The sequence below is a fragment of the Pseudomonas sp. FW507-12TSA genome (assembly GCF_058781435.1).
This window is the reverse complement of the sequence record NZ_JBYSWT010000023.1, coordinates 1-114,891: the sequence shown is the minus strand read 5'-3', so window position 1 is coordinate 114,891 and position 114,891 is coordinate 1. Positions and strand designations below refer to the sequence as shown.

Below are 114,891 nucleotides of genomic sequence, written 5' to 3'. Positions count from 1 at the left end.
ATGGAAGCGCCCGCCCAACGGATAGGCCAGGGCATGCACCGCCCCTACCCCCGCGTTACCGAAAGCCATGCCGGCCATCAGGCTGGCCGTGGCCATGTCCTCCCGGGCCTCTAGGTTGGCCGGATTGGCGAACGCCTTGGGCAGGGCCCTGGCGATCAGGCGGATGGCCCCCAGGGCCAGGGAATCGGTGATGGGCGAGGCATTGAGCGACAAGTAGGCTTCCACCCCGTGCACCAGGGCGTCGACACCGCTGGCGGCGGTGACATGGCGCGGGCAGGTCAGGGTCATCTGCGGGCTGACCAGCGCCACATCCGGCAGCAGGTAGTCACTGACGATGCCCTTCTTCAACTGTGCGGCCTTGTCGGAAAGGATCGCCACGTTGGTCACCTCCGAGCCGGTACCGGCGGTGGTGGGAATGGCGATCAGCGGTGGCCCCTTGCGCGGCACCAGGTCGACGCCGAACAGGTCCTCCAGGGCGCCGTGGTAACCGGCATAGGCCGCCACGCTCTTGGCGATATCGATGGCGCTGCCACCGCCCAGGCCGATCAGGCCGTCGTGCCCGCCATCACGATAGACCTGCATGCAGTCCTCGACGATGGCGATTTCCGGATCCGGCCGTACCCGGTCGAAGATCTCGTAGTCGCGCGCCCCCAGGTGGGCCAGCGCCAGCGCCACGGTGCCGGATTCGACCAACGCGGCATCGGTGACGATCAGCGGGTTATCCACATCCAGGCGGGTCAGTTCGGTGGCCAGTTGCTCGATGGCGCTGGTGCCGGTGAGCAGCTTATGGGCGATCTTGAAAGAGGAAATACTCATGCGCGCAGCCTCTTGTATAGAGATGGGAGCCGGCACAAGCGTAGCTGGGGATTGCACAACCGGACCGCCGCGATGCCCGATCGGCATCGCCACGGCCCGTTGCCGGCGGTCCAGGCCTCAGGCCGCCTCGTTCTTCGCCACTGCATGGGCCTTCACCCCGGGTTCCGGCCGAGCCCCTGGCGCCGGGGCGTCAGGACTGTCCAGGTCCTTGGTGAAGGTATTGTCGTTCTCGCCCTTGAAGAAGTTCTTGCCGTAGATCAGCAGGCACAGCACCACGCCGATGGCGAAGCCCCAGCTCGCGCCCTTGATCGCCAATACCGCGCCGATCACCCCGGCGATGCCCAGGTCGCGCTGGCTGCGGGCCTCGAGAATGCCCAGGCGCACGCTGACATAACCCTGGATCAGCAGGGTCAGGGCCAACGCCACCCCGAGGATCGGCTGCACCAGGGTCACCACCGGCAACAGCAGCAAGCCGGTGTTGGTGCCCCAGCGGAACGAACCCATGCCGCCATAGATCGAGCCCATGGCCTTGGGCCCGCCCTTGAAGCGTTCGATGATGACCACCAGCATTGCCGCCCATTTCGGGCCGCACATGGCGATGTCCGGGCCGAAGATGCTCATGAAGGCGTTACGCCCACCGAAGATCAGGTGCGAACGGTCCGGGTCGTAGTCCACCTTCTCGTCCTTGCGGATCTGCCCGGCCTCGTCCAGCAACACCTTGGCGCTCAGCACATCGCCAAAGACGATGATGTACACCGCCAGCATGGTCGGCAGCGCGCTGAGGAACATCGACAGCGGCGGCATGCCCAGGCCGAATACCGTGTAGTTGTTCCACAGGCCGGCGAAGTCCGGTTTGCTCAGGCCCCACTGGATGGTCGGCCACGGCGCTTCGCCGAACAGCGGCGCCAGCACCACCGCCAGCAGGATGATCGGCAGGATCCCCAGCTTGGCGAAGTTCCACCAGAAGCGGCTCTGCAACTTCAACTTGGCGAAGTGCTGGGAAAAGATCAGGTAGAAGGCGATGCCGATGGCGATGGAAATGGTCCAGGGAAAGCTGTCGAACTTGCCGCCTACCTGGAACACCGTGGTCACCGCGCTGAGCCCGGCGCCCATGATGACCCCCGACTTGATCGCCGATGGCACGAACCCCACCACCTTGCGCGCCATGCCGGTAGCGCCCAGGGCAATGGAGAACACCCCGAGCATCAGCTGGAAGGCGATCAGCGCATGGACCCGCTCCGGCCCTACCGGGAACTGTGCGCAGTAAGCCATCAACAATGGCACCGCCGGGGTGATCCAGCCGGGCACCACCGGGTCGCCCAGCAGATGGTGGGCCAGGTACAACAGGCCATTGAGCATGACCACGGCCAGGGCCATCTCGAAGGGCATGCCGAGGAATTCGGTCATCAACGGGATGGCCGCCAGGTCCACGGCGCACATCAGCAAGCCCTGCAGGTAGTCCGGCAGCTCGAGCTTGTAGTGGATGAACGGCAAGCGCACCTTGAACGGGCCAAGGGCGAAATACGGCGTTTCGTGCCGGGTGTCGGAAGGGGTTGGCATCAACTGCACCTGTCTTATTGGTATTGGTGGCGGTGTAAGGCGCCCCACGCCAGCCCGGCGTGGGGCGGGTCGCTCAATAGGCGGCCCGGTAGATCTGCTCGATATCGGCAGCGTTCAGCTGGCGCGGGTTGTTGCGCATCAGGCGCTCGATGCCCGCGGCCTCCACGGCCATGGCCGGGATCGCCTCCTCCGGTACGCCGAAGCTGCGCATGCCGGTGGGGATAGCCACCGCTGCGCACAACGCCGCCATGGCCTTGACCGCCTGCTCCGCCGCTTGCTCGTCACTGAGCCCGGTAACGGGCACATCCATGGCCTGGGCGATGTCCCGCAGGCGCTCGACGCAGGCCAGCTTGTTCCAGGCCATGACATAGGGCAGCAGCAGCGCATTGCTCACACCGTGGGCGATGTTGAAGCGCCCGCCCAGGGGATAGGCCAGGGCGTGCACCGCGCCGACCCCGGCATTGCCGAAGGCCATGCCGGCCATCAGGCTGGCGCTGGCCATGTCTTCCCGGGCCTGCAGGTGCCCGGGGTTGGCATAGGCCTTGGGCAGCGCCTTGACGATCAGGCGGATCGCCCCCAGGGCCAGGGCATCGGTGATCGGCGAGCCGTTGAGCGACAAGTAGGACTCCACCGCATGCACCAGCGCGTCGATGCCGCTGGCTGCGGTGACGCCGCGCGGGCAGGTCAGGGTCATGGCCGGGCTCACCAGCGCTACGTCCGGCAGCAGGTAGTCACTGACGATGCCTTTTTTCAGCTGGGCCTGCTTGTCCGAGAGGATCGCCACGTTAGTGACTTCCGAGCCGGTGCCGGCCGTGGTGGGGATGGCGATCAACGGTGGGCCCTTGCGCGGCACCTGGTCGATGCCGAACAGCTGCTCCAGCGCACCTGCATGGCCGGCGAAGGCGGCCACGGCCTTGGCGATGTCGATGGCACTGCCGCCGCCCAGGCCGATCAGGCCGTCATGGCCACCGGCGCGATAGGCATTGGCGCACTCCTGGACGATGGCGACCTGCGGTTCGGGCTCGACCCCATCGAAGATCCCATGGCTGCGCCCACCCATGTGGGCCACAGCCAGGTCCACGGTGCCGCAGGCCACCAGGATCGCATCGGTGACGATCAGCGGATTGTCGACCCCAAGGCGCGCCAGCTCGGCGTCCAGTTGCTCGATGGCCCCCTGGCCGGTAATCAGTTTGTTGGCAATTTTGAATGCACGGATGCTCATCGGTTCGGCCTTGATTCATTGTTGTGGCAAGAGCGCCGCCAGGCGGGCTCTCGTATGGGCTCGAAGCTTGTAGAGCGAAAGCTGTGCCAAGACGCCAGAAGCCTTGGTTTACAAGGCTCGGGCAGTAGATTCCGGGAAATGACCGGGGCGTCGCGATTGTTTTGTTGATCGCCAGCGGGGCTTCTGATCAGGATCCTAATCAGAGTGTTCCCAGCGTTTCATTTTCTGCACCACCGTGGCCTGGCTCACGCCCAGGGCCTTGGCGGCCAGGCGGGTGGTCTTGTGCAGTTGCAAGGCCGCGCGGATGGCCTGGCGCTCGGCGTTCTCCACCACTTTGCGCAGGGGCAGGCGGCTGTCGTCGAGATGGCGCGCCTGCTGCCCGACCAGCTCCTCGGGCAGGTCCAGGGCCTCGATCACCTGCCCCGGGCAAGTCACCACCAGGCGCTCCACCACGTTGATCAGCTCGCGGATGTTCCCCGGCCAGGCGTATTCGCCCAAATGCTCCAGGGCTTCCAGGCTCCATTGCACCTGCCGCTGGTAGCGCTGGTTGAAGTGCTCCAGGTAGTACTCCAGCAAGGGGCCGATCTCCTCGCTGCGCTCGCGCAGGGCCGGGATGGCGATCGGCACCACGTTCAAGCGGTAATAGAGGTCGGCGCGAAACTTGCCCTCGGCCACCCGCTGCTTGAGGTCGTGATGGGTGGCGCTGACGATCCGCACATCCACCTCCTTGAGCTCCAGGCCGCCCACGGGGATGAAGCGGTTCTCCTCGATGACCTTGAGCAACTTGACCTGCACCGCCAGCGGCAGGTCGCCGATCTCGTCGAGAAACAGCGTGCCGTTGTGGGCCAGCTCCAGCAGCCCGCGCTTGCCCTTGCTGCCCGCGCCGGTGAACGCCCCCGGGGCGTAGCCGAACAGCTCGGCCTCGATCAGGTTCTCCGGCAAGGCTCCGCAGTTGAGGGCCAGGAACGGTTCCGCGGCGCGAGCGCTGGCATTGTGGATGAACTGCGCCACCAGGGTCTTGCCGACCCCGGTTTCCCCTTGCAGCAGCACCTTGACGTCGCAGTCGGCCACTTGCCGGGCCTGGGCGAAGATCCGCCCGGAGACTTCCTGGTCGGCCATCAGCGGCGATTGCAAAAGATCGTCACGCTGGCCGGCGTGCAGCCGCGCGGTGCTGTTGCGCAGTTGCTTGAGTTGCTGCAGCTCGTCGCGCTCGCGCTTGATACGCAGCAGCTCGGTCATGTCGCGCACGGTGCTGACCACATAGCGGATGCTCCGGTCGGCGGCGAGGATCGGCGTGGCGCTGACCAGCAGCTTCTTGCCCTGGCTGAGGCTCTGCATCATCGAGACCGGCCGGCCATCCTGCAGGACCCGCAACGATGCAGACTGGGAAATCACCCCGCTTTTCACCAGTTCCTGCATCGGCCGCCCCAGCAGCTCGGCGCCGTTCAGGCCGGTGAGACGCTCGTAGGCCTGGTTGACCTTGAGGGTCTGGCCCTGGCCGTCGGTGATGTAGACACCGTCATGCAGTGCATTGAGCAGCTCTTCGAAACTGGCATCGTTGAAGTTCACCCGTGACTCCGCAGTAAGCATGGCAAGTGCGCAGTTTACGGGTGAACGCCAGGCAGCGGCACGCCGGCGGCCGCGACGTTAGTCCAAGGCCGCCAAGGGCATCAGGCCTGGGCAGTGCGCAGTTTTTCGCTGCGCCCGCGCAGCCATTCCAGGGTCAGCAGCAGGATCACCGAGAAGGCGATCAGCAGCGTGGCCGCGGCGGCGATGGTGGGGCTGAGGTTCTCGCGAATACCACTGAACATCTGCCGGGGCAGCGTCGCCTGCTCGGGTCCGGCGAGGAACAGGGTCACCACCACTTCGTCGAACGAGGTGGCGAAGGCGAACAACGCGCCACTGATCACCCCCGGAGCGATCAACGGCAGGGTCACCCGGCGAAAGGTGGTCAGCGGCGAGGCGCCCAGGCTGGCCGCCGCCCGCACCAGGTTGTGGTTGAAGCCCTGCAAGGTCGCCGAGACGGTGATGATCACGAACGGCACCCCGAGCACCGCATGCACGATGATCAGCGACAAGAAGCTGTTGCCCATGCCCAGCGGAGCGAAGAACAGGTAGCTGGCGACCCCGATGATCACCACCGGCACCACCATCGGCGAGATCACCAGGGCCATGACCAGCGACTTGCCGGGAAAATCGCCGCGGGTCAGGCCGATGGCCGCCAGGGTGCCGAAGACCATGGCCAGCACAGTGGCCGCCGGGGCCACGATGATGCTGTTCTTCAGGGCGCGCATCCATTCGGCGGAGGCGAAGAAGTCCTGGTACCAGTGCAGCGAGAAGCCCTGCAGCGGATACACCAGGAAGCTGCCCGAGTTGAACGACAACGGGATGATCACCAGCACCGGCAACACCAGGAACAACAGGATCAAGCCGCAGAGGATCCGCAAGCTGTAGAACCAGACCCGCTCGACGGGCGACATGTAGGGGCTCAGCATTTCGATTCTCTCCTTAGCTCAGGCGCAGGCGACTGGCGCCCACCAGCCAGCTGTAGATCAGGTACAGCACGATGGTCGCCAGCAACAGCAGGCCGCCCAGGGCGGTGGCCATGCCCCAGTTGATGCTGGTGTTGGTGTAGAAGGCCACGAAATAGCTGACCATCTGGTCGTTCGGGCTGCCCAGCAGGGCCGGGGTGATGTAGTAGCCGATGGCCAGGATGAACACCAGCAGGCAACCGGCGCCGACCCCGGCATAGGTTTGCGGGAAGTACACCCGCCAGAAGCTGGCGAACGGATGGCAGCCCAGGGAGATCGCCGCGCGCATGTAGGTCGGCGAGATGCCCTTCATCACGCTGTAGATCGGCAGGATCATGAACGGCAGCAGGATGTGCACCATGGAGATGTAGACCCCCGTGCGGTTGAACACCAGCTCCAGGGGCTTGTCGATCACGCCCATGGCCAGCAAGGCGCTGTTGATCAGGCCGCCGGACTGCAGGAGCACGATCCAGGCCGCCACCCGCACCAGGATCGAAGTCCAGAACGGCAGCAGCACCAGGATCATCAGCAGGTTGCTCTTGCGCGCCGGCAGGTTGGCCAGCAGGTACGCCAGGGGATAGGCCAGCACCAGGCAGATGGCGGTGATCACCAGGCCCATCCAGAAGGTCCGGGCGAAGATATCCAGGTAGATCGACTGGTCCGGGGTCGCCGGGGCCAGCTCGCCCAGGTCGTCGATCCGGTGGTCCAGCGCCGCCAGCAGGTAGTAGGGAGTCAGGCTGCTGGTATTGCGCCGGATCGCCTGCCAGTAGGCCGGGTCGCCCCAACGCTCGTCCACCCCCTCCATGGCTTCTTTATAGGATTCGGGCTCGGCCTTGAACGGCAAGGCGCGGGCAGTCTTGGTCAGCAGGCTGCGATAGCCGGCCAGTTCCATGTTCAGGCGCTTGGACAGGTCGCCCAGGCCCTGGTTCTTGCGGGCCTCGGCCAGGTCTTCGCTCAAGGCCTTGTAGGCGGCCTCGCCGGGCAGGCCACGGCCGTCCCAGGCATTCACGGCCACCACCGTGCACGGCATGCCGCCGACCACTTCCGGGTTGCCGACGCTCTTGTACAGCAGCGCCACGATCGGTACCAGGAACACCAGCAGCAGGAACAGCACCAGCGGCGCGATCAGGGCCTGGGCCTTCCAGCGGTTGACCCGCTCGGCACGGGCCAGTCGCTGCTTGAGGGTCGGGCCGGCGACCGCATCCAGGGGAACGGTGATGGTCATGACAAACTCCGCGAATCGATCTTTCGAATACACCACCGACAGGAGCGGGCCAGCCCGCCCCTGCCACTAGCGATGCTTACTTGGCCGCCCAGGCGTTGAAGCGCTGCTCCAGCTGCTCGCCGTTGTCAGCCCAGAAGCTGACGTCGATCTGCACCTGGTTGGCGATGTTCTCCGGAGTGGTCGGCATGTCCTTGAGGATGTCCTTGGCCAGCAGCGGCACGGCCTGGGTGTTGGCCGGGCCATAGGCGATGTTTTCCGAATAGGTCTTCTGCTGCTGCGGCTGCACCGAGTAGGCGATGAACTTCTTCGCCGCTTCGGCACGGGTCTTGTCCAGGCCCTTGGGGATGGCCCAGGCATCGAAGTCGTAGATGCCGCCGTTCCACACCACCTTCAGGTTGCTTTCCTTCTGCACCGCGGCGATCCGGCCGTTGTAGGCCGAGCTCATGACCACGTCGCCCGAGGCCAGGTACTGCGGTGGCTGGGCGCCGGCTTCCCACCACTGGATGTTGGGCTTGAGCTCATCGAGCTTCTTGAAGGCACGGTCCTGGCCATCCTTGCTGGCCAGCACCTTGTACACGTCCTTGGGCGCGACGCCGTCGGCCATCAGGGCGAATTCCAGGGTGTACTTGGCCCCCTTGCGCAGGCCGCGCTTGCCCGGGAATTTCTGCGTGTCCCAGAAGTCCGCCCAGCTGCCTGGCGGCGCCTTGAGCTTGTCGGCGTTGTAGGCCAGCACCGTGGACCAGACGAAGAAGCCCACGCCACACGGCTGGATAGCGCCCTTGACGTAGTCTTCGCCCTTGCCGAACAGCGCCGGGTCGAGGGGTTCGAACAGGTCTTCGTCGCAACCGCGGGACAACTCGGGGGACTCCACTTCCACCAGGTCCCAGGACACGCTCTTGGTGTCGACCATGGCCTTGACCTTGGCCATCTCGCCGTTGTACTCGCCGGCGACGATCTTGCCGTTGCCCGCCGCTTCCCACGGAGCGTAGAAGGCCTTGACCTGGGCGGCCTTGTTCGCCCCACCAAAGGACACCACGGTCAGGTCCGGTCCCGCCGCCAGGGCGTGTGCGGCCCCCAGCATGCCCAGCGTCAGGGCTGTGAGTTTCAGGGATCTCAGCATTTTATTGTGTTCTCCACGTGCAGGTTGGTGTTGCAAGGGGGGGGGCGATCAATTCGCCTCTAGAAGCGGGTCGAGCGCACGAACGTGCTCGACTTGCCAGCCAAGCGGTACCACGTCGCCCACCGCCAGCGCTGGATCGAGCTCGGCAATCGGCTGTTTCACGAAGAAGTCGCTCTTGCCGCAGACTTCCAGGCGCACTCGGACGTGGTCGCCCAGGTAGATGAACTCCGCCACCCGCCCGGAAAAGCGGTTGGCGCAGTGTTCGCTGGAACCGTTGAGGCTCACCCGCTCCGGGCGGATGGACAGGGTCACCGGGCCGCCGACCTGGCCGACGTTGACCGCCAATGCCTCGACTTTCTCGCCACGCCCCAACTCCACCACGCAGCGCTCGCCGTCGTGGCTGTGCAGGCGACCGCTGAGGCGGTTGTTCTCGCCGATGAAGTTGGCGACGAAGGTGTTCTTCGGTTCTTCGTAGAGGGTCCGCGGCGGGGCGATCTGCTGGATCTCGCCCTGGTGGAACACCGCCACCCGGTCGGACATGGTCAAGGCCTCGCCCTGGTCGTGGGTCACGTAGACCACGGTCAAGCCCAGGCGCTGGTGCAGGTGCTTGATCTCCATCTGCATATGCTCGCGCAGCTGTTTGTCCAGCGCCCCCAAGGGCTCGTCCATCAGTACCAGCTGCGGCTCGAACACCAGGGCCCGGGCCAGGGCGACCCGTTGCTGCTGGCCACCGGACAGTTGCGCCGGATAGCGCTGGGCGAAAGAGTCCAGCTGGACCATGCTCAGCACGCGCTTGACCCGCTCGCTGATGTCGGTCTTGCCCAGGCCCCGTACCGACAGCGGGAACGCCAGGTTCTCGGCCACGGTCATGTGCGGGAACAGCGCGTAGTTCTGGAACACCATGCCGATATCGCGCTTGTGCGGCGGCACATTGTTGATCGAGCGCCCGGCCAACTGGATCTCGCCGGCGGTCGGCGTCTCGAAACCGGCCAGCATCATCAGGCTGGTGGTCTTGCCGGAGCCGGACGGCCCGAGCAGGGTGAGGAACTCGCCCTTGCGAATTTCCAGGTTGAGGTCCTTGACGATCAGGTTCTCGCCGTCGTAGCTCTTCTGCACACCACGAAAGCTGACCAGAACATCATTGGCCCCAGCGCTTGAATCGACCTCGCTCATACCCGCACCTTTTTGTTTTAGACGGCTGTAGGGCAAGCCTAGTGCAGCCCACAAAGCCCGGAAATCGGGGGGTAGGAGAGATTCGCCTCAGCCGCCTGGAAGGCTGCCTGTAGGGATTGCCCTACAAGAATGGCGGAAACAGACAAGAGCAGGGGCAAGCTTGAAGCGGCAAGCCCCAAGAACAGGCAAAGGCCGGGAAGTGGCGATGTCGTAAACGGATATGCCCCGCCAATGCCTTGGCCAGGACCATCGACCTCGGGGCGTCTCCATTGTGGCGGGGGAGCTGGCTCAGAGCAGCTTGTGCTCCATGGCGTACTTCACCAGCTCGGCCAGGGAGGTGACGTTGAGCTTTTGCATCAGCCGCGCCTTGTGGGTGCTGATGGTCTTGTTGCTCAAGGCCAGTTGCTGGGCGATGTCGTTGACATTGGCCCCCTGGGCCAGGCGCTCGAACACCGAGAATTCACGCTCGGACAACAGCGAATGCAGTGGCCGGGCATCGGTCAGGCCGACCTCGAAGACCATGCGATCCGCCAGTTCCGGGTCGATGTAGCGCCCACCGGACGCCACCTTGCGGATGGCCGTCAGCAGCAGCGACGGATCGCTGTCCTTGGTGGCGTAGCCCGCGGCGCCGATCTTCAGGGCCCGGGCGGCCATCTGCGCCTCGTCATGCATCGACAGCACCAGGATCGCCGGCGGATCGCTCAGGGCGCGGATTCGTGGGATGGCTTCCAGACCGTTCACCCCGGGCATGGAGATGTCCAGCAACACCACCTCGCAAGGCACTTGGCGCAGGGTCTCCAGCAGTTGCTCGCCGTTGCTCGCCTCCCCCGCCACCGTCAGGTCCTTGGCCAGGCCGATCAGTTGCTTGATGCCTTCGCGGACGATGGTGTGGTCTTCGGCTACCAGTACACGGATCACGCGGTTCTCCTCGTTATTGTTGTCGGTCCAGGGGCACCCGGACGGTCAGGCTGGTGCCCTCCCCCGGCTCGCTGTGCAGCGCCAGGCTGCCGCCCATGATCAGCACTCGCTCGCGCATCCCCACCAGGCCAAAGGAGGTGGGGCGCGTGGCGGCGGTATCGAACCCCAGGCCATCGTCGCTGATGCTCATGCACAACTGTGGCCCGTCCAATACCAGGGACAGCTCCACAGTATGCGCCTGGGCATGGCGCATGACGTTGGTCAGGGCCTCCTGGAGGATGCGGAACAGGCCGATGGCCTTGGCGTCGCTCAGGCGTGGCAGGTTATCCGGCACGTCCACCAGGCACGGGATCTGCGTACGCGCCTCGAAACGCCGGGCCTGCCATTCGATGGCCGAGGCGATACCGGCATCCAGGATCGGCGGGCGCAGGGCCGTGGCCACGTCGCGCACCAACTGGAACAGCTGGGTGATCAAGCGCTTCATGCTGTTGAGGCGCTCGTTCAGCCCGGGATCGAGCTGGGCGTAGGCCAGCTCGCACATGGAGGTCTCCAGCTTGAGCACGGTGAGCATCTGCCCCAGTTCGTCATGGACTTCCCTGGCAATGCGGGCCTTTTCCTCTTCCCGCACGCTCTCCAGGTGCGCCGACAGCTCGCGCAGTTGCTCGCGGGAACTGGCCAGCTCCAACTCGATGCGCTTGCTCTCGCTGATGTCCCAGACGATGCCGTCCCAGACGAAGGTGCCGTCGTCCAGCTGCCGGGTAATCGCCTTGATCTCGGCCCAGCGCTGCTGGCCCTGGCGGGTGAGGATACGCCCCTGCCAGGACCAGTCGCTGTCGGTGTCCAGGGCCTGGTCCTGGGTCTGGTGGTAACTGGCCTTGTCATCAGGGTGCACCAGGCTGCGCAGGCCCTTGTCGCGATGGGCGAGCACCGCAGGCGAGTAGCCCACCAGGGTCTGGCTGCCCTCGCTGATGTAGGCGAAGTCGATCTGCCCGCTGACTGGCGCGCGCTCCAGGCGAAACACCAGGCCCGGCACGTTGGCGGCGATGCCTTGCAGCCGCGCTTCGCTCTCGCGCAGGGCCGCCAGGGCGCGACGGCGCTCGGTGACATCGGTGAGGTAGACCACCAGGTACTCGCTGTCGCGAAAACGCAGGAAGCTCAAGGACACGTCCGCCGGCAGGATGCTGCCGTCGGCCCGTACGCACTGGCTTTCGAAGCTCTGCACGCCCCCGGCGCTGGCCCGGGCGCGCTTCCACAGGTTGAGCCAGCGATCCATGTGCAGGTTGGGTTCGAAATCGATCAGCGGCCGCTCGATCACTCCACCCGCGGCATAGCCGAGCATTTCTTCGGCGGCGCGGTTGGCATAGCGCACGTGGCTGTCCCAATTGACCCAGAGGATGCCCACAGTGCTCTGGTCGATGGAAAACTGGGTCAGGCGCAAGGCCTCCTCGCTGGCGGCGCGCAAGGCGATGTCTTCCCGGGCCGCCAGCAGCTGCTGTTCCAGCCCACGTTGCTGGCGGCGCAGCCAGAGGATCAAGCCCAGGCTGCCCAGCAACAGCAGGGCCAGCAACAGGCTGAGGCTGCGCCAGGCGCCGGGGGACTCGCCCAGGCGCGGATACTTGGGTTGCAGCCAGCGGTTGTGCAGTTGTTCCAGCTCCTTGGCGGGGATCGTGCGCAGGGCGGTTTGCATGATGCTGGCCAGTTCCGGCCAATCGCGCCGGGTGGCCACCCGCAACAGCTGCGGCAGGCCGATATCGCCCACCACCGCCAGGCCGGAGAACTCCGCCTCGGCGGACAGGCGGCTGAGCTGGGCTTCATCCACTACCGCGTAGCGGGCCTGCTGGCTCAATAGCAACTGCAAGGCCTGGCGCTCCAGGGGCACGCCCTGCAAGTTGAGGTTGGGGTAGGTCTGGCGCAGGTACTCGGACACCGCGCTGGGCATGCGCACCGCCACCCGGGCCTGGCTGTCGAGCTTCTCCAGCTCCACCGCCCCGGAAGCCTTGCGCTCTCCCACCACCAGTTGCGGCACCCGCATGTAAGGATCGCTGTACAGCCACAGGCGCAGGCCGGCTGGGGTCTGGGTCAGGCCCGGGGCCATATCGATCTCGCCGTCGCGCAGGGCCTTTTCCAGTTGGGCCTGGTCGGGAAAGTTGCGCCAGCTGAACTCGGTGCCCAGGGTCCTGGCCACGGCCTGCATCAACTCGACGTTGGCCCCGGACAAGCGTTGCAAGCGCCGGTCGTACTGGGCCAAGGGCGCCTGTAGCACCACCCCCACGCGCAGCTCCGGGTGCTGCTCCAGCCACTGGCGCAGCTCATGGCCCAGGACCGCGGCAGGCTCGCGGGCCGCCGGCGCCGCCGCGCCTATCAAGGGAAGGCACAGACAGCCGATAAGCAAGAGGCAGCGAAAGCGCATCATCTGAAGTCTCACACCCTGACAAATACTGACCAACCCATTAGGCTGCCGGAATTACTTCTGGCCTGGAATATCCGATGCCCCTCGTCCCCCGCTCGGCACTGCCCGTATTGTGCCTGTCGCTGATCCTGCCCTGGAGCTTTTCCGCCCACGCCGACGATCCGGCTCCCGAGGCCAAGCCTGCCGAGGAACAACCGGCGCCACGCCCCGCCCTGCCCGAACGCAGCCAGGAAGATGCCACCGCCCTGGAACGCCGCTTGCCCACCCAGGAACAGCAGCAACTGCAAGCTGGCGACAGCAGTTTCCTGGCCCTGTGGAAACCGGCCAACACCAGCGAGCCCAAGGGCGTGGTGATCATCCTCCCTGGAGCCGGGGAAAGCGCCGACTGGCCACAGGTGGTGGCGCCATTGCGCAATCGCCTGCCCGACACCGACTGGGGCAGCCTGAGCCTGACCCTCCCCGATATGCAAAGCGAAGCGGCACAACCGCGAATTGTCGAGGCGGCTCCCGCGGCACCGACCGAAAGCGCCAATACCGCCAAGGACGCCAGCACCGAGGCCAAGCCCATCGAGCAGGTCGCCGGCGGTGAAGCCGATGTGGCCGATCATCCGGTCGCCGAAACCACCGAGGAGCAGGTCAAGGCCGACGCCGAGCGCATCTTCGCCCGGGTCGACGCGGCCCTGGCCTACGCCGAACAGCAGAATGCCCGCAGCATCGTGCTGCTGGGCCATGGCACCGGCGCCTATTGGGCCGCGCGCTACCTGAACGAAAAACAGCCATCGCAGGTACAGAAACTGGTGCTGGTCGAGGCTCGTTCGCCAAGCAACGGCAAGCCGCAACTGGCGGAACTGACCCCGACCCTGAAACTGGCCACTGCCGATATCTTCTATGTCGACACAGCGGTGGCGCGCAAGGAGGCACTGGAGCGACTGCAGGCCAGCAAGCGCTTGAAGCACTCGAACTTCAGCCAGATCTCCCTCAAGGCCCTGCCCGGCAACGACAGCGCCCAGCAGGAGCAGCTGTTCCGCCGGGTCCGTGGCTGGCTCAATCCGCAAAACGCCGATAACTGAAAACACCGGGGCGCCTCTGCCAAAGAAGCAGCGGCGGCCCGGCCTTGCTTTCAGCGAAAGGCCCGGCGCTGGCGCACCAGCGCATAGGCGCTGTGCAGTTCGCGGGTTTTCTCCGTGGCAGTGCGCACCTGCTCCGGCGTCGCGCCGCTACCGGCGACCTTGTCCGGGTGGTGGCGACTGAGCAGCCGCCGATAGGCACGCTTGATCTGCGCCGGCTCGGTGGTCGCCGCCACCCCCAGCAGGCGCAGGGCCTCCTGGTAGCTCATGCCGGCTTCGGCGGTGTCTCTCCTGGCGGGACCGTAGTCCTGGGCCAGCGCCTGGATCTGCTCGCTGCTCCAACCCAGCCATTTGCCCCAGGACTGGATCAACTCGCGCTCCGCCGCACCGACCCGGCCGTCGGCCCAGACCATGCGCCAGCAGGCGCGCAGCACGCCTTCGGCGGCATAGGGCTGACGACCCAGGCGGCGCAGGTAGCCGCGCAGGTGGTCATTGCCCGACTTGCCACGGTTGAAGGCGGCGATGGCCCGGCGCTGCGCCACTTCGTTCATGTCCAGCGAACGCATTTCCTGGCGCGCCTGCTGGATATGCCCATCCACCACCCGACCGTCGCTTTTCGCCAGGCGCCCGAGCAAGACGAACAGCAACTCATCGTTGCGCAGCGCCGGACGCCCGCCCAGGCGTTCACGTAGATGTGCCCAGCTGTGCAGTTGCATGCGCCGATCCAGCGCCTGCCCCAGCAACGCACCAAGCATGGCCCCCGGAATGCTGGCTATGGCAAAACCTGCTCCGGCTCCGATCAGAGTCCCTGGCCACCACATGTCAGCGCCCCGCTTGCAGCAGGTGCTCGACCTGCGCCAGACGCTCGACGGTTCCCACATCGACCCATTGGCCGCGCATGTGCTCACCACTGACCTGGCCCCGGGCCATGGCCTCGCGCAACAGCGGCGCCAACTTGAAGGCGCCGGCGGCGCAGTGCTGGAACAGGCGAGGATGCAGCACCGAAATGCCACTGTAGGTCAGGGTCGGCGCGCCCGGCTGGCCGTCGTGCAGCAGGCCGTTTTCCAGGCAGAAGTCGCCACCGGTGGGATGGTGCGGCGGGTTGTCGACCATCACCAGGTGGGCCAGGCCATCCAGGGGCCGGCGCAGGCTGGCGAAATCGTAGTCGGTCCAGATATCGCCATTGACCACCAGGAAGGGCTCGTCGCCCAGCAACGGCAAGGCCTTGAAGATCCCGCCACCGGTCTCCAGCGGCTGGTCTTCTGCCGAATAGCGGATGCTCAGGCCCCAGCGCTGGCCGTCGCCCAGGGCATCCTCGATCTGCTGGCCAAGCCAGGCATGATTGATGACGATCTCGCGAAAACCTGCGGCCGCCAGGGCCCGCAGGTGGTATTCGATCAGAGGCATGCCGGCCACCGGCAGCAGGGGCTTGGGCGTGGTCAGGGTCAATGGGCGCATGCGCTCGCCCTTGCCCGCCGCCAGGATCATCGCCTTCATGCCTGGGCTCCTGCCGGCTGGCTCAAGCTGAACAGCAGTTGCGCCAGCTCCGACAATTCAGGCCGACGGGCCAGCACCGCTTCTATATAAGCCAGGAACCGCGGGACATCGGCCAGGTAGCGCGGCTTGCCATCGCGGTGGCAGATGCGCGAGAAGATCCCGATCACCTTGAGGTGGCGTTGCACGCCCATCAGGTCGCTGGCCCGCAGGAACTCCTGGAAATCCTCCTGGACCGGAATACCCAGGGCCCGGGCGCGGGTCCAGTAGTTTTCCTGCCAGAGCCGCACGCGCGGTTCCGGCCAGCTGAGGAAGGCGTCCTTGAACAGGCAGGTGATGTCGTAGGTCACCGGGCCGTAGACCGCGTCCTGGAAGTCCAGCACCCCCGGGTTCGGCGTGCTGAGCATCAGGTTGCGCGGCATATAGTCGCGATGGACCAGAACCTTGGGTTGCGCCAGGGCGCTGTCGATCAACAGGTCGCTGACCCGTTGCCATTGCTGGCGCTGCTCGGCAGTAAGGGTAATGCCCAGCTCACGGCCGACGTACCACTCCGGAAACAGCTCCAGCTCGCGGCGCAGCAGGGCCACATCGTAGCTGGGCAAGGGGGCATCCATGGGTAGTTGCTGGAAGGCCAGCAGCGCTTGCAATGCGTCTTCGAAGAGCGCGTCGGCATTGTCTTCGTTTATTACATCCAGGTAGGTCTGGCTACCCAGGTCATTGAGCAGCAGGAAGCCGCGCTCCAGGTCCTGGGCAAAAATTTTCGGCACATTGATACCGGAAGTCGCCAACAGGCCGGCGATTTCCACGAAGGGCCGGCAGTTCTCCAGGGGCGGCGGAGCATCCATCACCACAAAGCTGCGGCCTGCGCCCTGCCAACGGAAATAACGGCGGAAACTCGCGTCGCTGCTGGCCGCGACCAAGGTAGCCGGGGGCACTTCACCCCAGCCCTGTGCTGCATAGACAATCGCCAACTGTTCATCGAGCCAAACTTTCAGGTGTTGCAAGCGTACATCTTGGTCAGGCATTACAAGGGTCTCCGACGGCCCTAGCCGTCAAGCGGGTCATGCTTTATTATCCAGCATCTTTTTCAGACCATCGAGAGGCGTGCGGCCCAACACCGCGGGCAGATGGCACGCAGGAAGCCCGGACTAATAAGATGGCATTGAAATCCCCCGCGTTTCGTAAAAAATTCCCGTTGCTGGTCACCGGCGGTTTGCTGGCCCTGCAACCTCTAGCCACTTCCTTCGTGGTCGCCGCGGAACAGTACGACTGTTCGGTCTCCGCTTCCGGCGGCTGGGCCTGTGCCCCCAAGACCAGTGCAGCCCAATTGCCGCCGCGCCCGGTCCACGACGCCAACTCGCTCACCTCCAGCGGCGCCACCGACAGCGGTGCGGCGCAAGATGCTGGCGACAAGCCGGTATTGGTGACCGAAGCCAAGGGTCGTGGCCTGAAGTCCCGCAGCGCGGACTACAGCCATCTCGACTGGGTACCGCGTGAGCAGCTCACCGCCGCCCAACTGGCCGAGACCGGTCCTTACTGCTCTGGTTCCTATATCGAACCGATTCGTCCTGGCATGAATGACAAGACGAAGAAAAGTGACGCACCGACCTTCATCGGCGCCAAGGCCTCGCGTTATCAGCAGGAGCAGCAGGTGGCGACCCTGGCCGGCGACGTGGTCATGCGCCAGGGCAGCATGCAGGTCGAGGCCGACGAGGCCAACCTGTACCAGGCCGAGAACCGCGGCGAACTGAGCGGCAACGTGCGCATCCGCGACAACGGCACACTGATGGTCGGCGACCACGCCGACGTCCAGCTCGACACTGGCGAGGCCAAGGTCGACAACGCCGAGTACGTGATGCACAAATCGCGGGTTCGCGGCAGTGCGCTATATGCCAAGCGGGCGGAAAACGCCATCATCCGCCTCAAGGATGGTACGTACACCACTTGCGAACCGAACAGCAACGCCTGGCAGCTCAAGGGCAACAACATCACCTTGAACCCGGCGACCGGCTTCGGTACCGCGACCAACGTAACGCTGCGGGTCAAGGACTTCCCGGTTCTCTATACCCCGTACATCTACTTCCCGATCGACGATCGCCGCCAGTCCGGCTTCCTGCCACCGAGCTTCAGTACCGGCAGCGACACCGGCTTCATGCTGGTCACCCCGTACTACTTCAACCTGGCACCGAACTACGATGCCACGTTGTATCCGCGCTACATGGCCAAGCGCGGCATGTTGATGGAAGGCGAGTTCCGCTACCTGACCAAGAACAGCGAGGGCCAGTTCGGCGCCGCCTACCTGAACGACGAAAGCGACGATCGCAAGAAGCAGACCGACTACGAAAAAACCCGCTACATGCTCAACTGGCAGCACAAGGGCGGGCTCGATTCGCGGACGATGACCGAGGTCGACTACACCAAGATCAGCGACCCGTACTACTTCCAGGACCTGCAGACCGACCAGATCGGCGTGAAGTCCGCCGACTACGTCAACCAGCAGGGCGCGGTAACCTACCGTGGCGACGACTACACCGCACGCCTCAACGTGCAGGCGTACCAGCTGGCAACGGTTTCCAACATCACTCCGTATGACAAGCTGCCGCAGATCACCTTCAACGGTTCCCTGCCCTACCACCCCGAAGGCCTGGATTTCACCTATGAAACCGAGCTGGTGCGTTTTGATCGGGATCTACAGAAAGGCAACTATTTCGACAAGGATGGTGGTCCGTTCGATGAACTTGGCAATGCAATAGGTACTCGCCGCCTGGATGCCAACGTCGCCGGCCTGGACCGCGCCAACGGCGATCGCCTGAACCTCAAGCCCGGTGTCAGCCTGCCGCTGAACTGGACCTATGGCTACCTGACACCATCGCTCAAGTACATGTACACCCGCTACAACCTTGACCTCGACAACACGGGCAAGCAGGGCATTATCACGGCACGCAACGCCGCTGCCGCTAACGGCACCCGTTACATTGGCGGCGACTACAACAGCTCGCAAAGCCGTGGTGTGCCGATCGCCAGTGTCGATGGCGGCCTGTACTTCGACCGCAATACCCAGTGGTTCGGCAAGAACTATCGCCAGACCCTGGAGCCGCGGATGTTCTACCTCTACGTTCCAGAGAAGGATCAGGAAGACATCCCGGTATTCGATACCGGCGAGCCGACCTTCAACTACGCCTCGCTGTTCCGGGATAACCGCTTCACCGGCTCCGACCGTGTCGGCGATGAAAACAAGCTGTCCCTGGGCGTGACCAGTCGCTGGATCGAAGACAATGGCTTCCAGCGCCAGCGCATCAGCGTCGGCCAAGCCTTCTACTTCAAGGACCGCACCGTCCAGTTGCCAGGTATCGACTACCGCACCCGCGACGATGCCAAGTCCAACGTCTCGCCTTATGCGCTGGAATACGAATACCGCTACAACCGCGACTGGCGCACTACCGCCGAATACAACTGGGACCCGGACAGCCGTAGCCCTCGTTCCGGCAGCGCAATGTTCCACTACCAGCCGGAAGACAACCCGAACAAGGTGGTCAACGTCGGTTATCGCTATCGCAACGACCAGATCCGCTATGACCAGAACAGTGGTACCTGGAAAGTTGGTAGTGGCGACTACGGGGTCCGAGGCCAACCTGGCTACGTGAAGGACTACTACAAGATCCAGCAGCATGACTTCTCGGTGATCTGGCCGATCGTGCCGCAGTGGAACGCCATCAGCCGCTGGCAGTATGACTACAACCGTAACCGCACGCTCGAGGCCTTCGGTGGTTTCGAATATGACAACTGCTGCTGGAAACTGCGCCTGATCAGCCGTTACTGGGTCAAGTATGACGAGTTCAGTCAGGAGGCTCCGCAAAACGAAAGTGGCGACCACGGCATCTTCCTCCAAATCGTTCTGAAAGGTCTCGGTGGCGTCATGGGCACCAAGGTAGAGAGCTTCCTCGACAAAGGCATCCAAGGTTATCGTGAACGTGAAGACCAAGCTTTCTGATTGTCTGCGCCCGCTGATGCTGGGCGCGCTGTTCCTGAGCACTGCGGCCAGCGCCGCGGTGCAGTCCCTCGACAAGGTCGTGGCCATCGTCGATAACGACGTGGTCATGCAGAGTCAGCTGGACCAGCGGGTAAACGAAGTCCAGCAGACCATCGCCAAGCGCGGCGGCGGCATGCCACCTGCCAGCGTCCTGGAACAGCAAGTACTGGAGCGCCTGATCGTCGAGAACCTGCAACTGCAGATCGGCGAGCGTTCCGGTATCCGCATCACCGATGAAGAACTGAACCAGGCCATTGGCACCATCGCCCAGCGCAACAACATGAGCGTCGAGCAGTTCCGTGGCGCCCTGGCCCGTGACGGCCTGTCTTATCAAGATGCCCGCGAGCAGGTACGCCGCGAGATGGTCATCAGCCGTGTGCGCCAACGCCGTGTGGCCGAGCGCATCCAGGTATCGGAGCAGGAAGTGAAGAACTTCCTCGCCTCGGACCTGGGCAAGATGCAGCTCTCCGAAGAACTGCACCTGGCCAACATCCTGATCCCGACTCCGGAAAGCGCCAGCTCCGAAGCCATCCAGGGCGCTGCCCGCCAGGCCATGGAGGTGTACCAGCAGCTCAAGCAGGGCGCCGACTTCGCCCAGTTGGCCATCGCCCGCTCCGGCAGCGACAACGCCCTGGAAGGCGGCGACATGGGCTGGCGCAAGGCCGCGCAATTGCCACCTCCATTCGACCGTGAACTGAGTGCGATGTCGGTTGGCGACATCACCCAGCCGGCTCGTACTCCTGGCGGCTTCATCATCCTCAAGCTGCTGGACAAGCGTGGCGGTGGCAACCAGGTGCGTGACGAAGTGCATGTGCGCCACATCCTGATCAAGCCTAGCGAGATCCGCAGCGAAGAAGAGACCAAGCGCCTGGCGCAGAAGCTCTACGAACGCATCACTGCCGGTGAAGACTTCGCCGAACTGGCCAAGAGCTACTCGGAAGATCCGGGCTCGGCACTCAACGGTGGCGACCTCAACTGGATCGACCCGAACGCCCTGGTGCCGGAGTTCCGCGAAGTGATGGCCAAGACCCAACAGGGCCAGCTGTCCAAGCCGTTCAAGAGCCCTTATGGCTGGCATGTACTGGAAGTCCTTGGCCGTCGCGCCACCGACAGCACCAGCCAGGCCCGCGAGCAGCAAGCCATGACCGTCCTGCGTAACCGCAAGTACGACGAAGAGTTGCAGACCTGGTTGCGGCAGATCCGCGACGAGGCCTACGTTGAAATCAAGCTTCCTGGCGCTGAACAGGCGGCACAGTGAAACCCGCACGTTTCGCCCTGACACCCGGCGAGCCGGCGGGTATAGGCCCCGACCTATGCCTGCTGCTCGCCTCGCAACCCCAGCCCCACCCCCTGATTGCCATTACCAGCCGCGACCTGCTCCTCGAGCGGGCCGCGCAACTGGGAGTGGCCGTCACCCTGCTGTCGGTGGACCCGGAGCACTTGCCGGATGCTCCGGCAGCGGCGGGCAGCCTCTATGTCTGGGATACCCCCCTGGGTAAACCCGTAGCCAGCGGCCAACTGGACCAGGCCAATGCCGCCTTCGTCCTGCAGACCCTGACGCGTGCCGGCCAGGGTTGCCTGGACGGTCGCTTCGCCGGGATGATCACCGCCCCCGTACACAAGGGCGTGATCAACGATTCCGGGATCGCCTTTTCCGGGCATACCGAGTTCCTCGCGGACCTGACCCAGACCCAGCAGGTGGTCATGATGCTGGCCACCCGCGGCTTGCGCGTGGCACTGGTGACCACCCATCTGCCGCTGCGGGATATCGCCGATGCGATCACCCCCGAGCGCCTGGAACGGGTCACGCGGATCCTGCATGCCGACCTGCAACAGAAGTTCGGCATCGCCCAGCCGCGAATCCTGGTCTGCGGGCTCAACCCCCATGCCGGCGAAGGCGGCCACCTGGGCCGCGAAGAAATCGACATCATCGAACCTACCCTGGAGCGTCTGCGCCAAGAAGGCATGGACCTGCGTGGTCCGCTGCCGGCCGACACTCTGTTTACCCCCAAATATCTGGAGCACTGCGACGCAGTGCTGGCGATGTACCACGACCAAGGCCTGCCCGTGCTGAAGTACAAAGGCTTCGGCGCCGCCGTCAACGTGACACTAGGCTTGCCGATCATCCGCACCTCAGTCGACCACGGCACCGCCCTGGACCTGGCCGGCAGCGGCAGGATCGATACCGGCAGCCTGCAGGTCGCCCTGGAAACCGCCTACCAGATGGCCGAGAACCGTATATGAGCGAGCAATACCAACACCGGGCGCGCAAGCGCTTCGGTCAGAACTTCCTGCATGACGCTGGCGTCATCGACCGCATCCTGCGGGCCATCAACGCCAAGCCCCAGGACCGCATGCTGGAAATCGGCCCGGGCCAGGGCGCCCTCACCGAGGGCCTGCTGGGCAGCGGCGCGCAACTGGACGTGGTGGAGCTGGACAAGGACCTGGTGCCGATCCTCAACCAGCAGTTCGCTGGCCGCGGCAACTTCAAGCTGCACCAGGGCGATGCCCTGAAGTTCGACTTCAACACCCTGGGTGCCGCGCCAGGCAGCCTGCGGGTGGTGGGCAACCTGCCCTACAACATCTCCACGCCGCTGATCTTCCATTTGCTGCACAACGCCAGCCTGATCCGCGACATGCATTTCATGCTGCAGAAGGAAGTGGTGGAGCGCCTGGCCGCCGGCCCAGGCGGTGGCGACTGGGGCCGCTTGTCGATCATGGTCCAGTACCACTGCCGCGTGGAGCACCTGTTCAATGTCGGCCCTGGCGCCTTCAACCCGCCGCCGAAAGTCGACTCGGCAATCGTGCGCCTGGTGCCCCACGCAGTGCTGCCGCATCCGGCCAAGGACCATCGGTTGCTGGAACGCATCGTTCGCGAAGCCTTCAACCAGCGCCGCAAGACCCTGCGCAACACCCTCAAGGCCCTCCTGAGCAATGCCGAGATCGAAGCCGCCGGCGTCGACGGCAGCCTGCGCCCTGAACAGCTGGACCTGGCCGCGTTCGTGCGCCTGGCCGACCAACTGGCCGACCAGGCCAAGCCCGCCAGCTGAGCAACCCTCCCAGCGCCAGCGGGTAGGACGTCAACCAGGATGTCTGGTGTCCTACCCGCTACTTGACCTAGACTGACCTGCGTCAATCCTGTCCCGCGCCCCGCTTTGCTTTAAAGGCCCTTTGCATGTCCGATCCCCGCTATCAGATCGACGTCAGCGTCGTCACTCGCTTCCTGGCAGACCAGTCGCAACCCGAGCACAACCGTTTCGCCTTCGCCTACACCATCACCGTGCAGAACAACGGCCTGCTGCCAGCCAAGTTGCTGTCCCGGCACTGGGTGATCACCGATGGCGACGGGCACGTGGAAGAGGTACGCGGTGCCGGCGTGGTTGGCCAGCAACCGTTGATCGCCGTCGGCAAGAGCCACACCTACAGCAGCGGCACAGTCATGACCACCCAGGTCGGGAACATGCAGGGCAGCTACCAGATGCTGGCCGAGGACGGCAAACAGTTCGACGCCATCATCGCGCCCTTCCGCCTCGCGGTCCCCGGGGCACTGCACTGATGGCAACCTACGCCGTTGGCGACCTGCAAGGCTGCCTGGAACCGCTGCAGTGCCTGCTGGAGCAGGTAGCCTTCGACCCCACCCGGGACCGCCTGTGGCTGGTCGGCGACCTGGTCAATCGCGGCCCACAGTCCCTGGACACCCTGCGTTATCTCTATTCCATCCGTGAGTCGCTGGTCTGCGTACTGGGCAACCACGACCTGCACCTGCTGGCCGCGTGGCGCAATATCGAGCGCCTGAAGAAGTCCGATACCCTGCGCGAGATCCTGCAGGCCCCGGACTGCGAGGAACTGCTGCAATGGCTGCGCCAGCAGCGGCTGATGCACTACGACGAAACCCGCAACGTCGCCATGGTGCATGCCGGCATCGCTCCGCAATGGTCCCTGAAGAAGGCGCTCAAGTACGCAGCGGAAGTCGAGCAGGCGCTGCGTGACGACAACCTCTTCGAACCCTTCCTGGACGGCATGTACGGCAACGACCCAGCGAAATGGGACAGCGAGCTCAAGGGTGTCACCCGCTTGCGGGTCATCACCAACTACTTCACGCGCATGCGCTTCTGCACCAGCGACGGCAAGCTCGACCTCAAGACCAAGGAGGGCCTGGATACCGCGCCTGCCGGCTATGCCCCCTGGTTCAGCCACAAGGAACGCAAGACCCGGGAGTTGAAGATCATCTTCGGCCACTGGGCGGCCCTGGAAGGCCAGTGCAACGAACCGGGCGTCTTCGCCCTGGACAGCGGTTGTGTCTGGGGCGGCTCCATGACCCTGATGAACGTCGATACCGGCCTGCGCCTGACCTGCGACTGCGATGCCCATGGCCATGCAGCACCCGCCCCCATCCATACCCCGCCCGTCGCCTAGACGGCGCCGAGCCAACCCAGGAGTCCGCCATGAGCGAATTCAAACGCATCCCTCCAGAACAGGCCCAGGCCCTGCGCGAACAAGGCGCCGTCGTGGTGGATATCCGTGACCCTCAAACCTACGCCCTGAACCACATCAGCGGCTCGCTGCACCTGGACAACCACTCCATCTCGGACTTCATTCGCAACGCCGACCTGGACGCCCCGCTGGTGGTGGTGTGCTACCACGGCAACTCCAGCCAGAGCGCTGCGGCCTACCTGGTCAGCCAGGGTTTCTCCGACGTCTACAGCCTCGATGGCGGTTTCGAGCTATGGCGCAGCACCTATCCTGCGGAAACCGCCCGGGACAACGCCGAATAATTTTTTTCCACCGCTCTAGCCCGCGTACTACGCGGGCTGACGCGCCACCAGACGAACGGTAGCGTGTAACTAATCCGCCATCTCGCCTTGACCTCTGCGATTCCGAACTATCCTTAGCCACAGGCCATCCAAATCAGGGGAGAGCCGGTACACCGGCGAGCGGGTCATCGGTACTAGCTTTCAAGCTCGATAGCTTTGAAAGTGTTCTGGGGGGTAAACAGCAACTGGAACTTCATCAGTTGCATGCCAGCACTTGACTGACTGATCCGCGGCCGGCTCCACGTATCGAGCGAGGTGACGTCATGAGTATTTTTAGCCACTTCCAACAACGCTTCGAATCCACGCGCCAGGAAGAGTTTTCCCTGCAGGAATACCTCGAACTGTGCAAAAAGGATCGCAGCGCCTATGCCTCGGCCGCAGAACGCCTGCTATTGGCCATTGGCGAACCAGAGCTGCTGGACACCTCGACCAACTCGAGGCTGTCGCGAATCTTTTCCAACAAAGTGATCCGGCGCTATCCGGCCTTTGAAGACTTCCATGGCATGGAAGAATGCATCGACCAGATCGTTTCCTATTTCCGCCATGCCGCCCAGGGCCTGGAAGAGAAGAAACAGATCCTCTACCTGCTGGGCCCGGTTGGCGGCGGTAAATCGTCCCTGGCCGAAAAGCTCAAGCAACTGATCGAGAAGGTGCCCTTCTACGCCATCAAGGGCTCGCCCGTCTTCGAGTCGCCACTGGGGCTGTTCAACGCCACGGAAGATGGCGCCATCCTCGAGGAAGACTTCGGCATTCCACGGCGCTACCTGAACACCATCATGTCGCCCTGGGCGACCAAGCGCCTGTCGGAGTTCGGTGGCGACATCAGCCAGTTCCGCGTGGTGAAGCTGTATCCATCGATCCTCAACCAGATCGCCGTGGCCAAGACCGAGCCTGGCGACGAGAACAACCAGGACATCTCGGCCCTGGTGGGCAAGGTGGATATCCGCAAGCTCGAGGAGTTCCCGCAGAACGACGCCGATGCCTACAGCTATTCCGGGGCGCTGTGCCGGGCCAACCAGGGTCTGATGGAATTCGTCGAGATGTTCAAGGCCCCCATCAAGGTCCTGCACCCGCTGCTGACCGCGACCCAGGAAGGCAACTACAACAGCACCGAGGGCCTGGGGGCGATTCCGTTCACCGGCATCCTCTTGGCTCACTCTAACGAGTCGGAGTGGCACACCTTCCGCAACAACAAGAACAACGAGGCCTTCATCGACCGGATCTATATCGTCAAGGTGCCGTACTGCCTGCGCGTGACCGACGAAGTGAAGATCTACGACAAGCTGCTGTTCAACAGTTCCCTGGCCAAGGCCCATTGCGCCCCGGACACCCTGAAGATGCTCGCGCAGTTCACCGTGCTCTCGCGCCTCAAGGAGCCGGAGAACTCCAACATCTATTCCAAGATGCGGGTCTACGACGGGGAAAATCTCAAGGACACCGATCCCAAGGCCAAGTCGATCCAGGAATACCGCGACAGCGCCGGTGTCGACGAGGGCATGAACGGCCTGTCGACGCGCTTCGCCTTCAAGATCCTGTCCAAGGTCTTCAACTTCGACCCCCACGAAGTGGCGGCCAACCCGGTACACCTGCTGTATGTGCTGGAGCAGCAGATCGAACAGGAACAGTTCCAGGCTGAAACCCGCGAGCGCTACCTGCGCTTCCTCAAGGAGTACCTGGCGCCGCGCTACATCGAGTTCATCGGCAAGGAAATCCAGACGGCCTACCTGGAGTCCTACAGCGAGTACGGCCAGAACATCTTCGACCGCTACGTGCTGTACGCGGACTTCTGGATCCAGGACCAGGAATACCGCGACCCGGAGACCGGCGAAATCCTCAACCGCGTAGCGCTCAACGAAGAACTGGAAAAAATCGAGAAACCGGCGGGCATCAGCAACCCGAAAGACTTCCGCAACGAGATCGTCAACTTCGTGCTGCGCGCCCGGGCCAACAACAACGGCAAGAACCCCACCTGGCTCAGCTACGAGAAACTGCGGGTGGTCATCGAGAAGAAGATGTTCTCCAACACCGAGGACCTGTTGCCGGTCATCAGCTTCAACGCCAAGGCCAGCAAGGAGGATCAACAGAAACACAACGACTTCGTCACCCGGATGGTGGAGCGTGGCTACACCGACAAGCAGGTACGCCTGCTGTCGGAATGGTACCTGCGGGTCAGGAAATCGCAATAAAGCGGCAAGCGACAAGCCGCAAGCTGCAAGTCGTCCGGCGTCGGGTTCGAACCCGCGCCGCGGCTTGCGGCAGCGGTGGCTGCTCTTTCTTGCAGCTTGAAGCTTGAGGCTTGCGGCTGCATCCAGTCACCGGAGGAATCATGAGCTACGTAATAGACCGACGCCTGAACGGCAAGAACAAGAGCACGGTGAACCGCCAGCGGTTTCTGCGGCGCTACCGCGACCACATCAAGAAGGCCGTCGAGGAGGCCGTCAGCCGCCGCTCCATCACCGACATGGAGCATGGCGAACAGATCAGCATCCCCGGACGAGACATCGACGAACCAGTCCTGCACCACGGACGCGGCGGCAAACAGACCGTCGTGCACCCGGGCAACAAGGAATTCACCGCCGGCGAGCATATCGCCAGGCCCCAAGGGGGTGGCGGAGGCGGCGGGGGCGGCGGCAAGGCCGGTAACTCCGGCGAAGGCATGGACGAGTTCGTCTTCCAGATCACCCAGGAGGAGTTCCTCGAATTCATGTTCGAGGACCTTGAGCTACCCAACCTGGTCAAGCGCAACCTGACCGGCATCGATACCTTCAAGACCGTACGCGCGGGTATCAGCAACGAAGGCAACCCATCGCGGATCAACATCATCCGTACCCTGCGCTCGGCCCATGCGCGGCGCATCGCCCTGTCCGGCAGCAGCCGGGCCAAGCTGCGCGAAGCGAAAGAGGAACTGGCCCGCCTGAAGCGCGAAGAGCCGGACAACTTCGGCGATATCCAGGAACTGGAAGCTGAAATCGAGCGCTTGAGCGCGAGAATTCACCGCGTGCCCTTCCTCGACACCTTCGACCTCAAGTACAACTTGCTGGTGAAGCATCCCAACCCCAGCTCCAAGGCGGTGATGTTCTGCCTGATGGACGTCTCCGGCTCCATGACCCAGGCCACCAAGGACATCGCCAAGCGTTTCTTCATCCTTTTGTACCTGTTCCTCAAGCGCAACTACGACAAGATCGACGTGGTGTTCATCCGCCATCACACCAGCGCCCGGGAAGTGGACGAGGAAGAATTCTTCTACTCACGGGAAACCGGCGGGACCATCGTCTCCAGCGCCCTGAAGCTGATGCAGGAGATCATGGCCGAGCGCTATCCCAGCAACGAGTGGAACATCTACGCCGCCCAGGCCTCCGACGGCGACAACTGGAACGACGACTCGCCCATCTGCCGCGATATCCTGATCAACCAGATCATGCCGTTCGTGCAGTACTACACCTACGTCGAGATCACACCCCGGGAACACCAGGCCCTGTGGTTCGAATATGAACGCATCGCAGAAGCCTTCTCCGAGACTTTCGCGCAGCAACAACTGGTTTCGGCCGGAGATATCTATCCGGTCTTCCGTGAACTCTTCCAGCGCAGGTTAGTGACATGACCGCCAGAGAGCAGAAACGCCAGCCCATCTCCACCGGCTCGGAATGGACCTTCGAGCTGATCCAGGCCTACGACCGCGAAATCAGCCGTATCGCGGCCCGCTATGCCCTGGACACCTACCCCAACCAGATCGAAGTGATCACTGCCGAGCAGATGATGGACGCCTACGCCTCGGTGGGCATGCCCCTGGGTTACCACCACTGGTCCTACGGCAAGCACTTCCTCAGCACCGAGAAATCCTATAGCCGTGGCCAGATGGGCCTGGCCTACGAGATCGTCATCAACTCCGACCCGTGCATCGCCTACCTGATGGAGGAAAACACCATCTGCATGCAGGCCCTGGTGGTGGCCCATGCCTGCTACGGCCACAACAGCTTCTTCAAGGGCAACTACCTGTTCCGCACCTGGACCGACGCCAGTTCGATCATCGACTACCTGGTCTTCGCCAAGCAGTACATCTCGCAGTGCGAGGAACGCCATGGCATCGATGCTGTGGAAGACCTGCTGGACTCCTGCCACGCCCTGATGAACTACGGCGTCGACCGCTACAAGCGGCCTTATCCGATTTCCGCGGAAGAAGAACGGCGCCGGCAGAAAGATCGGGAAGAGCACCTGCAAAAGCAGATCAACGACCTGTGGCGCACCATTCCCAAGAACGCCGACAAGCTCAGCGACAAGGACAACGCACGCTTCCCCGCCGAACCCCAGGAGAACATCCTCTACTTCATCGAGAAACATGCGCCCTTGCTGGAGCCCTGGCAGCGGGAGATCGTGCGCATCGTGCGCAAGATCGCCCAGTACTTCTATCCACAACGCCAGACCCAGGTGATGAACGAGGGCTGGGCCACTTTCTGGCACTACACCCTCATGAACGACCTGTATGACGAGGGCCTGGTCACCGACGGCTTCATGATGGAGTTCCTCGCCTCCCATACCAGCGTGGTGTTCCAGCCGGGCTTCGACAGCCCCTATTACAACGGCATCAACCCCTATGCCCTGGGTTTTGCCATGTATCGCGACATCCGGCGCATGTGCGAGGAGCCCACCGAGGAGGACCGCCGCTGGTTCCCCGAACTGGCCGGCACCGATTGGCTCTCGAGCATCAAGTTCGCCATGAGCAGCTTCAAGGACGAGAGCTTCATCCTGCAGTACCTGTCGCCCAAGGTGATCCGCGACCTGAAGCTGTTCAGCATCCTCGACGACGACCAGCGGGACGACTTGCTGGTCCCGGCGATCCATGACGAAAGCGGCTACCGCATCATCCGCGAGACCCTGGCCGCGCAATACAACCTGGGCAACCGCGAACCCAACGTGCAGATCTGGAGCATCGATCGGCGCGGCGATCGCTCGCTGACACTGCGCCACCAACAGCATGACCGCAAGCCGCTGGGCGACTCCACCGACGAGGTGCTCAAGCACCTGCACCGGCTCTGGGGCTTCGATATTCACCTGGAAACCCTGCAGGGCGACCAGGTGATGAAGACCCACCACGTACCGCCCAGGAACGAGCACGGCGAAAACGACTACGGGCGGCTGGACCTGGCGGTCATCCACCTCTGAGGCCGACGACAAGCCTCCGTTGGCACGACACAAGGGTTATCCTGTCGCGCTAACGGAGGTTTTCTATGCAGATTTACAAAGTCGGTGGCGCGGTACGGGATCGCTTGCTGGGTCGAGCGATCACCGATATCGACTGGGTGGTGGTCGGCGCCAGCGCCCAACAAATGCTCGACCAGGGTTTTCGTCCCGTGGGCGCGGATTTCCCGGTATTCCTGCACCCGCGCACTGGCGAGGAATACGCCCTGGCCCGAACCGAACGCAAGAGCGGGCATGGCTATGGCGGTTTCACCTTCCACGCCAGCCCCGAGGTGACGCTGGAAGAAGACCTGATCCGCCGCGACCTGACCATCAATGCCATGGCCGAGGATGAGCAGGGCAAGATCACCGACCCCTACCACGGCCAGAAGGACCTCGAAGACCGAATTCTTCGCCATGTTTCCCCGGCGTTCGCCGAAGATCCCTTGCGAGTGCTACGGGTTGCCCGCTTCGCCGCCCGCTATGCCGAGCTGGGTTTCAGCGTGGCCCCGCAGACCCTCGACCTGATGCGCCAGCTCAGCCAGTCAGGCGAGCTACAGGCCCTGACAGCGGAGCGCAGCTGGAAGGAGATTTCCCGCGCCCTGATGGAGGATCAGCCCCAGGTGTTCATCCAGGTGCTGCGCGAGTGCGGTGCCCTGGCGGTGCTGATGCCAGAGGTCGATGCGTTGTTCGGCGTGCCGCAACCGCCGGCCCATCATCCGGAAGTGGACACCGGCCTGCACATCCTCAGCGTCTTGCAACAAGCAGCCCTGCATCGGCAGCCATTGAGCGTGCGCTGGGCCTGCCTGCTGCACGACCTCGGCAAGGGCGTCACTCCCGAGGAGCAATGGCCACGGCATATTGGCCATGAGCAGGCAGGCCTCGAACTGATCAAGGCACTCAACGAGCGCTTCAAGGCTCCCCGGGAATGCCAGGAGCTGGCCTTGCTGGTAGGCCAGTACCACACCCATGGGCATCGCGCCCGGGAGCTCAAGGCCTCGACCTTGCTGGAACTGCTGCAGCACTTCGATATTTTCCGGCGCCCCCAGCGCTTCGAGGAATTCATCGCCGCCTGCGAAATGGACGCCCGTGGCCGCCAGGGCCTGGAATCACGACCTTATCCACAGGCCGACTACCTGCGTGGCGCAGCCAATGCCGCACGCTCGGTGGCCGTGCAACCGTTGCTGGAACAAGGATTCAAGGGGCCGGAACTGGGCGAGGCCTTGCGCCTTGCACGCCTGAAAGCGATCAAGGCCTACAAGGAATAGCACGCTGCTTGAAAGCCTGCGGGCGAGGTCTTGTGCCTTGCCCGCCGGTCAAGGGGACCCTACAGATCCGGGGGGGTCAGTTGCTGGCCGCGCCATTCGAAGGGCACGGGCGCCAGCACCTGGTCTATCTGCGCTTGCCGCCAGAGTTCCGCCAGGCTCTTGCCGGCCAATGGATGAACACGTTCTGGAGCCATCAGCGACAACGGCCACAGCACGAAGGCATTCTTCAGGATTTCTGCGCGAGGCAATACCAGGCCATCGAAGTTGCCGGTCAGGTCGCCGTACAGCAGCACGTCGATATCCAGCGGCAGGCCCTTGCGGTCCGGTGCATAGCGGCCGTTGTCCGCCTCGATGAACTTGAGCCGCCGATCGAGCTCGATCAAGGGCAAGTAGGTGAAGGCCGACACCACCAAATTGAAGAACGGGCCGCTCTTGATGCCCACCGCCTGGCTTTCGAACACCGCTGAACAGCGCATGTCCACCAGGAACCCGGCCAGTGCATCGAGCCCGGCACGCAAATGGGTTTCACGCTCGATATTGCTACCAAGCCCTAGGAATACCTGAGTCAGCGACATCCGCGCTCGATCTCCACGCCCACGCCCTTGGCAGCCGGGACAGCGCCTGGCTTGGTCAGCTTCAAGCGCAGCCAGGGAATGTTGAACTCGCTCATCAACACCTCGGCGAGACGCTCGGCAAAGGTCTCCACCAACTGGTACTGGGCCTGCTCGGCAAACGCCTGGATCCTTGTCGAAACGCTGGCGTAATCCAGCGCCAGGGTCAGGTCATCGCCTGCTGCGGCCGGGCGGTTGTCCCAGGCAAAGCTCAGATCAAGACGCAGGCACTGGCGGATCCCCCGCTCCCAGTCATAGGCGCCAATCACGGTGTCCACTTCCAGTCCTTCGATAAACACTCTGTCCAAGCACTCTTCTCCGCAGCACGACAAGGGCGCAATGCCCCGTTAGAATCAGGGCGTCCTCGCCCGGAATAGTTAGCATGTTTTGGTTACTGGCGATTCTCGCCTACCTGCTCGGCTCTCTGTCCTTCGCCATCCTGCTCAGCCGCCTCACGGGCAATCCCGACCCGCGCATGAGCGGTTCCGGCAATGCCGGCGCCACCAACATGCTGCGACTGGCCGGCAAGAAGCTCGCCATCCTGACCCTGCTGGGGGATCTGTGCAAAGGCCTGGTGCCTGTGCTGATCGCCAGCCTCGCAGGGCTTTCGTTGCAGCAACAGGCTTGGATCGGACTCTATGCCGTGCTCGGCCACCTGTTCCCGCTGTATTTCCGTTTTCGCGGCGGCAAGGGCGTCGCCACCGCCGCCGGCATGCTGCTGGGGCTGTATCCACCCGCAGCCCTGGTCGCCATCGCCGCCTGGGTCCTGACCTTCTACCTCACCCGCACCAGCTCGCTGGCGGCGCTCATCGCCACGCCCCTGAGCCTGCCGCTGCTGGCCTGGCAGGAGCCCGAGGCGCTGTTGCCGATGAGCGTGCTCACGCTGCTGATCGTCTGGCGCCACCGCGGCAATTTACGCGACCTGTTCGCCGGGCGCGAACGGCATTTTTGAATCCCGCAGGTAAAAAACCTTCAGCTTGCCACCTGGCGCAGCGACATCAGATGGCCGACAACTGCTCCATCGGCCAACGCGCCTGCACAGTGATCGCCAGGCCTTCCTGTTGCCCGGCCTGCAGCCGCTGGCAACCAGCGAAGGCGATCATCGCGCCGTTGTCGGTACAGAATTCGGGGCGTGCGTAGAACACGTTGCCTTTCATCTCGCCAAGCATATTCTCCAGGGAAGCCCGCAGCGCCTTGTTGGCGCTCACGCCCCCGGCGATCACCAGGCTCTTGAGGCCGGTCTGCTTCAGGGCGCGCTTGCACTTGATGGTCAGAGTGTCCACCACCGCTTGCTGGAACGCGAGGGAGATGTCGCAACGGGTTTGCTCGCCGTCGTCCCCAGCGCTGACGCACTGCTGCCAGGTGTTCAGGGCAAAGGTCTTGAGGCCGCTGAAGCTGAATTCCAGGCCAGGACGATCGGTCATGGGCCGTGGGAAGACGAAGCGCCCCGGCACACCCTGGGTGGCCAGGCGGGCGATTTCCGGACCGCCCGGATAGTTCAGGCCGATCAGCTTGGCTGTCTTGTCGAAAGCTTCTCCGGCGGCGTCATCCAGGCTCTCGCCCAGCAGCTCGTATTTGCCGATGCCGTCGACCCGGACCAGCTGGGTATGACCGCCGGATACCAACAAGGCGACGAACGGAAACTGCGGCGGCTGGGCTTCCAGCATTGGCGCCAGCAGGTGCCCTTCCATATGATGCACACCCAGGGCCGGAATGCCCCAGGCGAAGGCCAGCGCCTGGGCGCAGGAAGCACCCACCAGCAGCGCCCCCACCAGGCCTGGGCCAGCGGTGTAGGCAATGGCGTCGATCTCGGTGGGCACGCAGTCGGCCTGCGCCAGAACCTGGCGGATCAACGGCAGCATGCGCTTGACGTGGTCACGGGAGGCCAGCTCAGGCACCACGCCACCATAGACGCGATGCAGGTCGATCTGACTGAACAGCGCGTCGGCCAGCAGGCCCCGCTCGCTGTCGTAGAGCGCGACGCCGGTTTCGTCGCAGGAAGTTTCTAATCCCAGTACTAGCATGGGTTTGCGCCTTGCAGAGGCTGAATTCGAAGGCGCGCATGATAGTCGCCACTCCCTCGCCCGACCAGCGGTTTTCGATCAGAGGCTTTGCATTCCTGGCGGCGAGGGGTTAACATCCGCAACCCTTAAAAACCGACGATCTCAGCCGCGATTTTATTGCGACGAGAACGTTGACCCCGGTAATGAATGAAGGTAGCTCTGGATGCCAGCCGTCAAAGTTAAAGAGAACGAACCCTTCGACGTAGCTCTGCGTCGTTTCAAGCGCTCCTGCGAAAAAGCCGGTGTTCTGGCTGAAGTTCGTAGCCGCGAATTTTATGAGAAGCCGACTTCCGAGCGTAAGCGCAAAGCAGCTGCTGCTGTTAAGCGTCACGCCAAGAAAGTTCAGCGCGAACAGCGCCGCGCCGTACGCCTGTACTAATACACAGACGTTCGCTGCAAGCTTCTGCCAAGCCCGGCCTCTCGCCGGGCTAATGGCATTTGCGGATCACGCTTGATGCTTCATCGTCGAAGTCGCCCTGGCGACCAAGACAAATCTGCTTCACCACGTCAGACCTGGCTAATGCCAGCGGTGCACGTCTCTTCTGACGAGCCTTCCAAGGCTACTGACGAGCACACCTTTTAATGATTCCTGCAGACACCCAGCCCAAGGCGCCCTCCTCGATGCTCGCCCGGTGGCCGCTGCCGGACTCGGCGCAACACCTTCAGATAGTCGAATACTGATTACGATTAACGTCAGTGGACGCTCGGCAGATACACTTCCTGACTGCGATCACGCCGAAATCCCGGGTCGAGCCGTGCATTCCTCATGCCTTGCCGCCCCTGATCCCTCGACTGCATCGCCAGGGCTATTTTTCCGCGCAGTGATGACGAGAACGCCATGGCCGGGCTCATTCCCCAGAGTTTCATCGACGACCTCCTGAACCGCACCGACATCGTCGATGTCGTCAGCTCGCGCCTGCAGATCAAGAAAGCCGGCAAGAACTACACCGCCTGCTGCCCGTTCCACAAGGAAAAGACCCCTTCGTTCAGCGTCAGCCCCGACAAGCAGTTCTACTACTGCTTCGGCTGCGGCGCCGGCGGCAACGCCCTCGGCTTCATCATGGACCACGACAACCTGGACTTCCCCCAGGCCGTCGAGGAACTGGCGAAAGCCGCAGGCATGGAGATCCCCCGCGAAGAAAGCGGGCGCGGCCAGCGCAAGCCCCGCCAGCCTACCGACTCACCGCTGTACCCGTTGCTCACCGCAGCGGCCGACTACTACCGCCAAGCCCTCAAGAGCCATCCCGCGCGCAAGGCGGCCGTGGACTACCTCAAGGGACGCGGCCTCACCGGCGAAATCGCCCGGGACTTCGGCCTGGGGTTCGCCCCGCCCGGCTGGGACAACCTGTTCAAGCACCTGAGCAGCGATACGCTGCAACAAAAGGCCATGATCGACGCCGGCCTGCTGATCGAGAATGCCGAGACCGGCAAGCGCTACGACCGCTTTCGCGACCGGGTGATGTTCCCCATCCGCGATACCCGCGGTCGGATCATCGCCTTCGGCGGCCGGGTCCTGGGCGACGACAAGCCCAAGTACCTGAACTCCCCGGAAACCCCAGTGTTCCACAAGGGACAAGAGCTCTACGGCCTGTTCGAAGCACGCAAGAACAATCGCAACCTCGAGGAAATCATCGTCGTCGAGGGCTACATGGACGTGATCGCGCTGGCCCAGCAAGGCCTGCGCAACGCGGTCGCAACCCTGGGCACCGCCACCAGCGAAGAACACCTCAAGCGCCTGTTCCGCATAGTGCCCAGCGTGCTGTTCTGCTTCGACGGCGACCAGGCCGGACGCAAGGCCGCCTGGCGCGCGCTGGAGTCAGCCCTGGGCTCGCTGCAGGACGGGCGCCGTGCACGCTTCCTGTTCCTGCCCGAGGGAGAAGACCCGGATACCCTGGTCCGCTCGGAAGGCACCGATGCCTTCCAGGCCCGGATCAACCAGCACGCCCAGCCGCTGGCCGACTACTTCTTCCAGCAATTGATCGAGGAAGCAGATCCGCGCTCGCTGGAAGGCAAGGCCCACCTGGCGACGCTGGCCGCCCCGCTGATCGAGAAGATCCCCGGCGCCAACCTGCGGATCCTGATGCGCCAGCGCCTCACCGAAATCACCGGCCTGACCAATGAAACGGTCAACCAGCTGGCGCACAACCCCATGCCGGAAGCCACGCCGACCTACGACGCAGGCATCGACTACGACGGCATGCCGGACTACGCCGACTACCACCATGAACCTCAGCAGGAAGCCTATGCTCCCCAGCAGGAGTGGGCGCCGAAGAAGAACGGTGGCGGCAAGAAATGGGAAAACAAGCCGTGGGACAAGAACGGCAAGGGCAGGCGAGACCGCGACCAGCCACGGGCCCCGCGCGTTCCCGCAGCGGTGGAGCCGCCAACCCTGGCCGCACTGCGGACCCTGTTGCATCACCCGCAACTGGCAGAAAAAGTTGAAGATGCCGGGCACTTTGCCGATGACGACAACACCAACACCCAGTTGCTGGTGGCCCTGATCGAAGCCGTGCAGAAAAATCCTAAGCTACGCTCTATTCATCAGTTGATGGCGCGCTGGCACGGCACCCAGCAGGGAAACCTGCTCACCGCCCTGGCGGAAAAAGAGTGGTTGATCGACGGAGATAACCTTGAACAACAGTTTTTCGACACCATTAATAGCTTGTCCGCCCGCCAACGCGAGCGTGTTTTAGAACAACTTCTCAGGAAATCGCGTCAAAGCGAGCTCAGCAGTGAAGAGAAAAAACAGCTGGTGGAGCTTCTAAGACGCAATGTTCCCGCATCAAACCCGACCTCAACTGGCGCGTGAGGTCATAGCTCGGGTATAATCCTCGGCTTGTTTTTTGCCCGCCAAGACCTTCAGTGGATAGGGTGTTATGTCCGGAAAAGCGCAACAGCAGTCTCGCCTCAAAGAGTTGATCAGCCGTGGACGTGAGCAGGGTTACCTGACTTACGCGGAGGTCAACGACCACCTGCCGGAGGATATTTCAGATCCGGAACAGGTGGAAGACATCATCCGCATGATCAACGACATGGGGATCAACGTATTCGAGAGTGCTCCGGATGCGGATGCCCTTTTGTTGGCCGAAGCCGATACCGACGAAGCAGCAGCTGAAGAAGCCGCCGCAGCGTTGGCGGCTGTGGAAACCGACATCGGTCGCACTACCGACCCGGTGCGCATGTACATGCGCGAAATGGGCACCGTAGAGCTGCTCACTCGCGAAGGCGAAATCGAAATCGCCAAGCGTATCGAAGAGGGTATCCGTGAAGTGATGGGCGCCATCGCGCACTTCCCTGGCACGGTTGATCACATCCTCTCCGAATACACTCGCGTCACCACCGAAGGTGGCCGCCTGTCTGACGTTCTCAGCGGTTATATCGACCCGGACGACGGCATCACGCCGCCTGCCGCCGAGGTACCGCCGCCTGTCGACACCAAGTCGGCAAAAGAAGACGACGACAGCGAAGACGAAGACGGTGAAGCCTCCGATGACGAGGAAGAAGCCGAAAGCGGTCCTGATCCGGTCGTCGCAGCCCAGCGCTTCGGCGCCGTGGCCGACCAGCTGGAAGTCACCCGCAAGGCGCTGAAAAAGCACGGCCGCGAGAACAAGCAGGCTATCGCCGAGATGCTCGCCCTGGCCGAGCTGTTCATGCCGATCAAACTGGTGCCCAAGCAATTCGAGGCCCTGGTCGAGCGTGTACGCAGCGCCCTGGATTGCCTGCGTCAGCAAGAACGCGCCATCATGCAACTGTGCGTGCGTGACGCTCGCATGCCGCGTGCCGACTTCCTGCGCCAGTTCCCGGGCAACGAAGTGGACGAAAGCTGGACCGACGCCCTGGCCAAAGGCAAGAGCAAGTACGCCGAGGCCATCGCTCGCCTGCAGCCGGATATCGTCCGTTGCCAGCAGAAGCTGACCGCCCTGGAAGCCGAGACCGGCCTGAAGATCCTCGAGATCAAGGAAATCAACCGTCGCATGTCGATCGGCGAGGCCAAGGCCCGTCGCGCGAAGAAAGAGATGGTTGAAGCCAACCTGCGTCTGGTGATCTCCATCGCCAAGAAGTACACCAACCGTGGCCTGCAATTCCTCGACCTGATCCAGGAAGGCAACATCGGCTTGATGAAAGCGGTGGACAAGTTCGAGTACCGTCGTGGCTACAAGTTCTCGACCTACGCCACCTGGTGGATTCGCCAGGCGATCACCCGCTCGATTGCCGACCAGGCCCGCACCATCCGTATTCCGGTGCACATGATCGAGACGATCAACAAGCTCAACCGTATTTCCCGGCAGATGCTGCAGGAAATGGGTCGCGAACCGACTCCGGAAGAGCTGGGTGAACGCATGGAAATGCCTGAGGACAAGATCCGCAAGGTATTGAAGATCGCCAAGGAGCCGATCTCCATGGAAACCCCGATCGGCGACGATGAAGACTCCCATCTGGGCGACTTCATCGAGGACTCGACCATGCAGTCCCCGATCGACGTGGCCACCGTCGAGAGCCTGAAGGAAGCCACCCGCGACGTGCTTTCCGGTCTCACCGCCCGCGAAGCCAAGGTGCTGCGCATGCGTTTCGGCATCGATATGAACACCGACCATACCCTCGAGGAAGTCGGCAAGCAGTTCGACGTGACCCGCGAGCGGATCCGTCAGATCGAAGCCAAGGCACTGCGCAAGCTGCGCCACCCGACGCGAAGCGAGCATCTGCGCTCCTTCCTCGACGAGTAACACCAAGACCCCCAGCCCTGCTGGGGGTTTTGCTTTCTGTAGCCTCCCTGCGCCGATACCCCGTCTACACTCGAAGCATTCTCCCGTTCCCCCACAACGAGACGGTTATGCCCAGACTGTCGGCCATGCTTCTGCTGGCGTTGCTTACCTGGACCGCAACGGCTGGCGCGCTAACTCTTACCGATGAAGAACGTAGCTGGCTCAAGTCCCACCCGGAACTGCGCTTGGGCGTGGATGCCTCCTGGCCACCTTTCGAGTATCGGGACGAGGAAGGTCGCTACCAGGGCCTGGCAGCGGACTATATCCAGCTGATCCAGGAACGCCTCTCCATCAGCCTCAAGCCCGTGGAACCGGCCAGCTGGACCGCCGTGCTGGAAGATGCCCGGCAAGGCAAGCTGGACCTGCTGCCCGGGATCATGTCGACCCCCGAACGCCAAAGCTACATGGCCTTCACCCGGCCCTACCTGGACTTCCCCATCGTGATCCTGGCCCACAAGGGCGGCGCCCAGCCCCGCAATCTCGAAGACTTGTACGGGCTCAAAGTGGCCGTGGTGGAGAACTACGCGCCCCACGAGCTGCTGCGCTCCCATCACCCTGACCTGAACCTGGTGGCCCTGCCCAACGTCAGCTCGACCCTGCAAGCGCTGGCCACCGATAAGGTGGACGCGGTAGTGGGTGACCTGGCTTCCAGCGTCTGGAGCCTGCGCCAGCTCAAGCTCGAGGGCCTCTACGTCAGCGGTGAGACCCCTTACCGCTATCAACTGGCCATGGCCGTGCCGAAAGAGAGCAAGATCATCCTGGTAGGCATTCTCGACAAGGTCCTCGCCGATCTCAGCCCGGACGAAATCAGCGCTATCCAGCAGCGCTGGGTCGGCAGCGTGCTCGACCACCGCACATTCTGGCGAGATGTGCTGGTCTATGGCCTGCCGGGGCTGCTGCTGTTGGTCACAGTACTGGCCGTGGTAATCCGCATAAACCGCCGCCTGAGCTCGGAAATCTCCCGCCGGGTAGCCCTGGAGCAGGAACTGCGCAGCAGCGAATACCACTACCGCAGCCTGGTGGAGAGCCTCTCGGCCATCGCCTGGGAGGCCCGCGTCAGCGATTTCACCTACAGCTATGTCTCACCCCATGCCGAGCCGCTGCTGGGCTATCCCCTGGCCCACTGGCTGGTTCCCGGCTTCTGGCGCAACATCATCCACCCCGCCGACCTGACTCGCGCCCAGGCGTTCTGCGATCACGAACTCGAGGCCGGACGCGACCACAGCCTCGACTACCGGGTGATCGCCGCCGATGGCCGCTGCCTCTGGGTCCGGGATATCGTCAGCCTGATCGAGCACGGCCACGAACCGGTGATGCGCGGCCTGATGATCGACATCAGCGAGGCCAAGCACACCGAGGAAGCCCTGCGCCTATCCGAACAGAAATTCGCCTCGGTGTTCCAGCAATGCCCCGACCTCCTGGTGATCGCCCGCTTGTCGGACGGCTGCCTGCTGGAGGTGAACAAGGCCTTCGAGGAACAGATCGGCCTGAGCGCCGCGCAAGTGATAGGCCAGACCGCCACGCAACTGAACATATGGGGCATCCCCGGGGTCGGTCCCAGCCTGCTGCAGCGCTTGCAGGCCGGTAGCATCCGCAACCTGGAGATGCCCTTCCGGCGGCACAACGGCCAGTTGTTCACCGGGCTGATCTCCGCCGAGCCCTTCGACCTCGACACCACCCCGGCACTGGTCGTGGTAGTGCGCGACATCAGCCCGCTCAAGGAAACCCAGCAACGGCTGCAGACCTCCGAGGAAAAGTTCGCCAAGGCCTTCCACGCCTCCCCGGACGGCCTGCTACTGAGCCGACAACGCGATGGCCTGCTGCTGGAGGTCAACGAGGGTTTCAGCCGCATCACCGGTTTCAACAGCGCCATGTCCCTGGATCGCTCGACCCTTGACCTGGGAATCTGGGTCAACCTCAACGAACGCAAGCAGTTGCTCGATCTATTGCAACGGGACGGATTCGTCCGAGACTTCACCTGCCATATCCGCCGCAGCGATGGCCAGGTACGGCTTTGCGAAGTCTCCAGCCGCCCCCTGCCCATCGGCGAAGACGACTGCATGCTGACCATCGCCCGGGACATCACCGACCGCCACCTGATGCAGGAAAAGCTGCAACAGGCCGCCACGGTCTTCGAGAGCACCGCCGAAGGCGTGATGATCACCGACACCCAGCAGCGCATCAGCGCGGTCAACCGCGCTTTCAGCGAGATCACCGGCTACAGCGAGAGCGAAGCCCTTGGCCACACTCCGCGCCTGCTGGCCTCGGGGCTGCACGACAGCGCCTTCTACGCGGCGATGTGGCACCAGCTGACCCTGGAAGGGCACTGGCAAGGCGAGATATCCAACCGCCGCAAGAACGGCGAGCTGTACCCCAACTGGCTGACGATCAACGCGGTACGCAACCAGGAACACCAGACCACCCACTTCGTCGCGGTGTTCGCCGACATCTCCAGCCTCAAGCACGCCCAGGCAAGGCTCGACTACCAGGCCCACCACGATCCGCTGACTGGCCTGCCCAATCGCACCCTGTTCGAAAGCCGGCTGCTGGCGGCGCTCGATAGCCAGCAGGACAGCGGCGGCCAGGGCGCGGTGCTGTTCCTCGACCTGGATCGCTTCAAGCACATCAACGACAGCCTCGGCCACCCGGTGGGCGACCTGCTGCTCAAGGGCATCGCCGTGCGGCTCAAGGAGCAACTGCGCGACATCGATACCGTGGCCCGCCTGGGCGGGGACGAATTCATCATCCTGCTCCCCGGCCTGCACCAGCCCAGCGACGCCGACTACATCGCCAGCAAGCTGTTGAACTGCTTCACCGCGCCATTCCAGGCCGGCGAACACGAGTTCTTCATCAGCGCCAGCATCGGTACCAGCCTGTACCCCAAGGACGGCTGCGACGTCGCCACCTTGATCAAGAACGCCGATGCCGCCATGTACCGCTCCAAGGCCAAGGGACGTAACCGCGTGGAACGCTACACCCGCGAACTGACCGCCCAGGCCAGCGAGCGCGTGGCCCTGGAACATGAACTGCGACGCGCCATCGAACGCAACGAACTGACCCTGTACTTCCAACCCAAGATCAGCCTCGGCAACCATGAACTGGTCGGCGCCGAAGCCCTGATTCGCTGGCGCAACCCGAACTTCGGCGAAGTTGCGCCCGAACACTTCATCCCGCTGGCCGAGGAAAACGGCTTGATCCTGCCGATTGGCGACTGGGTGCTGGAACAGGCCTGCCTGCATCTTCAACACTGGAACCAGCACTATGAAAGCTTCGGCCCACTGTCGGTCAACCTGGCCGGCGCCCAACTGCGCCAACCCGGCCTGCTGGACCGCATCGAACAGTTGCTGCGCGACCACGACCTGCAACCCGGGCTGCTGCAATTGGAGATCACCGAAAACTTCATCATGAGCCAGGCCGAAGAGGCACTGGAGGTCCTGCACCAACTCAAGCGCCTGGGCGTGCAACTGGCCATCGACGACTTCGGCACCGGCTATTCATCCCTGAGCTACCTCAAGCGCCTGCCGCTGGACTTCCTCAAGATCGACCAGTCGTTCGTCCGCGGCCTGCCGGACGACCCCCACGACGTGGCGATCGTGCGCGCCATCATCGCCCTGGGTCGCAGCATGCAATTCACGGTGATCGCCGAAGGCGTGGAGAACCAGGAACAGCAAGCCTTCCTCGCCCTGGAAGGCTGTGAACAGATCCAGGGCTACATCGTCAGCCTGCCGCTGGAAGCCGAAGAGTTCTGCACGCGCTTCCTGCAGATCCGCGTTTCCGGTTTTTCGGATAGCACAGCCGAGAAACCATCGTTATAATCCGCCGCCTACTGAGGGCCTATAGCTCAGTTGGTTAGAGCAGAGGACTCATAATCCTTTGGTCCACGGTTCAAGTCCGTGTGGGCCCACCAAGCATGAAAACCGCGCATTGCGCGGTTTTTTTATGCCTGCGGACCAGCTCCATACCCGAGCCATCGAATCGCCAGCTTAAATCCCGCTGTTTTCCCGCCGTCATATCGATGTCCAACCAGGACAAAAGACACCCTGTTGTCTTTCACGATAAGAAAGGGATCTATCGATGGTTGAGATTACGCGCCGATCACTGGTGGGACTCGCCTCCGCCTTGCCGTTGCTTGGACTACCAGGATGGAGCCGGGCCGCCGAGCCCGCCGCACCGCCCCTCCAATCGCCTTCCGGCGATGTCCTGATCAACTTCAACGAGAGCCCCTGGGGCCCCTCTCCCGCCAGCCGCCAGGCCATGCAGCAAGGCATCGCCATCAGCGGTCGCTATCCCTACAAGATCCAGTACCGGCTCAACGCGCTGTTCGCCCTCCAGCAGGGCATTCCCGAGGATCATGTGCAGAGCTTCTGCGGCTCCAAGGCAGCATTGCAGCATGCGGTCATGGCTTTCACCCAGGACGCCAGCCTGGTCATGGCCACCCCCTCCTACGAGGCTCCCAGGGAAGCTGCCGAGGGATGCCAGGCCAAGGTGCATGAGGTACCGCTGGACGCCAACCACGCCCACGATCTGCAGGCGATGCTCGCCGTCGACCCGGCGCCGGGCCTGCTCTACCTGTGCAACCCCAACAACCCCACCGGCACCCTGACGCCACGCAAGGCCATCGAACAGGCCCTGGCGCGCCTGCCCAAGGGCACGGTCATGCTGATCGACGAGGCCTACATCGACTTCTCCACGGCCAGCACCTGCATCCCGCTGGTCAAGGAACACCCGCAACTGCTGGTGCTGCGCACCTTCTCCAAGATCTACGGCATGGCCGGGGCTCGCTTGGGGCTAGCTGTGGGCCAGCCGGCGCTGCTCGAGCGCCTGGAAACCTACGGCGGCTACAACGTACCGGCGGCATCGACCTTGCTGGGAGGGCTGGCCAGCCTGGAAGACCCGAAGCTGCTGGGCGAGCGCAAGCGGCACAACCAGCAACTGCGCGACCAAACCATCGCCTGGCTGCAGCAACGCGGATTCAACTGCACCGCCTCCCAGGCCAACTGCTTCATGGTCGATGTCCGGCGTCCGGCCCAGGAAGTGGTGGATGCCCTGGCGGCACGCCAGGTAAAGATCGGCCGGGTCTGGGACAGCTGGCCGAACTGGGCACGGGTCAGCATCGGCGACGAACAGGACATGCAGCGCTTTCGCCACGCCTTCGCCCAGGTCATTCCCGCCTGAGCCCACGCCGCCCAGGACCCAGTCCGGGCAGCGAGCGGCGGACCGTGGGAGACGCTAACATGTGCGCTCCCCGACCACCGCGCTGGAGCCCATCTTGTCCGATAGCCGCCCTCCCGTTCTCGACGAAGTCGACCGCCAGCTGATCGCCGCCTTGCAGATCAACGCACGTGAAAGCGTGGCCATGCTGGCGCGGCAATTGGGCATCGCCCGCACCACCGTGACCTCGCGCCTGGCACGCCTGGAGAAGACCCGGGTGATCACCGGCTACGGCGTGCGCCTGGGCCAGCGGGTGGTCGATGGCGGGCTGCAAGCCTATGTCGGCATCAAGGTCCAGCCACGCTCCGGCAAGGAAGTCTTGCGTCGCCTGAGCGGCATGGCCCAGGTCCAGCAGCTGTGCGCGGTCAGTGGCGAATTCGACTACGTGGCCTGGCTGCGCACCGAATCCCCGGAGCAACTGGACCAGTTGCTGGACCAGATCGGCAGCATCGATGGCGTGGAAAAGACCACCACCTCGATCATCCTCAGCAGCAAGATCGATCGCGGGCACGCACTGTGACAAGCAGTTCGTCACTCTGAACACAGATTTCGTCATATTGAAAAATAACAATGCATAACGACGACAGTTTGCGTCTTATTTACGAGTTTCCCCCTCTCTAGAATGGCTGCCATCTTTTCCTATACTCAGCATTCCGCTGAGCCGCCCGCCAAGGTCAGCCATGAACAAGAACAATCGCCATCCTGCAGACGGCAAGAAACCGATCACCATCTTCGGCCCGGACTTCCCTTTCGCCTTCGATGACTGGATCGAGCATCCCGCCGGCCTGGGCAGCATTCCAAAGGCCCAGCACGGCGCCGAAGTGGCGATCGTCGGCGCCGGCATCTCCGGGCTGGTTGCAGCCTATGAATTGATGAAGATGGGCCTCAAGCCGGTGGTCTACGAAGCATCGAAAATGGGCGGCCGCCTGCGTTCGGAAACCTTCGAAGGCGCCGACGGCATCATCGCCGAGCTGGGTGGCATGCGCTTCCCGGTGTCCAGCACCGCCTTCTACCACTACGTCGACAAGCTCGGCCTGGAAACCCGCCCCTTCCCCAACCCGCTGACGCCAGCCTCGGGCAGCACCGTGGTCGACCTGGAAGGCACTAGCCACTACGCCGAGAAGATGGACGACCTGCCGGAGATCTTCCGCGAAGTGGCCCGGGCCTGGGCCGACGCCCTGGAAGACGGCGCACGCTTCTCACAGATCCAGGACGCCATCCGCGAGCGCGATACGCTCAAGCTCAAGGCCCTGTGGGACGAGCTGGTACCCAAATGGGACGACCGCACCTTCTATGACTTCGTCGCCACCTCCAAGGCGTTCTCGCAGCTGTCCTACCGCCACCGCGAGATCTTCGGCCAAGTGGGCTTCGGCACCGGTGGCTGGGACTCGGACTTCCCCAACTCCATGCTGGAAATCTTCCGCGTGGTGATGACCAACTGCGACGACCACCAGCACCTGGTGGTGGGCGGCGTCGAGCAAGTGCCTCGCGGCATCTGGAGCCACGTTCCGGAAAAATGCGCCCACTGGCCGGCCGGCACCTCCCTGGCCAAGCTGCACAACGGCGCACCGCGTCCCGGTGTGAAGAAGATCGCCCGCGCCGCCGATGGCACCTTCGCCGTCACCGACTACTGGGGCGATACCCGCCACTACGCGGCGGTGTTGGCCACTTGCCAGACCTGGCTGCTGACCACCCAGATCGAGTGCGAGGAAGCGCTGTTCTCGCAGAAGATGTGGATGGCCCTGGACCGCACCCGCTACATGCAATCGTCGAAGACGTTCGTCATGGTCGACCGGCCATTCTGGAAGGACAAGGACCCGCAGACCGGCCGCGACGTGATGAGCATGACCCTCACCGACCGCCTGACTCGCGGCACCTACCTGTTCGACAACGGCGACGACAAGCCCGGGGTGATCTGCCTGTCCTACTCCTGGATGAGCGATGCCATGAAGATGCTGCCGCACCCAGTGGAAAAGCGCGTGCAGCTTGCGCTGGACGCATTGAAGAAGGTCTACCCGAAGGTCGACATCGCCGGCCACGTCATCGGCAACCCGATCACCGTCTCCTGGGAGGCCGACCCGCACTTCCTCGGCGCCTTCAAGGGCGCGCTGCCGGGCCACTACCGCTACAACCAGCGGATGTATGCGCACTTCATGCAGGACGACATGCCGGCCGAACAGCGCGGCATCTTCATCGCCGGCGACGACGTCTCCTGGACCCCGGCCTGGGTCGAGGGTGCGGTGCAGACTTCGCTCAACGCCGTGTGGGGCATCATGAAGCACTTCGGCGGCGCCTCTCATCCGGAGAATCCGGGACCGGGCGATGTGTTCAACCAGATCGGCCCTATTGCCCTGGCCGACTGAGCCATACCGGGCCGGGCCGGCGCCTGCAAAGGCACCATCCGCATCTGGCCCGAGTCTGCGGTAGCGGCGAAGATAGCCGCTATCGCAAGTCAGAGGAGTGAAGAACATGCGCGTCGCCTTGTATCAGTGCCCACCACTGCCGCTGGATGTGGCCGGCAACCTGCAACGCCTGCACCAGGTGGCCATGCAGGCCACCGAGGCCGACCTACTGGTGCTGCCGGAGATGTTCCTCAGCGGCTACAACATCGGTCCCGAGGCCGTCGGCGCCCTGGCCGAGGCCCAGGATGGCCCGGCCGCCCAACGGATCGCCGCCATCGCCCAGGCCGCCGGCATGGCGATTCTCTACGGCTATCCGGAGCGTGACGCCGACGGCCGGATCTACAACGCCGTGCAGTTGATCGACGCCAACGGCCAGCGCCTGTGCAATTACCGCAAGACCCATCTGTTCGGTGACCTGGACCACTCGATGTTCAGCGCCGGCGCAGACGACTTCCCCCTGGTGGAACTCAACGGCTGGAAGCTCGGCTTCCTGATCTGCTACGACATCGAGTTCCCGGAGAATGCCCGGCGCCTGGCCCTGGCGGGCGCCGAGCTGATCCTGGTGCCGACGGCGAACATGATTCCCTACGACTTCGTCGCCGACGTGACCATTCGTGCCCGAGCCTTCGAGAACCAATGCTACGTGGCCTACGCCAACTACTGCGGCCGCGAGGAACAGATCCGCTATTGCGGCCAGAGCAGCATCGCCGCTCCGGATGGCAGCCGGATCGCCCTGGCCGGGCTGGACGAGACCTTGATCATCGGCACCCTGGACCGCGACTTGATGAACGAATCCCGGACCCTGAATCGCTACCTGGCCGATCGTCGCCCCGAACTTTACGCAGCGCTGGGCAAGCGCTGATCCGGGGATATCCGCTAGCATGGGCGCCTCTCTGTCCTGGATGTGCCCATGCCTGCGCCGAACCACCCCCTGCCCCACCTGGAAACCCTGGCCAACGGCCTGCAGGTCTCCCTGCGCCATGCTCCCCACCTGAAACGCTGCGCCGCGGCGCTGCGGGTCGCTGCTGGCAGCCATGACGTACCACAGGCCTGGCCGGGCCTGGCGCACTTCCTGGAACACCTGCTGTTTCTCGGCACCGAGCGGTTTCCTGCCGAGCAGGGTTTGATGGCCTACGTCCGCGCCCAGGGCGGACAACTGAACGCCAGCACAGGCGAGCGCAACACCGAGTTCTTTTTCGAATTGCCAATCAACGCCTTCGCCGGCGGCCTGGAGCGCTTGTGCGACATGCTCGCCCAGCCCCGCCTAGGCCTCGCCGAGCAGCGCCGGGAACGCGAAGTGCTGCATGCGGAATTCCTCGCCTGGTCCCGGGACGCCAACGCCCAACGCCAGTTCGCCTTGTGCGACGGCCTGTCCGCGACCCATCCGCTGCGGGCCTTCCATGCCGGCAACCGCTATAGCCTGAACCTGGCCAACCCGGCCTTCCAGCAGGGCCTGTGGCAGTTCCACCGCGATTTCTACCAGGCTGGGCAGATGACCCTGAGCCTGGCCGGACCACAACCCCTGGCCGAACTCCGGGCCCTGGCCGAACGCTACGGCGCGGTCCTGCCTACTGGCCCGCGCCAGCAACAAATAGCACCAGTGCCACTGCTGGCCAGCAACGCCAACAACTATCAACGGTTCGACGGCCAACGCCTGGACCTGCTGTTCGCCCTTGAAGGGCTGCCGGCAGGCGCCGGCGTGGCGCTGGACTTCCTCTGTACCTGGCTGCAATCGGGTAAACCCGGCGGATTGCTTGCCAAGCTCCAACAACAGTCACTGGCCCGCAGCCTCAAGGCCCAGGCGCGGTATGAGTTCGCCGGGCAAGCATTGCTGCACCTGGAGCTGGACCTGGGCCAGGCGCCCAGCGAGGCGCCAGCACAAATCCGCCAGCTGGTGCTGGACTGGCTGGGGTTCTTCGGCGCCCAGGGCGACTGGCCGCAGTTGTGCGAGGAATACGCCCTGCTGCAACAACGCCGGCTGCAGGTCGACAGTGCCCTGGAACTGGCCCGTCGGGGCAGCCGGCACGCCGCCCAGGAGCTGGGCGCCGCCGGACTCGTGGCCCTCAAGGCGCTGCTGCGGCAATTGCAGCCCAAGGTTGTGGATGACTTCAGCGGCGACTGGCAGTTGCCGCCCGCCAACCCGTTCTTGCGCGGCGCCGTCGAGGAGCCCCAGGCCGGCCTGATTCGCGGCCAGAGCAGCAAGCATCGCGGCCTGCGGACCTTCGCCCAGGACCGCAGCCGAGGCCGCCGGGACAACCCGGCCCTGAGCTTCAGCCAGGCTTTGCCCACCGATACCGAGGCAGGGCAGTTGTTGTTGCGCTGGCGCCTGGCCAGTCCCGCGCCGAGCGGCCTGCACCGGCGTTTGCAGCACAGCCTGGCAGCCCTGGCCGGGGATGCCCGGCAAGCCGGGGTAGAACTGAGCTTCAGCTCCTGCGGCATGGACTGGCTGCTGCAGTTGCGCGGGCTGCAGCAACCCATGCCGGCGGTGCTGCAACAAGCGCTACGACAACTGGGCCAACCATCCCCGGAGTTCTGGCAAGCAGGCAGGATCGACGTCGAGACACCACCGATGCCCCTGCGCCAACTGCTCAAGACCTTCGCCGAACAACCACTGCCCGACAGCGGTACGACCTTGAACGCCGACGCCCTGCAAGCGCTATGGGCCACGGCCCGCTGGGATGGCTTGGCGCTGGGCGTGCCGCCCCACGGACAGGACGCCTTCGCCCGGGCCCTGCAACGAATGCCCGGGACCGCGGATGCCGACCTGGGCCAGGCGCCGCAGCCAGGAACCGGCCCTGCTTGGCAGACGGTGCCCATGGACAGCGCAGAGCAGGCACTGCTGCTGTTCTGCCCAAGCCCATCGAGCCTGCTGGCCGACGAAGCTGCCTGGCGCCTGCTGGGGCAACTCTGCCAGACCCCGTTCTACCAGCGTCTGCGGGTCGAGCTGCAACTGGGCTATGGCGTGTTCAGCGCGGTGCGCCAACTCGATGGCCGCACCGGCCTGCTGTTTGGGGTGCAGTCGCCGAACGCCAGCCTGGGCGAGATCATCGGCCATCTGGAACAGTTCTTCCTGCGTTTGCCCGAACAATTGCAGGCCCTCGATACCCAGGCCTGGCTCGACCAGCGCCAAGCCCTGGCCCAACAGTTGCGGGCCTCTGAGTTGCCCCTGGAACAGGCGGCGCAACTGCTGTGGCAGGCGCGGTTGGCCGGCCATCCGTCGGACTACCTGGAACGATTGCAAGCCAGCATCGAAGCCTTGACGCCCACGTTGGTGATCCAGGCCGCCCGGCAGTTGCAGCAAGCCGCCGGAGGCTGGAGGGTCCTGGCCAACGGCCCTGCCCCGGGCTCGCCCTGGCAAGGGGCAGAATGATCGTTACCAGCGCTGTAATGAGCTTTCTTTAGAATTGCAGGCAAGCCGTTATGGGAATTTAGTAAGATAGCCGCCTAAGCATCTGAACATCTCCGCCCGGAGGTGGACTATATGTATAGGCAACACCCGTCCCACCCACCTCAAAGGAGCATTTTCATGACTTGGTCCAAACCTGCTTACACTGACCTGCGCATCGGCTTCGAAGTCACCATGTACTTCGCCAGCCGCTGATTTCTGACCTCGTCGGAACATCCAGCGCAACGCCTCGGCCCGTCCGGGGCGTTTTCATTTTCAGTCGTCCACAATCTTCAAGTCACATCCCAGGGAGCGCCCATGTTTGTCCAGATTCTAGGTTCCGCCGCCGGCGGCGGTTTTCCGCAGTGGAACTGCAACTGCGTGAACTGCGCGGGATTTCGCGACGGCAGCCTGCGCGCCCAGGCCCGTACCCAGTCGTCCATCGCGATCTCCGATGACGGGGTGAACTGGGTGCTGTGCAACGCCTCTCCGGATATTCGCGCCCAACTGCAGGGCTTTGCCCCCATGCAACCCGGCCGAGCCCTGCGCGATACCGGGATCAGCGCCATCATCCTCATGGACAGCCAGATCGACCACACTACTGGCCTGCTCAGCCTGCGCGAAGGCTGCCCGCACCAGGTCTGGTGCACTGACATGGTCCACGAGGACCTGAGCACCGGTTTCCCGCTGTTCAAGATGCTCAGCCACTGGAACGGCGGCCTGCAATGGAACCGCATCGAACTGGACCAGAGCTTCAGCGTGGCCGCCTGCCCCAACCTGCGCTTCACTCCGCTGCCCCTGCGCAGCGCAGCGCCGCCCTACTCGCCCCATCGCTTCGACCCGCACCCGGGCGACAACATCGGCCTGATCGTCGAGGACCTGCGCACCGGCGGCAAACTGTTCTACGCGCCGGGCCTGGGCAAGGTGGACGCGCCGCTGCTGCAGATCATGGCCGCCAGCGACTGCCTGCTGGTGGACGGCACCTTGTGGGAAGACGACGAGATGCAGCGCCGTGGCGTCGGCACCCGCACCGGCCGGGAGATGGGCCACCTGGCGCAGAACGGCCCCGGCGGCATGCTCGAAGTGCTGGAGCAACTGCCACGCCAGCGCAAGGTGCTTATCCACATCAACAACACCAACCCGATCCTCGACGAAGACTCCGCCGAACGTGCCGAACTGGTACGCCGAAAGGTGGAAGTGGCCTACGACGGAATGAGTATTGAGCTGTAGCAGGCCGTTGAAAAACTATCTGCGTTGCCATCGCTGCGTTAAAAACAGGCTCAATATGCTCATTTACCACTCGTAAACTGCGCTTTTTCGCCTGTTTTTGCCTTGCGCTGGCTGCCTCGCCGACGTTTTTCAACGGCCTGCTAGCCCACGAGCTCGGCCCCAGCGCCCTGGGGCCGTGTGCGCAACCGCGGGCCCGCCCGCGACCAGGCCAAGCCCCGGAGAACCCAGATGACCGACACCCCGCTGTCCCCCGCCGAATTCGAACAGGCCCTGCGCGCCAAGGGCGCCTATTACCACATCCATCATCCCTATCACGTGGCGATGTACGAAGGCCGGGCCAGCCGCGAGCAGATCCAGGGCTGGGTCGCCAACCGCTTCTACTACCAGGTGAACATCCCCATGAAGGATGCGGCGATCCTCGCCAACTGCCCGGACCGGGAAGTACGTCGCGAGTGGATCCAGCGCCTGCTGGACCATGACGGCGCGCCAGGCGAGGACGGTGGCATCGAGGCCTGGCTGCGCCTGGGCCAGGCCGTGGGCCTGGACCCGGACCAGTTGCGCTCCCAGGAGCTGGTATTGCCGGGGGTGCGTTTCGCCGTGGATGCCTACGTCAACTTCGCCCGGCGCGCCAGTTGGCAGGAAGCCGCCAGCAGTTCCCTGACCGAACTGTTCGCCCCGCAGATCCACCAGTCGCGCCTGGACAGCTGGCCCCAGCACTATCCGTGGATCGACCCGGCCGGCTACCAGTACTTCCGCACGCGCCTGGGCCAGGCCCGGCGAGACGTGGAGCACGGCCTGGCCATCACCTTGCAGCACTACACCACCCGCGCGGGCCAGGAGCGCATGCTGGAAATTCTCCAGTTCAAACTGGACATTCTTTGGAGCATGCTCGACGCCATGAGCATGGCCTATGAACTGAACCGCCCGCCTTATCACAGCGTCACCGAGCAGCGGGTCTGGCACAAAGGGATCACCTTATGAGTTTCGATCGCAGCAAAACCCCACGCTGGCGCCCCGGCTACCGCTTCCAGTACGAGCCGGCGCAAAAGGGCCATGTCCTGCTGTACCCCGAGGGCATGATCAAGCTCAACGACAGCGCTGCCCTGATCGGCGGCTTGATCGATGGCGAGCGCGACGTGGCGGCGATCATCGGCGAACTTAAGGTGCAGTTCCCCGGGGTCGCCGAGCTCGGTGACGATATCGAGCAATTCATGGAGGTCGCCCGTGCCCAGCACTGGATCGAACTCGGCTGACTCCAACGTGCCCGCCAAGCCGGAGATCGGCCTGCCGCTGTGGCTGCTGGCCGAGCTGACCTATCGCTGCCCGCTGCAGTGCCCGTATTGCTCCAACCCGCTGGACTTCGCGGCACAGGGCAAGGAGCTCGATACCGCCCAGTGGCTCAAGGTGTTTCGCGAGGCCCGGGAGATGGGCGCTGCGCAGCTGGGCTTTTCCGGCGGCGAACCGCTGGTGCGCCAGGATCTGGCCGAACTGATCGGCGAGGCGCGCAAGCTGGGGTTCTACACCAACCTGATCACCTCCGGCATCGGCCTCACCGAGCAGAAGATCAGCGACTTCAAGAAGGCTGGCCTGGACCATATCCAGATCAGCTTCCAGGCCAGCGACGAGCAGGTGAACAACCTGCTGGCCGGCTCGAAGAAGGCCTTCGCGCAGAAGCTGGAGATGGCCCGTGCGGTGAAAGCCCACGGCTACCCGATGGTGCTGAACTTCGTCACCCATCGGCACAATATCGACAGAATCGACCGCATCATCGAGCTGTGCATCGCCCTGGAAGCCGACTTCGTCGAATTGGCCACCTGCCAGTTCTATGGCTGGGCCCAGCTCAACCGCGTTGGCCTGCTGCCGACCCGCGAGCAGCTGGTGCGCGCCGAGCGCGTCACCAACGAGTACCGCGCCAAGCTGGAGGCCCAGGGCCATCCGTGCAAGCTGATCTTCGTCACTCCGGACTATTACGAGGAACGCCCCAAGGCCTGCATGAACGGCTGGGGCAGCCTGTTCCTCACCGTGACCCCGGACGGCACCGCCCTGCCTTGCCACGGCGCGCGGCAGTTGCCGGTACAGTTTCCCAATGTGCGCGAGCACAGCATGCAGCACATCTGGTATGAATCCTTTGGCTTCAACCGCTTTCGCGGCTACGACTGGATGCCCGAGCCATGCCGCTCCTGCGACGAGAAGGAACAGGACTTCGGTGGCTGCCGCTGCCAGGCGTTCATGCTGACCGGCGACGCCAGCAATGCCGACCCGGTATGCAGCAAGTCGCCGCACCACGGAATGATCCTCAAGGCCCGGGAAGAATCCGAAACCGCCACCCAGACCATCGAACAACTGGCATTTCGCAATGAACGAAACTCACGCCTCATCGCCAAGGGTTGAGCCCTTCAGCGCCAGCCAGGCCACGGCCGCCGGCGTCGACTTCGCCGAACTGCAACTGACGTCCCACGGCTTGTTCTGGAACGAGTACCGCCCCGAGGACGGTGCCTGCCGGATCTGGCATTGGCACCAGGGCCAGGCTCGCTGCCTGACACCCACGGGCTTCAGCGTCCGCAGCCGGGTCTATGAATACGGCGGCGGCGCCTTTTGCGTCGGCCAGGACAGCCTGGTGTTCGTCAATGAACGCGACCAACAGCTGTACCGCCAGCCGCTGGACGGGGGCGCCCCCGTGGCCCTGACCCAGGGCGAATGCCGCTACGGCGACCTGCAGCAGCACGCCGGCCAGGTGCTGGTCGTGGAGGAATGCGCCGACCGGCATCAGTTGGTGGCCTTCGACGGCGCCAGCGGCCAGCGCCAGCTACTGGCGACCGGCGCCGACTTCTATGCCGCGCCGACCCTGAGCCCCAACGGCCAGCGCCTGGCCTGGATCGAATGGGACCGCCCGCACCAACCCTGGACCAGCACCCGCCTGATGCTCGCCGAGCGCCTGGCCGACGCCAGTTGGGGCGAACCGCGCTGCGTGGCGGGCAACGACGAGCCGGAATCCTTGCAACAACCGCGCTTCGATCCGCACGGCAAGCTGCATTGCCTCACCGACCGCCAGGGCTTCTGGCAGCCCTGGGCCGAGTCGGGCCTGGGCTTGCGCCCACAGCCCTGCGCGCCGGCGGACCACGCCCCGGCCCCCTGGCAACTGGGCGGCTGTACCTGGCTGCCACTGGGCGACGATAGCTGGCTGGGCACTTGGACCGAGGACGGCTTCGGCCGTCTCGGGCTGCACCAGGCCGATGCTGCACCGCAGGATTTCACTGGTGCCTACAGTCGCTTTCGCAGCCTGGCCCTGGATTCGCAGCGGCTGTATTGCATCGCGGCCTCGCCCACCAGCCCCTCGGCAGTGCTGGCCATCGACCGTGCCACGAGCCAGGTCCAGGTCCTGGCCGCAGGCGTCGCCCCCCTGCCTGCGGAGCTCATCAGCCGTCCGCAGACCCTTCGCTATCCCAGCGGCGGGGGCCAGGCCCATGGTTTCTTCTACCCGGCCATGAATGGCGCGGGACGTCCACCCCTGGTGGTGTTCATCCACGGCGGCCCGACCTCGGCCTGCTATCCGATACTCGATCCGCGCATCCAGTTCTGGACCCAGCGCGGTTTCGCCGTGGCCGACCTCAACTACCGGGGCAGCAGCGGCTACGGCCGGGCCTATCGCCAGGCCCTGCATCTGCGCTGGGGCGAAGTGGACGTGGAAGACGCCTGCGCGGTGGTAGCCTACCTCGACCAGCAAGGCCTGATCGACCCCGGGCAAGCGTTCATCCGCGGCGGCAGCGCCGGTGGCTACACCACCTTGTGCGCACTGGCCTTCGCCCGGGTCTTTCGTGCCGGCGCCAGCCTCTATGGCGTCAGCGATCCCCTGGCACTGGCACGGGTCACCCACAAGTTCGAAGGCGACTACCTGGACTGGCTGATCGGCGATCCCGAGCAGGACCGCGAGCGCTACCTGGCCCGGACGCCCTTGTTGCACGCCAGCAATATCCAGGTGCCCGTGGTGTTCTTCCAGGGTGAACTGGACGCGGTGGTGGTGCCCGAGCAGACCCGGGTCATGCTCAAGGCCCTGCAAGAACAGGGAATTTGCGCCCAGGCCCATTACTACCCGGAAGAACGCCACGGCTTTCGCAAGGCCCAGAACCAGGCGCACGCCCTGGAGCAGGAATGGTTGTTCTACCGCAAGGTGTTGCAGGCGCAGCACTGAATATCAGGCCCGCCTGGAGCGGGCCTGATGCTTTCTAGCGCTTGGCGATGATGTACACCGCATGCACGATACCGGGGATGTATCCGCACAAGGTCAACAGGATGTTCAACCAGAAGGCGCCGCCGAATCCCACTTGCAGGAACACGCCAAGGGGCGGCAACAGGATGGCGAAGATAATGCGGATCAGATCCATGGATGACTCCTGACAGAAATGGCTCGGATGAGCCCTACCTGCAATCGACCCTGGCCCCAGGCCAGGGTTCAGCCCAATTGCCAAGCGGCCCATGGCCCGCTCAGGCGCGGATCTCGATCCCATGTTTGTGCACCATGCTCAGTAGCTTCAGAGCCATGCCGCTGGGGATGTTCGGGCCTGGAAAAGACGGAGACAAAAAAACGCCCCGTGCGAAAGATCAGGCACGGGGCGATGCGTTATACCGCGAGACGGTTCAGGAATTCTGTCAGCGCAAGGTCGGCAGGGGTCCGGACAAGTAGTCCAGCACCCGGAACAGGGTCGGCGCCAGGCCGCTGCAATGGGGGATGCCGGCGAGGATCGCCTGGCGGTCTTCGACGCTTTCAGGCCCGGCATCCTGCTCGGCGCTCAACCAACCCCTGGGGCGCGATTGCAGCAGCGCCTCGATGCTCTGCAAATCGCTCTGCAGCAGGCACTGCAAGCCAATGGCCCGTTCCTGCCAGATGAACCCCTGGTTGGCACAGGCGGCGGAGCGATACAGCGGCAGGGCGCCCTTGGGCAGATCGAAACTTTCACCATGCCAGTGGAAGGCCATCAGGCGTTCCGGCAACGCCAGCCCCAAGGGAGAATCCTGGGCGCTGGGATACTTTTCCACCGGCCACCAGCCAATCTCGCTGGCCGCGCAGGGGCGGACCTGGGCGCCCAGGGCCTGGGCCAGGAGCTGGCCGCCCAGGCCGATGCCCAGCACGCGCTTGCCGGTGGACAGGGCCTTGCGCAGCAGGCGCTTTTCCGCGACCAGCCAGGGCGCCTGGACTTCGTCATGCACACTCATGGGACCGCCCAGCAGGATCAGCAGGTCGAAGCTGTCGAGCCTTGGCAGGCGGGCCTGGGCATGCACATGGCAGATATGCACCGAGGTGGCGCGCTCCAGCAGCCACTGGTTGATTCGCCCCGGACCGGCAGCCGCGCTGTGCTGCAGGATCAATACACGCATCAGACGGCTACTCCCTTGCGGCATTGCAACTGCGCGGTGCGGACCCGGGCGAAGGCTCGGGCCAGGCGCAGCAGCATTTCATCGATATTGCCCTTGCTCACGGTCAGCGCCGGGGTGAAGCGCAGGCAGTCCGGTTGCGCGGCATTGAGCAGCAACCCTTCCTGCAAGGCGGCCTTGACCACTGCCTCGGCGGAGGCATCGGCCAGGGTCATGCCCCAGAGCAGCCCTTGGCCACGGACCTGGCCCTGGGCATGACGGCTGGCCAGGCGAACCAGGCCCTGGCCCAGGTACTGGCCATTGCTGCGCACTTGCTGCAAGAAGCCCTGCTCCTGGAGGCAGTCGAGTACCGCCAGCCCGGCCGAGGTCATCAGGGCATTGCCGTGGTGAGTGCCATCCAGTTCGCCATGCTCGAAACAGCAGGCCTTGCCCCGGGCCAGCAGGGCCGCCAGCGGCACTCCGCCACCCAGGCCCTTGCCCAGGGCGATGATGTCGGCGCGCACGCCATACAGTTGTTCGGCCAGCAAGGTGCCGCAACGACCGATACCGGTCTGGACTTCATCGAAGATCAGCAGGATGCCCAGCTCGCGGCACAGCCGCTCCACGCCCTTGAGGTAATGCTCGGTGGCCGGCACCACTCCCGCCTCGCCCTGGATCGGCTCGAGCATGATCGCTACGGTTTGTGCATCCACCGCCGCATGCAGGGCCGGCAGGTCATTGAACGGCACCTGGCTGAAACCCGGCAGGCGCGGCTCGAACCGATTGCCGGTGGCATTGCCCGCAGACGCCGACAGCGCGGCGAACCCCCGGCCATGGCAAGCCTGGCTGGCGGTGATGATGCCCGCCGCGCCACCGCGATGCAGTTGCCCCCATTTGCGCGCCAGCTTGATCGCCGCTTCACACGCCTCGCTGCCGCTGCCCAACAGATAGGCCTGGTCGCTGCCGGTGCTGCGGCACAACCGCGCGGCGAGCTTGAGCATGCCGCGGTTGTAGAACCCGGAACCCGGGTTGATCAGCGATTGCGCCTGGGCGGTCAGGGCGTTGACCAGCACCGACGGGCTATGGCCAAGGCTGTTGGCGGCTCCGGCCTGGGTGAAGTCGAGGTAGGTTCGGTCATCGCTGTCCCATAACCAGGAGCCCTGGCCACGGACGAATACCGGTTGCGGCCTGGGTACGCTGGGCATCAGGCAGTCGCTGGAAAGGTTGTCGACCACAGTGGCCGCGCTCGGGGCCATGGCCAGCTGGTCCAGGCTGGGCGGGGTGCGACGCAGGTTGAACAGGTTCATGCCCGCAGGCTCCATGACCATGATCCGATCTGCTTTGCAAGGGTGCCTTGGCCCTCGTCATGGACCTGTCCTGGGTCGATGTTTGTTGCCTTTCCTATGTAAGAACCATCGACCTGAACGCTATTCATCTTCTTTAGTGGCCCTGTAAGCCCTGTGAATAGGCGTAGACTAGGCGCCTACGGGGCTTTGGGCCATTTCGATTTTTAAGCTTTTTCGATAAGAATTACTTATGGATTTCAAGCAACTGCGTTATTTCGTCGCGGTGTATGAAGAAGGACACGTAGGGCGCGCCGCAGAGCGCCTTTCGATCTCCCAACCAGCGCTTTCCCAGCAGATTCGCCAGCTGGAGCAGCACCTGGATGTGAGCCTGTTCGAGCGCAGCAGCAAGCGCCTGTTGCCGACCCTGGCCGCGCATACCCTGTACAACCATGCCCTGCCCCTGCTCGATGGCCTGCAACAGGCCCGCGAAGCCCTGCGCAACTTCAAGGGCCAGGCCCTGCGGACCCTGGCCATCGGCGTGCTGCAAACCGTGCACAGCAGCCTGGTGCCGCAGATGCTCGAACGGGTGCGCAAGGCCCAGCCGCACCTGGTGGTGCAGATCTACGAATTGACTGGCCTGGAAATCGAACGGCGCTTGCTCAATGGCTCGCTGGATATCGGCATCAGCTATCTGCCACCGCGGCAACCGGGGCTGCATGGCGTACCGCTGTACGAAGACGAACTGACCCTGGTCATCCCCGAGCAGCATCCCCTGCGTGAATTCAAGAAAGTCTCCATGAGCCAAGCGGCCGAACTGCCGATGCTGCTACTGGGAGAGGAGTTCCAGATCCGCCAGATCTGGCAGGCCCAGCTGGCCAACCTGGGGCGCCGCCCGCAGGTACAGGCGGAGCTGAACAACATGGCCGGGATTCTCGACAGCCTGCCCCATACCCGGCTGGCCACCGTACTGCCGGGACGCTCCCAGCAGCAGAACGGCAATCGGCAATTGCTCTGGAAACCCTTGAGCGAGCCCAGGGTGCCGTTGAAAGTCGGATTGGTTTGTCGTGACCTGCAGCGTCAGCAGGGAACCCTGGAATTGCTGCGCACGCTATTGGAAGATCCGCTGCACAGCCAGGACACGCGGCTGGGCGGGCCGGCACTGCCAGAAACCCTGGCCTGAAGCGGATCGGGAAAAAATCCGCACAAAAGAAAAACCCCGCCGAAGCGGGGCTTTGCAGACTGTTTCCCTGACATCCATTTCACTCCACCATCCTGGCGGAATCCTACGTGTCCGTGTTATTTCTTTGCGCTTCCTGCGCTACGTCCATGTAACGTAGATTAGCGATGCACCTCGTTCGCCGATATGGGCGATCTGCAGCACGTAACGTAAGAAATGACTTACAGGCACTTTGCCTCTTAGAACTGCTCCGCCGGCAACAGATACAGCGATTCGCTGCCCGCCTTGACCGAAGCGCTCAAGGAGTGGATACGCGGCAGCAGGCGGGCGAAGTAGAAGCGCGCAGTCCCCAGCTTGCTGGCGTAGAACTCGTCTTGCTGCTCCTTGCCCAACGCCGCCTTGGCCATCAGTGCCCACATGTAGGCGTAGGCGGTGTAGCCGAACGCTTGCAGGTACTCCACGGACGCCGCGCCAATCTCGTTGGGATTGCTGGCCGAGCGGTCCAGTACCCAGGCAGTCAGCTCATCCAGATTGTCCAGCGCGGCATTCAACGGCCGCACGAACTCCCCGAGCTGGGCATCGGCGGTGGCGGTGAAGTGGCGGATCTCATCGGCGAACAACTTGTAGAACGAGCCGCCGCTGCCGACGATCTTGCGCCCCACCAGGTCCAGGGCCTGGATGCCGTTGGTGCCTTCGTAGATCTGGGTGATGCGCACGTCGCGCACCAACTGCTCCTGGCCCCACTCGCGGATGTAACCGTGGCCACCAAAGATCTGCTGGCCATGGACCGTGGTCTCCAGGCCCAGGTCGGTGAGGAATGCCTTTGCCACCGGAGTCAGCAACGCCACCAGGCTTTGCGCACGCTTGCGGGTCTCGGCGTCCTCGCTGAACTTGGCGGTGTCCAGTTGCATCGCCACATAGGTGGAGAAAGCCCGGCCGCCTTCGTTGGCGGCTTTCATGGTCAGCAGCATGCGCCGCACGTCCGGGTGGACGATGATCGGGTCGGCAGTCTTGTCCTTGGCTTGCGGGCCGGTCGGGGCACGGCTCTGCAGACGATCGCGGGCATATTCCACGGCGTTCTGGTAGGAACGCTCGCCCGTGGCCAGGCCCTGGATACCTACGCCCAGGCGCTCGTAGTTCATCATGGTGAACATGGCCGCCAGGCCCTTGTTCGGCTCGCCCACCAGGTAGCCAACGGCCTGGTCGAAGTTCATCACGCAAGTGGCGGAAGCCTGGATGCCCATCTTGTGCTCGATGGAGCCGCAGCTCACCAGGTTGCGCTCGCCCAGGCTGCCATCGGCATTGACCATGAACTTGGGCACCAGGAACAGGGAAATGCCCTTGGGCCCGGCTGGGGCGTCCGGCAGCTTGGCCAGTACCAGGTGGATGATGTTTTCGGTCAGGTCGTGCTCGCCGCCGGTGATGAAGATCTTGGTCCCGGTGATGGCATAGGCGCCGTCCGCCAGTGGCTCGGCCTTGGTGCGGATGATCCCCAGGTCGGTGCCGGCATGGGGTTCGGTCAGGCACATGGAACCGGCCCAGACGCCGGCATACATGTTCGGCAGGTAGGTGGCCTTGAGCTCGTCGCTGGCGTGGGCGTTGATCGACAGGCAGGCGCCGGCGGTCAGCATCGGATACAGGCCGAAGGCCAGGCTGGCGGAGTTGACCATTTCCTCGACCTGGGCCGATACCGCCTTGGGCATGCCCATGCCACCGAATTCAGGATCGCCGCCGACCCCGACCCAGCCACCTTCGGCATAGGTCTGGTAGGCCTGCGGGAAACCTTCCGGAGTGGTCACCACGGTGTCATTCCAGCGACAACCTGCTTCGTCGCCGCTACGGCTCAACGGGGCAATGCTGCGGGCAGTGACCTTGCCCGCTTCTTCCAGGATCGCCTCGACAGTCTCGGCGTCCACTGTTTCCGCCAGCGCTGGCAACTGGGCCCAGAGCTTGGCGACCTCGAACACTTCATTGAGGACGAAGCGCATATCGCGCAGGGGCGCTTTGTAGTCAGCCATGGCAAACCTCGCAAGATCTAAACAGGCGGGCCGGAACGGGCCCATTCACGAAAAACCGAGTGTACCCGAACAACTTTTGCGACACATAGGGTCATCTAGTGACTTTTTTGTTATTTTTAGTCAATTTCCAGCCATGAAACAGGAAAACCCGCCAAGGGCGGGCCTTGCCGGGAATCCGCCCGTTTGTCCGCTGGGCCAGGCGCTCTGCCGGCGGTTAGCCGTGGGCAGGTGAAAACATCCACGGGCAGCCTCGCGCCCAGGCAGAGTCGCTGGCAAAAAGTCATCGAGTGGAAACGCGCGAAAGCGCTTGGCGCTTGGCCCTGAGCCATGGCGACGCCCCGACAGCAGGTCGTTGCAACCTACTGTCGGCACTGGGGCCTGCCAATCAACCTGCAGACGCTGAATGCGTCGCCATCAGTCAGCCTGCGGCGGTGTCCATCCGCACCGCACCGCGGCGGTTCTGCCCGAAAGCCATGACACAGTTGCGCCCCGCGCCTTTGGCGCTGTAGAGCGCCTGGTCGGCGGACTTGAGCACTTCCTCGGGAGTACGGTGCTCCATCAACCGCTCGGCGACACCGATACTGATGGTCACCGACACGCTGGAAGCACCGGCCGCCCCGCGCCGCTGGCGCCCCTGCTGGTCGTCCTGGGGGCGATTTTCCTGGTTGCGCAACTGGATGTTATAGCCGGCGATGATCTCGCGGATCATCTCCAGGTGCGGCATGCATTCGTCCAGGCTCTTGCCGGCGAACACCACGGCGAACTCTTCACCGCCATAACGGTAGGCGCGACCGCCACCGGTGACCTTCGACAACTTGCTGGCCACCAGGCGCAGCACCTGATCGCCAACGTCGTGACCATGGGTGTCGTTGAATTTCTTGAAGTGATCGACGTCGGTCATGGCCAGTACGTAGTTGCGTCCCAGGCGCTGCATGCGTTCGTTCAGGGCACGGCGCCCCGGCAGCCCGGTCAGCTCATCGCGAAAGGCCATCTGGTAGGCTTCGTGGGCCACCGCGGCGGCGATCATCAGCATCACCTGGCTGCACATGATGTTCAGCGTGAAGGGCAAGATGAAGGTCTTGGGCAACATCCAGAACAGCCCGAGCAAGCCCACCAACTGCGCCGCATGCAAGGGGCGCGGGCTGCGCCAGTACTGGATCGCCAACAGCAGGAAGGCCGCAAGGAACACCGGATAGGACAACTGGATCAGGCTCATCCAGCTGCCATGCAGGGCTGGCCAGCGGATCTCCGCCAGCCACGCCAGCAGCGCCTGGGGATAACTCTGCTCCAGGCCCAGGGCCACGCTGCCGAAGGCGAGCAGCACGGCGAAGCGCGCCACCATGTCCTGGAACAGGTGCGTGCGCTCCTGCCAGGCGGCGAACAAACCGAACAGCAAGGGCAGCAACAGGCAACACAGGTGGAACACCACCGCGGCATCCTCACGAACCCGGCCATTGTCACGGTAGAAGTCGGTCTGGGTATCCAGCAGGAAGTAGGCGATATACACCGTGACCATCAGGAACAGCTCGCGCTGGCGTCGATACACGGCGCAATACGCCCCGCCGAGCAACAGCACCAGGGTCGGCAGCACGTTGAACAGCGAAGTGAAGAATACGTTGAGATCCTTGACGTAGGCGGCCGCCAGCCCAGCAAGCAGAAGCAGTAAAGACGGAAGAAAGTGACTGAAACGTACAGCGGAAGAACGCGGCAAGGGTAAAACTCCAACCCGGCTTATCAGTAGATGGCATTGTGCCTTCATTGAAGAAGTTAAGCACATGCGATGTGACAGGCGTCACATTGCCACCTCTGTAACGGCAGGGAATCGCTTCAGCTTAGCGTTTTAGTCGGGAATTTTTACCGACGGTCCGCCGATGCAAAAAAGCCGCTCGTCCCGAGGGGGCGAGCGGCTTCGCAGTGGAGCCGGACGGGCTTAGTAAGCCAGGCCGAAATCCTCTTCCTTCATGTCCATCAGGTTGTTGGCGCCCGACAGCATGGTGGCGACATGGGTACGGGTACGCGGCAGGATGCGCTGGAAGTAGAAGCGCGCGGTCTGCAGCTTGGCGGTGTAGAAGGCCTCTTCGGTGGTGCCGGCGGCCAGCTTCTCGGCTGCCAGGCGTGCCATGTCGGCCCAGAAGTAGGCCAGGCAGGCGTAGCCGGAGTACATCAGGTAGTCCACCGAAGCGGCACCGACTTCTTCGCGGTCTTTCATCGCGGCCATGCCCACTTTCATGGTCAGCTCGCCCCATTCCTTGTTCAGTGCCGCCAGCGGTGCCACGAACTCCTTCACGGCCTCGTTGCCTTCGTTGTTCTGGCAGAACTTGTGGACGATCTTGGTGAAGCCCTTCAGCGCTTCGCCCTGGGTCATCAGCACCTTGCGACCCAGGAGGTCCAGGGCCTGGATGCCGGTGGTGCCTTCGTACAGCATCGAGATACGGCTGTCGCGAACGTTCTGCTCCATGCCCCACTCGGCGATGAAGCCGTGGCCACCATAGATCTGCACGCCGTGGTTGGCGGATTCGAAGCCGACCTCGGTCATGAAGGCCTTGGCGATCGGGGTCATGAAGGCCAACAGTGCGTCGGCCTTCTTCTTCTCTTCTTCATCCACACCGTACTTGACGATGTCCACCTGCTTGGCGGTGAAGTAGACCATGGCGCGGTTGCCTTCGGCGAACGCCTTCATGGTCAGCAGCATGCGACGCACGTCCGGGTGCACGATGATCGGATCGGCAGCCTTATCCGGCGCTTTCGGGCCGGTCAGCGAGCGCATTTGCAGGCGGTCGCGAGCGTATTTCAGGCCACCCTGGAAACCGATCTCGGCGTGGGCCAGACCTTGCAGCGCGGTACCCAGGCGAGCGGTGTTCATGAAGGTGAACATGCAGTTCAGGCCCTTGTTCGCCGGGCCGATCAGGAAACCGGTGGCCGCGTCGAAGTTCATCACGCAGGTGGCGTTGCCGTGGATACCCATCTTGTGCTCGAGGGAACCGCAGCTCACCGCGTTGCGCTGGCCGACAGAGCCATCGGCGTTGGGCAGGAACTTGGGCACGATGAACAGCGAGATACCCTTGGTGCCGGCCGGAGCGTCCGGCAGGCGGGCCAGCACGATGTGGACGATGTTGTCGGCCATGTCGTGTTCACCGGCGGAGATGAAGATCTTGGTGCCGGTGACTTTGTAGGAACCGTCGGCCTGAGGCTCGGCCTTGGTGCGCAGCATGCCCAGGTCGGTGCCGCAATGTGGCTCGGTCAGGCACATGGTGCCGGTCCACTCGCCAGTCACCAGCTTGGTCAGGTAGGCATCTTGCTGCTCAGGCGTACCGTGGGCGGAAATGGTGTTCATCGCGCCATGGGACAGGCCTGGGTACATGCCCCACGACCAGTTGGCCTCGCCGACCATTTCGCTGACAGCCAGGCCCAGCGACTCAGGCAGGCCCTGACCGCCGTGCTCGACATCGTGGGCCAGGCTTGGCCAGCCGCCTTCGACGAACTGCTTGTAGGCTTCCTTGAAGCCGGTTGGGGTCTTAACGCCGGATTCACTCCAGGTGCAACCTTCCAGGTCGCCTACACGGTTCAGCGGCGCCAGCACCTGCTCACAAAACTTCGCACCTTCCTCGAGAATGGCGTCAACCATGTCCGGAGTGGCGTCCTGGCAAGCCGGGAGGCTCTGATAGTGCGCCTCATAACCAAGCAGCTCGTCACGAACGAAGCGAATATCACGCAAGGGGGCCTTGTAGTCAGGCATAGCGATAAACCTCTGCTGATGTAACCGGGAATGAACAACCGCGTTGAGTTTTTATAGCGGTCAAACAGTTGTTTGAAACATACGTTTACGCCTAAATCTTGTCAAGCGTCGGACAAATACCTTTCGTCATCGGCATGTAACACCCACGCAGGCCAAGGCCCATGGCACTGCCATGAAGTGTAGAAGCCGGGTAGCCGGCAATCAGCCAGCGAGGGAAATCAGCCGAGGAAATGGCATAAAGACAGGCATGAAAAAGCCCGGCCCCCGAAAACGGGGGCCGGGCTTCAACGAAAAGACGATCAGGCGTAGGTGTCGATCAGCGTACCCAGGGCTTCATCCGAGGCCTTGGCGACCTTGACGCCCAGTTCGACCTGGAACTTGCCGGCGGACATTTCCACCACACTGCTGGCCACGTCCGACTCCTGGCTGCGGTCCACGCCACGCAGGCGATTGACCTGGAGCTCCGACGACTGGCTGCTGGCGGAACGCTCGACGGCGGTGCTGGCGATCTGGCCAGCGGCTTGATCGACCCGGTTCTGCCCGGTCTGAATCGCGTTCAGCCCGGCGTAGTAAGCGCTGTTCCCGGAAATTTCCATGGGATGACTCGACCTGGAAAATGGATGACGTTGCCAATTGAAGCAGACCCGTCAAGAAAACACCCGTCAAAAACACTAATGGCCATCTGCCCTGTCATAGGCAAAATCTAGTCCAGCAAGTCCAATTGCAGGTGTTCGGCCACCGCCGCGGCCCCAGCCAGCCTGAGCCGGGGCACCCTGCCCAGGCACGGCGCGGGAAGGCGCTCGGCCAGGGTCGCCAGGTTCTCTTCCAGACGAGAGGTCTGCGGATCGACGATGTTGGCCACCCAACCGGCCAGTTGCAGACCGTCCCGGGCAATGGCTTCGGCAGTCAGCAAGGCATGGTTGATGCACCCCAGCCGCACGCCCACCACCAGGATCACCGGCAGCCCCAGGGCCATGGCCAGGTCCGAGAGATTATCCTGGCCCGCCAGGGGCACGCGCCAGCCACCCGCGCCTTCGATCAGGGTGAAATCCGCCCCCTTGGCCAGGACGTGGCGCATGGGCAGCAACAGCGACTGCACCGTCAGTGCCACGCCCGCCTCGCGTGCGGCCAGGTGTGGAGCGATCGCCGGCTCGAAGGCGAGCGGATTGACCTCCTCATAACTCAGCGGCAACGACGCCTGCGCTTGCAACGCCAAGGCATCGGCGTTGCGCAAGCCCTTGGCCGTCAGCTCGCAACCGGACGCCACCGGCTTGCCCGCCGCCGTGCTCAGCCCGGCCAGTCGCGCGGCATGCAGCAAGCCGGCAGCGATGGTGGTCTTGCCCACCTCGGTGTCGGTGCCGGTGAGGAAATAGGCAGGACTCATAGTGGTTTCTCCAATACGGCATGGACTACCTGGTAAGTCGCCGGCAGCCCCCTGGCCTGGCGAAAGCCCTCGTAGGCGGCGATCAATCCGGCGATGCGCGCCCGTCCGGTCAAACCACCAGGACGGCCAGGGTTGAGGTTGTGCGCCCCCAGGGCCTTGAGTTCGTGGGTCAGGCTGCGCACATCCGGGTAATGCAGGACATGGGGCACCCGCTCCAGGCTACGCACCCGCAAGCCACTGGCATCGCACAACTGGCCATAGCGCTCGAAAGCACGGAAGCGGTTGACGTGCACCTGCCCGTCCACCTGCCCCCAGCTGTCGCGCAGCTCCTGCAGGGTCCCCACGCACAAGCTGGCGAACGCCAGGACGCCGCCAGGCTTGAGCACCCGCCGGGCCTCGCTGAGCACTGCGGCAAAATCGGCGCACCACTGCACCGCCAGGCTGGAGAAGATCAACTCGCAACTGGCCGCCTGCAATGGCAGGCGCTCGGCGTCCCCGGCAATGAAGTACTCGGCCCCACCCAGGGGCCGTGCGTGCTGGAGCATGCCTTCGGCGATATCCACGGCCAGGCCCTGGCTACCCGCGAACCGCTCCCCCAGCGCCCGGCTGAAATGCCCGGTGCCGCAGCCCAGGTCGAGCCAGCGTCCGGGCGTCCAGTCAGCCGGCAGGCGGCTCAGCAACTGCTGGCCAACCGCCCGCTGCAACTCGGCCACGCTGTCGTAGCTGGCCGCCGCGCGGGAAAACGAAGCCGCCACCTGGCGCTTGTCAGGCAAGCCGGTGGCCAGCACAGGAATAGACAGATCAGTCATCACCGGACTCATGCAAGAACGCCTGGATCGCACCCGCCACTCCATGGGGGTCCTCCAGAAGAAAACCGTGACTGGCCTGTTCGATCAGGCCAACTTCCACATCCGGCAACAACGCCAGCAACTCGGCGGCCGTTTCAGCCGGTACCAGGCCATCGAGCCCGGCGAACAGGTGCAACTGCGGCCCACGAAAACCCTGCAAGGCCTCACGGGTGTCGAGTTGCGCCAACAATTCAAGACCCGCCAGCAACACCTGTGGCCGGGACACCGGCGCGCCCCCCGACAACGCCCGGGACAAGCCGCGATGGTCGAGGGCGCCCTGGGCACAGAGCAACGAGAAACGCTTGAGGGTGCCTTGCGGGTCGGCGGCACAGCCCGCCAGGAAGGCGGCGAAGGTGTCTTGGGCCATGGCGCTCGGCCACTGCGCATGGGCGACGAAGCAGGGATTGCTGGCCAGGGTCAGCAGCCCGCAGCACCGTTCACCACGACGGGCCGCCAGCGCCGAGGCCAGCATCCCGCCCAGGGACCAGCCACCCAGCCAGGCATCGTCCGGCAGCGCGTCGTCCAGTTCATCCAGCCAATCGTCCGGGTCGCTGGACATCAGTTCCGGCAACGGCTGGACCTGTACCCGCAGGTGCTGGTCCAGCCCCTGCAACGCTGCAGCCAGGGGCTCCAGGGGCGACACGCCCAGCCCCCAGCCGGGCAACAGGATCAGTCGATCACGCATGGCTCGGCTCCACTTGCAGTTCACCGTGACAATCGGCCAATGCGTCTAACAATAGCTGCACCTGGCTCTCGCTGTGGGCGGCAGACAGCGTCACCCGCAACCGGGCACTGCCGGCCGGCACCGTCGGCGGGCGAATGGCGGTGACCAGGATCCCGCGCTCGCGCAGTTTCTGCGACAGCGCCATGGCTCGCGCACTGTCGCCGACCAGGATCGGCTGGATCGGGGTGAAGCTGTCCATCAGCTCCAGGCCGATCTGCTCGGCGCCCCGGCGGAACTGGCGGACCAGGCTCGCCAGGTGCTCGCGCCGCCAGTGCTCGCTGCGCAGCAGTTCCAGGCTTTTCAAGGTGGCGCAGGCCAACGCCGGTGGCTGGCTGGTGGTGTAGATATAAGGCCTTGCGAACTGGATCAGGCTCTCGATCAACTCCTCGCTGCCGGCGACGAAGGCCCCAGCGGTTCCGAAAGCCTTGCCCAGGGTGCCCACCAGCACCGGCACCTCATCCAGGCCCAAGCCGAAATGCTCCACCAGCCCTGCGCCATTGGCACCCAGGGGACCGAAGCCGTGGGCGTCGTCGACCATCAGCCAGGCGCCTCGGGCCTTGGTTTCACGGGCCAGGGCCGGCAGGTCGGCCACATCGCCATCCATGCTGAATACGCCGTCGGTGACCACCAGGGTATTGCCGGTAGCCTTCTCCAGGCGCTTGGCCAGGCTGGCCGCATCGTTGTGCAGATAGCGGTTGAAGCGCGCGCCACTGAGCAGGCCGGCATCCAGCAGCGAAGCATGGTTGAGACGGTCTTCCAGCACCGTATCGCCCTGCCCCACCAGGGCCGTGACCGCCCCGAGGTTGGCCATGTAGCCGGTGCTGAACAGCAAGGCCCGGGGCCTTCCAGTGAGGTCGGCCAGGGCCTCCTCCAGAGCATGGTGCGGACCGCTATGGCCCACCACCAGGTGCGAGGCGCCACCGCCCACGCCCCAGCGGCTGGCACCGGCCCGCCAGGCTTCGATCACCTGTGGATGATTGGCCAGGCCCAGGTAGTCGTTGTTGCAGAACGCCAGCAGCGGCTGGCCGTCGACCACCACTTGCGGCCCCTGGGGGCTGTCGAGCAAGGGGCGCTGGCGATACAGATGCTCGGCACGGCGGGCCGCGAGGCGCGCGGAAAGATCAAAAGACATGCTGGCCTCGATGATCGGGAAGAAATCCAACATCGCAGGCGACCGGGCGCCGAAGTCCCTGCGGGATCCTCAGCGGCCCTGGAGTCGCCCGCGGCGGCGGGGATGACGTCAGCCAGGGGTCAGACGGCGGCGTTGTAGAACTGCTCGCTGCTCTTGTGCTCCACCAGGGCCTGCTCGATGGCCGCCTGGTGCACTTCGTCGGCGTGCTCTTCACGCGCTTCGGGCTGGATCCCCAGGCGGGCGAACAGCTGCATGTCCTTATCGGCCTGCGGGTTGGCGGTGGTCAGCAGTTTTTCGCCGTAGAAGATCGAGTTGGCGCCGGCGAAGAACGCCAGGGCCTGCATTTGCTCGTTCATCGCCTCACGGCCAGCGGAGAGGCGCACATGGGATTGCGGCATGAGAATCCGCGCCACGGCCAGCATGCGAATGAAGTCGAACGGATCCACCTCTTCGGCATTTTCCAGCGGCGTACCGGCCACCTTCACCAGCATGTTGATCGGCACCGACTCCGGATGCTCCGGCAGGTTGGCCAGCTGGATCAGCAGGCCGGCACGATCGTCCAGGGACTCGCCCATGCCCAGGATGCCACCGGAGCAGATCTTCATCCCGGCATCGCGCACATAGGCCAGGGTCTGCAGGCGCTCGCTGTAGGTGCGGGTGGTGATGATGTTGCCGTAGAACTCCGGCGAGGTATCGAGGTTGTGGTTGTAGTAGTCCAGGCCGGCCAGGGCCAGGGCCTCGGTCTGCTCCTGGTCGAGGCGGCCCAGGGTCATGCAGGTCTCCAGGCCCATGGCCTTGACCCCTTTGACCATCTCCAGCACGTAGGGCATGTCCTTGGCGGACGGGTGCTTCCAGGCCGCGCCCATGCAGAAGCGCGTGGAGCCGATGGCCTTGGCCCGGGCGGCCTCTTCCAGGACCTTCTGCACTTCCAGGAGCTTTTCCTTTTCCAGGCCGGTGTTGTAGTGACCGGACTGCGGACAATATTTGCAATCTTCCGGGCAGGCGCCGGTCTTGATCGACAGCAAGGTGGAAACCTGGACCCGGTTGGCGTCGAAATGCGCGCGGTGCACCGTCTGCGCCTGGAACAGCAGGTCGTTGAACGGCTGGGTGAACAGGGCTTTGACTTCAGCCAAAGTCCAGTCATGACGCAGGGTGGCAGTGGTGCTGGCGCTCATGGGCGGTTCCTTGATTATGCTTGGCAGGCGGTGCGGGACAGGGAAAGTCCACAGCCGCAACACGGATGTTCGGCATATTTAAGGAAGCCGCCATGAGCTGTCAACCAGAAAGAAAACAGCAGGTTTACATCTGGCTAAAAAACAAACAAATCTGTTTGCTTTGTGACGAACCCAGCGATTCGCCCCAGGCGCTCTGCGCGCCTTGCCTGGACGAACTGCCCTGGCTCGGCAGCCAATGCCCCATTTGCGCGCTGCCGCTGCCGGCTCCCGGCCCAGCTTGCGGTCAATGCCTGCAACGGCCACCGGCATTCGAACGGGTCATAGCGCCCTGGCGCTACGAGTTCCCGGTGGACAGCCTGATCAGCCGCTTCAAGCACCATGAGAAATGGCCTTTTGGCCGACTGATGGCCGAACTTCTCGTGCAGTTCCTGCTTTATCGCTTCGATGAAGACCTGCCCAGCCCGGATGCCCTGGTGCCAGTGCCTTTATCCCGTCGGCGCCTGCGCCAGCGGGGGTTCAACCAGGCCGGGATGCTCGCCCACTGGCTTGGACAACACCTGAAGCTGCCGGTGGAAGCGCGGTTGCTGCTGCGCACCCTGGACACTCCCGCGCAACAAGGACTGGATGCCCGGGCCCGCCAGCGCAACCTGCGCGGCGCCTTCAGCCTGGCCCCCGATGCGCGGATCGCCGGCCGCCACCTGGCGCTGGTGGACGACGTGCTGACCACGGGCGCCACCGCCCAGGCCCTGGCCCGGTTGCTGGTCGCTGCCGGAGCCAGGCGGGTGGACGTCTACTGCCTGGCCCGCACCCCCAGGCCCGAGGCCTGACTTGACTCTCGCCGCTCAAGCCGCAAACTTCCTGTCCACCTTCCGTGCCCGAAGCGCTCCTGCCATGTCCCTGCCCACTTTGTTGACCCAGCACATCGTCCGCCGCCCGCAACGCATCGCGCTGCTGCAACACATCGCCGAGCAGGGCTCCATCACCCGTGCAGCGAAAAGCGCCGGGCTGAGCTACAAGGCGGCCTGGGACGCCATCGACGAGCTGAACAACCTGGCCCAGAACCCACTGGTGGAACGCAGCGTCGGCGGCAAGGGCGGCGGTGGCGCCAGGCTGTCCGCCGAGGGCGAGCGGGTCTTGCGTCTCTACCAGCGGCTGCAGGTGCTGCAGGCCCAGGTACTGGAGGCCGCTGAAGACGCCAGCGATCTCGACTTGCTGGGACGCCTGATGCTGCGCACCAGCGCACGCAACCAGCTGCACGGCAAGGTCCACGGGATCGAACCCCATGGCTGCAACGACCTGGTCAGCCTGGAACTGCCCGAGGGGGTGCGGCTCAAGGCCCGGATCACCCACGACAGCACCCAGCGCCTGGAGCTGGCGCCCGGCACCCAGGTGGTGGCGCTGATCAAGGCCGGCTGGCTGGATGTGCAAGCCGTCGGCGATCCAGTAACAACTGGACACAATTACCTGACCGGTATCATCGAGCGGATCCTCGATGCCGAAGATGGCCCCTGCGAAGTCCGCATCGCCCTGCCCAATGGCCAGGTCCTCTGCGCCCTGGCCGAACCGCTGCTGCTGAAAACCCTGGACCTGGCGCAGGAGCGGCCGGTCCAGGTGCAGTTCTCGCCGTCCCATGTGCTGCTGGGCACCCCCCTCTGACCCTGGCCCCCAGCTCCCGTACGCCCTGATCCTGGGGCTCGGCACTGCAACAAATTCGTCATCGGTGCTCATTAAGGTGGCTGCAAAAACCCGCAGGGAGCCTGATATGAGCCTGTTAGAAGAAGACCAACCCACCGACCTGGAACAGATCGTCGGCCTCAGCCGCCGTGGCTTCATCGGTGCCGGCGCCCTGTGCGGCGCGGCCCTGTTCCTGGGCGGCAACCTGCTGAGCCGCAGCGCCCTGGCCGCTGGAGTCAGCGCCGGCAACGGCCAGCTGCTGGGCTTTGCCAGCATCCCCAGCGCCACCAGCGACACCATCACCCTGCCACCGGGCTACAAGTCCTCGGTGCTGATCAGCTGGGGCCAGCCACTGCACAAGAACGGCCCGGCCTTCGACCCCAGCGGCAACGGCACCGCCCTGGCCCAGGAAGTGCAGTTCGGCGACAACAACGACGGCATGAGCCTGTTCGCCTTCCCGGATGACCGGCATCGGGCGCTGATGGCGATCAACAACGAGTACACCAACTACCGCTACCTCTATCCCCATGGCGGCCTGCCGCAGTCGGCCGAAGACGTGCACAAGGCCCAGGCCAGCGAAGGCGTGTCGGTGATCGAGGTGCAACGCAAGAATGGCCAGTGGCAGTTCGTCCAGGGCTCGCGCTACAACCGGCGCATCCACGGCAACACGCCGATCCGCCTCAGCGGCCCGGCCGCCGGCCACCCGTTGCTCAAGACCAGCGCCGACCCCAAGGGCAAGAAAGTCCTGGGCACGTTCCAGAACTGCGCCAACGGCAAGACCCCGTGGGGCACCTACCTGACCTGCGAAGAGAACTTCACCGACTGCTTCGGCAGCAGCAACGCCGAGCACCAGTTCGACGCTGCCCAGAAGCGCTACGGCGCCTCGGTGGCCAGCCGCGACATCAACTGGCACCAGCACGACCCGCGCTTCGACCTGGCCAAGAACCCCAACGAACTCAACCGCCACGGCTGGGTGGTGGAGATCGACCCTTTCGATCCGCAATCGACCCCGACCAAGCGCACCGCCCTGGGCCGCTTCAAGCATGAGAACGCCGCCCTGGCGCAAACCCGCGATGGCCGCGCAGTGGTCTACATGGGCGACGATGAACGCGGCGAGTTCATCTACAAGTTCATCAGCCGCGATCGCATCAACCACCGTAACCCCAAGGCCAACCGTGACCTGCTGGACCACGGCACGCTGTATGTGGCGCGCTTCGACGCCGGCGACGGCAACCCGGACCGGCCCAAGGGCCAGGGCCAGTGGATCGAGCTGACCCACGGCAAGAACGGCATCGACGCCAGCAGCGGCTTCGCCGACCAGGCCCAGGTGCTGATCCAGGCCCGCCTGGCCGCCAGCGTGGTCCAGGCCACGCGCATGGACCGCCCGGAATGGATCGTGGTCAGCCCCAAGGATGGCCAGGTCTATTGCACCCTGACCAACAACTCCAAGCGCGGTGAGGACGGCATGCCGGTGGGCGGCCCCAACCCGCGGGAGAAGAACGTCTATGGGCAGATCCTGCGCTGGCGCACCGGTGGCGACGACCATGGCTCGCTGAACTTTTCCTGGGACCTGTTCGTGGTCGCCGGCAACCCCGGCGTGCATGCCGGCAAGCCCAAGGGCGGCTCCGCCAACATCACCCCGCAGAACATGTTCAACAGCCCCGACGGCCTGGGTTTCGACAAGGCCGGGCGCCTGTGGATCCTCACCGACGGCGACTACAGCAACAGCGGCGACTTCGCCGGCATGGGCAACAACCAGATGCTCTGCGCCGACCCCGACAGCGGCGAGATCCGCCGCTTCATGGTCGGGCCGGTGGGCTGTGAAGTCACCGGGATCGCCTTCGCTGCGGACTACAAGACGCTGTTCGTGGGCATCCAGCACCCTGGGGAAAATGGCGGCTCGACCTTCCCCGAGCACTTGCCCAACGGCAAGCCGCGCTCTTCGGTGATGGCCATTACCCGGGAAGACGGCAGCATCATCGGCGCCTGATCCAACCCCGTGCCGAACCCGCGCCTGCCCGTAGGGTCTGTTGCCGTTTCGGCGCAAACCGCGTTGCCGCGACAAATGGCGCCAGGCTAGGCGCAGGACGCGGGCAATGGTCGTTCCCTTGCCAAGTCCTGCAACGACGCATGGCGCCATTTGCCGCGCAACCCGAAGGGACGGGCCAGTTTTAGCGCGGCGCGTCGTTACTCGACGGCTCATTTGGAATGCCAAACTTTGCGTCTCGTGCCTAGCTCCGCGCTAAAACTGGCTCCGGCGCGGTCGCGGCGAAATGGCAACAGACCCTAGCCAAGGCAGGCGCCACAGCGCCCTCCACCGGCCTGCCCGTCTGCGTTACCATGCTGGGCCGGACGCGGCAGCCTGCTGCGCGCAGGAGTAAGCATGTCGCACCCGTTTGATACCCTCACCCCCGACCTGGTCCTGGACGCCGTGGAAAGCATCGGCTTTCTTAGCGACGCCCGGGTCCTGGCCCTCAACAGCTACGAGAACCGCGTCTACCAGGTCGGCATCGACCAGGACGAGCCGCTGGTGGCCAAGTTCTACCGGCCCCAACGCTGGAGCGACGAGGCGATCCTCGAAGAACACAGCTTCACCTTCGAACTGGCCGAATGCGAAGTGCCGGTGGTAGCGCCGATCGTCCACGAAGGCCGCAGCCTGTTCGAGCATGCGGGGTTTCGTTTCGCCCTGTTCCCGCGGCGTGGCGGCCGCGCCCCGGAGCCGGGCAACCTCGACCAGCTCTACCGCCTCGGGCAACTGCTGGGTCGCCTGCACGCCGTCGGCGCCAACCGGCCGTTCAGCCACCGCGAGGCCCTGGGGGTGCAGAACTTCGGCCACGACTCCCTGGCGGCCTTGCTGCAAGGCGGTTTCATACCCAAGAGCCTGTTGCCGGCCTACGAGTCCGTCGCTCGTGACTTGCTCAAGCGTGTGGAAACCCTCTACCAGTCCACCCCGCACCAGAACATCCGCCTGCATGGCGATTGCCACCCCGGCAACCTGATGTGCCGCGACGAGGTGTTCCATATCGTCGACCTCGACGACTGTCGCATGGGCCCTGCGGTGCAGGACCTGTGGATGATGCTCGCCGGCGATCGCCAGGAGCGCCTCGGCCAGCTCTCCGAACTGATGGACGGCTACAGCGAATTCCACGATTTCAACCCACGGGAGCTGGCCCTGGTCGAACCGCTGCGGGCCCTGCGCCTGATGCACTACAGCGCCTGGCTGGCGCGGCGCTGGGACGACCCGGCGTTCCCTCGCAGCTTCCCCTGGTTCGGCAGCGAACGTTACTGGGGCGACCAGGTACTGGCCTTGCGCGAGCAGCTGGCGGCGCTCGACGAGGAACCGCTGCGGCTGTTCTGAAGGACGCGATGGCCACGGCACGGGCGCGGGAAAAGTCAGGACAGGTCTAGACATTTGTCCTTACAATCGCGCCTTTGTTAGTTGCCTAAGCAAGGATTCTCCATGCAAGCCGCCAACCTGCGCCGCGGGTACATACTGGGCCTGACCGCCTACATCATCTGGGGCCTGTTTCCGCTCTATTTCAAAGCCATCGCCAGCGTGCCCGCCGTGGAAATCATCGTCCACCGGGTGCTCTGGTCAGCGCTGTTCGGCGGCCTTTTGCTGATGGTCTGGAAGCATCCCGGCTGGTGGCGCGAACTGCGGAACAACCCCCGGCGCCTGGCGATCCTGGCCCTGAGCGGCACCCTGATCGCCGCCAACTGGCTGACCTACGTCTGGTCGGTGAACAACGGGCGCATGGTCGAGGCCAGCCTCGGCTACTACATCAACCCCTTGATCAACGTGCTGCTGGGCATGTTGATCCTCGGTGAGCGCCTGCGCCGCCTGCAATGGCTGGCGGTGCTGCTGGCGGCGGTCGGGGTGGCGCAGCAGGTATGGCAACTGGGCAGCCTGCCCTGGGTGTCGCTGGCGCTGGCGCTGAGCTTCGGTTTCTACGGCCTGATCCGCAAGCAGGCGCCGGTCAAGGCCCTGCCCGGGCTGGTGGTGGAGACCTGGATGCTGGTACCCATCGCCCTGGCCTGGCTGCTGCTGCACCCCGATGCCAGCAGCGCCCATGCCGCGTTCTGGGCCAGTTCCCAGGCCTGGTGGCTGGTGGCGGCAGGCCCGGTGACCCTGATCCCGCTGGTGTGCTTCAACGCCGCGGCCCGGGACCTGCCCTACACCACCCTGGGTTTCCTGCAGTACCTGGCCCCGACCCTGGTGCTGCTGCAGGCGGTACTGCTGTTCGGCGAGCAACTGTCCTCCAGCACCCTGGTGGCCTTCATGTTCATCTGGGCAGGCCTGGCGGTGTACAGCGTCGATGCCTGGCTGAGCCTGCGCGGACGCAGCTGATCAATAAACGATCAATCATCTGCAGGCCACGTCCCCTGTGGCCTGCGGCGGTTCTTCCCAAGCTTATCCACAGCCTGGTCCCCGCCATTTGTGCACAAGCCCTTGAAATTGCCGGTTTTTTGATCAATTCACGCAAAGCCGCGATACCACTGGGCCAGCGCCCGCTCTCTACAGGTTATCCACAGGCGCATGCACGCTTTATCGGGATAACCCAGCCAACCGCCTTCAGCCTTCGCTGCGCAGCACCAGTTCCACCATCAGGTCGTCGGCCAGGCTCTCCAGGCGCGCCTGCAAGACTTCCAGCGACAGGGTCAGGGGTACCGCCAGGATGGCCTCGGCGTGGAACAGCGGCTCGCTGCTCATGGGCGCCGGCCGCACCTCGGTCACCAACCGCTCCAGGTTGACCCCCTGCTCCGCCAGCAGGCGGGTGATATCCCGGACAATCCCCGGGCGGTCGTTGCCCACCAGCTCCATGGCGATGGGTTTCCAGGTGCATGATTGCTCGATGCCGCTTTGCGCGATCAGCACGCGGATGCCTTGGGCCGAGAGCCCCTGCAAGGCATCCACCAGCTCATCGTAGGCTTCGGCCGGCACCGCCACCCGGAGGATTCCGGCGAATTGCCCGGCCATCCGCGACAGGCGGCTTTCCAGCCAGTTGCCACCGTGGGCGGCGATGCACTGGGCAATGCGTTCGACCTGGCCGGCCTTGTCCGCAGCGAATACCGTGAGAACCAGATGGTCCATGGCGCAGCCCTCTTTTGGGGGGTGGAAGAGCAATTATAGGCAGGCTGCAGGCCACACCCGGCGCCTCCGGTCGAGGCCCGGAAAAGGGGGCGGTAGACCAGGAATGCAAATCGTGTACAACTTTTTGTATTTATGTGGAACAATCCTTCGGATTTTTGCGAACACCAAGCTTCCCAGCGTGACCGCATTGCACTGGCGAGTCGCGAAACGACGTATTTAGTCTAATTTTCACAACCGCAATTCATCATGTAGTATGCCGCAGCGCGCACTACATAATGTTGGAACGATGTCTGCCCAGGCTTGATCACAACCCCCGCGATCCCCGTCAGCAAGGCTCCGCCGTTGATTGGAAGCACCCAGCCGCCAGCGATGGCATGTACTGGTGAACAAGGTTGTGTTTTAAATGGCCGCCGGCTTCATTGTTAATTTGAAGAGCTGAAAAGCGAAATAGCTGAGCAGAGTGAGGCAAGCAATGACTGAACACGTTCAAGTCGGTGGCCTGCAGGTCGCCAGAGTCCTGTTCGACTTCGTGAACAACGAAGCCATTCCCGGTACCGGCCTCACCGCCGACGCATTCTGGGCAGGTGCCGACAAGGTCATCCACGACCTGGCGCCCAAGAACAAAGCCCTACTCGCCAAACGCGATGATTTCCAGGCGCGGATCGATGCCTGGCACCAGTCCCGTGCCGGCCAGGCCCATGATGCCGTAGCCTATAAAGCCTTCCTGCAAGACATCGGCTACCTGCTGCCGGAAGCGGCGGACTTCCAGGCCACTACCCAGAACGTCGATGAAGAAATCGCCCGCATGGCCGGCCCGCAGCTGGTGGTGCCGGTGATGAATGCCCGCTTCGCCCTCAACGCCTCCAACGCCCGCTGGGGCTCGCTGTACGACGCGCTGTACGGCACCGACGCCATCAGCGAAGCCGATGGCGCGCAAAAGGGCAAAGGCTACAACAAGGTCCGCGGTGACAAGGTCATCGCCTTCGCCCGCGCCTTCCTCGACGAGTCCGCGCCCCTGGCCGCCGGCTCCCACGTCGACTCGGTGAACTACAAGATCGCTGGCGGCAAGCTGGTGGTGACCCTCAAGGGCGGCAGCAACAGCGGCCTGCGCGACGACGCCCAGCTGGTCGGCTATCAGGGCGATGCCGCGGCGCCGACCGCGATCCTGCTCAAGCACAACGGCCTGCACTTCGAGATCCAGATCGACGCCGCAAGCCCGATCGGCCAGACCGACGCCGCCGGGGTCAAGGACCTGCTGATGGAAGCGGCCCTGACCACCATCATGGACTGCGAAGACTCGGTCGCCGCGGTCGATGCCGACGACAAGGTAGTGATCTACCGCAACTGGCTGGGCCTGATGAAAGGCGACCTGGCCGAGGAAGTGGCCAAGGGCGGCAACACCTTCACCCGCACCATGAACGCCGACCGCGAATACACCGGCGTCGACGGCTCGTCGTTGAAGCTGCATGGTCGCTCGCTGCTGTTCGTGCGTAACGTCGGCCACCTGATGACCATCGACGCGATCCTCGACCAGCACGGCAATGAAGTGCCGGAAGGCATCCTCGACGGCCTGGTCACCAGCCTGGCGGCGATCCACAACCTCAACGGCAATACCTCGCGCAAGAACAGCCGTACCGGCTCGGTGTACATCGTCAAGCCGAAGATGCACGGCCCCGAAGAAGCCGCGTTCACCAATGAGCTGTTCGGCCGCATCGAAGAGGTGCTGAACCTGCCGCGCAACACCCTGAAAGTCGGGATCATGGACGAGGAGCGCCGTACCACGGTCAACCTCAAGGCTTGCATCAAGGCGGCCAGCGAGCGCGTGGTGTTCATCAACACCGGCTTCCTCGACCGCACCGGCGACGAGATCCACACCTCCATGGAAGCCGGCGCCATGGTGCGCAAGGCCGACATGAAGGCCGAGAAATGGATCGGCGCCTACGAGAACTGGAACGTCGATATCGGTCTGAGCACCGGCCTGCAAGGTCGTGCGCAAATCGGCAAGGGCATGTGGGCGATGCCCGACCTGATGGCCGCCATGCTCGAACAGAAAATCGCCCACCCGCTGGCCGGCGCCAACACCGCCTGGGTGCCATCGCCGACCGCCGCCGCGCTGCACGCGCTGCACTACCACAAGGTCGACGTGTTCGCCCGCCAGGCCGAGCTGGCCAAGCGCGCCCGCGCTTCGGTGGACGACATCCTGAGCATTCCCCTGGCTCCCGACACCAACTGGACCGCGGAACAGATCAAGAACGAACTGGACAACAACGCCCAGGGCATCCTTGGTTACGTGGTGCGCTGGATCGACCAGGGCGTGGGCTGCTCCAAGGTGCCGGACATCAACGATGTCGGCCTGATGGAAGACCGCGCCACCCTGCGCATCTCCAGCCAGCACATCGCCAACTGGCTGCGCCACGGCGTGGTGACCCGCGAACAGGTGATCGAAAGCCTCAAGCGCATGGCCCCGGTGGTCGACCGGCAGAACGCCACCGACCCGCTGTACCGCCCACTGGCCCCGAACTTCGACAGCAATATCGCCTTCCAGGCCGCCCTGGAACTGGTGATCGAAGGCACCAAGCAGCCAAACGGCTACACCGAGCCGGTCCTGCATCGTCGCCGTCGTGAGTTCAAGGCCAAGAACGGCCTGTAACAACGCAGCGCCAGCGGTAAAGCAAAGCCCCGGTCCATGACCGGGGCTTTTTCATGCCTGCTCGTCGTGCCGGTGGCGCTACAGCACCACGCCCAGCTCATGCTTGACCAGCGCCAGCAGCTTGCTGGTATCGATGGGCTTGAGCAGGAAGTCCACCACGCTCAGGTGCATGGCGGCGATGGCGTCGCGCACATCGGCGTCGCCGGAAATGATGATGATCGGCAGGGCCGCCCGTTCCGATTCGCGCACCTGGCGAATCAGGTCCAGGCCACTACAGGGCGCCATGCGCAGGTCGGTGATCAGCAAGCCGATGGATTTGTTCGACTCGAGCATCTCCAACGCCGCCTTGCCACTGGCCGCGGTCATGCAGCGAATGCCATCGAGACCGAGTATTTCCGAAAGCAGCTCGCGGGCATCCTTGTCGTCATCGGCAATCAGCACCCGCTGCGGCGGCAGGTCGGGTTCCAGCATGACGGCACTCAGCGCCTCGCGCTCGGCATCGCTCAAGATATCGTGGTCGGACATACAGTTCTCTACAGGATCGAATCACCTAGCACAGTGGTCAGACATCGCCAGGCAGGCCTCCAATGTGCACTTCGTCGGAAAAATTTCCAAGCATCTTGATCAGAGCTTTTTTGCATCGATCGCCAGCGGCTCAAAGCCAAATGTCCGGCCCCCGTGAACGCTGACCGCCACCACCTGCAACACACCCGCGCCAGACGCCCGCGCGGCATGTCGCACCTAGACTTACGTCCAATGGGCGCTGGCGGGCACCTGGGCCGACTATTACCGGAATCCGAACACAACAAATCCAAGAAGATTGCGGTAATCGTCATGAGTAAAACGGACGCCTTCACCCAGGCCGGGAAGACCGCGGTACTACAGAACATCCAGGGCACGGTGCAGTTCCTGCAACGCTTCCCGCCCTTCAACCAGATGGAAAACCTGCACCTGGCCTACCTGGTGGAACAATGCCAGCTGCGCTTCTACGGCCCCGGCGACAGCATCATCAAGCCGGCCGACGGCCCGGTGGAGCACTTCTATATCGTCAAGCAGGGCCGGGTGGTGGGCGAACGTACCCACGCCGCCAAGGGCAGCACCGAGACCACCTTCGAGATCACCACCGGCGAATGCTTTCCCCTGGCCGCGCTGCTGGGCGAGCGAGCCACCCGCACCGAACACCGGGCCGCCGAAGACACCTTCTGCCTGCAACTGAACAAGGGCGCCTTCATCAAGCTGTTCGCCCTGTCGGCGGAGTTCCGCGATTTCGCCCTGCGTGGGGTCAGCAGCCTGCTCGACCAGGTCAACCAGCAGGTCAAGCGCAAGGCGGTGGAAACCCTCGGCACCCAATACTCGCTGAACACCCGCCTCGGCGAATTGGCCATGCGCCATCCCGTGACCTGCTCGCCGGCCACGCCACTGCGCGAAGCCGTGGCGCAGATGCATGAACAGCAGGTGGGCAGCATCGTGGTGGTGGACGAGCACAAGGCACCCCTGGGGATCTTCACCCTGCGCGACCTGCGCCAAGTGGTGGCCGACGGCAGCCAGGATCTCAACCAGCCCATCGACCGCCACATGACCCAGGCGCCGTTCTTCCTCAGCCCGGACCACAGCGCCTTCGACGCGGCCATCGCCATGACCGAGCGCCATATCGCCCACGTCTGCCTGGTCAAGGAACAGCGCCTGTGCGGCGTGGTGTCCGAGCGCGATCTGTTCTCCCTGCAACGGGTCGACCTGGTGCACCTGGCGCGGACCATCCGCAATGCCCCACGGGTGGAGCACCTGGTGGCCCTGCGCGGCGAGATCGGCCAACTGGTGGAACGCATGCTGGCCCACGGCGCCTCGTCGACCCAGATCACCCACATCATCACCCTGCTCAACGACCACACCGTGTGCCGGGTGATCGAACTGACCCTGGCCGACAAGGGCGACCCGGGCGTGCCCTTCAGTTGGCTGTGCTTCGGCAGCGAAGGCCGGCGCGAACAGACCCTGCACACCGACCAGGACAACGGCATCCTGTTCGAGGCCCGGGATGCGGCCCACGCGGCCGAGATCCGCGGCAAGCTGCTGCCCATCGCCCAGCAGATCAACCACAGCCTGGCCCAGTGCGGTTTCACCCTGTGCAAGGGCAACATCATGGCCGGCAACCCTGAGCTGTGCCTGTCCCGCGCCGAGTGGGCCCGGCGCTTTGCGGCGTTCATCCGCGAGGCGACCCCGGAGAACCTGCTGGGCTCGAGCATCTATTTCGACCTGCGGGTGGTCTGGGGCGACGAACAAGGCGCCGAACAACTGCGCCGCGGGATCCTCGACCAAGTGGCCGACAATCGCCTGTTCCAGCGCATGCTGGCGGAGAACGCCCTGCGCCAGCGGCCACCGGTGGGGCGCTTTCGCGAATTCGTGCTGGCCAAGAAGAACGGCGAGAAAGCCACCCTCGACCTCAAGGTCCAGGGCCTCACGCCCTTCGTCGACGGCGCCCGGCTGCTGGCCCTGGCCAACGGCATCGGCGCCATCAACACCTTGGAGCGTCTGCGCCAGCTGGTGTCCAAGCAAGTCATCGAGCCACTCGATGGCGCCGCCTATGAAGAGGCCTACCACTTCATCCAGCAGACCCGCATGCAGCAGCACCAGCGCCAGACCCGGGACAACCAGGCCTACTCCAACCGGCTCGACCCGGACAGCCTCAACCACCTGGACCGGCGTATCCTGCGTGAGTCCCTGCGCCAGGCCCAGCGCCTGCAAAGCAGCCTGGCCCTGCGGTACCAGCTATGAGCCTGTTCAACTGGTTCCGCCCGGCAGCCAGCGTCTTGAACGGCGAACAGCAGTTGCGCCGCGAGCGCCTGCCAGCCTTCGCCCCGCTGGGCGAAGGCAGCCTGCGCGAACAGCGCTGGGTGGTGGTGGACGTGGAGACCAGCGGCCTGAACCTCAATCGCGACCAGGTCCTGTCCATTGGCGCGGTGGCGATCGAGGACGGCGCCATCGACTTCCGCCAGCAATTCGAGCGCACCTTGCAGCGCGAGGGCCACAAGCTCAGCCCCAGCGTGCTGATCCATGGCCTGGGTCCCAGCGCCATCGCGGCCGGTTGCGATCCGATCGAGGCCCTGCTGGATTTCATGGAGTTCGTCGGCGACAGCCCGCTACTGGCGTTCCATGCCCCCTTCGACCAGCACATGCTCGCTCGGGCACTGAAGGACAGCCTGGGCTACCGCCTGCAGCACGACTTTCTCGACGTGGCGGACATGGCACCCCTGCTGTGTCCGGAGTTCCATATCCGCGACGCCGGCCTGGACGATTGGGTCAACGGCTTCAAGCTCCAGGTGGTGGAGCGTCACCACGCCGCGGCCGACGCCCTGGCCACCGCCGAGCTGGCGCTGATCCTGTTTCACCGCGCACGCCAGCAACAGATCCACAGCCCCTTGAACCTGCAACAGCGTCTCAGCCAGTGGAAGCGCCGGCAGCAGGCCCCCTCGTTCTGATCCCCCTACCGTGGCGAGGGAGCGTGCTCGCGCTCGGTCGCGCAGCGGTCGTAGCCCCTGAGTCCCGGGGCTAGCTGGCACAACGCCTTGGGCGTGCTTGCGCCCTCGCCACAACAGGAACCTGGCCTTGGGCACCCGCGATCCTCAGCGACAAGACAGCCGACCAGCGTGAATTGCGCCACTGTTTCGCCTCTGCCACAATCGCGAATAATTCTCGTTATTTGAAACTTCTCCCTGGGTGATTCCCGTTGTCGTCAGCCCCAAGCCCCCGCAATGAGTTGGTTGGTGCGCTCTACCGCGACCATCGTGGTTGGCTGCTGGCCTGGCTGCGACGCAACGTGGCCTGTGCCCAACGCGCCGAAGACCTGAGCCAGGACACCTTCGTGCGCCTGCTGGGCCGCGATGAACTCAAGGCCCCCCGTGAACCCCGGGCCTTCCTGGCGGCCATCGCCAAGGGCCTGTTGTTCGATCACTTCCGCCGCGCCGCCCTGGAGCAGGCCTATCTCAACGAGCTGCTGCTGATCCCCGAGGCCGAACAGCCCTCGCCGGAAGAACAGCAGATGATCCTCGAAGACCTCAAGACTATCGACCGCCTGCTCGATAAACTGTCGAGCAAGGCCCGCGCGGCCTTTCTCTACAACCGCCTCGATGGCCTGGGCCACGCCGAGATCGCCACCCGTCTCGGGGTCTCGGTGCCCCGGGTCCGCCAGTATCTGGCCCAGGGCATCCGCCAATGCTATATCGCCCTCTACGGGGAGCCGACATGACCCCCATCAGTTCCAAACCGGTGTCCGCCCGAGTGCTGGACGCCGCCATCGCCTGGCAGCTGTCGCTGGACGGCGGCGGCAGTGCCCTGGAGCACGAAGAGTTCGCCAAATGGCACTGCGCCCATGAAGAACACGCCCGCGCCTGGCGCCAACTGGGCATGCTCGACCAACGCTTCAACCTGGCTCCTGGCCCGGCGCGCAATGCCCTGGCGCAATCGCGCGAAGGCCTGCGCCGGCGCGTGCGCAAGCTTGGCCGCGGGATCGCCAGCGTGGTGCTGGTGGGAGGCCTGGCGCTGTTCCTCGAGCAGCACTACCTGCCGCTGGACTACTGGTTGGCCGACCAGCGCACCGGGACCGGCGAGCAGCTCATGCTGCGCCTGTCCGACGGCACCCTGGTCAACCTCAATACCCACAGTGCGCTGGACGTGCGCTTCGATGACAAACAGAGGCGCATCATCCTGCAGGAAGGCGAAGTCCTGATCGAAACCGGGCACGGCGACAGCCGCCCGTTCATCGTCGAAACCCGCGACGGCCGGCTACGGGCCCTGGGCACCCGGTTCCTGGTCAAGCGCGAAGACCAGGGCACGCGCCTGGGCGTGCTGCAATCGGCGGTGGCCGCACGGCCCCAGGACGGCCAGGACGAAAAAGTCTTCAAGGAAGGCCAGCAGGTACTGATGCAGCGCGATGGCCTGCAAGCCCCACAGGCCCTGGCCCTGGGCGCCGATGCCTGGAGCCGGGGCATGCTGGTGGTGGACAACGCCCGCCTGGGCGACCTGATCCAGGAGCTGGGCCGTTATCGCCACGGCTACCTGGGCGTCGCCCCCGAAGTGGCCGACCTGCGCATCACCGGCAGTTTCCCGCTGCACAACACCGACCTGGCGCTCGACGCCCTGCTGCCGACCCTGCCGGTACAGATCGAGCGGCGCACCGACTGGTGGGTCAACGTCGTCGCCAAGGCCGACCCCAAGCCCTGACACCTCCTTTGCCCGCCGACTCCAACCTGCCTTGGAGCCGGCGGGCGACTGCCCTTCTTTCGCAAATCTAAATTATTTTCAATTCGCCCTATCACTTTTCGAATCTCGTCCGGCTCATAGGCAATTGCGAAACATTTCCATCCAGGAGCCGCCGTATGTCCCGCCCCCTAGACACCCTGTTGCGCCCCAGCCTGCTGGCCATTGCCATTGCCCTGAGCGCCCCCCTGGCCAGCCCGTTGCTGATGGCAGCCGAGCAGTCCTCCAGCGTGCGCGCCTACAACCTGCCGGCGGCGCCCCTGGCCAGCACCCTGAACCAGATCGCCAGCCAGGCCGGCCTGGCCCTGAGCCTGAATCCGTCGCTGGCGGCCGGCAAGACCTCGGCCCCGGTCCAGGGCCAGTTCGACGCCGCCGGCGCCCTGCGCGAAGCCTTGCGCGGCACTGGCCTGCAACTGCAGCACAGCAGCGCCGGCACCTACAGCCTGGTGGCCGTACCGGACGGCGTCGTGACCCTGCCGGAAACCAATATCAGTGGCCAAGGCAGCTATGAAACCGCCTGGGGCCCCGTAGAAGGTTATGCCGCCACTCGTACCGCAGCGGGAACCAAGACCGACACGGAACTGCGGGAAGTGCCACGCTCGATTTCCGTCGCCACCCGTCAGCAGATGACTGACCGCGCCGTGCAAAACCTCGATGACGCCGTGCGCTACATGCCCGGCGTCACCGCCAGCAGCTATGGCAGCGACAGCCGTGCAGAGTGGCTGACCGTACGAGGCTTCGAACCCACCCAATTCCTCGATGGTTTGCCGCTCCCCAAGGGCACCTACACCATGCCGAAGATGGAAACCTGGGACCTTGAACGAGTAGCCCTGCTGCGTGGGCCGGCGTCGTCGGTCTACGGCCAGACGCCTCCGGGAGGCTTGCTGGACATGGTCAGCCGTCGCCCTGAAGAAGTCGCCAGCCACGAAGTGCGATTGCAGATCGGCAGCTATCAACGCAAACAGATCAGCTTCGACAGCACAGGCCCCATCGATGACGAAGGCCGCTTCCTGTACCGCGTCAGTGGTGTAGTCCGCGATGCCAACACCGCCATCGAACACAACCAGGACAAACGCTACAACCTGGCTCCCAGCCTGACCTGGAACATCGATGAAGACACCAAGCTGACCTTCCTCAGCCAGTTCAACCGTGACGATACCGGTATCACCAGCCAGTTCCTGCCACTGCAAGGCACCAAGCTGGCGACCCCCGCAGGCAAGATCAAATACCACAAGAACCTCGGCGATCCGAGCTGGGAGTTCTACGACAAGACCTATTACGCGCTGGGTTATGCCCTCGAGCACCGCATGAATGACGTCTGGCAGTTCCGTCAAAATCTGCGCTACACCAAGAGCGACCTGTCGTTCCAGGGCATCACCGCTGGCGGCGGCTACTGGCCCAACAAACCCGACCAGGCTGTAAGCCCGGATGGCACGGTCCGCCGTGGGGCCAACATCGTCAACGAAGACATCAGCCAGTTTGCCGTGGACAACAACTTCCAGGCCGACTTCAACACTGGTGAACTCAAGCACACGTTGTTGCTAGGCCTCGATCACCAACGCATCAACACCAACTACAAGTGGCTGTACGGCGAGGCCCCCACCAGCAACATCATCCGCCCGATCTACGGCCAGGACTTCAGCAAGGTCAGCTATTCCGCGTTCAACGATTACAACCAGAAGCGCCAGGGCACCGGGCTGTACCTCCAGGACCAGATGGCCCTGGACAACTGGCGCCTGACCCTTGGCGGCCGCCAGGACTGGCTGCACACCGATACCAAGTTCTACAACATCGACAACCAGCCCCGTGACAAACGCGACGACCACGCCTTCACCGGCAACGCGGCGCTGAGCTATGTCTTCGATTCGGGCTTCACGCCCTATGTTTCCTATGCCGAGTCCTTCCAATCCGAAGCCGGTGGCAGCAGCACCGGCAAAGCCTTCGAGCCCAGCACCGGCAAGCAGTACGAACTGGGCCTCAAGTACCAGCCCCCGGGCAGCGAGATGCTGTTCACCGCTGCGGTATATGACCTGACCCGCCAGAACATCGTGCTCACCGACAACCTGGGCGTCAGCCGGCCATTGGGTGAGGTCAAGGTGCGTGGTTTCGAGCTGGAAGCCGTGGGTAACGTCAACGAGAACCTCAAGCTGACCGCCTCCTACACCTATGCCAACAGCAAGATGACCAAGGTCGGCGACCCTCAGGACAAGAACCGTCCATTGCCCATCACCCCGGAAAACCAGGCAGCGGTCTGGGCTGACTACACCTGGCACAACGGCCTGCTGGATGGCTTCGGCGTAGGCTTCGGTGCCCGCTACATCGGTGAGACCAACAATATCCCTGCGGGCAGCCTGCCCTATGTCGCCAACAAATCCGACGGTCATACCGACTCCTACACCGTCTACGATGCCGCCGTGCACTATGACCTGGGACGCCTGAGCAATTCGCTCAAGGGCGCCAGCGTGGCTCTGAACGCCAATAACGTGTTCGACAAGGAATACATGTCGACCTGCGACGGCACCTACTGCTACTACGGCGACCGCCGCAACGTCATGGCCAGCGTCAACTACAAGTGGTAATCGGCTGATCACTACCCGTTGAAACAAGGGTCACGGCACTGCCGTGGCCCTTTTGCATCTGGATGCTCCATGAAAAGCACAACCATCCGCCGCTGGTCCTTCATCCACACCTGGACCAGCCTGATCTGCACGGTGTTCCTGCTGATGCTGGCGCTCACCGGGCTGCCGCTGATCTTCCACCACGAGATCGACCACCTGCTGGGCAACGCCCCCGAGTTGCGGGAGATGCCTGCCGATACACCGCGCCTGGACTTGCAGCAGCTAGTCAAGGCCGCCCAGGCCCATCGGCCGGGCGAGGTCCTGCAGTACTTCGGCTGGGAGGAAGACGAGCCCAACGGCGTGACCACCATCATGGCCAAGACCGCCGGCACCGATCCCAACCTCTCCTATACCTTCATGCTCGACGCCCGTACCGGCGAGGCACTGGAGACGCCCTCGGCCAACGACGGCCTGATGATGTTCATCCTGCGCCTGCACGTGGACATGCTCGCCGAGTTGCCGGGCAAGTTGCTGCTGGCCTTCATGGGCGTGCTGTTCGTGCTGGCGATCGTCTCCGGCACCGTGCTCTACCTGCCGTTCATGCGCCGCCTGAAGTTCGCCACCGTGCGCCAGGACAAGTCCCGCCGCCTGCGCTGGCTCGACCTGCACAACCTGATCGGCGTGGTGACCCTGACCTGGGCCCTGGTGGTGGGAGTGACGGGGGTGATCAGCGCCTGCGCCGACCTGATCATCGCCGCCTGGCGCAACGACAGCCTCGCGTCAATGGTCGCGCCCTACCGCGATGCGCCGCCGCTGCAAACGCTGGCGCCGGCCAGTCGCCTGCTGGACATCGCCCGGGACGCGGCTCCGGGCATGCAACCGGACTTCATCGCCTTCCCCGGCACGCGCTTCTCCAGCGAGCATCACTATGCGGTGTTCCTCAAGGGCGACAGCCACTTGACCTCGCACCTGCTGACTCCGGTGCTGATCGACGCCAGCACCCTGGAAGTCACCGCCGTGGCCGGCCGCCCCTGGTACATGGATGCCATGGGCATGTCGCAACCGCTGCATTTCGGTGACTACGGCGGCATGCCGATGAAGGTGCTGTGGGCCGTGATGGACGTGCTGACCATCATCGTCCTGGGCAGCGGCCTGTACCTGTGGATCATCCGCCGTCGAGCCGCCAGGCCGTTACCGGAGGTGCGCCCATGAAACGCCGTCAAGCGAGCTTCTGGAAGGTCTTCGCCGCGCCCCTGGCCATCGGCCTGCTCAGCACCGCCGGGCTGTTCGCGGCATTGCTGGGCGACGGCCTGTGGGACAGCCTCAGCTGGATCGGCCTGGGCCTGCCGGCGCTGATCGCCCTGCGCGGCCTGTTCAAGCGCCAGGGCGCGGCTTGATCCCGGCGGGAGGAAAACCGCGCCACAGGTACATGGACAGCACCAGGCCGACCAGCATCACCGGGATGAACCCACGGTTTTCCAGCAGCGCCTCGATGGCCACCAGCACGCTGAACAGCGCCAGCCCCAGCAGTGGTACGTAGCTGGCGGCCAGCGCCCAGCGCCAGGGGCGGGTCACCCGGGCCGGGCCGCGCAGGCCCAGCAGGGCACAGCCCAGGGCCGGCAGCGCCAGCGCCGGCAGGGCCCAGTACCAGGCCATGTAGGCGAACGCCATGATCAGCTCCGGCTCGCCCTCGCCCTTGCGGCGAAACTCGTACTGCAAGGCCAGGTACACCGTCAGGGCCCCCAGCAAGGTCAGGGCCAGGCTGATCAGCCCATGCCGAAGATAAGAACTGCGCATCCACTACTCCTGGTCCATATCCATGCGCAACTGTGGCCTGTGCCAGCGGCTGCGCTAAGATCCTCGGGCGAGAGCCTGTGCTCCCCTATCCACGAGGAATATTCATGTCCATCCCCAGCATGACGCTGTTCCACAACCCGGCATCACCCTATGTACGCAAAGTCATGGTGCTGCTGCACGAAACCGGGCAGCTGGATCGAGTCGCCCTGCATGACTGCCAGCTGACCCCGATCAAGCCCGATGCCGCGCTGAACCAGGACAACCCCCTGGGCAAGATCCCCGCCCTGCGCCTGGCCGACGGCCAAGTGCTGTACGACAGCCGGGTGATCCTCGACTACCTCGACCAGCAGCACGTCGGCAACCCGCTGATCCCCCGCGAGGGCTCGGCCCGCTGGCGGCGCCTGACCCTCGCGGCCCTGGCCGACGGCATCATGGATGCTTCGCTGCTGGTGCGCTACGAACTGATCCTGCGTGCGCCCGAACAACAGTGGGAGCCATGGGTCGAGGGTCAGCGCGACAAGATCCGTCGGGGCCTGGCAGAGCTCGAGGCCCACGCCATTGCCGAGCTGGCCAGCCACTTCGACATCGCTGCCATCAGCGTCGCCTGTGCCCTGGGCTACCTGGACTTCCGCCACCCCGACCTGGAGTGGCGCCAGGCCCAGCCCCGGCTCGCCGCCTGGTATGCCGAGGCCAGCCAGCGCGCCTCGTTGCTGGCGACCCAGCCGCCGGTCTAGTCGGTCAACCGGTCGGGCCCTGGGCGCCGCGCAGTGCTTGGCCCGAGCGGTTTTCCTGGACCTGCCGGCTGGCGCAGCAACCACCAGGCATTGGCTGGAAACAAGCCGGCAATCCGCAGCGCCAGGTTCTCTCGCTGGCGCTGGTCCTCACGCAACCCCAACGACCTACTCACGGATCACTCCCAGGTCGAAGTGCAGCGGTTGCGTCTCCTTGCGCTGGCCAACGCCGTACCAGTCCAGCTTGCGGGTCAGCACCATGAACACGCCCAACAGGCCGAACAGCAGCAACGAGCCCATCAGCAGCGCGTAGTCCTCAGCGCTCAACAGGCCGTAGAGCAGGCCATACAAGGCAGCCAGGGCGCCTGCGAACATCGCGCCGTTACGCCAGCTGCGCAGCACATGGCTGACATAGAAACCGATCAACCCCACGCAGGCCGTGGCCGACACGCCATAGGCCAACTCGAAGCCCAGGTGCTCGGACAACGACAGCAGCAACAGGTAGAAGAACGCCAGCGCCACGCCCACCAGGCCGTACTGTATCGGGTGCACCGCCAGGCTCTTGAGCACTTCGAAGAGGAAGAAGCCGGCGAAGGTGAGGCCGATGAACAGCAAGGCGTACTTGATCGCCCGGTCGCTCTTGAGGTACTGGTCCACCGGATCGATGAAACTCACGCCGAAGCTGCGGCTGTTGAAGCCCTGGCATTGGCTGCCGAATGCGCAACGCTCCATGGCATGTTCCAGGTTGGTGGAGAAGAACGAGGTCTGCCAGATGGCCGAGAAGCCTTTCTCGGTGACTTCCCGACGTACCGGCAAGTAGTTGCCGATGAAGCTCGGGTGCGGCCAGTTGGCCGTCAGCAGGACCTTGCTGGTCTTGCCCACTGGCAGCACCGCCAACTGGCCGGTGCCTTGCAGGCGCAGGTCGAAGGCGAAGTCCAGGCGACTGGCCTTTCTCAGGTCCAGGGGTGGCAACGTCACATGCACCCCTTCATCCAGCCAGCTGACGAAAGTGCCCGGGGCAAAATCCAGGACCTGGCCGTTGAGCTGCAGTTGCAGGGCATTCTCGATCCCACGGATATCACTGATACCCACGGCCAGGAATGGCTGGTCGAACTTGTAGTCGGCAAAATCCTCCTTGATCCCGTATTGCTCGGGCACCACGAACTGGCCACTGATGTGGTTGTCGGCGTGGAACAGCCGCGCCTCGTAGATACCCCGGGCGCGCAGCTCGGTCTGGACCTTGCCGTCCAGCTCGAACTGCTCCGGCAGGAAGAACATGCGCCCCTGCTCTTCGCCCACCTCCTGATAGCGCTTCTTGGTCTTTTGGTCGGTTTTCCAGGTGCGCACGGTCTTGCGGTAGTCCACCACCAGCACCGGGCCGCGAAGCTGCTGCTGGGTGCTGGAGCTGCGGGCGATATCCTCGAGCACGCCATCGCGCAGTTGCTGGCGCTCGCCGATCAGGCCGCTGATCAGCAGCAGCGGGATCATCAACAAGATGATCAACAGGGCAATGGCCCCGAGCTTGAAGGACAGATTTCGGTTCATGGGGCTCTCCCTGTGTGAATGCAGGAGAGTCTGGGACCCCGCCATGGGGGTTTTATGGAGCCCGTGTGGAGACTCTATGGAGAATCCCCAAGGCCTTTGTGGCAAGAGAGCTTGCTCCCTCGCCACATCCGCAGGTCAAGGCAGGCGCAACGTCACCTGGACACCGCCGGGCACGTTGTCGATCCGCAGTTGGCCGCCATGCAGCTGCACCACCTCGTCGACGAAGTTCAGCCCCAGGCCAGTGCTCTTGCGCCCGCTGTCCGGGCGCGGCAGGGAATAAAAACGCTCGCACAGGCGTGGCAGGGCGTAGTCAGGAATCGGCTCGCCCCGGTTGAACAGCTCCAGCTCCACGCCGCCTTCCGTAGGCCGGGCAGAGAATCGCAGCGAGCCCTGGGGCGGGCTGAAGTCCAGGGCATTGGCCAGCAGGTTGCCCAGGGCCTGGCGCAGCAGGAAGGGCTCGCCGGACCAGGCCAGGTCCGCCGGCACCTGTTGCTCCACCTGCAACTGCTTGCCTTCGATACGCCCGTGCTGGCTGTCGAGCAAGTCCTGGACCAGGGGCGCCAGCGGCACCTTGACCCGCTCCTCCAGGCCCTGGCGTTGTTCCACCTGGGCCAGGTTCAGCAGGCGCTCGATCAGCTGCTGCATGCGTGCGCTTTCACTGTCGATATTGCCGACGAAGCGCTGGCGCTGGGCCTGGGGCATGTCTTCCTGGAGCAGCTCCGCCGCGCCACGGATCGCCGCCAGCGGGCTTTTCAGCTCATGGGTCAGGGTATGCACGTAGCGCTCGACATAGGCCTTGCCCTCCAGCTGGGTGCGCATGCGCTCCACCGCCGTGGCCAGTTGTTCCATCTCGCCGCCGCGATAATGCGGCAACTCGGCCCGCCGCCCTTCGCTCACCGCCAGCGCATAACCGGTCATGCGCCGCAGCGCGGCACTCAACCACCACGACAGCAAAGCGCCGAACAACAGGCCCATGGCAATCAGTCCGGCGCCGTACCACAGCAAGCGCCGCTCGGTGCGGTCGACATAGGGCTGCAACGAACTGTTGGGCTTGGCCACCGTCACCACGCCGATGATCTGGCCGTTGTCGCGAATCGGCGCGCCCACGTGCATCACCGAAGAATTCGGGTCATCGGCCACCGCCCGTGACGAGCGCGCGCCGTACTGCCCACGCAGGGTCAGGTAGACGTCGTTCCAGCGCGAGTAGTCCTGGCCCACCGCCAGGCCGCTGGAGTCCAGGACCACGATGCCCCGGGCGTCGGTCACGTAGATCCGGTGGTTGACCTGGTTCTTCGGCAGGCCCCAGATGGTCGCGGCCGGCTGGCGCTCGCCGTAGGCCCGCAGCAATTGCGGCCAGCGGTTCTCGCTGAGGGTGCCGGCCTTGAAGTCGTCGCGCAGGATCTCCGCCAGCAGGTTGGCGGTGTCCACCAGGGTTTCCTCGGTGGACTGGCGCACCCCGGGGCGGATCTCCTTCATCACCGTGCTCAGCACGAAATAACCGGTGAAGCTGATGAACAGCAGGTAGACCAGGAAGATCCGCAGGCCCAGGGTCATCAGGCGTGACTCGGGCTGTAGCTGTAGCCCAGGCCGCGATGGGTCTGGATCGGTTCGGCCTGGGCCGCCACCAGGCGCAGCTTGGCCCGCAGGCTCTTCACATGGCTGTCGATGTTGCGCTCGTAACCCACGTCCGCCATCACCCCGAGGGCATCGAGCAACTGCTCGCGACTGAACACCCGCTCGGGTTGCTCCAGCAGGCATTGCAACAGGCGGAACTCATGCCGGGTCAGGCTCAGGGCCTGGCCGCGATAGCTGATCTGCACCCGCTCGGGATCGATGGTGAACAAGGCCGCCGCTTCCGGCTCCGGTGCCGGGCGCGGGACCATGCGCTTGAGGATGGCCTTGACCCGGGCCGCCACTTCCCGCGGGCTGAAAGGCTTGACCACGTAGTCGTCGGCGCCGATCTCCAGGCCCACCACCCGGTCGATCTCGCCGTCCCGGGCACTGAGGAACATCACCGGCACCTCGCTGAAGCGCCGCAGTTGCTTGCAGGTTTCGAAACCGCTGATATCCGGCAGGCCGATATCGAGGATGACCAGGTCCGCCGGGGTCGCCTGCTGGTACTCCAGGGCCGCGCGTCCCAGGGTCAGCCAGGTGGTGCTGAAGCCTTCGCCCTGCAGGGCAAAAACCAGGGTGTCGGCAATCGCCGCTTCGTCTTCGACAATCAGGATATGGGGCATGGCATCCAGGCACGCAAATTCAATGGGCGAACGGTGCCGGATGCCTTATGGACAGTCAATCGGAGCTTGCACCGCCGCCTGCGCCGCGCGCCAGCCCAATCAGCAGTCAGGCTTGTCGGCGGTGTAGCGCCGTGCCGGGTTCACCGCCGCGCCGAATTCACGCAGGGCCTTGGCGCCGATCAGCAGCGGATAGTTGAAGCTGCTGCGGTCGGTGAGGTTGACCTCCACCGTACGCTTGACGTTGCCCAGGCACATTTCCAGCTCCACCACCGGGCGCTTGGCGGCCTGGGACTCGTCGCGCTCGTCGTCTTCGTCGGAACGGCTCTTGATCTTGCTGATCCGCGCCACCTTGTGTTCGTAGACCTTGTCGCCGGCATCCTTGGTGGCCAGGCGGAAGCGCACCCAGTTCTCGCCATCGCGGGTGAAGGTCTGGATGTCCCTGGCCGACAGCGACGCGGTCAGGGCCCCGGTATCCATCTTGGCGGCCAGGGTTTCGCCGATTTCCGGCAGGCGGATGTATTCATAGCGACCGTACAGGGTCGGCTCGGCGGCCAGGACCGGCAACGCCACAAGAGACAGCAGTGCAAGGACGGATTTCACGACGATGGATTCCTCGAGGAAAGGGGCTGCGGGATTTTAGACCGCCGCCGGGCGATTGGTTCGGACGCTGCCGCAACCAGTCTGCAGGACACTTGTAAAAAGCTTGTCACAGCGCAGGTGAAACATTCGTCAGCACACTAGAATTTGGCCTGCTCGCCGAAGCTGCTTATCATTGCGCGCCCCGAGAAATCTGAAGAGTGCCCTATGCGCCGACTGCTCACCGGCTGTCTCGTCACCCTGCTGCTTCTGCTCAACACCCTGGTGCTGTTCGGGCCCTTGATGGTGTTCGCCCTGCTCAAGCTGGTCCTGCCGGGCCGCCTGCGGGACTATGCCTCCGGCGCGGTGATGTGGATCGCCGAGACCTGGGCCGAGATCGACAAGCTGATCTTCGCCACCTGCATCCCCACCCGCTGGGACATTCGCGGTGGCGAAGGCCTGCGTGAAGACACCTCGTACCTGGTGGTCAGCAACCACCAGTCCTGGGTCGACATCCCGGCCCTGATCCAGACCCTCAACCGGCGCACGCCGTTCTTCAAGTTCTTCCTCAAGAAGGAACTGATCTGGGTGCCGTTCCTGGGCCTGGCCTGGTGGGCGCTGGACTACCCCTTCATGAAGCGCTACAGCAAGGCCTTCCTGGCCAGGCACCCGGAACTGCAAGGCAAGGACCTGGAGATCACCAAGGCCGCCTGCGAACTGTTCAAGCGCCAGCCGGTGACCGTGGTCAACTACCTGGAAGGCACCCGCTTCACCCCGGCCAAGCGCGAGCAGCAAGCCTCGCCTTTCCGTCACCTGCTCAAGCCCAAGGCTGGCGGCGTGGCCTTCGTCCTGGCCGCCATGGGCGAACAGCTGGACGCCATGCTGGACGTCACCGTGGTCTACCCCCAGGAACGCATTCCCGGCTTCTGGGACTTGATCAGCGGCAACGTACCCAAGGTGATCATCGATATCCGCACTCGCGAGCTGGACCCGGCCCTGTGGCACGGCGACTACGAGAACGACCCGGCGTTCCGCCAGCAGGTCCAGGACTGGGTCAACCAGCTGTGGACCGACAAGGACCAGCGTATCGACGCGTTGCTGGCCGGGGCCGACTGAGCCCCATCCCGCTACCCTGGGGGCGCCGCCCCTAGGGCTTGAGCACCTGCCCGAGGATCAGCAGCCCGGGAATCCAGCCGGTACCGATCGCGCAGGCCAGGGTCAACAACGCCACCTGGCGCTGGATCTTGCGCGACAGCCCCAGCAGCAGGAAGAAGGTGAACCACAACAGGGTCCAGGCCAGCCAGTTGAGCGCGTTCCACACCCCGAAAGCCCCGCCCACATCGCCCAGCGCCTGGATCGCCACCGTGGCCGCGGTGAGGCTGACGAACAGGCAGAACCAGCCCAGCCCCCGACCGTCGTTGCCCAGCCACTGGTTGGCCGCCACCCACAGGTAGGTGAACGCGAACAGCAGGGTCAGCGCCCCGCCCCGCACCTCGCCGGCGAGAAAGATCATGTACAGGGCCACCAGCAGGCTCAGGCTGCCGACCAGGGCATTGATCACCGCGACCTCCCTGCCACTGATGCGCTCCATCAGCCAGATGCCGTTGACGAACAGCACGGCGCCCACGTACAGCAGAATCAATCCAAGCAGCATGACGATACCCTCGCGTTATTGTTGTTCTTGGCTCATTTGTCCGGGTGCTGGCGCAGCAGGTCCTGGGCGACCTTGAGAATCGGCTCCCGGCTCTTCATCGCCTCCTGGCAGAGGAACCCATGGGCCTGGCCTTCCTCCCAGCCATGCAGTTGCATCAACAGCACCTTGGCCCGGTTGATATCCACCTGGCTGGCCAGGCGTTCCTGCAACTGCGCGTGCTTGTGCTTGAGCTTGAACAGCTCTTCGCTGACCCGGCGCGCGGCGACCAGCGCCGGCAGGATCTTGTGCGCGTCCAACAGCTGGAGGATCACCCCGTGGCACTCCAGCTCGATGATCTGCGACAGCACCGCCGGGCTCTCGTACTCCACCAGGGCCACCACGGTGGTGCGCGGCGAGCCGCTGCCGACCAGCGCACTGATCTGCTCGTGATGATGGTTCTGGAAGATGCCGGTGAAGATCACGTCCACCGGCACATCGAAGTGCTTGGGTGGCGGCCAGATCTGGCGCACCGAACAACCGATACGGATCAGCTGCAACACCAGGGCATCGCTCAAGGCCCCGGGCGGGTTCAGCACCATTACCTGCAGCTCGCGCAGGGAACCGAGGATCGAGTTGGCGCTCATCGGTGCGAGCCCTCGCCCATGCTGGCGGACCAGTCGTCCAGGTTGTGCACCACCACGTAGGGGTCCGGCCGGATGGGCTCGGGGGATTGCCAGCGCACCTGGAACGTCCCGCGTGAATCGATCTCGGCGATGCGCGAGGTCAAGTGGCTGTGGTTGTTCTGCTGCTCCACCCAGATCGGCCCCTGGGGGGCGTCCAGGCGCTGGCGGTAAAGCTCGGGCTGCACCTGCTCCACCCGCCAGCCCTGGGCCGCCTGCATGGCCCGGCCGAGCATCAGGGTCTGGCAGTAGGCCGCCTCGGTCCACGCGGTGATGCTGACGTCCTCGGGAAAGAAGGCATTGCAGGCGCGGACGAACTCGCGACTGGCCGGGGTATCGATGCTGGAGAAATACGGCGCGACCACCACATGCCCCTCGGCCACCTCGCTGCCCATCTTGGCGATCTCCGCCTCGCTGGTGGTCAGGCTGGCGATGCGGGGCCGGGGCGCGTCGCCATAGCGCCGGGCAATGGCCCGGTACAGCTCGGCGGTGCCGGTGCCCACCACGGTGGAGAACACCACGTCGGCCTGGGCCTTGACGATCAGGTCCACGGCTCGCGCCAGGTCCTCGTCCGAGGGATACAGCGGGATGTAGATCTCCTCCAGCACCGTGCCGCCGTGCTGGCGATACAGGTGGCGCATCACATGGTTGCTCTCCCGGGGGTAGATGTAGTCCGAGCCGATGAACACCACCCGTTCCCCGTAGTGGCGGATCAGGTAGGCCGCCAGCGGCGCGCTGTTCTGGTTCGGGGCCGGGCCGCCGTAGATGATGTTCGGCGAATACTCGAAGCCCTCGTAGGGCGTCGGGTAGCAGAGCAGCGCGTCGGTGCGCTCCACCACCGGCATCACCGCCTTGCGCGTGTGGGACATGTAGCAGCCCACCAGCAGGCGTATCCCGTGGTTGCGGATGAACTCATCGGCGTACAGCCGATAGCGATCCGGGTCGCCGCCGGGGTCCCGCGCCAGTGCCTGGATCGGCAGGCCGGCCACGCCGCCCTGGCGGTTCAGTTGCTCGATGGCCAGCAAGGCGCCGTAGCGCTGCGAACGCTCGATGTCGGCGGTGACGCCGGTCTCGGAAAACAGCAGCCCGATCTGGGGCTGGTCCGGATGTGAAACCATGAATGACTGCTCCTTGTTCGACGCGGCCTACTGGCGGCTGAACCCGATCCTGCCCTGCGCCATGTGCGCCGCATAGACCACCGGTGGCTCGCCCATGACCGGAGCGTGGTACTCCAGGAGGAATTCGGCCAGGGGCACTTCCAGATGCTGGCGCACGCTGCGGCGCAACGCACGGGCGCCGAACTGCCGGTCGAAACCGGCGCGGGCCACCTGGGCCAGCACCTGGGGCGTGGCCACCAGGCTGCAGCGATGCTTCTCCAGGCGCCGGTTGAGCCGCTGCACCTCAAGCGCCACCAACTGCTCCACCAGGCCACGCTCGATCCAGTTGAAGGTAATGATGTTGTCGAGACGGTTGACGAACTCCGGGGCGAAGGCCTTGAGCAAGCGGGCCCTGACCAGCTTCTCCACCGCCCGATGCCGTGAAGCCGCGGTGGAGGGCAGCAACCAGCCCAGCCAGCCCTTGCGCCGCTGGTCGTAGCCCTGGATCTCCCTGGCCGCGAGGTTGCTGGTCATGAAGATCAGGCTGTTGCGAAAACTGTAGCTGCGCTCGCCCGAGGCCACCGTGAGCATGCCGTTGTCCAGCACGTTGAGCAGCGCCTGGACCACCTGCGGGCTGGCCTTCTCCAGCTCGTCGAAGAGCACGATGCCGGGGCGCCCGAGGCTGCCGTCGAGCTTGTCCTGGTCGAACAGGGTATTGCCCTCCTTCGCCCCCACGTAGCCGGGCGGCGCGCCAGTGAGCGCGGCGGCATAGTGCTCCTGGGACAGGGTGTTCATGTCGATGCGGCAGAAGGCATCGGCATCGCCATGCAGGGCCCTGGCCAGGGCCCGCACGATCTCGGTCTTGCCCACCCCGGTGGGCCCCAGGAACAAGGCGGTGTAGAGCGGTCGGCGTGGATCGGTGATGTCTGCGCGCACCACCCGGAGCATGTCCTGGACACTGTCCAAGGCCTGGTCCTGGCCGAGGATCTCGGCGCGCAAACTGGCCATGATGGCCTCGATATCGAAACGGTAACGGCTGTGCAACGCCGCCTGGCTGGCCAGGTGGGCCTGGACCAGCGGCGCATCGGCGCGGTTCTCGCTGGCCAGGGCCTGGTCCTGGGCCTGGCGACGCTGCGACTGCTCCAGCATGTCGGTCAGGAAGGGCATGGGAATGACTCCATCTTGCGCAGGGAAGAAAAGGACGCGGGCCGCCTGGCTGCGACAGCCCGCCGTTCAACCTGCCGCGCAGGTCAGGCCTCTTTCTCCACACCCTCGTAGGGCAGCCGCCCCACCGGGCACTGCGCAACGCCCGAGGTCGAGCGAGTGATCTTCTCGACGTTTTCCCGGGCCTTCTCGGCGTCGGTCACCCAGGTCTTGTAGAACTCGAAGGGGCACTCGGCCAGGCCACGGTCGCCCTCGCCGGAGTTGTTCAAGCCGGTGTAGCCGCGATGGAGGATCTTGTACAGGTGGTTCTGCGACTGATCGTTGGCCCGGGCATCGCGGATCTGCGAGATCGACAGCTGGGCGTACTGGATGCCCATTTCCTCCTCGCCGCATTCACCGAGGGTACGGCCATCGAAACCGATGATCGCCGAGTGGCCGAAGTAGGAATAGACGCCATCGAAGCCCGCGGCATTGGCCACCGCCACGTAGGTGTTGTTGGCCCAGGCCATGGCCTTGGCCATCAGCACCTGCTGTTCCTTGGCCGGGTACATGTAGCCCTGGCAGCGCACGATCAGCTCGGCGCCCTTCATCGCGCAATCACGCCAGATCTCCGGGTAGTTGCCGTCGTCGCAGATGATCATGCTGATCTGCATGCCCTTGGGCCCTGTGCTGACGAAGGTCTGGCCGCCGGGGTACCAGCCCTCGATCGGGCACCAGGGGATGATCTTGCGGTACTTCTGGACCACCTCGCCCTTGTTGTCGATCAGCACCAGGGTGTTGTACGGCGCCTTGTTCGGGTGTTCTTCGTGGCGCTCGCCGGTCAGCGAGAACACCCCCCAGACGTTGGCCTTGCGGCAAGCACGGGCCAGCAGCTCGGTCTCGTCGCCGGGGATGGCGACCGCCGTCTCCATCATTTCCACCGGGTCGTACATGATCCCCTGGAGGCTGTACTCGGGAAAAATCACCAGGTCCATGCCCGGCAGGCCCTGCTTCATGCCGACCACCATGTCGGCGATCTTCTGCGCGTTGGCCAGGACCTCGGCGCGGGTGTGCAGGCGTGGCATCTTGTAGTTCACCACTGCGACGCCAACGGTATCGTTGCTACTGGAAATATCGCCATGACGCATATCTGATACCTCTTTTTTTATTTTTTGCGGACGAAAAAAAGCCCTCCCGGGGATAACCCCGGGAGAGCTCATTTGCTCTTTGGCATGTACGACCTGGATGGATCGGCGACATCGACGCTGATGCGCTTTTCCTGATGGAGCTTATCTAAGCGCCGCGCCAGAAACCTTGTCAAGCACCGCGCAACCCCCGGCGCGCCAGCAAGATCGGCCCATGCCAAAAAGAACCCTCTAGCCCGGCACTTGCAGCGCCAGGCTCAGCGGGGATTTTTTTGTAAACGACGACACGCCCCCTGCGAAGCGGTATCGGACAAGGTTCAGTCGAGGATCACATGGGGCAGGAAACGGCTGCTGTCCTTGGTGATCGGCGAATTGTCCTCGCGAATGCCGATCCCCGCCGGCCGGTCGCCGATCACCCAGCTACCGATCACGGTGTGGTTGCCGGCGAAGTTCGGCAACGGCTGGAACTGCTGGCGAATGCTCGGGCCCGCGCCGTAGGGCCCGGCCTCGCTCAACCGTTCGCCAGCGTTTGTACGGATCTGCACATTGGCGCCCTCCCGGGAAAAGAACGGCTTGCGTACCCAGCCCGGTTGCAGGTCGCCGGCCGGCTGCTCGTCGATGAACGCCGGCAGCAGGTTCGGATGCCCCGGATGACGTTCCCAGAGCAGGGCCATGGCGCCCTTGTTGGAGAGGATCGCCTTCCATGGCGGCTCGACGAAGCCGGTGCGGCTAGCGGCGATGGCCCGGCCATAGTCTTCGTTGAACATCTGCTCCCACGGATAAAGCTTGAACAGATTGTCGATGGGCGTGCCCTGCAGGTCGACGAAACGCCCGCCAGCATCGAGGCCGATGTCCTCGATATCGATCATCCGCGTGCGCAGGCCGGCCTGGCGGGCGATGTCGCGCAGGTACTCGACGGTGCCCCGGTCTTCCACCGAGCCACGGACCGAGGAGAAGTACAACGGCGAGCCGAAACCGCCCTGCACGAAGGCTTGCAGCAGCTTGTCCTCGATGCTGTTGAACTGGTCGCACCGCGCCGGCAGCTGGCCACGCTGCATCTGCTGTTCGAGCCAGACGTACTGGAAGAAGCTGGCCTCATACAGCGAGGTCGGGGTGTCGTAGTTGGTCTCCAGCAGCTTGGCCGGGCCGTGGCCGTCGTAGCACAGGTCCATGCGGCCATAGAGGTGTGGGTCGCGGCGCTTCCACGAGCTGCGGACCAGCTCGTGGAACGCCTCGGGAATGGCCAGGCGCTGCAGCAGTTCCTCGCTCTCCACCACCTCGGCCACCAGCTCCATGCACAACTCATGCAGCGCCTGGGTCGGGTCCTCCAGATGCTCCTCGATCTGCCGCAGGCTGAACTGGTAGTAGGCCGACTCGTCCCAATAGGGCTCGCCATCGAAGGTATGGAAGGCGAACCCCAGTCGCTGCGCCGTGGCCTGCCAGTCCGGGCGCGGCGTGCTGTGGACCCGCTTCAAGAACCGAACCCCCAGCTGCTGTGGCCGGAGCTGGAGCTGGAGCCGAAACCGCCGCGACTGACCACCTCATGGGCACCGGAGAAGGAACTGCCCGTGCTGGTGAAGTGCTCGGGGCTGGAGATAGCGAAACGGCCGCTGCTGGCGCCGGGGAAGCTCTTGCCGCCCTCGACCTGCTGGCCGAGGGTACTCAAGCGTTCACCGCCCTGGGCGTCACGCTCCTTGTACAGGCCTTCGGTGAAGTAGCGTGGCTCAGGCGTCGAATCCAGGCCGATCCAGCGCCAGAAACTCGAACCCGAAGAGCTCGAACCGTGACCACCGCCGCCGCTGAACGAGCTGCTGCCGCTACTGGAGCCCGTGCTACTGGAGCTGCTGTTGGAACTATCGGTCGCCGCCTGCTGCTCGTCCTCTGGAGTAACCGGCACCGTGCGATCAGTGGTCAGGGCGAACCCATAGAACATCGGCACATAGGCCCGGCCATCGCTGGAGATGGTGCAAGCACCCGGCAGGAAATCCGCCTCGCAACGCTTCAGGTCCCAATAACGCGGCCCCTCCTCCTGGCCATATGCCCAGGCATCGTGACGGGCGTCCAGGCAGATATCCATGGGAACCTGCGCCTGGGCGCACTCCTCTGGGGTGCTGAAATGCTGGACCTGGCGCACGACCCGGGTCACCTGGGGCTGGCCATCACAGGCCGCCAGGGCGAACGGCACGCTGCCCAGCAGTACCAGGCTCACGCTTCTACTGCGTTTCATCGCTGCGCCCTCAGGTCGATGGAGTCATGCAGGCCGCATTCAGCAGGCCGACACCGACGGAAACCGCAGCCACCAGGATCGCCGCGGCGTTCTCCTGGTCGACGATGCGCCGGGACAAGCCCTTGAGCGTCAGGCTCACGGCCAACAGCGCCAGCAACTGCACCACGGCGGCAATCGCCGCCCAGAGCAGGAAGTCGATGATCGAGATGGAGTGGGAAATGGCACTGGCCACCGGGATCGCGAAGCCCAGCAAGGCACCGGCCAGGGCGATGGCCGCCGCACTGTTGCCCTGGCGGATCAGGGCGAATTCGTTATGGGGCGTCAGGCGGGTGTAGATGAAAGCGTAGAGGGCGAAAACCAGGGCCGCGCCCAGCATGTAGAGGGTAAAACCAAGCACCGCATTGGCGGGCAGAGACATCTTCAGTGCATCCATGAACATCGCGTTCGGGCTTCCTTGGAAAACGGGGCGCGAGATATATCACAGGCCCGATTCGCCGAACACTGGAGGATTGGCCCCGGCGCCATGGCACCGGGGCCGTCGCCTTACTTGGCCACGCCCCAGATGCTGCTCAGGCTTTGCAGCAGCGAGCCGCCCACCCCTTGCTGGCCCAGGTACTGCAGGATCACCGGGGCGAATTGCCCGACCATGCCGCTGTCCATGCCCAGGGCGCCGAACGCATTGTTCAGGTCACTGGTGTTCTTGACGTTACCCAGGGCGTTGTCCAGCCCGGCGTTCTGGCCCGACGACTGGCCGAGCAGGCCGCCCAAGGCACCGAGGCTGCCCAGGGCATTGCTGCCCGACAGCTTGTCCAGGCCCGGCACGCTCTTGCTCAGTTGCGAGTAGTCGGAACCGCTCAGTTGGTTCTTCGCCAGGCCGAGCATGGCGCCGGTGCCGCCGATGGCTTGTTGGGGGGTGACATTGAGCTGCGAACCCAGGGCGCCGAGCAGGCCGGCGGTCTGCGAGGTCGGTGCCGCAGCGGCAGCCTTGTCGCCACCCTGCATGCCGGAAATGGCATTGGCCGCATCGTTCAGGCTGAAACCGCCGGCCAGGGCCGAACCGGCTGCCAGGGTCATCAGGGTAGCCAGGGCGAAACCGCGTGGAATATTCATCGAAACAACCTCATGGGGCGAGAAACCACCCGGAATCGGGTGGCGGGAAAACAGCCGTTGGACTCATGGCGCGGACGAATGTTCCGAGGGGCCGCAAGATCCATGGCTGCTTGAAATCTAGTCGAAAAAAGCTGCATCCAAGTGCCGGTGGTCTGCGTATACCCCACACGGGCAGAAATTGTCTGGCCGTACTCTCACAAGGATCACCATCATGAAGCGCCACTCGATCAAAGCCCCATTGATTGCCAGCCTGTTGAGCCTGACCTTGGGCACCGCCATGGGCCTGGCCAGCGTCCAGGCCGCCGAAATGAACCACGACACCGTCATGGTTGGCGGCCAGGCCATGCTGCCGACCAAGGACATCATCGACAATGCGGTCAATTCCGCCGATCACACCACCCTGGTAGCAGCGGTGAAAGCCGCCGGGCTGGTCCAGACCTTGAAGGGCAAAGGTCCGTTCACCGTGTTCGCCCCTGTCAATTCAGCCTTTGCCGCACTTCCTGCCGGCACTGTCGACACCCTGCTCAAGCCGGAGAACAAGGCAGCCCTGACCCACGTGCTCACCTACCACGTGGTCGCCGGCAAGCTGGACATGATGGAGCTGTCCAAGCGGATCCAGGCGGGCGGCGGCAAGGCCGAACTGACCACCGTGTCCGGTGGCAAGCTGTGGCTGATGATGAATGGCCCGCACAACATCCAGATCAAGGATGAGAAAGGGGGTGTCGCCGACATCACCACCTATGACGTCAACCAGTCCAACGGCGTGATCCAGGTGATCGACAGGGTGCTCTTGCCCAAAGGCTGAGTCCCGAGTGCCGGCCCCGTCCGTCGGGACCGGTACAGCCATGAGGTGGACGAAGGTGAATGGAACAACGACCGACCCTGGACTAACCTCAGGCTGCATGCCCTGTCGCCGGTCGTCATTTGCCCTCTTCCCGCTTGTCTGGAGAACCGCTATTTCCAGCCTCGATCCTGATCCTCTCAGACACTTGCTGGCCCAGTGTTCACTGGGAGACCGTCACGCTTTCGAGACGCTGTACCACAGCGTTGCTCCGCGCCTGCATGGCATTGCGCTGCACTTCATGGGGCGGCGGGACCTGGCCGAGGAGGTTCTTCAGGAAAGCTTCGTACGCATCTGGAACAACGCCACCCACTATCAGCCGCACCTGTCGGCCCCCATGACCTGGATGATCAACATCACTCGCAACCAGGCCATCGACCAGCTGCGTAAACAACGTGAACGCCCCTTGCAGGATCACGAAGAACAACAGTTGCTGGACGAGACGGCCTCGGCCCTCGACCAACTGGACAGTGCCCGACAAGCCAAGGCCCTGAACCGCTGCCTGGAAAGCCTAGAGGGGATGCAGCGCCAGTCCATTACCGTGGCCTATTTCCGGGGCCTGTCCAGCTCGGAGCTGGCCGAGTACCTGGCTGCGCCCCTGGGCTCGGTGAAGTCCTGGATTCGCCGTGGCATGGAACGCCTGCGCCGGTGCCTGGAATCATGAACTACCAAACCCCTGAGCGACGTCGCGCCCTGGCTGGCGACTACGCCATCGGCCTGATGCGGGGCGCTGCCCGGCGGCGTTTCGAGATGTTGTTGCTGGACGATCCGGCACTGCGCCAAGAGCTGGCGCAATGGCAGGAGAGCCTGGGCGCGCTAACGGACGCCTTACCGGAGAAGGATGTGCCGGAGCGTGTGTGGCACAACATCCAGGCACGCATCGAACCACAAGTGCTGCACCTGCCGAAAAAGAATCCATTGTGGATGCGCCTGCGCCTGGCTCTTGCCGCCTGTGCCGTGCTGGCAACCTTGTACATCGGCTTTATCCAGCAGCACGACCAGGTGCGCTACAGCGCCACGTTGCTCAGTGCCGAGCAGCAACCGGCATTGCGCATCCTGGCCCACGCCCAGTACCTGCAAGTCGAGCCATTGACCCTCCCGGCGCTGGGTCTGGATCGTAGCCTGGAGCTGTGGGCGATTACCGCCGACGGCAAGCCAATCTCCCTTGGCGTGGTGCCGGTCGGAGGCAAGGGCAGGATCAACCTGAGCCAAGCCCAGCGCACTCTGCTGGGCGCGCCGATTGCCCTGGCCGTGAGCCTTGAGCCCTCCGGTGGCTCGCCGACCGGGCAACCGACCGGACCGGTGCTGTACCAGGGGCAGTTGGCAGCGCTCTGACGTGCCCCTGTACCGGCAGGGCCCCTTGTTGCATCCGGCTTGCCAGCAAAACGGCGCACGGTACACTTCGCACGCCAAAACCAGGGCCATGGTTCCATGTGCCTGGTTCCAGACTGGCCAACGCCGCACGGAAGCGCCCAATGAAACCCATGCTCTATTGCTGCACCCTGCTAGCCCTCACGGCATGCGTGGCCATCTGGCGCATCGGCACCCCGGTCGATGGCGCCTCCTGCCCGGGCTCGCCCGTGGTCTCCGGCCCCTTGAGCGAATTCATCGACCAGTATGTCAACGACAGCCAGGGCGCCGACTGGCGAGACGACGGCGGGCCCCTGGGTATTCTTCAAGACCCGGCGGCCCAGGCGATCGTCCAACGGCCCGAGGCCCACTACTGCGAAGCGCTGGCGCTGCTGGCCGACCCGCAGCGCAGCGAGACGCAAAAGGTGCATGCCACGGCCTTGATGCTCGCGCTGCCCATCGATCACTACCTGGGCTGGATGGACGCCACCCACGGGCTGTACCAGCATGGCGCCATCGGCCAGGCCGTCATGCAGTTGGTGGTGTTCCCAAGGAGTACGGCGCTCGACTATTGGTGGCTGCCGCAATGGCGTTCGCGTTTCCAGCGCGATGCGCCGGGCTTGTATGACCCGGCCTTCGTCAGCCAGGTGCTCAACGGACAGCACTGGTTCAGCTATCCCGGCCAAGGCTATTGATCCTGTAGCCGGTTGGCGGGCCCGGCAATGAACTGGCGACAACCTCGCTTCGTGTAGCCGCTGCCGCAGGCTGCGCACGGCACGGGCCGCCAGGCCTGAGTCCAGGGTGTGACTGATGCAACGCGGGGGGTGGTTGGCGGGCGCTGCGCCCCCGTACGCAGCCTCGCTGGTGCTCGACAGCGGCGACAGGGTTCGGCAAAGAAAAAGGGCGACCGTGGGTCGCCCTTTGTCGCTATCGCAGGGTTCAGGCGGCGCTGAACAGTTTGTGCGGGTCGATGACGAATTTCTTCGGCACGCCGGCATCGAACTCGCCGTAGCCACGTGGCGCGTCGTCAAGGCTGATGACCTGCACGCCCACCACTTCGGCGATGTTGATCCGGTCCCACATGATGGCTTGCATCAACTGGCGGTTGTACTTCATCACCGGGGTCTGGCCGGTATGGAAGCTATGGGACTTGGCCCAGCCCAGGCCGAAGCGAATGCTCAGGCTGCCCAGCTTGGCTGCGGCATCCACCGCGCCCGGATCTTCGGTGACGTACAGCCCGGGAATACCGATCTTGCCCGCCACCCTCACCACGCCCATCAGCGAGTTGAGCACGGTGGCCGGGGCCTCGTGCTGGGCACCGGCATGACCATGGCCACGGGCTTCGAAGCCCACCGCATCCACCGCACAATCCACTTCCGGCTCGCCCAGCAAGGCGGCGATCTGCTCGTGCAGCGGGGTGTCCTTGGACAGGTCGGCGATCTCGAAGCCCTGGGCCTTGGCATGGGCCAGGCGCACCGGGTTGACGTCACCGACGATCACCACCGCCGCCCCCAGCAGGCGCGCGGAAGCCGCCGCCGCCAGGCCCACCGGGCCAGCACCGGCCACATACACAGTGCTACCGGGACCGACACCGGCGGTCACCGCGCCGTGGTAGCCGGTAGGCAGGATGTCGGACAGGCAGGTCAGGTCGCGGATCTTCTCCATGGCCTTGTCGCGATCCGGCAGCTTCAGCAGGTTGAAGTCGGCGTAGGGCACCAGTACGTACTCGGCCTGGCCACCGGTCCAGTCGCCCATGTCGACGTAGCCATAGGCACCGCCGGCGCGGGCCGGGTTGACGGTCAGGCAGACCCCGGTGTGCTGCTCCTTGCAGGAACGGCAGCGCCCGCAAGCCACGTTGAACGGCACCGAGACCAGGTCACCGATCTTCAGGTTCTCGACGTCGCTGCCCTTCTCGATCACCTCGCCGGTGATCTCATGGCCCAGCACCAGGCCGACCTGGGCGGTGGTACGGCCACGGACCATGTGCTGGTCCGAACCGCAGATATTGGTGGAAACCACGCGCAGGATGACACCGTGCTCGATCTTCCTGCCGCGTGGGTCCTGCATTTTCGGATAGTCGATCTTCTGTACCTCGACCTTGCCGCTGCCCAGATACACCACACCACGATTACCAGACATGCTTGTCACCTCTGTAGTTGTTGTTGTGACGAAAGTGGAGCCAGCTTCAAGCGGCAAGCTTCGAGCCGCAAGAAGAGTACACACCGCGTTCTTGCGGCTTGGAGCGTGTCGCTTTTTTGCCTGTCGCCTCTCGCTTGCAGCTTGCCGCTTGAGGCTTGTCGCTTGGTTTAAAGCACTACCGTGCGATTGCCGTTGAGGAACACCCGCCGCTCGATGTGGTAACCCACCGCCCGGGCCAGGGTCAGGCATTCGATATCGCGGCCCTTGGCGATCAGGTCCTCGGGGTAGTAGCTGTGGTCCACCACCTCCACGCCCTGGGCGATGATCGGGCCTTCGTCCAGGTCGTTGTTGATGTAGTGGGCGGTGGCCCCCACCAGCTTCACGCCCTTGTTGTAGGCCTGGTGGTAGGGCTTGGCTCCCTTGAACCCCGGCAGCAGCGAGTGGTGGATGTTGATCGCCTTGCCGTCGAGCTTGCGGCACAGGTCCGGCGACAGCACCTGCATGTAGCGGGCGAGGATCACCAGCTCGGCGCCGGACGCCTCGATCACCTGCCATACCTGGCGCTCCTGGCCCGGCTTGTCGTTGGGGTCGAGGGGGAAATGGTGGTAGGGAATCTGGTGCCAGTCGGCCAGGGGCTTGAGGTCCGGGTGGTTGGACACCACCGCCACCACGTCCATGGGCAACTGGCCGATACGCTGGCGATAGAGCAGGTCGTTGAGGCAGTGATCGGCCTTGGAGACCATGATCACCACCTTCGGCCGGTAATGCGGGGCCGTCAGCTCGAAGTTCATCTCGAAAGCCCTGGCGCGCTCAGCCAGGCCCTCACGAAAGCCCTCCTCGTCGAGGCCATCGGGCTGGCGGAACTCCACGCGAATGAAGAACCGCCCCGAAAGCCGGTCGTCGAAGGAGTGGTGCTCGGTGACGTAGCAGCCCTGCTCGAACAGGAAGCGGGTCACCGCGTCCACCGTGCCGAGCACGCTGGGGCAGTCGGCGGTCAAGATCCATGTGTCGGGGGCGCGGCTCATGCTGGACAACTCCTGTTCTTGATAGGCAACCGCTAGGCGGTCGAATCGCGGGCAGCCTCGCTCCTACAATCCGGCCGCAGGCGCGAGGCGTGCCCGCGACAAGGGCTTGGCAGGCTGCTAGGCCTGAACGCTGAGGCCGTATTCGGCGGCGGCATCCTGCAACCACAGCCACCAGTAGTCTGAGAAGCTGCGGCGCACCAGCAGTTCCCAGGTTTCCTCACCGGTGCGGCGGATCACCAGCTGCGACTTGGCGAACACCGTGCCCACCGCCTTGCCCACCGGGAAGTTGCTGGGGTGCACGTCGTAACTGGTGGACTTCATCAGCACCCGGCGCACATCGGGGCCGGACAGCTCGAGGATCTGCTGGCCACCGCTGACGTTGACGATCTGGATATGCAACTGGCCCAGGGCCTCGCGCAGCTTCTGCTCGGCGGCGAACTCCTCGCCACCGGGCACGATCAGCAGCCACTCGTCCGGTCCCAGCCATTGCAGGCTGGTCTCGCCCTTGCTCACCAGGGTCAAGGCGGCCGGCAGTTCCAGGCCCAGGGCCTTGTGCACCCCCGCGGCGAAGGCCGGGTCATGGCCATCGCCACGCAGGGTCAGGTGGCCGAGGAATTTCTTCTCGCGCAGGATCACCCCGGCGTTCTTGCGGCCCTTGCCCACCAGGCTCGGCAGGTCGGCGTGGTGCAATGGCGATTGCGCCTTGGCTTCGTCGTTCGGGCGCTGTTGGTAAACGTTGACTGCGGTCATAGAGCACCTATCTGCAAATTCTTGCATCACACCCGTAGGGGCGGAGCTTGTCGGCGATGAGCACATCGCGCTCTGGCTGAGGCACCGCGCTTACCTTTTCGCGGGCAAGCCTCGCTCCTACGGGATCTGGTTAGACGTTCTGCCGATCGCCCTTGGGATCGAAGAACACCGAAGAAACGATTTCCGCCTCGATCACCCGGCCATCGGCCAGGGGCGCGAAGACCCGCTCGCCCATGCGCTTGAGGCCACCCTTGACCACCGCCAGGGCGAAGGAATACCCCAGGGAGTTGTGGGCGTAGCTGGAAGTCACGTGACCGACCATGCTCATGGGGATCGCCTGCTTGGGGTTGAACACCAGCTGCGCGCCCTCGGGCAGCCACTGGGTCGGGTCCAGCGGCTTGAGGCCCACCAGTTGCTTGCGTTCCTCGCGCACGCAGTCCTCGCGGTTCATCCCGCGCCAGCCGATCCACGAGAACGGCTTGGTACGGCCCACGCACCAGCCCATGTTCAGGTCGTCCGGGGTCATGGAGCCGTCGGTGTCCTGGCCGACGATGATGAAGCCCTTCTCGGCCCGCAGCACGTGCATGGTCTCGGTGCCGTAAGGGGTCAGGTTGTATTTCTTGCCCGCCTCGACGATCTGCTCCAGCACGCCCATGGCGTAGTTGGCCTGGACGTTGACCTCGTAGGACAGCTCGCCGGTGAACGAAATCCGGAACACCCGGGCCGGCACGCCGCCCACCAGGCCTTCCTTCCAGGTCATGAACGGGAAGCCGTCCTTGTCCAGGTCGATGTCGGTCACTTCGCTGAGCAGCTTGCGGCTGTTGGGGCCCGACAGGGTCAGGGTGGCCCAGTGGTCGGTGACCGAGGTGAAGTACACCTTCAGGTCCGGCCATTCGGTCTGCTGGTAGATCTCCAGCCATTGCAGCACGCGGGCCGCGCCGCCGGTGGTGGTGGTCATCAGGAAGTGGTTGTCGGCCAGGCAGGCGGTGACGCCGTCGTCGAAGACCATGCCGTCTTCCTTGCACATCAGGCCGTAGCGGGCCTTGCCCACGTCGAGCTTGGTCCAGGCGTTGGTGTAGATGCGGTTGAGGAACTCACGGGCATCCGGCCCCTGGATATCGATCTTGCCCAGGGTCGAGGCGTCCAGCAGGCCGACGCTGTCGCGCACCGCCTGGCATTCGCGCTTGACCGCGGCATGCAGGTCCTCGCCGTTCTTCGGGAAGTACCAGGGCCGCTTCCACTGGCCGACGTCCTCGAACTTCGCGCCGTTCTGCACATGCCAGGCATGCAGCGCGGTAAAGCGCACCGGCTCGAAGATATGCCCGCAATGACGCCCGGCCACGGCGCCGAAGGTGATCGGCGTGTAGTTCGGGCGGAACATGGTGGTGCCCATCTGCGGGATGCTGACGTTCAGCGAACGGGCGGCGATGGCCAGGCCGTTGACGTTGCCCAGCTTGCCCTGGTCGGTGCCGAAGCCCAGGGCGGTGTAGCGCTTGACGTGCTCCACCGACTCGAAGCCCTCGCGGGTCGCCAGTTCGATGGCGGCGGCGGTGACGTCGTTCTGCAGGTCGACGAACTGCTTGGGCGCCCGTGCGGTGCCTTTTTCGTGGGGCACCTGGAACAGCGCCAGGGTGGGTTCTTCATGCCGGGCCAAGGCCTTGGGCAACACCCCCTCGACGACCTGGAACCCAGCCTCGCTGGCCGCGCGCACGCCGCCTTCGAAACCATCGGCCAGGGAGTCGCCCAGGCTGTAGACACCATTGATGCCGCCCACGCACACGCGCTTCTGCGGCGCTTCGCCCGGCACGAAACCGAGGATGTCTTCGCGCCATACCGGCTTGCCGCCCAGGTGCGAAGCCAGGTGCACCACCGGGCTGTAGCCGCCGGAGCTGGCGATCAGGTCGCAGTCGAGCCACTCGCCGGGGCTGGTGACCTTGTGCGCCTTGACGTCGATGGCCGCCACCCGGGCGCCGGTCACGTGCTTGCTGCCGCGCGCCTCGATCACCGCGCTGGACGTCAGGATGCGAATGCCCTTGGCCCGCGCTTCCTCCACCAGGGCGCCACGGGGGTTGTGCCGGGCATCGGCGATGGCCACCACTTGCAGGCTGGCGTCGAGCCAGTCCAGGGCCACGCGATAGGCATGGTCGTTGTTGGTGGACAGCACCAGCTTCTTGCCCGGGGCCACGCCGTAGCGACGCACGTAGGTGGAAACCGCGCCCGCGAGCATGTTGCCCGGCACGTCGTTGTTGCCGTACACCAGCGGCCGCTCGTGGGCGCCGGTGGCCAGCACCACACGCTTGGCCCGCACCCGGTGGATGCGCTGGCGCACCTGGCCGATGGGCGCACGGTCTCCCAGGTGGTCGGTGAGGCGTTCGTGAATGGTCAGGAAGTTGTGGTCGTGATAGCCGTTGACCGTGGCCCGTGGCAACAGGATCACTTCCGGCAGGGCCTTGAGCTCGGCCAGGGCGCTGGCCACCCACTCGGCGGCAGGCTTGCCGTCCAGGCTCTCGCGGCTGTCCAGCAGGCTGCCGCCGAACTCTTCCTGCTCATCGGCGAGGATCACCCGCGCACCGCTGCGAGCGGCGGCCAGGGCGGCGGCCAGGCCCGCAGGCCCGGCACCGACCACCAGCACGTCGCAGTGGTGGTTCATGTTGTCGTAGCTGTCCGGATCGTTCTCGGTGGGCGAGCGGCCCAGGCCTGCGGCCTTGCGGATGTACTTCTCGTAGGTCATCCAGAACGACTGCGGATACATGAAGGTCTTGTAGTAGAAGCCCGGCGGCATCAGCTTGCCGCCGACCTTGCCGAGAATCCCCATCATGTCGTTGTTGACGCTGGGCCAGCCGTTGGTGCTGGTGGCCACCAGGCCCTGGTACAGCGCCTGCTGGGTGGCCCGCACGTTGGGGACCTGGGTCGCTTCGGTGGCGCCGATCTGCAGCACCGCGTTGGGCTCCTCGCAACCGGCGGCGAAGATGCCCCGGGGCCGCGAGTACTTGAAGCTGCGGCCGATGATATCGACCCCGTTGGCCAGAAGCGCCGAGGCCAGGGTGTCGCCCTCGAAGCCCTTGTAGCTCTGGCCGTTGAAGGTGAAGGTCAGGACCTTGTTGCGGTCGATGCGTCCGCCGTTGGACAGGCGATTGGTCTGGCTCATACCTTCTCTCCCGCGGCCTTGGCGGTGAATTGCGGCTTGGTACCGATCTTGTAGGTTTCGAGGATTTCGTAGGTCACGGTGTCGCGGGTGGCGTTGAAGTACTGGCGGCACCCGGCGGCGTGGATCCACAGCTCGTGGTGCAGGCCGCGGGGGTTGTCACGGAAGAACATGTAGTCGCCCCACTGCTCGTCGGTGCAGGCATTGGGGTCCAGCGGCCGAGGGATATGGGCCTGGCCGGACGAATGGAATTCCTCTTCGGAGCGCAGCTCGCCGCAGTGAGGACAGAAGATGTGCAACATGGGTTTCTCCTCTAAAGCGCCGTGAAAACGTAGCGAGCGAAGGCAAGGCAAAAACAGGGGAGAAAGCGGAGCTTAGTTTACTAAGTGAGCATTTCGAGCCTGTTTTTAACGCGGTATTGCCGAGCGCAGTAGTTTTCACGGGGCCTTTAGTTAGTGGGCGACGGCCGCAGCGCCATGTTCGTCAATGAGGGCGCCGTTGTGGAAACGGTCGATGGAGAACGGCGCGGCCAGCGGATGCATCTCGCCCTTGGCCAGGCTGGCGGCGAACACGTTGCCCGAGCCCGGGGTGGCCTTGAAGCCGCCGGTACCCCAGCCACAGTTGAAGAACATGTTCGGCACCGGGGTCTTGGAAATGATCGGGCAGGCGTCCGGGCTGGTATCGACGATGCCGCCCCACTGGCGGTTCATGCGCACCCGGGAAAGGATCGGGAACATCTCGACGATGGCCTGGATGGTGTGCTCGATCACCGGATAGGAACCGCGCTGGCCATAACCGACCCAGCCGTCGATGCCGGCGCCGATCACCAGGTCGCCCTTGTCGGACTGGCTGATGTAGCCGTGCACCGCGTTGGACATGATCACGCTGTCGATGATCGGCTTGATCGGCTCCGATACCAGCGCTTGCAGCGGGTGCGACTCGATCGGCAGGCGAAAGCCCGCCAGCTTGGCCATGTGCCCGGAGTTACCGGCGGTGACCACGCCCACGCGCTTGGCCCCGATGAAGCCCTTGGTGGTCTCGACGCCGATGCAGGCGCCGTTTTCCTTGCGAAAGCCGATCACTTCGGTCTGCTGGATCAGGTCCACGCCCAGGGCGTCGGCGGCCCGGGCGAAACCCCAGGCCACGGCATCGTGACGGGCCACGCCGCCACGGCGCTGGACGGTAGCGCCGAGGATCGGATAACGGGTGTTCTTCGAGCAGTCCAGGTAGGGAATCTCGTCCGCCACCTGCTGGGTGTTGAGCAGCTCGCCATCGATGCCGTTGAGGCGGTTGGCGCTGACCCGGCGCTCGGAGTCACGGATGTCCTGCAGGGTGTGGCACAGGTTGTAGACCCCGCGCTGGGAGAACATCACGTTGTAGTTCAGGTCCTGGGACAGGCCTTCCCAGAGCTTCATCGCATGCTCGTAGAGCTGCGCCGACTCGTCCCACAGGTAGTTGGAACGCACGATGGTGGTGTTGCGCGCAGTGTTGCCGCCGCCCAGCCAGCCCTTCTCCACCACCGCGACGTTGGTGATGCCGTGTTCCTTGGCCAGGTAATAGGCCGTGGCCAGGCCATGGCCGCCACCGCCGACGATGACCACGTCGTAGACCTTCTTCGGGGTCGGCGTGCGCCACATGCGCTGCCAGTTTTCATGGTGGCTGAGAGAGTGCTTGAAGAGGCCGAAGCCCGAGTAGCGTTGCATAGTCATTGCTCCAATGGCGGCTCTCAGCGGTAGACCGGGAAATCGGCGCACAGGGTCGCCACCTGGCGGGCGACATTGGCCTCGACATCGGCATCGCCGAGGTGATCGAGGATGTCGCAGATCCAGCCGGCCAGCTCGGTGCACTGGGCGACCTTGAAGCCACGGGTGGTGACCGCCGGGGTACCGATGCGCAGGCCGGAGGTGACGAACGGCGACTGCGGGTCGTTGGGCACGGCGTTCTTGTTCACGGTGATATGGGCGCGGCCCAGGGCGGCATCGGCATCCTTGCCGGTCAGGCCCTGGCGGATCAGGCTGACCAGGAACAGATGGTTATCGGTGCCGCCGGACACTACATCGTAGCCACGTTTGACGAACACGCCGGCCATGGCCTGGGCGTTGTCGATCACCTGCTTCTGGTAGGCCTTGAAGCCAGGCTCCAGGGCCTCCTTGAAGCACACCGCCTTGGCCGCGATCACATGCATCAGCGGGCCGCCCTGGGCGCCGGGGAACACCGCGGCGTTGAGCTTCTTCTCGATCTCCTCGTTGGCCTTGGCCAGGATCAGCCCGCCACGGGGACCGCGCAGGGTCTTGTGGGTGGTGGTGGTGACCACGTCGGCGAACGGGATCGGGTTGGGGTACAAGCCAGCCGCCACCAGCCCGGCAACGTGGGCCATGTCGACGAACAGCAGCGCCCCGACCTTGTCGGCGATCTGCCGGAAGCGCGGGAAGTCCAGGGTCTTGGAATAGGCCGAGAAGCCGGCGACGATCATCTTCGGCTGGTGCTCCACGGCCAGGCGCTCGACCTCGTCGTAGTCGATCAGCCCGGTGTTGGTGTCGATCCCGTATTGCACCGCGTTGTACAGCTTGCCCGAGGACGACACCTTGGCCCCGTGGGTCAAGTGCCCGCCGTGGGCCAGGCTCATGCCGAGGATGGTGTCGCCAGCCTGCAGCAAGGCCAGGTACACGGCGCTGTTGGCCGACGAACCGGAATGCGGCTGGACGTTGGCGTAGTCGGCACCGAACAACTGCTTGGCCCGCTCGATGGCCAGGGCCTCGACCTTGTCCACATGTTCGCAACCGCCGTAGTAGCGCTTGCCCGGGTACCCTTCGGCGTACTTGTTGGTCAAGCCGCTGCCCTGGGCCTGCATCACTCGCTTGCTGGTGTAGTTCTCCGACGCAATCAGCTCGATATGGTCTTCCTGGCGCTGCTCCTCGGCATTGATCGCCGCCAGCAGTGCATCGTCGTAGCCCTGGATCTGGTCTTGCTTGCTGAACATCACGTCTCTCCCAGCGGCGGCGCTGCGCCTTTCGTCTCGGTGAGGCCAGCCCTGAAGCTGCGCCCTTTGGATGCGATGGTATGACCGCCACGCAGAGCCCAGATGCCTATGGACGCCACGCAAAGATGCGTTTACGACATACCCCGGCGCCCACAGACAAATGCACCGGACAAAGGCTCTAGCCCCAGCCTCCCACCCC

General features: G+C 64.3%; 99 protein-coding genes, 1 tRNA gene and 2 pseudogenes (1 of these 102 only partly in view). 50 read left to right on the top strand and 52 right to left on the bottom strand.

What is annotated here, in order from left to right; genetic code table 11:
- The 10 genes from AC3WK8_RS21185 to AC3WK8_RS21140 form a co-directional block, all read right to left on the bottom strand.
- On the bottom strand, positions 1 to 816 hold the 5' portion of the coding sequence (locus AC3WK8_RS21185; protein WP_085599154.1) for an iron-containing alcohol dehydrogenase. The gene continues 333 nt to the left of window position 1, outside the view; 816 of the gene's 1,149 nt are visible here — the first part of the coding sequence; the start codon lies at positions 814 to 816; its stop codon lies off the left edge, out of view.
- A 117-nt stretch (positions 817 to 933) separates the two neighbouring features.
- Entirely contained in the window at positions 934 to 2,376 is a 1,443-nt protein-coding gene (locus tag AC3WK8_RS21180; protein ID WP_085599152.1) for a hypothetical protein, read from the bottom strand.
- 73 nt (positions 2,377 to 2,449) lie between these two features.
- A complete protein-coding gene (locus tag AC3WK8_RS21175; RefSeq protein ID WP_103325781.1) occupies positions 2,450 to 3,598 on the bottom strand; it encodes an iron-containing alcohol dehydrogenase in 1,149 nt (382 codons plus the stop codon).
- A 195-nt stretch (positions 3,599 to 3,793) separates the two neighbouring features.
- Complete coding sequence (locus tag AC3WK8_RS21170; RefSeq protein WP_103325780.1) at positions 3,794 to 5,167, bottom strand: sigma-54 interaction domain-containing protein; 1,374 nt, start codon at positions 5,165 to 5,167, stop codon at positions 3,794 to 3,796.
- A 101-nt stretch (positions 5,168 to 5,268) separates the two neighbouring features.
- Entirely contained in the window at positions 5,269 to 6,093 is an 825-nt protein-coding gene (locus AC3WK8_RS21165; protein ID WP_022641410.1) for an ABC transporter permease, read from the bottom strand.
- Positions 6,094 to 6,106: 13 nt separating this feature from the next.
- Positions 6,107 to 7,354 carry an ABC transporter permease gene (locus AC3WK8_RS21160; protein ID WP_103325779.1) on the bottom strand — a complete coding sequence of 416 codons (1,248 nt, stop codon included), beginning with the start codon at positions 7,352 to 7,354 and terminating at the stop codon, positions 6,107 to 6,109.
- A gap of 76 nt (positions 7,355 to 7,430) precedes the next feature.
- The gene (locus AC3WK8_RS21155) at positions 7,431 to 8,474 is read right to left on the bottom strand and encodes an ABC transporter substrate-binding protein (protein WP_022641412.1); all 1,044 of its coding nucleotides are present in this window, start codon (positions 8,472 to 8,474) and stop codon (positions 7,431 to 7,433) included.
- Between the two features lie 48 nt (positions 8,475 to 8,522).
- Positions 8,523 to 9,647 (bottom strand): ABC transporter ATP-binding protein, encoded by a 1,125-nt coding sequence (locus AC3WK8_RS21150; RefSeq protein ID WP_022641413.1) that lies wholly within the window; start codon positions 9,645 to 9,647, stop codon positions 8,523 to 8,525.
- 288 nt (positions 9,648 to 9,935) lie between these two features.
- On the bottom strand, positions 9,936 to 10,565 hold the full coding sequence (locus tag AC3WK8_RS21145; RefSeq protein WP_103325778.1) for a response regulator: 630 nt from the start codon (positions 10,563 to 10,565) through the stop codon (positions 9,936 to 9,938).
- Positions 10,566 to 10,578: 13 nt separating this feature from the next.
- Positions 10,579 to 12,978, bottom strand: a complete 2,400-nt coding sequence (locus AC3WK8_RS21140) for a PAS domain-containing sensor histidine kinase (RefSeq protein WP_103325777.1) — start codon at positions 12,976 to 12,978, stop codon at positions 10,579 to 10,581.
- 74 nt (positions 12,979 to 13,052) lie between these two features.
- Here AC3WK8_RS21140 and AC3WK8_RS21135 point away from each other — a divergent pair, with 74 nt between their 5' ends.
- Complete coding sequence (locus tag AC3WK8_RS21135; protein WP_085599144.1) at positions 13,053 to 14,045, top strand: alpha/beta hydrolase family protein; 993 nt, start codon at positions 13,053 to 13,055, stop codon at positions 14,043 to 14,045.
- A gap of 50 nt (positions 14,046 to 14,095) precedes the next feature.
- Here AC3WK8_RS21135 and AC3WK8_RS21130 read toward each other — a convergent pair whose 3' ends face one another.
- From AC3WK8_RS21130 to AC3WK8_RS21120, 3 genes are read right to left on the bottom strand one after another with little or no spacing between them, the layout of a single operon-like run.
- A complete protein-coding gene (locus AC3WK8_RS21130; protein ID WP_103325776.1) occupies positions 14,096 to 14,863 on the bottom strand; it encodes a TerB family tellurite resistance protein in 768 nt (255 codons plus the stop codon).
- A gap of 1 nt (position 14,864) precedes the next feature.
- Positions 14,865 to 15,539 carry an N-acetylmuramate alpha-1-phosphate uridylyltransferase MurU gene (murU, locus tag AC3WK8_RS21125; protein WP_103325775.1) on the bottom strand — a complete coding sequence of 225 codons (675 nt, stop codon included), beginning with the start codon at positions 15,537 to 15,539 and terminating at the stop codon, positions 14,865 to 14,867.
- Positions 15,536 to 16,561: an aminoglycoside phosphotransferase family protein gene (locus AC3WK8_RS21120; RefSeq protein WP_103325774.1), complete on the bottom strand. Its 1,026-nt coding sequence runs from the start codon at positions 16,559 to 16,561 to the stop codon at positions 15,536 to 15,538. The genes murU and AC3WK8_RS21120 overlap by 4 nt, the downstream gene beginning before the upstream one ends.
- A 131-nt stretch (positions 16,562 to 16,692) precedes the next feature.
- On the opposite strand from AC3WK8_RS21120, the pseudogene AC3WK8_RS21115 reads away from it, so the two are divergent.
- From AC3WK8_RS21115 to AC3WK8_RS21060, 12 genes and pseudogenes are all read left to right on the top strand, one after another.
- Positions 16,693 to 16,891: pseudogene (locus AC3WK8_RS21115) on the top strand (hypothetical protein); the annotation flags it as partial.
- Positions 16,892 to 16,953: 62 nt separating this feature from the next.
- A pseudogene (locus AC3WK8_RS21110) lies at positions 16,954 to 19,527 on the top strand (LPS-assembly protein LptD); the annotation flags it as partial.
- Positions 19,508 to 20,824 carry a peptidylprolyl isomerase SurA gene (surA, locus tag AC3WK8_RS21105; protein ID WP_143494776.1) on the top strand — a complete coding sequence of 439 codons (1,317 nt, stop codon included), beginning with the start codon at positions 19,508 to 19,510 and terminating at the stop codon, positions 20,822 to 20,824. The pseudogene AC3WK8_RS21110 and the gene surA, both read left to right, overlap by 20 nt.
- A complete protein-coding gene (gene pdxA, locus AC3WK8_RS21100; protein WP_085599136.1) occupies positions 20,821 to 21,810 on the top strand; it encodes a 4-hydroxythreonine-4-phosphate dehydrogenase PdxA in 990 nt (329 codons plus the stop codon). Before surA ends, pdxA begins: the two co-directional genes overlap by 4 nt.
- Positions 21,807 to 22,616, top strand: a complete 810-nt coding sequence (gene rsmA, locus AC3WK8_RS21095; protein WP_022641424.1) for a 16S rRNA (adenine(1518)-N(6)/adenine(1519)-N(6))-dimethyltransferase RsmA — start codon at positions 21,807 to 21,809, stop codon at positions 22,614 to 22,616. Before pdxA ends, rsmA begins: the two co-directional genes overlap by 4 nt.
- A 125-nt stretch (positions 22,617 to 22,741) precedes the next feature.
- The gene (gene apaG, locus AC3WK8_RS21090) at positions 22,742 to 23,122 is read left to right on the top strand and encodes a Co2+/Mg2+ efflux protein ApaG (RefSeq protein WP_022641425.1); all 381 of its coding nucleotides are present in this window, start codon (positions 22,742 to 22,744) and stop codon (positions 23,120 to 23,122) included.
- Positions 23,122 to 23,982 (top strand): symmetrical bis(5'-nucleosyl)-tetraphosphatase, encoded by an 861-nt coding sequence (locus AC3WK8_RS21085; protein ID WP_103325772.1) that lies wholly within the window; start codon positions 23,122 to 23,124, stop codon positions 23,980 to 23,982. Before apaG ends, AC3WK8_RS21085 begins: the two co-directional genes overlap by 1 nt.
- Before the next feature lie 29 nt (positions 23,983 to 24,011).
- Positions 24,012 to 24,341 (top strand): thiosulfate sulfurtransferase GlpE, encoded by a 330-nt coding sequence (glpE, locus tag AC3WK8_RS21080; RefSeq protein ID WP_022641427.1) that lies wholly within the window; start codon positions 24,012 to 24,014, stop codon positions 24,339 to 24,341.
- A 302-nt stretch (positions 24,342 to 24,643) separates the two neighbouring features.
- Positions 24,644 to 26,566 (top strand): PrkA family serine protein kinase, encoded by a 1,923-nt coding sequence (locus AC3WK8_RS21075; protein WP_011063831.1) that lies wholly within the window; start codon positions 24,644 to 24,646, stop codon positions 26,564 to 26,566.
- A 140-nt stretch (positions 26,567 to 26,706) separates the two neighbouring features.
- A complete protein-coding gene (locus AC3WK8_RS21070) occupies positions 26,707 to 27,981 on the top strand; it encodes a YeaH/YhbH family protein (RefSeq protein ID WP_053137622.1) in 1,275 nt (424 codons plus the stop codon).
- Positions 27,978 to 29,540, top strand: coding sequence for a SpoVR family protein (locus AC3WK8_RS21065; RefSeq protein ID WP_103325771.1), 1,563 nt, complete (start codon positions 27,978 to 27,980; stop codon positions 29,538 to 29,540). The genes AC3WK8_RS21070 and AC3WK8_RS21065 overlap by 4 nt, the downstream gene beginning before the upstream one ends.
- Positions 29,541 to 29,605: 65 nt before the next feature.
- Positions 29,606 to 30,823, top strand: a complete 1,218-nt coding sequence (locus AC3WK8_RS21060; protein ID WP_103325770.1) for a multifunctional CCA addition/repair protein — start codon at positions 29,606 to 29,608, stop codon at positions 30,821 to 30,823.
- A gap of 59 nt (positions 30,824 to 30,882) precedes the next feature.
- Here the strand turns inward: AC3WK8_RS21060 and folK are convergent, their stop codons facing one another.
- Complete coding sequence (folK, locus tag AC3WK8_RS21055; protein WP_103325769.1) at positions 30,883 to 31,398, bottom strand: 2-amino-4-hydroxy-6-hydroxymethyldihydropteridine diphosphokinase; 516 nt, start codon at positions 31,396 to 31,398, stop codon at positions 30,883 to 30,885.
- Positions 31,389 to 31,742 carry a dihydroneopterin aldolase gene (gene folB / locus AC3WK8_RS21050; protein WP_103325768.1) on the bottom strand — a complete coding sequence of 118 codons (354 nt, stop codon included), beginning with the start codon at positions 31,740 to 31,742 and terminating at the stop codon, positions 31,389 to 31,391. The genes folK and folB overlap by 10 nt, the downstream gene beginning before the upstream one ends.
- A gap of 74 nt (positions 31,743 to 31,816) precedes the next feature.
- Here folB and plsY point away from each other — a divergent pair, with 74 nt between their 5' ends.
- Positions 31,817 to 32,386, top strand: a complete 570-nt coding sequence (gene plsY / locus AC3WK8_RS21045; protein ID WP_022641433.1) for a glycerol-3-phosphate 1-O-acyltransferase PlsY — start codon at positions 31,817 to 31,819, stop codon at positions 32,384 to 32,386.
- Between the two features lie 46 nt (positions 32,387 to 32,432).
- Here plsY and tsaD read toward each other — a convergent pair whose 3' ends face one another.
- On the bottom strand, positions 32,433 to 33,458 hold the full coding sequence (gene tsaD / locus AC3WK8_RS21040; RefSeq protein WP_022641434.1) for a tRNA (adenosine(37)-N6)-threonylcarbamoyltransferase complex transferase subunit TsaD: 1,026 nt from the start codon (positions 33,456 to 33,458) through the stop codon (positions 32,433 to 32,435).
- Positions 33,459 to 33,660: 202 nt separating this feature from the next.
- Between tsaD and rpsU the strand changes: the two genes are divergently transcribed.
- From rpsU to AC3WK8_RS20960, 16 genes are all read left to right on the top strand, one after another.
- Positions 33,661 to 33,876, top strand: coding sequence for a 30S ribosomal protein S21 (gene rpsU, locus AC3WK8_RS21035; RefSeq protein ID WP_002551877.1), 216 nt, complete (start codon positions 33,661 to 33,663; stop codon positions 33,874 to 33,876).
- Between the two features lie 459 nt (positions 33,877 to 34,335).
- Positions 34,336 to 36,306 (top strand): DNA primase, encoded by a 1,971-nt coding sequence (gene dnaG / locus AC3WK8_RS21030; protein WP_085599124.1) that lies wholly within the window; start codon positions 34,336 to 34,338, stop codon positions 36,304 to 36,306.
- A gap of 67 nt (positions 36,307 to 36,373) precedes the next feature.
- Positions 36,374 to 38,221: an RNA polymerase sigma factor RpoD gene (rpoD, locus tag AC3WK8_RS21025; RefSeq protein WP_103325767.1), complete on the top strand. Its 1,848-nt coding sequence runs from the start codon at positions 36,374 to 36,376 to the stop codon at positions 38,219 to 38,221.
- 107 nt (positions 38,222 to 38,328) lie between these two features.
- The gene (locus AC3WK8_RS21020; RefSeq protein WP_103325766.1) at positions 38,329 to 42,075 is read left to right on the top strand and encodes a bifunctional diguanylate cyclase/phosphodiesterase; all 3,747 of its coding nucleotides are present in this window, start codon (positions 38,329 to 38,331) and stop codon (positions 42,073 to 42,075) included.
- A 15-nt stretch (positions 42,076 to 42,090) separates the two neighbouring features.
- Positions 42,091 to 42,167, top strand: a tRNA-Ile gene (locus AC3WK8_RS21015).
- Between the two features lie 167 nt (positions 42,168 to 42,334).
- Positions 42,335 to 43,435 (top strand): pyoverdine biosynthesis transaminase PtaA, encoded by a 1,101-nt coding sequence (ptaA, locus tag AC3WK8_RS21010; RefSeq protein WP_103325765.1) that lies wholly within the window; start codon positions 42,335 to 42,337, stop codon positions 43,433 to 43,435.
- Positions 43,436 to 43,529: 94 nt separating this feature from the next.
- The gene (locus tag AC3WK8_RS21005) at positions 43,530 to 43,991 is read left to right on the top strand and encodes an Lrp/AsnC family transcriptional regulator (protein WP_022641446.1); all 462 of its coding nucleotides are present in this window, start codon (positions 43,530 to 43,532) and stop codon (positions 43,989 to 43,991) included.
- Between the two features lie 160 nt (positions 43,992 to 44,151).
- Positions 44,152 to 45,834: a flavin monoamine oxidase family protein gene (locus AC3WK8_RS21000; protein ID WP_085599118.1), complete on the top strand. Its 1,683-nt coding sequence runs from the start codon at positions 44,152 to 44,154 to the stop codon at positions 45,832 to 45,834.
- A gap of 106 nt (positions 45,835 to 45,940) precedes the next feature.
- Complete coding sequence (locus AC3WK8_RS20995; RefSeq protein ID WP_103325764.1) at positions 45,941 to 46,735, top strand: carbon-nitrogen hydrolase family protein; 795 nt, start codon at positions 45,941 to 45,943, stop codon at positions 46,733 to 46,735.
- A gap of 48 nt (positions 46,736 to 46,783) precedes the next feature.
- Positions 46,784 to 49,243, top strand: a complete 2,460-nt coding sequence (pqqF, locus tag AC3WK8_RS20990) for a pyrroloquinoline quinone biosynthesis protein PqqF (protein ID WP_103325763.1) — start codon at positions 46,784 to 46,786, stop codon at positions 49,241 to 49,243.
- 156 nt (positions 49,244 to 49,399) lie between these two features.
- Complete coding sequence (pqqA, locus tag AC3WK8_RS20985; protein WP_003194766.1) at positions 49,400 to 49,474, top strand: pyrroloquinoline quinone precursor peptide PqqA; 75 nt, start codon at positions 49,400 to 49,402, stop codon at positions 49,472 to 49,474.
- A gap of 102 nt (positions 49,475 to 49,576) precedes the next feature.
- Positions 49,577 to 50,488: a pyrroloquinoline quinone biosynthesis protein PqqB gene (gene pqqB, locus AC3WK8_RS20980; protein ID WP_022641450.1), complete on the top strand. Its 912-nt coding sequence runs from the start codon at positions 49,577 to 49,579 to the stop codon at positions 50,486 to 50,488.
- 228 nt (positions 50,489 to 50,716) lie between these two features.
- The gene (pqqC, locus tag AC3WK8_RS20975) at positions 50,717 to 51,469 is read left to right on the top strand and encodes a pyrroloquinoline-quinone synthase PqqC (protein ID WP_053137658.1); all 753 of its coding nucleotides are present in this window, start codon (positions 50,717 to 50,719) and stop codon (positions 51,467 to 51,469) included.
- Entirely contained in the window at positions 51,466 to 51,741 is a 276-nt protein-coding gene (gene pqqD / locus AC3WK8_RS20970; RefSeq protein WP_103325762.1) for a pyrroloquinoline quinone biosynthesis peptide chaperone PqqD, read from the top strand. The genes pqqC and pqqD overlap by 4 nt, the downstream gene beginning before the upstream one ends.
- Positions 51,713 to 52,879: a pyrroloquinoline quinone biosynthesis protein PqqE gene (pqqE, locus tag AC3WK8_RS20965; RefSeq protein WP_103325761.1), complete on the top strand. Its 1,167-nt coding sequence runs from the start codon at positions 51,713 to 51,715 to the stop codon at positions 52,877 to 52,879. The genes pqqD and pqqE overlap by 29 nt, the downstream gene beginning before the upstream one ends.
- Positions 52,845 to 54,677 (top strand): S9 family peptidase, encoded by a 1,833-nt coding sequence (locus AC3WK8_RS20960; protein WP_103325760.1) that lies wholly within the window; start codon positions 52,845 to 52,847, stop codon positions 54,675 to 54,677. The genes pqqE and AC3WK8_RS20960 overlap by 35 nt, the downstream gene beginning before the upstream one ends.
- Before the next feature lie 34 nt (positions 54,678 to 54,711).
- Here the strand turns inward: AC3WK8_RS20960 and AC3WK8_RS20955 are convergent, their stop codons facing one another.
- The 3 genes from AC3WK8_RS20955 to AC3WK8_RS20945 form a co-directional block, all read right to left on the bottom strand.
- Positions 54,712 to 54,870 carry a YqaE/Pmp3 family membrane protein gene (locus AC3WK8_RS20955; protein ID WP_011063854.1) on the bottom strand — a complete coding sequence of 53 codons (159 nt, stop codon included), beginning with the start codon at positions 54,868 to 54,870 and terminating at the stop codon, positions 54,712 to 54,714.
- A gap of 265 nt (positions 54,871 to 55,135) precedes the next feature.
- Positions 55,136 to 55,861, bottom strand: coding sequence for a type 1 glutamine amidotransferase (locus tag AC3WK8_RS20950; RefSeq protein ID WP_085599108.1), 726 nt, complete (start codon positions 55,859 to 55,861; stop codon positions 55,136 to 55,138).
- Entirely contained in the window at positions 55,861 to 57,144 is a 1,284-nt protein-coding gene (locus tag AC3WK8_RS20945; protein WP_022641455.1) for an aspartate aminotransferase family protein, read from the bottom strand. The genes AC3WK8_RS20950 and AC3WK8_RS20945 overlap by 1 nt, the downstream gene beginning before the upstream one ends.
- Before the next feature lie 229 nt (positions 57,145 to 57,373).
- On the opposite strand from AC3WK8_RS20945, the gene AC3WK8_RS20940 reads away from it, so the two are divergent.
- Complete coding sequence (locus AC3WK8_RS20940) at positions 57,374 to 58,303, top strand: LysR family transcriptional regulator (RefSeq protein ID WP_022641456.1); 930 nt, start codon at positions 57,374 to 57,376, stop codon at positions 58,301 to 58,303.
- A gap of 236 nt (positions 58,304 to 58,539) precedes the next feature.
- Here AC3WK8_RS20940 and AC3WK8_RS20935 read toward each other — a convergent pair whose 3' ends face one another.
- The 9 genes from AC3WK8_RS20935 to bioB form a co-directional block, all read right to left on the bottom strand.
- Positions 58,540 to 60,318, bottom strand: coding sequence for an acyl-CoA dehydrogenase C-terminal domain-containing protein (locus AC3WK8_RS20935; RefSeq protein ID WP_103325759.1), 1,779 nt, complete (start codon positions 60,316 to 60,318; stop codon positions 58,540 to 58,542).
- A 418-nt stretch (positions 60,319 to 60,736) separates the two neighbouring features.
- Positions 60,737 to 62,029: a GGDEF domain-containing protein gene (locus AC3WK8_RS20930; RefSeq protein ID WP_022641458.1), complete on the bottom strand. Its 1,293-nt coding sequence runs from the start codon at positions 62,027 to 62,029 to the stop codon at positions 60,737 to 60,739.
- 219 nt (positions 62,030 to 62,248) lie between these two features.
- A complete protein-coding gene (locus AC3WK8_RS20925; protein WP_053137672.1) occupies positions 62,249 to 64,054 on the bottom strand; it encodes a phenylacyl-CoA dehydrogenase in 1,806 nt (601 codons plus the stop codon).
- Between the two features lie 299 nt (positions 64,055 to 64,353).
- Positions 64,354 to 64,650 (bottom strand): hypothetical protein, encoded by a 297-nt coding sequence (locus AC3WK8_RS20920; protein WP_053137675.1) that lies wholly within the window; start codon positions 64,648 to 64,650, stop codon positions 64,354 to 64,356.
- A gap of 107 nt (positions 64,651 to 64,757) precedes the next feature.
- Positions 64,758 to 65,438 (bottom strand): dethiobiotin synthase, encoded by a 681-nt coding sequence (bioD, locus tag AC3WK8_RS20915; protein ID WP_103325758.1) that lies wholly within the window; start codon positions 65,436 to 65,438, stop codon positions 64,758 to 64,760.
- Positions 65,435 to 66,247, bottom strand: a complete 813-nt coding sequence (bioC, locus tag AC3WK8_RS20910) for a malonyl-ACP O-methyltransferase BioC (protein WP_085599102.1) — start codon at positions 66,245 to 66,247, stop codon at positions 65,435 to 65,437. Before bioC ends, bioD begins: the two co-directional genes overlap by 4 nt.
- Complete coding sequence (locus AC3WK8_RS20905) at positions 66,240 to 66,971, bottom strand: alpha/beta fold hydrolase (RefSeq protein ID WP_085599100.1); 732 nt, start codon at positions 66,969 to 66,971, stop codon at positions 66,240 to 66,242. Before AC3WK8_RS20905 ends, bioC begins: the two co-directional genes overlap by 8 nt.
- Entirely contained in the window at positions 66,964 to 68,142 is a 1,179-nt protein-coding gene (gene bioF, locus AC3WK8_RS20900) for an 8-amino-7-oxononanoate synthase (protein ID WP_103325788.1), read from the bottom strand. The genes AC3WK8_RS20905 and bioF overlap by 8 nt, the downstream gene beginning before the upstream one ends.
- Positions 68,143 to 68,261: 119 nt before the next feature.
- Entirely contained in the window at positions 68,262 to 69,317 is a 1,056-nt protein-coding gene (bioB, locus tag AC3WK8_RS20895; RefSeq protein ID WP_022641463.1) for a biotin synthase BioB, read from the bottom strand.
- 92 nt (positions 69,318 to 69,409) lie between these two features.
- Between bioB and AC3WK8_RS20890 the strand changes: the two genes are divergently transcribed.
- The 5 genes from AC3WK8_RS20890 (at position 69,410) to rarD (ending at position 75,339) form a co-directional block, all read left to right on the top strand.
- Complete coding sequence (locus AC3WK8_RS20890; RefSeq protein ID WP_103325757.1) at positions 69,410 to 70,144, top strand: ComFC family protein; 735 nt, start codon at positions 69,410 to 69,412, stop codon at positions 70,142 to 70,144.
- A gap of 64 nt (positions 70,145 to 70,208) precedes the next feature.
- Positions 70,209 to 70,973, top strand: a complete 765-nt coding sequence (locus AC3WK8_RS20885) for a TOBE domain-containing protein (protein ID WP_085599094.1) — start codon at positions 70,209 to 70,211, stop codon at positions 70,971 to 70,973.
- A gap of 106 nt (positions 70,974 to 71,079) precedes the next feature.
- The gene (locus tag AC3WK8_RS20880) at positions 71,080 to 72,981 is read left to right on the top strand and encodes a PhoX family protein (protein WP_103325756.1); all 1,902 of its coding nucleotides are present in this window, start codon (positions 71,080 to 71,082) and stop codon (positions 72,979 to 72,981) included.
- Between the two features lie 393 nt (positions 72,982 to 73,374).
- Entirely contained in the window at positions 73,375 to 74,349 is a 975-nt protein-coding gene (locus AC3WK8_RS20875; RefSeq protein WP_085599091.1) for a serine/threonine protein kinase, read from the top strand.
- A 102-nt stretch (positions 74,350 to 74,451) separates the two neighbouring features.
- The gene (rarD, locus tag AC3WK8_RS20870) at positions 74,452 to 75,339 is read left to right on the top strand and encodes an EamA family transporter RarD (protein ID WP_103325755.1); all 888 of its coding nucleotides are present in this window, start codon (positions 74,452 to 74,454) and stop codon (positions 75,337 to 75,339) included.
- A gap of 225 nt (positions 75,340 to 75,564) precedes the next feature.
- On the opposite strand, the gene AC3WK8_RS20865 is transcribed toward rarD, so the two are convergent.
- Complete coding sequence (locus tag AC3WK8_RS20865; protein WP_085599089.1) at positions 75,565 to 76,083, bottom strand: glycine cleavage system transcriptional repressor; 519 nt, start codon at positions 76,081 to 76,083, stop codon at positions 75,565 to 75,567.
- A gap of 472 nt (positions 76,084 to 76,555) precedes the next feature.
- On the opposite strand from AC3WK8_RS20865, the gene AC3WK8_RS20860 reads away from it, so the two are divergent.
- Positions 76,556 to 78,733 carry a malate synthase G gene (locus tag AC3WK8_RS20860; protein WP_085599087.1) on the top strand — a complete coding sequence of 726 codons (2,178 nt, stop codon included), beginning with the start codon at positions 76,556 to 76,558 and terminating at the stop codon, positions 78,731 to 78,733.
- 78 nt (positions 78,734 to 78,811) lie between these two features.
- On the opposite strand, the gene AC3WK8_RS20855 is transcribed toward AC3WK8_RS20860, so the two are convergent.
- On the bottom strand, positions 78,812 to 79,258 hold the full coding sequence (locus tag AC3WK8_RS20855) for a response regulator (RefSeq protein ID WP_022641470.1): 447 nt from the start codon (positions 79,256 to 79,258) through the stop codon (positions 78,812 to 78,814).
- A gap of 309 nt (positions 79,259 to 79,567) precedes the next feature.
- Between AC3WK8_RS20855 and AC3WK8_RS20850 the strand changes: the two genes are divergently transcribed.
- The 7 genes from AC3WK8_RS20850 to AC3WK8_RS20820 all read left to right on the top strand — a co-directional run bounded on the left by AC3WK8_RS20850 (position 79,568) and on the right by AC3WK8_RS20820 (position 87,938).
- Positions 79,568 to 81,502: a putative nucleotidyltransferase substrate binding domain-containing protein gene (locus AC3WK8_RS20850; protein WP_103325754.1), complete on the top strand. Its 1,935-nt coding sequence runs from the start codon at positions 79,568 to 79,570 to the stop codon at positions 81,500 to 81,502.
- On the top strand, positions 81,499 to 82,206 hold the full coding sequence (locus tag AC3WK8_RS20845) for a 3'-5' exonuclease (protein WP_085599083.1): 708 nt from the start codon (positions 81,499 to 81,501) through the stop codon (positions 82,204 to 82,206). Before AC3WK8_RS20850 ends, AC3WK8_RS20845 begins: the two co-directional genes overlap by 4 nt.
- A 248-nt stretch (positions 82,207 to 82,454) precedes the next feature.
- Positions 82,455 to 82,973 (top strand): RNA polymerase sigma factor, encoded by a 519-nt coding sequence (locus AC3WK8_RS20840; RefSeq protein WP_085599081.1) that lies wholly within the window; start codon positions 82,455 to 82,457, stop codon positions 82,971 to 82,973.
- Entirely contained in the window at positions 82,970 to 83,947 is a 978-nt protein-coding gene (locus tag AC3WK8_RS20835; RefSeq protein ID WP_103325753.1) for a FecR family protein, read from the top strand. Before AC3WK8_RS20840 ends, AC3WK8_RS20835 begins: the two co-directional genes overlap by 4 nt.
- A 155-nt stretch (positions 83,948 to 84,102) precedes the next feature.
- Positions 84,103 to 86,562, top strand: coding sequence for a TonB-dependent siderophore receptor (locus AC3WK8_RS20830; RefSeq protein ID WP_103325752.1), 2,460 nt, complete (start codon positions 84,103 to 84,105; stop codon positions 86,560 to 86,562).
- A 69-nt stretch (positions 86,563 to 86,631) separates the two neighbouring features.
- On the top strand, positions 86,632 to 87,753 hold the full coding sequence (locus tag AC3WK8_RS20825; RefSeq protein ID WP_103325751.1) for a PepSY-associated TM helix domain-containing protein: 1,122 nt from the start codon (positions 86,632 to 86,634) through the stop codon (positions 87,751 to 87,753).
- Complete coding sequence (locus AC3WK8_RS20820; RefSeq protein ID WP_103325787.1) at positions 87,750 to 87,938, top strand: hypothetical protein; 189 nt, start codon at positions 87,750 to 87,752, stop codon at positions 87,936 to 87,938. The genes AC3WK8_RS20825 and AC3WK8_RS20820 overlap by 4 nt, the downstream gene beginning before the upstream one ends.
- Here the strand turns inward: AC3WK8_RS20820 and AC3WK8_RS20815 are convergent.
- On the bottom strand, positions 87,916 to 88,338 hold the full coding sequence (locus tag AC3WK8_RS20815; protein WP_178088039.1) for a hypothetical protein: 423 nt from the start codon (positions 88,336 to 88,338) through the stop codon (positions 87,916 to 87,918). The genes AC3WK8_RS20820 and AC3WK8_RS20815 overlap by 23 nt on opposite strands.
- 104 nt (positions 88,339 to 88,442) lie before the next feature.
- Between AC3WK8_RS20815 and AC3WK8_RS20810 the strand changes: the two genes are divergently transcribed.
- The gene (locus AC3WK8_RS20810; RefSeq protein ID WP_103325750.1) at positions 88,443 to 89,072 is read left to right on the top strand and encodes a glutathione S-transferase; all 630 of its coding nucleotides are present in this window, start codon (positions 88,443 to 88,445) and stop codon (positions 89,070 to 89,072) included.
- Here AC3WK8_RS20810 and AC3WK8_RS20805 read toward each other — a convergent pair.
- The 5 genes from AC3WK8_RS20805 to rloA2 all read right to left on the bottom strand — a co-directional run bounded on the left by AC3WK8_RS20805 (position 89,069) and on the right by rloA2 (position 93,451).
- Positions 89,069 to 89,245: a hypothetical protein gene (locus AC3WK8_RS20805; RefSeq protein WP_158091443.1), complete on the bottom strand. Its 177-nt coding sequence runs from the start codon at positions 89,243 to 89,245 to the stop codon at positions 89,069 to 89,071. The genes AC3WK8_RS20810 and AC3WK8_RS20805 overlap by 4 nt on opposite strands.
- The gene (creD, locus tag AC3WK8_RS20800) at positions 89,238 to 90,614 is read right to left on the bottom strand and encodes a cell envelope integrity protein CreD (RefSeq protein WP_103325749.1); all 1,377 of its coding nucleotides are present in this window, start codon (positions 90,612 to 90,614) and stop codon (positions 89,238 to 89,240) included. Before creD ends, AC3WK8_RS20805 begins: the two co-directional genes overlap by 8 nt.
- Before the next feature lie 135 nt (positions 90,615 to 90,749).
- Positions 90,750 to 92,168: a two-component system sensor histidine kinase CreC gene (gene creC, locus AC3WK8_RS20795; protein WP_085599071.1), complete on the bottom strand. Its 1,419-nt coding sequence runs from the start codon at positions 92,166 to 92,168 to the stop codon at positions 90,750 to 90,752.
- The gene (gene creB / locus AC3WK8_RS20790) at positions 92,168 to 92,851 is read right to left on the bottom strand and encodes a two-component system response regulator CreB (RefSeq protein WP_103325748.1); all 684 of its coding nucleotides are present in this window, start codon (positions 92,849 to 92,851) and stop codon (positions 92,168 to 92,170) included. The genes creC and creB overlap by 1 nt, the downstream gene beginning before the upstream one ends.
- Positions 92,852 to 92,950: 99 nt before the next feature.
- The gene (gene rloA2 / locus AC3WK8_RS20785; protein WP_103325747.1) at positions 92,951 to 93,451 is read right to left on the bottom strand and encodes a retropepsin-like aspartic peptidase RloA2; all 501 of its coding nucleotides are present in this window, start codon (positions 93,449 to 93,451) and stop codon (positions 92,951 to 92,953) included.
- Between the two features lie 204 nt (positions 93,452 to 93,655).
- Here rloA2 and yihG point away from each other — a divergent pair, with 204 nt between their 5' ends.
- Positions 93,656 to 94,543, top strand: coding sequence for a 1-acylglycerol-3-phosphate O-acyltransferase, YihG family (yihG, locus tag AC3WK8_RS20780; protein WP_085599065.1), 888 nt, complete (start codon positions 93,656 to 93,658; stop codon positions 94,541 to 94,543).
- A gap of 31 nt (positions 94,544 to 94,574) precedes the next feature.
- On the opposite strand, the gene AC3WK8_RS20775 is transcribed toward yihG, so the two are convergent.
- The 9 genes from AC3WK8_RS20775 to AC3WK8_RS20735 all read right to left on the bottom strand — a co-directional run bounded on the left by AC3WK8_RS20775 (position 94,575) and on the right by AC3WK8_RS20735 (position 102,462).
- The gene (locus tag AC3WK8_RS20775; RefSeq protein ID WP_103325746.1) at positions 94,575 to 95,081 is read right to left on the bottom strand and encodes an AmiS/UreI family transporter; all 507 of its coding nucleotides are present in this window, start codon (positions 95,079 to 95,081) and stop codon (positions 94,575 to 94,577) included.
- 32 nt (positions 95,082 to 95,113) lie between these two features.
- A complete protein-coding gene (locus AC3WK8_RS20770) occupies positions 95,114 to 95,704 on the bottom strand; it encodes an ANTAR domain-containing response regulator (protein WP_085599063.1) in 591 nt (196 codons plus the stop codon).
- Positions 95,701 to 96,858, bottom strand: a complete 1,158-nt coding sequence (gene amiC / locus AC3WK8_RS20765) for an aliphatic amidase expression-regulating protein AmiC (RefSeq protein ID WP_053137716.1) — start codon at positions 96,856 to 96,858, stop codon at positions 95,701 to 95,703. The genes AC3WK8_RS20770 and amiC overlap by 4 nt, the downstream gene beginning before the upstream one ends.
- A 27-nt stretch (positions 96,859 to 96,885) precedes the next feature.
- Entirely contained in the window at positions 96,886 to 98,004 is a 1,119-nt protein-coding gene (locus AC3WK8_RS20760; protein WP_103325745.1) for an AAA family ATPase, read from the bottom strand.
- Positions 98,005 to 98,087: 83 nt separating this feature from the next.
- Positions 98,088 to 99,128: an aliphatic amidase gene (locus tag AC3WK8_RS20755; protein WP_085599057.1), complete on the bottom strand. Its 1,041-nt coding sequence runs from the start codon at positions 99,126 to 99,128 to the stop codon at positions 98,088 to 98,090.
- A 314-nt stretch (positions 99,129 to 99,442) separates the two neighbouring features.
- Positions 99,443 to 100,600: a glutathionylspermidine synthase family protein gene (locus AC3WK8_RS20750; RefSeq protein WP_085599055.1), complete on the bottom strand. Its 1,158-nt coding sequence runs from the start codon at positions 100,598 to 100,600 to the stop codon at positions 99,443 to 99,445.
- Positions 100,597 to 101,352, bottom strand: a complete 756-nt coding sequence (locus AC3WK8_RS20745) for a DUF1190 domain-containing protein (RefSeq protein ID WP_103325744.1) — start codon at positions 101,350 to 101,352, stop codon at positions 100,597 to 100,599. The genes AC3WK8_RS20750 and AC3WK8_RS20745 overlap by 4 nt, the downstream gene beginning before the upstream one ends.
- Before the next feature lie 10 nt (positions 101,353 to 101,362).
- Entirely contained in the window at positions 101,363 to 101,791 is a 429-nt protein-coding gene (locus tag AC3WK8_RS20740) for a DUF350 domain-containing protein (protein ID WP_022641493.1), read from the bottom strand.
- 104 nt (positions 101,792 to 101,895) lie between these two features.
- Positions 101,896 to 102,462, bottom strand: coding sequence for a DUF2780 domain-containing protein (locus AC3WK8_RS20735; RefSeq protein ID WP_022641494.1), 567 nt, complete (start codon positions 102,460 to 102,462; stop codon positions 101,896 to 101,898).
- Positions 102,463 to 102,673: 211 nt separating this feature from the next.
- On the opposite strand from AC3WK8_RS20735, the gene AC3WK8_RS20730 reads away from it, so the two are divergent.
- The 4 genes from AC3WK8_RS20730 (at position 102,674) to AC3WK8_RS20715 (ending at position 105,348) form a co-directional block, all read left to right on the top strand.
- On the top strand, positions 102,674 to 103,267 hold the full coding sequence (locus tag AC3WK8_RS20730) for a fasciclin domain-containing protein (protein WP_083235772.1): 594 nt from the start codon (positions 102,674 to 102,676) through the stop codon (positions 103,265 to 103,267).
- A gap of 55 nt (positions 103,268 to 103,322) precedes the next feature.
- Positions 103,323 to 103,967 carry a sigma-70 family RNA polymerase sigma factor gene (locus AC3WK8_RS20725; protein WP_371857919.1) on the top strand — a complete coding sequence of 215 codons (645 nt, stop codon included), beginning with the start codon at positions 103,323 to 103,325 and terminating at the stop codon, positions 103,965 to 103,967.
- The gene (locus AC3WK8_RS20720) at positions 103,964 to 104,638 is read left to right on the top strand and encodes an anti-sigma factor (RefSeq protein WP_103325743.1); all 675 of its coding nucleotides are present in this window, start codon (positions 103,964 to 103,966) and stop codon (positions 104,636 to 104,638) included. Before AC3WK8_RS20725 ends, AC3WK8_RS20720 begins: the two co-directional genes overlap by 4 nt.
- Before the next feature lie 140 nt (positions 104,639 to 104,778).
- Positions 104,779 to 105,348: a hypothetical protein gene (locus AC3WK8_RS20715; RefSeq protein WP_103325742.1), complete on the top strand. Its 570-nt coding sequence runs from the start codon at positions 104,779 to 104,781 to the stop codon at positions 105,346 to 105,348.
- A 244-nt stretch (positions 105,349 to 105,592) separates the two neighbouring features.
- Here AC3WK8_RS20715 and fdhA read toward each other — a convergent pair whose 3' ends face one another.
- The 7 genes from fdhA to AC3WK8_RS20680 form a co-directional block, all read right to left on the bottom strand.
- Positions 105,593 to 106,792, bottom strand: a complete 1,200-nt coding sequence (gene fdhA / locus AC3WK8_RS20710; RefSeq protein WP_031320644.1) for a formaldehyde dehydrogenase, glutathione-independent — start codon at positions 106,790 to 106,792, stop codon at positions 105,593 to 105,595.
- 167 nt (positions 106,793 to 106,959) lie between these two features.
- Positions 106,960 to 107,817: a formyltetrahydrofolate deformylase gene (gene purU, locus AC3WK8_RS20705; protein WP_085599042.1), complete on the bottom strand. Its 858-nt coding sequence runs from the start codon at positions 107,815 to 107,817 to the stop codon at positions 106,960 to 106,962.
- Positions 107,818 to 107,934: 117 nt separating this feature from the next.
- Positions 107,935 to 108,567 (bottom strand): sarcosine oxidase subunit gamma, encoded by a 633-nt coding sequence (locus AC3WK8_RS20700; protein ID WP_085599040.1) that lies wholly within the window; start codon positions 108,565 to 108,567, stop codon positions 107,935 to 107,937.
- 130 nt (positions 108,568 to 108,697) lie between these two features.
- The gene (locus AC3WK8_RS20695) at positions 108,698 to 111,715 is read right to left on the bottom strand and encodes a sarcosine oxidase subunit alpha (protein ID WP_053134086.1); all 3,018 of its coding nucleotides are present in this window, start codon (positions 111,713 to 111,715) and stop codon (positions 108,698 to 108,700) included.
- Entirely contained in the window at positions 111,712 to 112,014 is a 303-nt protein-coding gene (locus AC3WK8_RS20690) for a sarcosine oxidase subunit delta (RefSeq protein WP_022641500.1), read from the bottom strand. Before AC3WK8_RS20690 ends, AC3WK8_RS20695 begins: the two co-directional genes overlap by 4 nt.
- 150 nt (positions 112,015 to 112,164) lie before the next feature.
- The gene (locus AC3WK8_RS20685) at positions 112,165 to 113,415 is read right to left on the bottom strand and encodes a sarcosine oxidase subunit beta (RefSeq protein WP_022641501.1); all 1,251 of its coding nucleotides are present in this window, start codon (positions 113,413 to 113,415) and stop codon (positions 112,165 to 112,167) included.
- A 23-nt stretch (positions 113,416 to 113,438) separates the two neighbouring features.
- Positions 113,439 to 114,692: a serine hydroxymethyltransferase gene (locus AC3WK8_RS20680; RefSeq protein ID WP_103325741.1), complete on the bottom strand. Its 1,254-nt coding sequence runs from the start codon at positions 114,690 to 114,692 to the stop codon at positions 113,439 to 113,441.
- Positions 114,693 to 114,891 lie beyond the last annotated feature (199 nt).

Coding starts and splice junctions, on each gene's coding strand:
- AC3WK8_RS21180 (WP_085599152.1), bottom strand. CDS start 2,376: ATGCCAACCCCTTCCGACACCCGGCACGAAACGCCGTATTTCGCCCTT.
- AC3WK8_RS21175 (WP_103325781.1), bottom strand. CDS start 3,598: ATGAGCATCCGTGCATTCAAAATTGCCAACAAACTGATTACCGGCCAG.
- AC3WK8_RS21165 (WP_022641410.1), bottom strand. CDS start 6,093: ATGCTGAGCCCCTACATGTCGCCCGTCGAGCGGGTCTGGTTCTACAGC.
- AC3WK8_RS21160 (WP_103325779.1), bottom strand. CDS start 7,354: ATGACCATCACCGTTCCCCTGGATGCGGTCGCCGGCCCGACCCTCAAG.
- AC3WK8_RS21155 (WP_022641412.1), bottom strand. CDS start 8,474: ATGCTGAGATCCCTGAAACTCACAGCCCTGACGCTGGGCATGCTGGGG.
- AC3WK8_RS21150 (WP_022641413.1), bottom strand. CDS start 9,647: ATGAGCGAGGTCGATTCAAGCGCTGGGGCCAATGATGTTCTGGTCAGC.
- AC3WK8_RS21140 (WP_103325777.1), bottom strand. CDS start 12,978: ATGATGCGCTTTCGCTGCCTCTTGCTTATCGGCTGTCTGTGCCTTCCC.
- AC3WK8_RS21135 (WP_085599144.1), top strand. CDS start 13,053: ATGCCCCTCGTCCCCCGCTCGGCACTGCCCGTATTGTGCCTGTCGCTG.
- AC3WK8_RS21130 (WP_103325776.1), bottom strand. CDS start 14,863: ATGTGGTGGCCAGGGACTCTGATCGGAGCCGGAGCAGGTTTTGCCATA.
- murU (WP_103325775.1), bottom strand. CDS start 15,539: ATGAAGGCGATGATCCTGGCGGCGGGCAAGGGCGAGCGCATGCGCCCA.
- AC3WK8_RS21120 (WP_103325774.1), bottom strand. CDS start 16,561: ATGCCTGACCAAGATGTACGCTTGCAACACCTGAAAGTTTGGCTCGAT.
- rsmA (WP_022641424.1), top strand. CDS start 21,807: ATGAGCGAGCAATACCAACACCGGGCGCGCAAGCGCTTCGGTCAGAAC.
- apaG (WP_022641425.1), top strand. CDS start 22,742: ATGTCCGATCCCCGCTATCAGATCGACGTCAGCGTCGTCACTCGCTTC.
- AC3WK8_RS21085 (WP_103325772.1), top strand. CDS start 23,122: ATGGCAACCTACGCCGTTGGCGACCTGCAAGGCTGCCTGGAACCGCTG.
- glpE (WP_022641427.1), top strand. CDS start 24,012: ATGAGCGAATTCAAACGCATCCCTCCAGAACAGGCCCAGGCCCTGCGC.
- AC3WK8_RS21075 (WP_011063831.1), top strand. CDS start 24,644: ATGAGTATTTTTAGCCACTTCCAACAACGCTTCGAATCCACGCGCCAG.
- AC3WK8_RS21070 (WP_053137622.1), top strand. CDS start 26,707: ATGAGCTACGTAATAGACCGACGCCTGAACGGCAAGAACAAGAGCACG.
- AC3WK8_RS21065 (WP_103325771.1), top strand. CDS start 27,978: ATGACCGCCAGAGAGCAGAAACGCCAGCCCATCTCCACCGGCTCGGAA.
- AC3WK8_RS21060 (WP_103325770.1), top strand. CDS start 29,606: ATGCAGATTTACAAAGTCGGTGGCGCGGTACGGGATCGCTTGCTGGGT.
- folK (WP_103325769.1), bottom strand. CDS start 31,398: ATGTCGCTGACTCAGGTATTCCTAGGGCTTGGTAGCAATATCGAGCGT.
- plsY (WP_022641433.1), top strand. CDS start 31,817: ATGTTTTGGTTACTGGCGATTCTCGCCTACCTGCTCGGCTCTCTGTCC.
- tsaD (WP_022641434.1), bottom strand. CDS start 33,458: ATGCTAGTACTGGGATTAGAAACTTCCTGCGACGAAACCGGCGTCGCG.
- rpsU (WP_002551877.1), top strand. CDS start 33,661: ATGCCAGCCGTCAAAGTTAAAGAGAACGAACCCTTCGACGTAGCTCTG.
- dnaG (WP_085599124.1), top strand. CDS start 34,336: ATGGCCGGGCTCATTCCCCAGAGTTTCATCGACGACCTCCTGAACCGC.
- rpoD (WP_103325767.1), top strand. CDS start 36,374: ATGTCCGGAAAAGCGCAACAGCAGTCTCGCCTCAAAGAGTTGATCAGC.
- AC3WK8_RS21020 (WP_103325766.1), top strand. CDS start 38,329: ATGCCCAGACTGTCGGCCATGCTTCTGCTGGCGTTGCTTACCTGGACC.
- ptaA (WP_103325765.1), top strand. CDS start 42,335: ATGGTTGAGATTACGCGCCGATCACTGGTGGGACTCGCCTCCGCCTTG.
- AC3WK8_RS21000 (WP_085599118.1), top strand. CDS start 44,152: ATGAACAAGAACAATCGCCATCCTGCAGACGGCAAGAAACCGATCACC.
- AC3WK8_RS20995 (WP_103325764.1), top strand. CDS start 45,941: ATGCGCGTCGCCTTGTATCAGTGCCCACCACTGCCGCTGGATGTGGCC.
- pqqF (WP_103325763.1), top strand. CDS start 46,784: ATGCCTGCGCCGAACCACCCCCTGCCCCACCTGGAAACCCTGGCCAAC.
- pqqB (WP_022641450.1), top strand. CDS start 49,577: ATGTTTGTCCAGATTCTAGGTTCCGCCGCCGGCGGCGGTTTTCCGCAG.
- pqqC (WP_053137658.1), top strand. CDS start 50,717: ATGACCGACACCCCGCTGTCCCCCGCCGAATTCGAACAGGCCCTGCGC.
- pqqD (WP_103325762.1), top strand. CDS start 51,466: ATGAGTTTCGATCGCAGCAAAACCCCACGCTGGCGCCCCGGCTACCGC.
- AC3WK8_RS20960 (WP_103325760.1), top strand. CDS start 52,845: ATGAACGAAACTCACGCCTCATCGCCAAGGGTTGAGCCCTTCAGCGCC.
- AC3WK8_RS20955 (WP_011063854.1), bottom strand. CDS start 54,870: ATGGATCTGATCCGCATTATCTTCGCCATCCTGTTGCCGCCCCTTGGC.
- AC3WK8_RS20950 (WP_085599108.1), bottom strand. CDS start 55,861: ATGCGTGTATTGATCCTGCAGCACAGCGCGGCTGCCGGTCCGGGGCGA.
- AC3WK8_RS20945 (WP_022641455.1), bottom strand. CDS start 57,144: ATGAACCTGTTCAACCTGCGTCGCACCCCGCCCAGCCTGGACCAGCTG.
- AC3WK8_RS20940 (WP_022641456.1), top strand. CDS start 57,374: ATGGATTTCAAGCAACTGCGTTATTTCGTCGCGGTGTATGAAGAAGGA.
- AC3WK8_RS20935 (WP_103325759.1), bottom strand. CDS start 60,318: ATGGCTGACTACAAAGCGCCCCTGCGCGATATGCGCTTCGTCCTCAAT.
- AC3WK8_RS20925 (WP_053137672.1), bottom strand. CDS start 64,054: ATGCCTGACTACAAGGCCCCCTTGCGTGATATTCGCTTCGTTCGTGAC.
- AC3WK8_RS20920 (WP_053137675.1), bottom strand. CDS start 64,650: ATGGAAATTTCCGGGAACAGCGCTTACTACGCCGGGCTGAACGCGATT.
- bioD (WP_103325758.1), bottom strand. CDS start 65,438: ATGAGTCCTGCCTATTTCCTCACCGGCACCGACACCGAGGTGGGCAAG.
- bioC (WP_085599102.1), bottom strand. CDS start 66,247: ATGACTGATCTGTCTATTCCTGTGCTGGCCACCGGCTTGCCTGACAAG.
- AC3WK8_RS20905 (WP_085599100.1), bottom strand. CDS start 66,971: ATGCGTGATCGACTGATCCTGTTGCCCGGCTGGGGGCTGGGCGTGTCG.
- bioF (WP_103325788.1), bottom strand. CDS start 68,142: ATGTCTTTTGATCTTTCCGCGCGCCTCGCGGCCCGCCGTGCCGAGCAT.
- bioB (WP_022641463.1), bottom strand. CDS start 69,317: ATGAGCGCCAGCACCACTGCCACCCTGCGTCATGACTGGACTTTGGCT.
- AC3WK8_RS20890 (WP_103325757.1), top strand. CDS start 69,410: ATGAGCTGTCAACCAGAAAGAAAACAGCAGGTTTACATCTGGCTAAAA.
- AC3WK8_RS20885 (WP_085599094.1), top strand. CDS start 70,209: ATGTCCCTGCCCACTTTGTTGACCCAGCACATCGTCCGCCGCCCGCAA.
- AC3WK8_RS20880 (WP_103325756.1), top strand. CDS start 71,080: ATGAGCCTGTTAGAAGAAGACCAACCCACCGACCTGGAACAGATCGTC.
- AC3WK8_RS20875 (WP_085599091.1), top strand. CDS start 73,375: ATGTCGCACCCGTTTGATACCCTCACCCCCGACCTGGTCCTGGACGCC.
- rarD (WP_103325755.1), top strand. CDS start 74,452: ATGCAAGCCGCCAACCTGCGCCGCGGGTACATACTGGGCCTGACCGCC.
- AC3WK8_RS20865 (WP_085599089.1), bottom strand. CDS start 76,083: ATGGACCATCTGGTTCTCACGGTATTCGCTGCGGACAAGGCCGGCCAG.
- AC3WK8_RS20860 (WP_085599087.1), top strand. CDS start 76,556: ATGACTGAACACGTTCAAGTCGGTGGCCTGCAGGTCGCCAGAGTCCTG.
- AC3WK8_RS20855 (WP_022641470.1), bottom strand. CDS start 79,258: ATGTCCGACCACGATATCTTGAGCGATGCCGAGCGCGAGGCGCTGAGT.
- AC3WK8_RS20850 (WP_103325754.1), top strand. CDS start 79,568: ATGAGTAAAACGGACGCCTTCACCCAGGCCGGGAAGACCGCGGTACTA.
- AC3WK8_RS20845 (WP_085599083.1), top strand. CDS start 81,499: ATGAGCCTGTTCAACTGGTTCCGCCCGGCAGCCAGCGTCTTGAACGGC.
- AC3WK8_RS20835 (WP_103325753.1), top strand. CDS start 82,970: ATGACCCCCATCAGTTCCAAACCGGTGTCCGCCCGAGTGCTGGACGCC.
- AC3WK8_RS20830 (WP_103325752.1), top strand. CDS start 84,103: ATGTCCCGCCCCCTAGACACCCTGTTGCGCCCCAGCCTGCTGGCCATT.
- AC3WK8_RS20825 (WP_103325751.1), top strand. CDS start 86,632: ATGAAAAGCACAACCATCCGCCGCTGGTCCTTCATCCACACCTGGACC.
- AC3WK8_RS20820 (WP_103325787.1), top strand. CDS start 87,750: ATGAAACGCCGTCAAGCGAGCTTCTGGAAGGTCTTCGCCGCGCCCCTG.
- AC3WK8_RS20815 (WP_178088039.1), bottom strand. CDS start 88,338: ATGCGCAGTTCTTATCTTCGGCATGGGCTGATCAGCCTGGCCCTGACC.
- AC3WK8_RS20810 (WP_103325750.1), top strand. CDS start 88,443: ATGTCCATCCCCAGCATGACGCTGTTCCACAACCCGGCATCACCCTAT.
- creD (WP_103325749.1), bottom strand. CDS start 90,614: ATGAACCGAAATCTGTCCTTCAAGCTCGGGGCCATTGCCCTGTTGATC.
- creC (WP_085599071.1), bottom strand. CDS start 92,168: ATGACCCTGGGCCTGCGGATCTTCCTGGTCTACCTGCTGTTCATCAGC.
- creB (WP_103325748.1), bottom strand. CDS start 92,851: ATGCCCCATATCCTGATTGTCGAAGACGAAGCGGCGATTGCCGACACC.
- yihG (WP_085599065.1), top strand. CDS start 93,656: ATGCGCCGACTGCTCACCGGCTGTCTCGTCACCCTGCTGCTTCTGCTC.
- AC3WK8_RS20775 (WP_103325746.1), bottom strand. CDS start 95,081: ATGCTGCTTGGATTGATTCTGCTGTACGTGGGCGCCGTGCTGTTCGTC.
- AC3WK8_RS20770 (WP_085599063.1), bottom strand. CDS start 95,704: ATGAGCGCCAACTCGATCCTCGGTTCCCTGCGCGAGCTGCAGGTAATG.
- amiC (WP_053137716.1), bottom strand. CDS start 96,858: ATGGTTTCACATCCGGACCAGCCCCAGATCGGGCTGCTGTTTTCCGAG.
- AC3WK8_RS20760 (WP_103325745.1), bottom strand. CDS start 98,004: ATGCCCTTCCTGACCGACATGCTGGAGCAGTCGCAGCGTCGCCAGGCC.
- AC3WK8_RS20755 (WP_085599057.1), bottom strand. CDS start 99,128: ATGCGTCATGGCGATATTTCCAGTAGCAACGATACCGTTGGCGTCGCA.
- AC3WK8_RS20745 (WP_103325744.1), bottom strand. CDS start 101,352: ATGAAACGCAGTAGAAGCGTGAGCCTGGTACTGCTGGGCAGCGTGCCG.
- AC3WK8_RS20740 (WP_022641493.1), bottom strand. CDS start 101,791: ATGTTCATGGATGCACTGAAGATGTCTCTGCCCGCCAATGCGGTGCTT.
- AC3WK8_RS20735 (WP_022641494.1), bottom strand. CDS start 102,462: ATGAATATTCCACGCGGTTTCGCCCTGGCTACCCTGATGACCCTGGCA.
- AC3WK8_RS20730 (WP_083235772.1), top strand. CDS start 102,674: ATGAAGCGCCACTCGATCAAAGCCCCATTGATTGCCAGCCTGTTGAGC.
- AC3WK8_RS20720 (WP_103325743.1), top strand. CDS start 103,964: ATGAACTACCAAACCCCTGAGCGACGTCGCGCCCTGGCTGGCGACTAC.
- AC3WK8_RS20715 (WP_103325742.1), top strand. CDS start 104,779: ATGAAACCCATGCTCTATTGCTGCACCCTGCTAGCCCTCACGGCATGC.
- fdhA (WP_031320644.1), bottom strand. CDS start 106,792: ATGTCTGGTAATCGTGGTGTGGTGTATCTGGGCAGCGGCAAGGTCGAG.
- purU (WP_085599042.1), bottom strand. CDS start 107,817: ATGAGCCGCGCCCCCGACACATGGATCTTGACCGCCGACTGCCCCAGC.
- AC3WK8_RS20700 (WP_085599040.1), bottom strand. CDS start 108,567: ATGACCGCAGTCAACGTTTACCAACAGCGCCCGAACGACGAAGCCAAG.
- AC3WK8_RS20695 (WP_053134086.1), bottom strand. CDS start 111,715: ATGAGCCAGACCAATCGCCTGTCCAACGGCGGACGCATCGACCGCAAC.
- AC3WK8_RS20690 (WP_022641500.1), bottom strand. CDS start 112,014: ATGTTGCACATCTTCTGTCCTCACTGCGGCGAGCTGCGCTCCGAAGAG.
- AC3WK8_RS20685 (WP_022641501.1), bottom strand. CDS start 113,415: ATGCAACGCTACTCGGGCTTCGGCCTCTTCAAGCACTCTCTCAGCCAC.
- AC3WK8_RS20680 (WP_103325741.1), bottom strand. CDS start 114,692: ATGTTCAGCAAGCAAGACCAGATCCAGGGCTACGACGATGCACTGCTG.